This window comes from Erwinia sp. AnSW2-5, assembly GCF_045107195.1.
Taxonomy (GTDB): Bacteria; Pseudomonadota; Gammaproteobacteria; order Enterobacterales; family Enterobacteriaceae; genus Erwinia.
In genome coordinates this window covers 1-115,343 of record NZ_JBJGXA010000009.1, presented here as the reverse complement: position 1 = coordinate 115,343, position 115,343 = coordinate 1, and the positions used below count along the sequence as shown (strand labels likewise).

105 protein-coding genes and 2 pseudogenes (1 of these 107 running past the window's edge) are annotated in these 115,343 nt (G+C 54.3%); 42 read left to right on the top strand and 65 right to left on the bottom strand.

Annotated elements, in window-relative coordinates; all coding sequences use genetic code 11:
* Positions 1–521: the 5' portion of a flagellar brake protein gene (locus ACFL9S_RS07730; RefSeq protein ID WP_405261253.1), read on the bottom strand. 220 nt of this gene lie to the left of the window's left edge; the window shows 521 of its 741 coding nt (coding positions 1–521); its start codon is at positions 519–521; the stop codon falls past the left edge of the window.
* A 200-nt stretch (positions 522–721) separates the two neighbouring features.
* On the opposite strand from ACFL9S_RS07730, the gene ACFL9S_RS07725 reads away from it, so the two are divergent.
* Positions 722–970, top strand: coding sequence for a GlsB/YeaQ/YmgE family stress response membrane protein (locus ACFL9S_RS07725; protein WP_405261252.1), 249 nt, complete (start codon positions 722–724; stop codon positions 968–970).
* Between the two features lie 54 nt (positions 971–1,024).
* Here the strand turns inward: ACFL9S_RS07725 and ACFL9S_RS07720 are convergent, their stop codons facing one another.
* The 5 genes from ACFL9S_RS07720 to ACFL9S_RS07700 form a co-directional block, all read right to left on the bottom strand.
* Positions 1,025–3,154, bottom strand: coding sequence for a TonB-dependent siderophore receptor (locus ACFL9S_RS07720; protein ID WP_405261251.1), 2,130 nt, complete (start codon positions 3,152–3,154; stop codon positions 1,025–1,027).
* 255 nt (positions 3,155–3,409) lie between these two features.
* Entirely contained in the window at positions 3,410–5,092 is a 1,683-nt protein-coding gene (gene treA / locus ACFL9S_RS07715) for an alpha,alpha-trehalase TreA (protein ID WP_405261250.1), read from the bottom strand.
* Between the two features lie 209 nt (positions 5,093–5,301).
* Positions 5,302–6,231: an N-acetyl-gamma-glutamyl-phosphate reductase gene (gene argC / locus ACFL9S_RS07710; protein ID WP_405261249.1), complete on the bottom strand. Its 930-nt coding sequence runs from the start codon at positions 6,229–6,231 to the stop codon at positions 5,302–5,304.
* A gap of 892 nt (positions 6,232–7,123) precedes the next feature.
* The gene (locus ACFL9S_RS07705) at positions 7,124–7,843 is read right to left on the bottom strand and encodes a DUF3142 domain-containing protein (protein ID WP_405261247.1); all 720 of its coding nucleotides are present in this window, start codon (positions 7,841–7,843) and stop codon (positions 7,124–7,126) included.
* Positions 7,813–9,951, bottom strand: coding sequence for a hypothetical protein (locus ACFL9S_RS07700; RefSeq protein WP_405261246.1), 2,139 nt, complete (start codon positions 9,949–9,951; stop codon positions 7,813–7,815). The genes ACFL9S_RS07705 and ACFL9S_RS07700 overlap by 31 nt, the downstream gene beginning before the upstream one ends.
* Before the next feature lie 176 nt (positions 9,952–10,127).
* Between ACFL9S_RS07700 and ACFL9S_RS07695 the strand changes: the two genes are divergently transcribed.
* Entirely contained in the window at positions 10,128–10,592 is a 465-nt protein-coding gene (locus ACFL9S_RS07695) for a DUF805 domain-containing protein (protein WP_405261245.1), read from the top strand.
* Positions 10,593–10,647: 55 nt separating this feature from the next.
* On the opposite strand, the gene ACFL9S_RS07690 is transcribed toward ACFL9S_RS07695, so the two are convergent.
* The 3 genes from ACFL9S_RS07690 to ACFL9S_RS07680 all read right to left on the bottom strand — a co-directional run bounded on the left by ACFL9S_RS07690 (position 10,648) and on the right by ACFL9S_RS07680 (position 15,777).
* A complete protein-coding gene (locus ACFL9S_RS07690) occupies positions 10,648–12,225 on the bottom strand; it encodes a methyl-accepting chemotaxis protein (RefSeq protein WP_405261244.1) in 1,578 nt (525 codons plus the stop codon).
* Positions 12,226–12,438: 213 nt separating this feature from the next.
* Positions 12,439–14,085 (bottom strand): class I fumarate hydratase FumA, encoded by a 1,647-nt coding sequence (fumA, locus tag ACFL9S_RS07685; RefSeq protein WP_405261243.1) that lies wholly within the window; start codon positions 14,083–14,085, stop codon positions 12,439–12,441.
* A gap of 180 nt (positions 14,086–14,265) precedes the next feature.
* Entirely contained in the window at positions 14,266–15,777 is a 1,512-nt protein-coding gene (locus ACFL9S_RS07680) for a DASS family sodium-coupled anion symporter (RefSeq protein WP_405261242.1), read from the bottom strand.
* A 594-nt stretch (positions 15,778–16,371) separates the two neighbouring features.
* Here ACFL9S_RS07680 and ACFL9S_RS07675 point away from each other — a divergent pair.
* The gene (locus ACFL9S_RS07675; RefSeq protein ID WP_405261241.1) at positions 16,372–19,149 is read left to right on the top strand and encodes a flavocytochrome c; all 2,778 of its coding nucleotides are present in this window, start codon (positions 16,372–16,374) and stop codon (positions 19,147–19,149) included.
* Between the two features lie 155 nt (positions 19,150–19,304).
* Complete coding sequence (locus tag ACFL9S_RS07670; RefSeq protein WP_405261353.1) at positions 19,305–20,273, top strand: FAD:protein FMN transferase; 969 nt, start codon at positions 19,305–19,307, stop codon at positions 20,271–20,273.
* Here ACFL9S_RS07670 and dcuR read toward each other — a convergent pair.
* From dcuR to ACFL9S_RS07650, 4 genes are all read right to left on the bottom strand, one after another.
* The gene (gene dcuR, locus ACFL9S_RS07665) at positions 20,254–20,973 is read right to left on the bottom strand and encodes a two-component system response regulator DcuR (protein ID WP_405261240.1); all 720 of its coding nucleotides are present in this window, start codon (positions 20,971–20,973) and stop codon (positions 20,254–20,256) included. The two genes, ACFL9S_RS07670 and dcuR, sit on opposite strands and share 20 nt — an antisense overlap.
* Positions 20,970–22,610, bottom strand: a complete 1,641-nt coding sequence (locus ACFL9S_RS07660; protein ID WP_405261239.1) for a sensor histidine kinase — start codon at positions 22,608–22,610, stop codon at positions 20,970–20,972. Before ACFL9S_RS07660 ends, dcuR begins: the two co-directional genes overlap by 4 nt.
* A gap of 259 nt (positions 22,611–22,869) precedes the next feature.
* On the bottom strand, positions 22,870–23,100 hold the full coding sequence (locus ACFL9S_RS07655; protein WP_405261238.1) for a YgdI/YgdR family lipoprotein: 231 nt from the start codon (positions 23,098–23,100) through the stop codon (positions 22,870–22,872).
* A gap of 15 nt (positions 23,101–23,115) precedes the next feature.
* Positions 23,116–23,346, bottom strand: a complete 231-nt coding sequence (locus tag ACFL9S_RS07650; protein WP_405261237.1) for a YgdI/YgdR family lipoprotein — start codon at positions 23,344–23,346, stop codon at positions 23,116–23,118.
* A gap of 331 nt (positions 23,347–23,677) precedes the next feature.
* Between ACFL9S_RS07650 and ACFL9S_RS07645 the strand changes: the two genes are divergently transcribed.
* Positions 23,678–23,881 carry a hypothetical protein gene (locus ACFL9S_RS07645; protein ID WP_405261236.1) on the top strand — a complete coding sequence of 68 codons (204 nt, stop codon included), beginning with the start codon at positions 23,678–23,680 and terminating at the stop codon, positions 23,879–23,881.
* Positions 23,882–23,918: 37 nt separating this feature from the next.
* Here ACFL9S_RS07645 and ACFL9S_RS07640 read toward each other — a convergent pair whose 3' ends face one another.
* The 11 genes from ACFL9S_RS07640 to ACFL9S_RS07590 form a co-directional block, all read right to left on the bottom strand.
* Positions 23,919–24,167 carry a biofilm/acid-resistance regulator YmgB/AriR gene (locus ACFL9S_RS07640; protein WP_405261235.1) on the bottom strand — a complete coding sequence of 83 codons (249 nt, stop codon included), beginning with the start codon at positions 24,165–24,167 and terminating at the stop codon, positions 23,919–23,921.
* 46 nt (positions 24,168–24,213) lie between these two features.
* Positions 24,214–24,513 (bottom strand): hypothetical protein, encoded by a 300-nt coding sequence (locus ACFL9S_RS07635; RefSeq protein WP_405261234.1) that lies wholly within the window; start codon positions 24,511–24,513, stop codon positions 24,214–24,216.
* A gap of 174 nt (positions 24,514–24,687) precedes the next feature.
* Positions 24,688–24,933 carry a regulatory protein YcgZ gene (gene ycgZ / locus ACFL9S_RS07630; protein ID WP_405261233.1) on the bottom strand — a complete coding sequence of 82 codons (246 nt, stop codon included), beginning with the start codon at positions 24,931–24,933 and terminating at the stop codon, positions 24,688–24,690.
* 280 nt (positions 24,934–25,213) lie between these two features.
* The gene (locus ACFL9S_RS07625) at positions 25,214–25,894 is read right to left on the bottom strand and encodes a DUF1989 domain-containing protein (protein WP_405261232.1); all 681 of its coding nucleotides are present in this window, start codon (positions 25,892–25,894) and stop codon (positions 25,214–25,216) included.
* A 14-nt stretch (positions 25,895–25,908) separates the two neighbouring features.
* Positions 25,909–26,574, bottom strand: a complete 666-nt coding sequence (locus tag ACFL9S_RS07620; protein WP_405261230.1) for an amino acid ABC transporter permease — start codon at positions 26,572–26,574, stop codon at positions 25,909–25,911.
* The gene (locus tag ACFL9S_RS07615; RefSeq protein WP_405261229.1) at positions 26,574–27,227 is read right to left on the bottom strand and encodes an amino acid ABC transporter permease; all 654 of its coding nucleotides are present in this window, start codon (positions 27,225–27,227) and stop codon (positions 26,574–26,576) included. The genes ACFL9S_RS07620 and ACFL9S_RS07615 overlap by 1 nt, the downstream gene beginning before the upstream one ends.
* Positions 27,228–27,230: 3 nt before the next feature.
* Entirely contained in the window at positions 27,231–27,878 is a 648-nt protein-coding gene (locus ACFL9S_RS07610; protein ID WP_405261228.1) for an urea carboxylase-associated family protein, read from the bottom strand.
* Positions 27,862–28,491, bottom strand: coding sequence for a DUF1989 domain-containing protein (locus tag ACFL9S_RS07605; RefSeq protein ID WP_405261227.1), 630 nt, complete (start codon positions 28,489–28,491; stop codon positions 27,862–27,864). The genes ACFL9S_RS07610 and ACFL9S_RS07605 overlap by 17 nt, the downstream gene beginning before the upstream one ends.
* Before the next feature lie 3 nt (positions 28,492–28,494).
* Positions 28,495–29,331 (bottom strand): transporter substrate-binding domain-containing protein, encoded by an 837-nt coding sequence (locus tag ACFL9S_RS07600; protein WP_405261226.1) that lies wholly within the window; start codon positions 29,329–29,331, stop codon positions 28,495–28,497.
* Positions 29,332–29,582: 251 nt separating this feature from the next.
* Positions 29,583–30,434, bottom strand: a complete 852-nt coding sequence (locus ACFL9S_RS07595) for a MurR/RpiR family transcriptional regulator (protein ID WP_405261224.1) — start codon at positions 30,432–30,434, stop codon at positions 29,583–29,585.
* Positions 30,435–30,535: 101 nt separating this feature from the next.
* A complete protein-coding gene (locus tag ACFL9S_RS07590; RefSeq protein ID WP_405261223.1) occupies positions 30,536–31,237 on the bottom strand; it encodes a dTMP kinase in 702 nt (233 codons plus the stop codon).
* A 184-nt stretch (positions 31,238–31,421) separates the two neighbouring features.
* On the opposite strand from ACFL9S_RS07590, the gene ACFL9S_RS07585 reads away from it, so the two are divergent.
* The 7 genes from ACFL9S_RS07585 (at position 31,422) to lptG (ending at position 37,956) form a co-directional block, all read left to right on the top strand.
* Positions 31,422–32,159 carry a hypothetical protein gene (locus ACFL9S_RS07585; RefSeq protein ID WP_405261222.1) on the top strand — a complete coding sequence of 246 codons (738 nt, stop codon included), beginning with the start codon at positions 31,422–31,424 and terminating at the stop codon, positions 32,157–32,159.
* A gap of 11 nt (positions 32,160–32,170) precedes the next feature.
* Positions 32,171–32,929 (top strand): hypothetical protein, encoded by a 759-nt coding sequence (locus ACFL9S_RS07580; RefSeq protein ID WP_405261352.1) that lies wholly within the window; start codon positions 32,171–32,173, stop codon positions 32,927–32,929.
* Between the two features lie 48 nt (positions 32,930–32,977).
* Positions 32,978–34,315: a lipopolysaccharide biosynthesis protein gene (locus ACFL9S_RS07575; protein WP_405261221.1), complete on the top strand. Its 1,338-nt coding sequence runs from the start codon at positions 32,978–32,980 to the stop codon at positions 34,313–34,315.
* Positions 34,312–35,157: a hypothetical protein gene (locus ACFL9S_RS07570; protein WP_405261220.1), complete on the top strand. Its 846-nt coding sequence runs from the start codon at positions 34,312–34,314 to the stop codon at positions 35,155–35,157. Before ACFL9S_RS07575 ends, ACFL9S_RS07570 begins: the two co-directional genes overlap by 4 nt.
* Positions 35,157–35,741, top strand: coding sequence for a YtfJ family protein (locus ACFL9S_RS07565; protein ID WP_405261351.1), 585 nt, complete (start codon positions 35,157–35,159; stop codon positions 35,739–35,741). Before ACFL9S_RS07570 ends, ACFL9S_RS07565 begins: the two co-directional genes overlap by 1 nt.
* A gap of 68 nt (positions 35,742–35,809) precedes the next feature.
* Positions 35,810–36,880, top strand: coding sequence for an LPS export ABC transporter permease LptF (gene lptF, locus ACFL9S_RS07560; RefSeq protein WP_405261219.1), 1,071 nt, complete (start codon positions 35,810–35,812; stop codon positions 36,878–36,880).
* Positions 36,877–37,956 carry an LPS export ABC transporter permease LptG gene (gene lptG, locus ACFL9S_RS07555; RefSeq protein WP_405261217.1) on the top strand — a complete coding sequence of 360 codons (1,080 nt, stop codon included), beginning with the start codon at positions 36,877–36,879 and terminating at the stop codon, positions 37,954–37,956. The genes lptF and lptG overlap by 4 nt, the downstream gene beginning before the upstream one ends.
* 18 nt (positions 37,957–37,974) lie before the next feature.
* Here the strand turns inward: lptG and spt are convergent, their stop codons facing one another.
* Genes spt through ACFL9S_RS07535 form a run of 4 tightly spaced genes read right to left on the bottom strand, consistent with a single transcriptional unit; the run spans position 37,975 to position 42,092 of the window.
* Positions 37,975–39,147, bottom strand: coding sequence for a serine palmitoyltransferase (gene spt / locus ACFL9S_RS07550; protein ID WP_405261216.1), 1,173 nt, complete (start codon positions 39,145–39,147; stop codon positions 37,975–37,977).
* Complete coding sequence (locus tag ACFL9S_RS07545; protein WP_405261215.1) at positions 39,134–39,394, bottom strand: acyl carrier protein; 261 nt, start codon at positions 39,392–39,394, stop codon at positions 39,134–39,136. Before ACFL9S_RS07545 ends, spt begins: the two co-directional genes overlap by 14 nt.
* A 29-nt stretch (positions 39,395–39,423) precedes the next feature.
* Positions 39,424–40,338 carry an NAD-dependent epimerase/dehydratase family protein gene (locus ACFL9S_RS07540; RefSeq protein ID WP_405261214.1) on the bottom strand — a complete coding sequence of 305 codons (915 nt, stop codon included), beginning with the start codon at positions 40,336–40,338 and terminating at the stop codon, positions 39,424–39,426.
* Between the two features lie 5 nt (positions 40,339–40,343).
* Positions 40,344–42,092 (bottom strand): fatty acyl-AMP ligase, encoded by a 1,749-nt coding sequence (locus ACFL9S_RS07535; RefSeq protein WP_405261213.1) that lies wholly within the window; start codon positions 42,090–42,092, stop codon positions 40,344–40,346.
* A gap of 450 nt (positions 42,093–42,542) precedes the next feature.
* Between ACFL9S_RS07535 and ACFL9S_RS07530 the strand changes: the two genes are divergently transcribed.
* Positions 42,543–43,670 (top strand): N-acetyltransferase, encoded by a 1,128-nt coding sequence (locus ACFL9S_RS07530; RefSeq protein WP_405261212.1) that lies wholly within the window; start codon positions 42,543–42,545, stop codon positions 43,668–43,670.
* A gap of 247 nt (positions 43,671–43,917) precedes the next feature.
* Here the strand turns inward: ACFL9S_RS07530 and ACFL9S_RS07525 are convergent, their stop codons facing one another.
* The 4 genes from ACFL9S_RS07525 to ACFL9S_RS07510 all read right to left on the bottom strand — a co-directional run bounded on the left by ACFL9S_RS07525 (position 43,918) and on the right by ACFL9S_RS07510 (position 46,362).
* Positions 43,918–44,157, bottom strand: coding sequence for a hypothetical protein (locus ACFL9S_RS07525; protein ID WP_405261211.1), 240 nt, complete (start codon positions 44,155–44,157; stop codon positions 43,918–43,920).
* Between the two features lie 298 nt (positions 44,158–44,455).
* Positions 44,456–44,692 carry a hypothetical protein gene (locus ACFL9S_RS07520; protein ID WP_405261210.1) on the bottom strand — a complete coding sequence of 79 codons (237 nt, stop codon included), beginning with the start codon at positions 44,690–44,692 and terminating at the stop codon, positions 44,456–44,458.
* Positions 44,693–44,752: 60 nt separating this feature from the next.
* Positions 44,753–45,646 (bottom strand): dihydrodipicolinate synthase family protein, encoded by an 894-nt coding sequence (locus ACFL9S_RS07515; RefSeq protein WP_405261209.1) that lies wholly within the window; start codon positions 45,644–45,646, stop codon positions 44,753–44,755.
* Positions 45,647–45,666: 20 nt separating this feature from the next.
* Positions 45,667–46,362, bottom strand: a complete 696-nt coding sequence (locus ACFL9S_RS07510; RefSeq protein WP_405261350.1) for a B3/4 domain-containing protein — start codon at positions 46,360–46,362, stop codon at positions 45,667–45,669.
* A gap of 43 nt (positions 46,363–46,405) precedes the next feature.
* On the opposite strand from ACFL9S_RS07510, the gene ACFL9S_RS07505 reads away from it, so the two are divergent.
* Positions 46,406–47,008, top strand: coding sequence for a helix-turn-helix domain-containing protein (locus ACFL9S_RS07505; protein ID WP_405261208.1), 603 nt, complete (start codon positions 46,406–46,408; stop codon positions 47,006–47,008).
* A 271-nt stretch (positions 47,009–47,279) separates the two neighbouring features.
* Here the strand turns inward: ACFL9S_RS07505 and ychF are convergent, their stop codons facing one another.
* Positions 47,280–48,371 carry a redox-regulated ATPase YchF gene (gene ychF, locus ACFL9S_RS07500; RefSeq protein ID WP_405261207.1) on the bottom strand — a complete coding sequence of 364 codons (1,092 nt, stop codon included), beginning with the start codon at positions 48,369–48,371 and terminating at the stop codon, positions 47,280–47,282.
* A gap of 351 nt (positions 48,372–48,722) precedes the next feature.
* Here ychF and ACFL9S_RS07495 point away from each other — a divergent pair, with 351 nt between their 5' ends.
* Entirely contained in the window at positions 48,723–50,204 is a 1,482-nt protein-coding gene (locus ACFL9S_RS07495) for a SulP family inorganic anion transporter (protein ID WP_405261206.1), read from the top strand.
* 278 nt (positions 50,205–50,482) lie between these two features.
* The gene (locus ACFL9S_RS07490; protein ID WP_405261205.1) at positions 50,483–51,022 is read left to right on the top strand and encodes an EAL domain-containing protein; all 540 of its coding nucleotides are present in this window, start codon (positions 50,483–50,485) and stop codon (positions 51,020–51,022) included.
* A 48-nt stretch (positions 51,023–51,070) separates the two neighbouring features.
* On the opposite strand, the gene pth is transcribed toward ACFL9S_RS07490, so the two are convergent.
* A complete protein-coding gene (gene pth / locus ACFL9S_RS07485; protein ID WP_200642999.1) occupies positions 51,071–51,658 on the bottom strand; it encodes an aminoacyl-tRNA hydrolase in 588 nt (195 codons plus the stop codon).
* Between the two features lie 273 nt (positions 51,659–51,931).
* On the opposite strand from pth, the gene ychH reads away from it, so the two are divergent.
* Complete coding sequence (gene ychH / locus ACFL9S_RS07480) at positions 51,932–52,216, top strand: stress-induced protein YchH (RefSeq protein ID WP_405261204.1); 285 nt, start codon at positions 51,932–51,934, stop codon at positions 52,214–52,216.
* A 40-nt stretch (positions 52,217–52,256) separates the two neighbouring features.
* On the opposite strand, the gene ACFL9S_RS07475 is transcribed toward ychH, so the two are convergent.
* Together ACFL9S_RS07475 and ACFL9S_RS07470 are read right to left on the bottom strand one after the other, a co-directional pair.
* Positions 52,257–53,438 (bottom strand): diguanylate cyclase, encoded by a 1,182-nt coding sequence (locus ACFL9S_RS07475; RefSeq protein ID WP_405261203.1) that lies wholly within the window; start codon positions 53,436–53,438, stop codon positions 52,257–52,259.
* A gap of 100 nt (positions 53,439–53,538) precedes the next feature.
* The gene (locus tag ACFL9S_RS07470; RefSeq protein WP_405261202.1) at positions 53,539–54,996 is read right to left on the bottom strand and encodes an MFS transporter; all 1,458 of its coding nucleotides are present in this window, start codon (positions 54,994–54,996) and stop codon (positions 53,539–53,541) included.
* 110 nt (positions 54,997–55,106) lie between these two features.
* Between ACFL9S_RS07470 and ACFL9S_RS07465 the strand changes: the two genes are divergently transcribed.
* Complete coding sequence (locus ACFL9S_RS07465; RefSeq protein ID WP_405261348.1) at positions 55,107–55,997, top strand: LysR family transcriptional regulator; 891 nt, start codon at positions 55,107–55,109, stop codon at positions 55,995–55,997.
* A 75-nt stretch (positions 55,998–56,072) separates the two neighbouring features.
* Here the strand turns inward: ACFL9S_RS07465 and prs are convergent, their stop codons facing one another.
* From prs to lolB, 3 genes are all read right to left on the bottom strand, one after another.
* On the bottom strand, positions 56,073–57,020 hold the full coding sequence (prs, locus tag ACFL9S_RS07460; protein WP_085939527.1) for a ribose-phosphate diphosphokinase: 948 nt from the start codon (positions 57,018–57,020) through the stop codon (positions 56,073–56,075).
* 257 nt (positions 57,021–57,277) lie between these two features.
* Positions 57,278–58,141 (bottom strand): 4-(cytidine 5'-diphospho)-2-C-methyl-D-erythritol kinase, encoded by an 864-nt coding sequence (gene ispE, locus ACFL9S_RS07455; RefSeq protein WP_405261201.1) that lies wholly within the window; start codon positions 58,139–58,141, stop codon positions 57,278–57,280.
* The gene (lolB, locus tag ACFL9S_RS07450) at positions 58,138–58,764 is read right to left on the bottom strand and encodes a lipoprotein insertase outer membrane protein LolB (RefSeq protein WP_405261200.1); all 627 of its coding nucleotides are present in this window, start codon (positions 58,762–58,764) and stop codon (positions 58,138–58,140) included. The genes ispE and lolB overlap by 4 nt, the downstream gene beginning before the upstream one ends.
* A 212-nt stretch (positions 58,765–58,976) precedes the next feature.
* Between lolB and hemA the strand changes: the two genes are divergently transcribed.
* The 7 genes from hemA to ACFL9S_RS07415 all read left to right on the top strand — a co-directional run bounded on the left by hemA (position 58,977) and on the right by ACFL9S_RS07415 (position 64,817).
* Positions 58,977–60,233, top strand: coding sequence for a glutamyl-tRNA reductase (gene hemA / locus ACFL9S_RS07445; RefSeq protein ID WP_405261347.1), 1,257 nt, complete (start codon positions 58,977–58,979; stop codon positions 60,231–60,233).
* Positions 60,234–60,272: 39 nt separating this feature from the next.
* Entirely contained in the window at positions 60,273–61,355 is a 1,083-nt protein-coding gene (prfA, locus tag ACFL9S_RS07440) for a peptide chain release factor 1 (protein ID WP_405261199.1), read from the top strand.
* On the top strand, positions 61,355–62,188 hold the full coding sequence (gene prmC / locus ACFL9S_RS07435; RefSeq protein ID WP_405261198.1) for a peptide chain release factor N(5)-glutamine methyltransferase: 834 nt from the start codon (positions 61,355–61,357) through the stop codon (positions 62,186–62,188). Before prfA ends, prmC begins: the two co-directional genes overlap by 1 nt.
* A 12-nt stretch (positions 62,189–62,200) precedes the next feature.
* On the top strand, positions 62,201–62,599 hold the full coding sequence (locus ACFL9S_RS07430) for a SirB2 family protein (protein ID WP_405261197.1): 399 nt from the start codon (positions 62,201–62,203) through the stop codon (positions 62,597–62,599).
* Positions 62,596–63,405, top strand: a complete 810-nt coding sequence (gene sirB1, locus ACFL9S_RS07425; protein ID WP_405261196.1) for an invasion regulator SirB1 — start codon at positions 62,596–62,598, stop codon at positions 63,403–63,405. Before ACFL9S_RS07430 ends, sirB1 begins: the two co-directional genes overlap by 4 nt.
* 28 nt (positions 63,406–63,433) lie before the next feature.
* Positions 63,434–64,288: a 3-deoxy-8-phosphooctulonate synthase gene (kdsA, locus tag ACFL9S_RS07420; RefSeq protein WP_405261195.1), complete on the top strand. Its 855-nt coding sequence runs from the start codon at positions 63,434–63,436 to the stop codon at positions 64,286–64,288.
* A gap of 121 nt (positions 64,289–64,409) precedes the next feature.
* Entirely contained in the window at positions 64,410–64,817 is a 408-nt protein-coding gene (locus ACFL9S_RS07415) for an META domain-containing protein (protein ID WP_405261194.1), read from the top strand.
* A gap of 116 nt (positions 64,818–64,933) precedes the next feature.
* Here ACFL9S_RS07415 and ACFL9S_RS07410 read toward each other — a convergent pair.
* The 3 genes and pseudogenes from ACFL9S_RS07410 to ACFL9S_RS07400 all read right to left on the bottom strand — a co-directional run.
* Positions 64,934–65,008, bottom strand: a pseudogene (locus ACFL9S_RS07410) (hypothetical protein); the annotation flags it as partial.
* Between the two features lie 54 nt (positions 65,009–65,062).
* Positions 65,063–66,529 (bottom strand): ATP-binding protein, encoded by a 1,467-nt coding sequence (locus ACFL9S_RS07405; RefSeq protein WP_405261193.1) that lies wholly within the window; start codon positions 66,527–66,529, stop codon positions 65,063–65,065.
* On the bottom strand, positions 66,526–67,254 hold the full coding sequence (locus ACFL9S_RS07400) for a response regulator transcription factor (RefSeq protein ID WP_405261192.1): 729 nt from the start codon (positions 67,252–67,254) through the stop codon (positions 66,526–66,528). Before ACFL9S_RS07400 ends, ACFL9S_RS07405 begins: the two co-directional genes overlap by 4 nt.
* A gap of 150 nt (positions 67,255–67,404) precedes the next feature.
* Here ACFL9S_RS07400 and ACFL9S_RS07395 point away from each other — a divergent pair, with 150 nt between their 5' ends.
* The 3 genes from ACFL9S_RS07395 to ACFL9S_RS07385 all read left to right on the top strand — a co-directional run bounded on the left by ACFL9S_RS07395 (position 67,405) and on the right by ACFL9S_RS07385 (position 69,196).
* A complete protein-coding gene (locus tag ACFL9S_RS07395) occupies positions 67,405–68,022 on the top strand; it encodes a cytochrome b/b6 domain-containing protein (RefSeq protein WP_405261190.1) in 618 nt (205 codons plus the stop codon).
* A 9-nt stretch (positions 68,023–68,031) separates the two neighbouring features.
* Positions 68,032–68,823 (top strand): molybdopterin-dependent oxidoreductase, encoded by a 792-nt coding sequence (locus ACFL9S_RS07390; protein WP_405261189.1) that lies wholly within the window; start codon positions 68,032–68,034, stop codon positions 68,821–68,823.
* A 61-nt stretch (positions 68,824–68,884) separates the two neighbouring features.
* Positions 68,885–69,196 (top strand): pentapeptide MXKDX repeat protein, encoded by a 312-nt coding sequence (locus ACFL9S_RS07385; RefSeq protein WP_405261188.1) that lies wholly within the window; start codon positions 68,885–68,887, stop codon positions 69,194–69,196.
* A 475-nt stretch (positions 69,197–69,671) separates the two neighbouring features.
* On the opposite strand, the gene chaA is transcribed toward ACFL9S_RS07385, so the two are convergent.
* The 6 genes from chaA to ACFL9S_RS07355 all read right to left on the bottom strand — a co-directional run bounded on the left by chaA (position 69,672) and on the right by ACFL9S_RS07355 (position 77,644).
* Complete coding sequence (gene chaA, locus ACFL9S_RS07380) at positions 69,672–70,763, bottom strand: sodium-potassium/proton antiporter ChaA (RefSeq protein ID WP_405261187.1); 1,092 nt, start codon at positions 70,761–70,763, stop codon at positions 69,672–69,674.
* Positions 70,764–71,110: 347 nt separating this feature from the next.
* Positions 71,111–72,127 (bottom strand): substrate-binding domain-containing protein, encoded by a 1,017-nt coding sequence (locus ACFL9S_RS07375; RefSeq protein WP_405261186.1) that lies wholly within the window; start codon positions 72,125–72,127, stop codon positions 71,111–71,113.
* A 28-nt stretch (positions 72,128–72,155) separates the two neighbouring features.
* Positions 72,156–73,565 carry a sucrose-6-phosphate hydrolase gene (locus ACFL9S_RS07370; RefSeq protein ID WP_405261185.1) on the bottom strand — a complete coding sequence of 470 codons (1,410 nt, stop codon included), beginning with the start codon at positions 73,563–73,565 and terminating at the stop codon, positions 72,156–72,158.
* Complete coding sequence (locus ACFL9S_RS07365; protein ID WP_405261183.1) at positions 73,562–74,935, bottom strand: sucrose-specific PTS transporter subunit IIBC; 1,374 nt, start codon at positions 74,933–74,935, stop codon at positions 73,562–73,564. The genes ACFL9S_RS07370 and ACFL9S_RS07365 overlap by 4 nt, the downstream gene beginning before the upstream one ends.
* A gap of 32 nt (positions 74,936–74,967) precedes the next feature.
* Positions 74,968–76,506, bottom strand: coding sequence for a carbohydrate porin (locus tag ACFL9S_RS07360; protein ID WP_405261182.1), 1,539 nt, complete (start codon positions 76,504–76,506; stop codon positions 74,968–74,970).
* A 217-nt stretch (positions 76,507–76,723) separates the two neighbouring features.
* Positions 76,724–77,644 (bottom strand): aminoimidazole riboside kinase, encoded by a 921-nt coding sequence (locus tag ACFL9S_RS07355; protein WP_405261181.1) that lies wholly within the window; start codon positions 77,642–77,644, stop codon positions 76,724–76,726.
* A 291-nt stretch (positions 77,645–77,935) separates the two neighbouring features.
* Here ACFL9S_RS07355 and ACFL9S_RS07350 point away from each other — a divergent pair, with 291 nt between their 5' ends.
* On the top strand, positions 77,936–78,613 hold the full coding sequence (locus ACFL9S_RS07350) for a gamma-glutamylcyclotransferase (RefSeq protein WP_405261180.1): 678 nt from the start codon (positions 77,936–77,938) through the stop codon (positions 78,611–78,613).
* Positions 78,614–78,682: 69 nt separating this feature from the next.
* On the opposite strand, the gene ACFL9S_RS07345 is transcribed toward ACFL9S_RS07350, so the two are convergent.
* The 8 genes from ACFL9S_RS07345 to ACFL9S_RS07310 form a co-directional block, all read right to left on the bottom strand.
* Complete coding sequence (locus ACFL9S_RS07345) at positions 78,683–80,104, bottom strand: serine/threonine protein kinase (RefSeq protein WP_405261179.1); 1,422 nt, start codon at positions 80,102–80,104, stop codon at positions 78,683–78,685.
* Between the two features lie 34 nt (positions 80,105–80,138).
* Positions 80,139–81,089 (bottom strand): hypothetical protein, encoded by a 951-nt coding sequence (locus tag ACFL9S_RS07340; protein ID WP_405261178.1) that lies wholly within the window; start codon positions 81,087–81,089, stop codon positions 80,139–80,141.
* Between the two features lie 14 nt (positions 81,090–81,103).
* Complete coding sequence (locus ACFL9S_RS07335; RefSeq protein ID WP_405261176.1) at positions 81,104–81,880, bottom strand: PP2C family protein-serine/threonine phosphatase; 777 nt, start codon at positions 81,878–81,880, stop codon at positions 81,104–81,106.
* The gene (gene tagH, locus ACFL9S_RS07330) at positions 81,877–83,049 is read right to left on the bottom strand and encodes a type VI secretion system-associated FHA domain protein TagH (protein ID WP_405261174.1); all 1,173 of its coding nucleotides are present in this window, start codon (positions 83,047–83,049) and stop codon (positions 81,877–81,879) included. The genes ACFL9S_RS07335 and tagH overlap by 4 nt, the downstream gene beginning before the upstream one ends.
* A gap of 38 nt (positions 83,050–83,087) precedes the next feature.
* On the bottom strand, positions 83,088–83,786 hold the full coding sequence (tagF, locus tag ACFL9S_RS07325; protein ID WP_405261173.1) for a type VI secretion system-associated protein TagF: 699 nt from the start codon (positions 83,784–83,786) through the stop codon (positions 83,088–83,090).
* A gap of 13 nt (positions 83,787–83,799) precedes the next feature.
* Positions 83,800–85,827 (bottom strand): type VI secretion system membrane subunit TssM, encoded by a 2,028-nt coding sequence (tssM, locus tag ACFL9S_RS07320; RefSeq protein ID WP_405261346.1) that lies wholly within the window; start codon positions 85,825–85,827, stop codon positions 83,800–83,802.
* Positions 85,827–87,047 carry a type IVB secretion system protein IcmH/DotU gene (gene icmH, locus ACFL9S_RS07315; RefSeq protein ID WP_405261172.1) on the bottom strand — a complete coding sequence of 407 codons (1,221 nt, stop codon included), beginning with the start codon at positions 87,045–87,047 and terminating at the stop codon, positions 85,827–85,829. The genes tssM and icmH overlap by 1 nt, the downstream gene beginning before the upstream one ends.
* A 114-nt stretch (positions 87,048–87,161) precedes the next feature.
* Complete coding sequence (locus tag ACFL9S_RS07310; RefSeq protein WP_405261171.1) at positions 87,162–87,674, bottom strand: SH3 domain-containing protein; 513 nt, start codon at positions 87,672–87,674, stop codon at positions 87,162–87,164.
* 474 nt (positions 87,675–88,148) lie between these two features.
* Here ACFL9S_RS07310 and ACFL9S_RS07305 point away from each other — a divergent pair, with 474 nt between their 5' ends.
* From ACFL9S_RS07305 to ACFL9S_RS07280, 6 genes and pseudogenes are all read left to right on the top strand, one after another.
* Positions 88,149–89,435: a nitrate- and nitrite sensing domain-containing protein gene (locus ACFL9S_RS07305; protein ID WP_405261169.1), complete on the top strand. Its 1,287-nt coding sequence runs from the start codon at positions 88,149–88,151 to the stop codon at positions 89,433–89,435.
* A 355-nt stretch (positions 89,436–89,790) separates the two neighbouring features.
* A pseudogene (nirB, locus tag ACFL9S_RS07300) lies at positions 89,791–92,595 on the top strand (nitrite reductase large subunit NirB); the annotation flags it as partial.
* 8 nt (positions 92,596–92,603) lie between these two features.
* Positions 92,604–93,458 carry a uroporphyrinogen-III C-methyltransferase gene (gene cobA / locus ACFL9S_RS07295; RefSeq protein WP_405261168.1) on the top strand — a complete coding sequence of 285 codons (855 nt, stop codon included), beginning with the start codon at positions 92,604–92,606 and terminating at the stop codon, positions 93,456–93,458.
* Between the two features lie 198 nt (positions 93,459–93,656).
* On the top strand, positions 93,657–94,559 hold the full coding sequence (gene lpxO, locus ACFL9S_RS07290; RefSeq protein WP_405261167.1) for a lipid A hydroxylase LpxO: 903 nt from the start codon (positions 93,657–93,659) through the stop codon (positions 94,557–94,559).
* A gap of 129 nt (positions 94,560–94,688) precedes the next feature.
* Positions 94,689–96,131, top strand: a complete 1,443-nt coding sequence (locus tag ACFL9S_RS07285) for a YchO/YchP family invasin (RefSeq protein WP_405261166.1) — start codon at positions 94,689–94,691, stop codon at positions 96,129–96,131.
* A 146-nt stretch (positions 96,132–96,277) separates the two neighbouring features.
* Positions 96,278–97,183, top strand: a complete 906-nt coding sequence (locus tag ACFL9S_RS07280) for a bestrophin family protein (RefSeq protein WP_405261164.1) — start codon at positions 96,278–96,280, stop codon at positions 97,181–97,183.
* Positions 97,184–97,285: 102 nt separating this feature from the next.
* On the opposite strand, the gene ACFL9S_RS07275 is transcribed toward ACFL9S_RS07280, so the two are convergent.
* Positions 97,286–98,353 (bottom strand): porin, encoded by a 1,068-nt coding sequence (locus tag ACFL9S_RS07275; RefSeq protein ID WP_405261163.1) that lies wholly within the window; start codon positions 98,351–98,353, stop codon positions 97,286–97,288.
* Between the two features lie 867 nt (positions 98,354–99,220).
* On the opposite strand from ACFL9S_RS07275, the gene ACFL9S_RS07270 reads away from it, so the two are divergent.
* The 5 genes from ACFL9S_RS07270 to astE all read left to right on the top strand — a co-directional run bounded on the left by ACFL9S_RS07270 (position 99,221) and on the right by astE (position 105,337).
* The gene (locus ACFL9S_RS07270; RefSeq protein ID WP_405261162.1) at positions 99,221–100,441 is read left to right on the top strand and encodes a bifunctional succinylornithine transaminase/acetylornithine transaminase; all 1,221 of its coding nucleotides are present in this window, start codon (positions 99,221–99,223) and stop codon (positions 100,439–100,441) included.
* Complete coding sequence (astA, locus tag ACFL9S_RS07265; RefSeq protein WP_405261161.1) at positions 100,438–101,472, top strand: arginine N-succinyltransferase; 1,035 nt, start codon at positions 100,438–100,440, stop codon at positions 101,470–101,472. The genes ACFL9S_RS07270 and astA overlap by 4 nt, the downstream gene beginning before the upstream one ends.
* The gene (gene astD / locus ACFL9S_RS07260; protein WP_405261160.1) at positions 101,469–102,938 is read left to right on the top strand and encodes a succinylglutamate-semialdehyde dehydrogenase; all 1,470 of its coding nucleotides are present in this window, start codon (positions 101,469–101,471) and stop codon (positions 102,936–102,938) included. The genes astA and astD overlap by 4 nt, the downstream gene beginning before the upstream one ends.
* Positions 102,935–104,263: an N-succinylarginine dihydrolase gene (gene astB / locus ACFL9S_RS07255; RefSeq protein ID WP_405261159.1), complete on the top strand. Its 1,329-nt coding sequence runs from the start codon at positions 102,935–102,937 to the stop codon at positions 104,261–104,263. The genes astD and astB overlap by 4 nt, the downstream gene beginning before the upstream one ends.
* A gap of 72 nt (positions 104,264–104,335) precedes the next feature.
* Positions 104,336–105,337: a succinylglutamate desuccinylase gene (gene astE / locus ACFL9S_RS07250; protein WP_405261158.1), complete on the top strand. Its 1,002-nt coding sequence runs from the start codon at positions 104,336–104,338 to the stop codon at positions 105,335–105,337.
* 35 nt (positions 105,338–105,372) lie between these two features.
* On the opposite strand, the gene ACFL9S_RS07245 is transcribed toward astE, so the two are convergent.
* From ACFL9S_RS07245 to ACFL9S_RS07230, 4 genes are all read right to left on the bottom strand, one after another.
* Positions 105,373–107,499, bottom strand: a complete 2,127-nt coding sequence (locus ACFL9S_RS07245) for a peptidase domain-containing ABC transporter (protein ID WP_405261157.1) — start codon at positions 107,497–107,499, stop codon at positions 105,373–105,375.
* On the bottom strand, positions 107,492–108,640 hold the full coding sequence (locus tag ACFL9S_RS07240) for an HlyD family secretion protein (RefSeq protein WP_405261156.1): 1,149 nt from the start codon (positions 108,638–108,640) through the stop codon (positions 107,492–107,494). Before ACFL9S_RS07240 ends, ACFL9S_RS07245 begins: the two co-directional genes overlap by 8 nt.
* A gap of 230 nt (positions 108,641–108,870) precedes the next feature.
* Entirely contained in the window at positions 108,871–109,122 is a 252-nt protein-coding gene (locus ACFL9S_RS07235; RefSeq protein WP_405261155.1) for a hypothetical protein, read from the bottom strand.
* Positions 109,123–109,132: 10 nt separating this feature from the next.
* Positions 109,133–109,891 (bottom strand): hypothetical protein, encoded by a 759-nt coding sequence (locus ACFL9S_RS07230; RefSeq protein WP_405261154.1) that lies wholly within the window; start codon positions 109,889–109,891, stop codon positions 109,133–109,135.
* A 555-nt stretch (positions 109,892–110,446) separates the two neighbouring features.
* Between ACFL9S_RS07230 and spy the strand changes: the two genes are divergently transcribed.
* Positions 110,447–110,935 carry an ATP-independent periplasmic protein-refolding chaperone Spy gene (gene spy, locus ACFL9S_RS07225; RefSeq protein ID WP_405261153.1) on the top strand — a complete coding sequence of 163 codons (489 nt, stop codon included), beginning with the start codon at positions 110,447–110,449 and terminating at the stop codon, positions 110,933–110,935.
* Positions 110,936–111,015: 80 nt separating this feature from the next.
* On the opposite strand, the gene cho is transcribed toward spy, so the two are convergent.
* From cho to ACFL9S_RS07205, 4 genes are all read right to left on the bottom strand, one after another.
* Positions 111,016–111,891 (bottom strand): excinuclease Cho, encoded by an 876-nt coding sequence (gene cho, locus ACFL9S_RS07220; RefSeq protein WP_405261152.1) that lies wholly within the window; start codon positions 111,889–111,891, stop codon positions 111,016–111,018.
* Between the two features lie 92 nt (positions 111,892–111,983).
* Positions 111,984–112,811, bottom strand: a complete 828-nt coding sequence (gene nadE, locus ACFL9S_RS07215) for an ammonia-dependent NAD(+) synthetase (protein WP_405261151.1) — start codon at positions 112,809–112,811, stop codon at positions 111,984–111,986.
* Positions 112,812–112,926: 115 nt separating this feature from the next.
* Entirely contained in the window at positions 112,927–114,117 is a 1,191-nt protein-coding gene (locus ACFL9S_RS07210) for a multidrug effflux MFS transporter (RefSeq protein WP_405261150.1), read from the bottom strand.
* Positions 114,114–114,698 (bottom strand): TetR/AcrR family transcriptional regulator, encoded by a 585-nt coding sequence (locus tag ACFL9S_RS07205; RefSeq protein WP_405261149.1) that lies wholly within the window; start codon positions 114,696–114,698, stop codon positions 114,114–114,116. Before ACFL9S_RS07205 ends, ACFL9S_RS07210 begins: the two co-directional genes overlap by 4 nt.
* Positions 114,699–114,896: 198 nt before the next feature.
* On the opposite strand from ACFL9S_RS07205, the gene osmE reads away from it, so the two are divergent.
* Positions 114,897–115,232, top strand: a complete 336-nt coding sequence (gene osmE, locus ACFL9S_RS07200; protein ID WP_405261148.1) for an osmotically-inducible lipoprotein OsmE — start codon at positions 114,897–114,899, stop codon at positions 115,230–115,232.
* Positions 115,233–115,343: the final 111 nt, after the last annotated feature.

The following is a 115,343-nucleotide window of genomic DNA, read 5'->3' as shown; positions in this document are numbered from 1 at the left end:
AGCTTTTTAATGCTGTCGCCGCTTTTCAGCGTCTCTGGCAGTGCGTTATCAGACAGCACACCAATACCGCCTAGTGAGAGGTCCTGCAAACGCAGGCGACCTTCACCTGAGCCATCAGGCCAGGGAATATAGCAGTAAAATACCGGATTGAGCGGTGCCATTACGCGGAAAAATTCGCGGCGTTGGATCATCCAGAGCAGTTCAGGCAGCTCGGCAGAAAATGCAGGCAATCCTTCGTGCTCGATCTCGCTAATCGCCGCCAGGGCAAACTCGACTTTGGCACCGCGCGTTTCTGCGGTGATATGCAGATTCCGGGCCTCTTTCGCCAGCTGATTGTCGTAATGATTACTGCCGAAATCGAGCACTATGTTCTCTTTATCCGCGTACAACAGTCGTGTGATGAACTGACCGCGGGCGTGCGACACCATTACCGGTGTTTGACTTTCCAGCAGATCGCGCAGGACGGCCAGAACTGCCAGCGGCCCACGTTTCAGATATTGTTCTTTGTCGTCCTCTTTCACATTCGGCTCCAGTCGAATAGCAAATCATGCGCGTTAGCGACCCTGTAACGGTTATCGGCACCCCTCTCAGGGGCTTTACATTTATTTTACGCTATAGACGAAGAAAGTTTAGATTTAAATCACAGACTTAGAAACCTCGCCTATACTTAATGCGTTTTGCAAAACCTGATGTGAAGTCATGATAGATTAAGGAGCGAGATATGGGTGTTATTACGTGGATTATTTTTGGGCTGATCGCCGGTATTATCGCCAAGTGGATTATGCCGGGTAAAGATGGCGGTGGTTTCATTATGACCGTGATCCTCGGGATCATTGGTGCCGTTGTCGGTGGCTGGATCGGAACCCGCATCGGATTCGGTGATGTTAGTGGTTTCAACTTTAAAAGCTTTTTTGTGGCGATTGTTGGTGCCATTCTGGTGCTCTGGATTTACCGCAAAGTACGCAGTTAACACAACAATGTCGAAACAAGGGAGGCCGCGGCCTCCCTTTTTACTGTCTGGCGTTTAGAAATCGTAACCGACGGTGGCGAGTACGCTACGTTCAGCACCCACGTAACAGTTGGTGGTGCTGTAACAGGCGGCGATATAGTCACGACCGAGCAGGTTATTGGCATTCACCTGCACATACGCCCCTTTCATACTGCTGTTCCAGTCACCCAGATCGGCACGCACAGAGGCATCGACCAGCGTGACTGACGGGATGCGCGCGGTGTTTTCGTCATTTGCCCACTGTTTACCGATGTAACGCACCCCGGCCCTGGCGCTGATGCCGTAATCAAACTGATAGTGCGCCCAGGCGGAAGCCATCTGGTTTGGCGCCAGCAGTGGCGTGTGGCCGTCATTGCCATCCTGAGACGCTTTGTAACGCAGACGGTTCAGCGTATACCCGGCCACCGTGCTCAGGCGCGGGGTCAGCTGATTACGCGCTTCCAGCTCAATGCCTTGCGAATGCACTTTCCCGGCAGGAATGTACGTCGCGCTGGCGATATCGTTAGCGTCACGCGTGGCCACATCTTTCTGCGTCAGGTCATACAGCGCGGCGGTGTACATATTGCTGGTGCCCGGCGGCTGATATTTCACCCCGGCTTCATACTGTTCAGCCGTGGAAGGCTTCAGCAGATTGCCGTCTGCGCCCGGAAGGATAGAGGGGGTGACGGCCTGGCTGTAGCTGACATACGGCGACACACCGTTTTCAAAGGCGTACAGCAGCGATGCCCGCCCGCTGATATGATCGTCTTGCATCCGATTTTTAACGCCGATGGTATGATTATCCTGCTCCGATACCATGCGGTCATAACGGCCGGACAGTGTGGCATGCCAGCGGTTCCACTCCAGCTCATCCTGCAAATAAATGCCGGACTGGTAGTAGCGGCGGGTGGTGTTGTCCTGATAGGTCACATCGACGGCGTGAGACGCGGTCACACCAGTGAACGGATTGAGTGGGCTGGCACTGCCGTATCCGCTCCACACATCGTTTTTATACTGGTGGTACTCCGCACCGACCACCACTTTGTGCTTCACCTCGCCGGTGGCGAAATCCGCTTCCAGCTGGTTATCCGTCGACCAGGCATCCAGCGAACCGCGTGAGCCGCTGTAGCCGCGCGCTAACTGGTTGCTGTCACCGATCCAACCGTTCTGATACACCTGATCCAGGGCAACGCTGCTGTGCGTGTAGCTGGCGTCAGAGCGCACTGCCCAGGTCTCATTGAAACGGTGCGAGAAGGCGTAGCTGTACACCTGTTCACGCCGCTTGTACTGGTCAACGCTGCTTTCGCCTTCGTTAAAACCCTCCTTAATCCACTGTCCATTATGCTGCGTCAGATTCCCGGAAAGCGGCGTGGATCCGTGATAACCACCGGACGGATCTTTTTGCAGGTAGGCACGCAGCAACAGGGAGGTCTCTTCCGAAGGCTGCCACAGCAATGAAGGTGAGATAGCGTAACGTTCTTCACGCGTGTTGTCGTACTGCGTATCACTGGTGCGCGTCATGCCGATCAGGCGGAAGGCCCACTGGTCATTAATCGCATTGGTATAATCAAAGGCGGCCCCTTTGGTGTTCTGCGTGCCGCCGGTCAGACGAAAATGCCCTTCAGGCGCAAACTGTGGGCGTTTCGAGGTCATATTCACCAGCCCGCCGGGCACGGTCTGACCATACAACGCAGAGGAGGGACCTTTGATGATATCAAGGCGCTCAAGGAACCAGGGATCGACCTGCATAATATTATGGCTGCCGCCGTCGCTCATCAGGCGCATACCATCGAGGAACAGATTGTCGACATCGCCGCCGTGGAAGCCGCGCAGGGCTATCGTGTCAAAACGGGTGGCACCGCCGCTGAAGTTGGAAAACACCCCTGGTGTGTAATTCAGCGCCTGACCCACGGTATTGGCGGCCTGATCGTCAATCTGCTGGCGGGTGACCACAGACACCGACTGGCCGGTGGTGATCAAGGGTTGATCGGTTTTACTGGCCCCGGTAGAGGTGGTGGCGGTGTAGCCATTCGTCGGTGAATCGGCGGTCTCAGCAGGGGCCGCTGTCACGACCATCTGGCTGTCAGCAGCGAAGGTCATGCCGGGGGCGGTCATCGCAATGGTGCAGCACAGCACCGATCGCTTCAGGTTAAAAACCAGGGTCATCTTCTTTCCTTGTTGGGTTGAGGGGGGGCTGAGCACAAGGCAGAACCACCGGGAAATGGCATTTTTACATAAAAACAACAAAATGTGAGAATAATAATGAGAATTGTTAGCGTTATCGTTATTCATTAAAAAATAAAGTTTATTTCGGTATCGGGAGTGTCTGGAGGGCCGCAACGTCAGGGAAAGTGCGATGGTCCGTGCAGGCAGGGATAAAAAAAGGCGGCACAAGGGCCGCCCGGTAAGAGGAAACGCGGATTAAGGGGCCGGTTTGGCCGCGCTGATATCGCCCACGTTATTACAGGTCACGCCTTTCGGGCAGTAGAGATCCATTAATTTCAGCGTGACGCCGTTGGTCCAGCCAAAGCCGTCCTGCAACGGATATTCGCCGCCGCCGCCGCCGCCCAACCCTTTCCCTTCGACAACGTATTTCTCGACCAGCTTGTGCTCTTTGTCGTAGGTGGTCTGCACATTTTGCAGGAAGCGCATGCCAATCTCTTTCGCCAGCGCCTGCTTACCGTAGTGATTCAGCCCCTCAACGGCGGCCCACTGTAACGGTGCCCAGCCGTTAGGTGCATCCCACTGCTGGCCGTTATTGACGGTGGTAGTGACCAGGCCACCTTCTTTCAGCAACTGCGCTTTCACCGCGCTGGCCGTGCGGTTGGCGTGATCGTCCGTCGCGGCCTGCACATAGAGTGGGAACAGCGTGGCAGCGGTGAGCTGCGGCCGCACCTGCGCTTTCTGCCAGTCATAGTCGGCATACCAGCCCTGTTTTTCATCCCACAGATAGCGGTTGATCGCGTCACGACGCTGCGCGGCACGCTCGGTAAGACGTTTGCTGGCATCCTCATTTTTCGCCACCTGATAGGCGTGGGCGAGGGTATTCTCCAGATGGAACATCAGGGCATTCAGGTCCACCGGCACAATACGCGTGGTGTGAATGGTGGCAAGATCGCCGGGTTTATCGAACCAGCGCGAACTGAAGTCCCAGCCTGATGCCGCCCCGGCACGCAGGTCGCGATACAAATCGGCTTTATCGCGCGACGGCGCTTTCCCAGCGGTGGCGATATCGTCCATCCAGGATTCGGTACGCGGCACATCGCGGGCATCCCAGTAGCGGTTCAGCACGGTGCCGTCTTTAAGCTTCACCACCCGCTTGCTGGCTGATCCGGCGGCTAACGTGCTGCTGTCGGCATCGGCCATCCAGTAGCTGTACTCTTTCTCCAGCTGCGGCAGATATTTGCTGTAGACCGCTTCACCATCATGTTTAGCCAGCAGATCCACCATCATGCTGAAGAACGGCGGCTGCGAGCGGCTGAGATAGTAGCTACGGTTGCCGTTGGGGATATGGCCGTATTTATCCAACTCGGAGGCAAAGTTATCGACCATATCCTGAACCCGATCCCAGTGGCCGCTTTCCGCCAGTCCCAGCATAGTGAAGTAGCTGTCCCAGTAATAAACTTCGCGGAAGCGCCCACCCGGCACCACATAAGGCTTCGGCAGCGGCAGCAGCGAATCCCACTGATTCGCCTGGCTTGCAGAGCGCGTCAGCACGGGCCACAGACCATTGATATGTTCACGCAGGCTCTGACCGGCGGGCGGGACATATTTCTCACCCTCTGCGGGCAGGATAAAATTCGTGGTAACAAAGCGCTTCAGATCGAAATTGCGCTGCATTTTCTGCATTTGCCAGTCGGTAAGAATGGCGGTCGGGTCTTGTTTGGGCACGGCATCGGCAAAGGTTTTCTGGTCGGGGAAAATTTTTGCCGCCTGCACAGCGTGGAACAGCGGTCCCAGCCGGATGTCCGGTGGCTGCGGATTACTGCTCAGCATGCGCTGATTATCTTCTGCCTGAAGCGTGAAGCTGGCGGTCAGTGCGGCGGTGAGCAGCAGGGGGGTAAACAGGCGTGTATTCCATTGGCGTTGTTCGACTCTTCTCATTAGCCATTCTCCATGTCCAGACCATGCATGATCTGTAAGTAGTTGAGCAGATTAAAACTTTAGTCGATTTTAACGAAAGGGTGAGGCATCGAAGGGGGAAAGTGTGAGTCAGGTAGGGGTTTTAACAATGCGCGGAGCTGAATGTGTTCAAAAAATACAGGGGAAATGACAGAAAAACACGGGGACTGGGCGGTCCCCGTGAGGCAATATTACAGATTCACGCAGGTCTCTTCAGGCAGCCCGAGCATCAGATTCAGGTTCTGTACCGCTGCGCCCGAGGCACCCTTGCCGAGGTTATCCAGGCGTGCGACCAGAATGCTCTGGCGCTGCTGCGCATGGCTGAAGACAAACAGTTCCATATTATTGGTATTATTCAGCGCTTCCGGCAGCAGGTAAGGGGCGGTCTCGGCATCCAGGCTGTTCAGTGCGTGGACGTGGATAAACCGCTGGCCGTGATAGAAGTCAGCCAGTGCCTGCTGCAACGCGTCGCCATCCACATCATTCAGCGGAATAAACACCAGCATTCCCTGCGCATAGTCACCGACCGACGGCTGGAAGATTGGCTTATTGCTCAGCCCACTCCACGCCTGAATCTCTTTCAGATGTTTATGATCAAAACCCAGACCGTAGGCGGCAAATCCGGTGCCTGCCTGCTGGTATTTTTCGATCATCGCTTTGCCGCCGCCGCTGTAGCCGGAGACGGCGTTAATTGCCAGCGGTTGATCGGCTTTCAGCAGGCCGCTTTGGGTCAGCGGTGCCAGCAGCGCGATAGCGCCCGTGGCGTAACAGCCAGGATTGGACACATGGCTGGCAGCACGAATTTTCTCGCGCTGGTCGGCGGCCAGTTCTGGCAGGCCATACACCCAGCCCGCTTCAACGCGGTGCGCAGAGCTGGCATCCAGTACGCGTGCACCGACGGCATCGGCCAGCGCAACGGCTTCACGTGCGGCCGCATCGGGCAGGCAAAGGATGCTGACATCCGCCTGCTTCATCAGCGCCTGGCGGGCAGCGGCATCTTTACGCTGCGCTTCATCAATGCTGAGCATGTCAATCTGAGGATGACGGGCCAACCGCTGCTGGATCTGTAACCCGGTGGTGCCCGCCTGACCGTCGATAAACACGCGATATTTCTGACTCATGACCGTCTCTGCCCTGACTTTGTAAAAAAAAGAGTGGGTGAGAGTATGCGAGATTTAGGGCGAAGGGACAATGAAAAATGACTGAATATCTGTTTTATTTGCATAATAAGTCATTATTGTTCGAGTGGGCAGGGGGCTGGTCAAGTGTCAGGTCAACGCCCAGGCCAACACCCAGGTCAAGGGCGTTTCGCTTTCCCACGTTGTGGGCGAAGCGACCAAAGGGCGGCAGTCGCCCCGCCCTTTGGAATCCGCGCTTGCGGCAGGCACCTCGTCCACTGCGTGGATGCCCTCAGTCAATCAGCTTTCCGGCCGGACCGGTTGTGACGTGACATCCCTGTCCCGGCACACCCTCTCGCCAACGTCCTGTTGGCTCGTCCTGGAAATCCGCTCTCCTTCGGCGAGGCTTAATTGCCGCTCAAAGGTCAACACCAAAAGAAAAAGCAAAAGCAAAGGCAGACAAAAAAAACAAACCAGACACAAAAAGCTTTTTGGCCATTTTGGCCATTTTGGCTTTTGGTGTTTTTTTATTTCTTAGATTTTGAATTGGGTTTTGACGTTGAGGCGGCAATTAAGCCGCGCTGAGGAGGCGATGTGAACCAGGATTCACCGCCAGGACGGCGGGGAAAGGTCGTGCCGGGACAGGGACGTCCCGTCACGAGCGGTCCGTTGGTGAGCGGAGCTGACGAAGGTACCCGCAAAGCGGGCGCTGCGCCTGCCGCAAGCCCGGGGTCAAGGGGCGGCGGCGACTGGCCGCCCCTTGTCGCTCAGCCCGCGCAGCGGGAAAGCGAAATGCCCTTGACCTTAAGACCTTGACCTTAAGACCTTGACCTTAAGACCTTGACCTTAAGACCTTGACCTTAAGACATGGATACTGACCCGCTCCAGTAAGCAATTAGCGATTCAACATAAACACCACGCTGCCGCGATACCAGGGGGAAGCCAGCAGGCGCTGCTCATCCTGTTTATCCCAGCGGCCGTTCTGCACCAGCCCCAGCCGGAAGGGAATGCGCAGCCCCGCCAACGCCGGGAAGTAATCAGCGTAACGGTCCACCGTCTGGCGGCCCTGATAGCTCTGGATCACCAGCTCATCCACCGGCAGCGCATTCAGCGTCGCCACGTTGCCGGTTTTGGCCCAGTCCAGCAGCCCGGTAACACCCAGAGCATATTCCGCAGGCAGCACGGTTCTCACCCGTTGCAAAAAGGCGCTGTACTGATCCAGACGGTGGGTCGCCGCATCAAAATCAATTTGTAACCCGATCACCTGATTGCCCGCCTGTGACCAGCGCTGCGCCAGCCGTACCATCCGTGCCAGCATCTCATCCGGCACCGCCAGTGTTTCCATGCGCACGGTGATCCAGATGTGCGGAAAGGTTAAGCGGTTTACCGGCAGCCCCATGCGCACAAACACCGCCTGGCCCTGCTGCGTCACCACTTCACCCTGATGCAGATAAACGGTGCGGGCGGCTTTCAGCTCAGGGCCGGGGCGCACGCCTGACCACAACCAGAACGCCTGGTAATCGCGGGCATTAACCTGTTGTGCAGCACGCACCGGAAGGCCGCACAGTGCGGCCAGCAGGAGGCTTACCAGTAATACTTGAGCTTGTTTGCCCACGTGCTTCCCGGATACTGTTTTTTCAACTGCGTGAACCAACGTTGACGCTGCGTTTTATCCACCTCTTTGCCGCCGCAGTCGTTATAACCTGACGGTGCGTAACACATCACGGCGCGGTACAGCGCGTAGCTTTTATCTTCCGGCTCGGTTTTGCTGTTGCCGATCACCTGCTGATAGTAGTACTGGCGATTCGGTTGCCCCGTGCGTTTCTCCGTTGTGACAGCTGTATCCAGCGTGCCGTTGCCACCGCTGTCGGGCCAGGTCGTGACTGACGCGTTAGTGGTGCGGAAGAACTCGCTCAGGCAGTTCAGCGCATGGCTGTTGTCGGCCTGCTGGCTCAACTGAGTGACCACGGTTTCCAGCGTCGGGCAGGCGTAGCCTTTTTCAGTCTCCTCGCCCGTCCAGTCAAAGACACTGAGCTGAACATCGGCGAACGCGTCGGTCCCCACGGGCTGCGTAATATGCTGGCTCAGTTTGCGGTCCTGCAACCATTCGGCGTAGCGCGCTTCGGTTAAATCTCTGATCAGCAGCGTATGCAGAGCAATGGTGCGTTCTTCATCGTTTGGCCCCTTGCTGACCTGCTGACGTAACAGCTCTGGTGTAGCGCGGGTTTTCAGCACCAGCGAACGGTAACGCAGGCTCGTCACCCGGCTGTCTGCGGCAAAAATCTGTGCCACTTCATTGCCGGAAACCAGCGCCGCCGCCAGCCGGGCCTGAACAAATTGCTGCTGCTCCGGGTCCTTGCTCAGCGTTAACAGATGCGTCCAGTGGTCGCGGGCGGCAGGCCACTGCTGCTGTGCCATCAGCGCATCGCCATACAGCGCCTGCTCGCTGAACGCGACAATGTTGCGTGCGGGCAGTTCGGTGATGGGTTTGATATTCGCGATGACCGCAGGATAATCCCCGGTGCGGAATGACTGCATCAGTGTCAGATAGTGCCAAAGCGGCAGCTTGCGGGCCTGGTCAAATGACGGCATCAGCGCATCAAGATACGCCTGATCCACGCAGGGCAGGCGCGGATTACACTCCTTGCTGCGCATCAGACGCAAGGTCTGGGTAAAGGTCAGCAGCGGGGCGTTAGTGGCGCTGGTAAAGACCGCATCGCCGCTTTGATCTTTGCTTTGCAGTTTCAGGTCGTTTTCTGCAATCAGCGCAACAATCTCATCATTATCCGTGGCGGCGTCCAGCGCCTCTTCATAGTGATCGGCCAGAAGATCCCAGTTCTCAAGGTACCAGTCGATACGACGCAGCATCGCATAGGCAGACTTCGCATATTGCCCTTTCGGCCAGGCGGTCAGGTAGGCCAGTGCTGCCGTGCGTGCTTCAGCTGCCGCATTTTTGTCGATTTTTTTGACGTCGAAATCGCCGTACTCACCGTTGGCATTCTCGCTGCTCTGGTTGAGTGCGGTACGCATCAGCATATAGCTGGCGGTTTCTGCCACCCACGGCTGCTTTGCCGTTTGCAGTGCGGTGAAGGTCTGCGCGGCAGCCGGGTAGTCACCCTGATAAAAGTCGCTGGCGGCCAGCAGATAATCGCGGAATGCACGTGCAGGCGAACCATCAGGGAAACTCAGCGTGTCCGCCTGTTGCCGTTCAGGCAGTGACAGTCGTGCTATAGCCAGCGCCTGACGCTGTTCTGGGGTCAGCGAGGTATCGGCCAGCAGAGCGCTAAAGAAAAGGGAGACGGTTTCCAGCGTATTGGACACATGACGGTTTTCCTCGTCGCCCTGGGACAGTTTCGCTGTCTCCAGCACGTTGGCGGCCAGCCCGAGCGCGGCAATCTGGCTCTCCAGCGGTGAAGGTGAAGGGGGCACGCTGGCGGCCGGTGTTGGGGCCGGAGCTGCATCATCATGGTAGCCGAACCAGAACGATCGGCTGCGCGTTAAATCTTCCGGCACAGGCTGCGATGCCAGGGTGACGGGTTTGGTTTCACTGACGAGTCGCAGCAGGTTGTCACGGGTATCGTTGGTCACGTCCAGCACGGGTGGGCTGACGATAAAACAGTCTTTACTGCCCCAAATACAGCCCTGGATATCTGAAGAGGCCAACGTCTGAAAACTGGCGGTCAGTGACGCCAGCACGGTCAGAGCAATCCTTGATTTACGCATAATCCTTTCCGGCAGGTGATGAAACGTTGATAAGCCAGCGAATTCTAAGCTGAAAACGGGTTTTTCATCAATGGAATTGCGGTTACCTCACCCGATCGTGACTGAGCGGGATGACGCGATACGCGTTATCCCGCTATCATGGCAGGCCATACTATCGATTTATCAACGGAGTGGGCATGACGGTTTGGCAAAGTTATCTGCGCGGCTGGAAAGGATTTGTGGACTTTGACGGGCGGGCAAGCAGAAAGGAGTTTTGGGTCTTTACCGGGGCGAATATTCTGCTGTCAGTGTTGCTGGGTTTGCTGGTGATGTATCTGTTTCTGCTAGGGGGCAACACATCGGCGCTGTTCTACGGCTCGATAGTTCAGTCAATATTTTCGCTGCTGTTTTTGCTACCGTTTACCGCCGTGGGCATTCGTCGTATGCACGATATTAACCGTTCCGGCTGGTGGTTTGGTTCGGTGTTTATCTCCTCTATCATCTTCAAACTGCTGACGGCCATTTTGCAGGGGTTTGCTTCGCCGGAAACCTTTATCTACGGTCGGCTGGCACTCTCCATTCTGTTGGGCTGGGTACCGCTGATCGTGGTGATCATTTTTTGCTGTAAGAAAAGCGTTGTGCCACCTGCCGTGGCGGAATAAACCGATTTTCGGCCCGGCGTGCGGTCTTTGCACGCCGGGCCGCTCACTCTGTCTGTTACTCTTCCCGCAGTTTAAACACCCGCACCATCTCTAACAGCTGCTCAGCCTGTTGCTGCATCGCCTGCGCGGCGGCGGCTGACGCCTGAGACAGCGTGGCGTTCTGTTGGGTGGCAGCATCCATATGCACTACGGCGATATTCACCTGATCGATTCCGCTGCTCTGCTCGCCGCTGGCCATCGAAATGGTTTCCACCAGCTGGCTCACGCGCTGCACGCTGCTGACAATCTCCTCCATTGCGCTGCCCGCCACTTTCACCAGCGAGTTACCCTCATTGATGCGGGTAACGGAGCTGTCAATCAGCGTACCGATCTCCTTCGCCGCCGTAGCCGAACGTTGAGCCAGTGCGCGCACTTCGGCGGCAACCACGGCGAACCCCCGTCCTTCGCTGCCTGCACGCGCCGCTTCAACGGCGGCATTCAGTGCCAGGATATTGGTCTGGAAAGCGATGCCGTCAATCACGCTGATAATATTGCTGATCTGCGTGGAGAACTGGTGGATATCGCTCATGGTACGCACCACCTGTTCCACCACTTCACCGCCCTGGCTGGCGACGGCACAGGCTTCAATAGAGATATCGCTGGCGATACGCGAGTTCTCGGCATTGTTTTTCACCACCGACGTCAGCTCCTCCATCGAGGCCGCCGTCTGCACAATGGCGCTGGCCTGCGCTTCATTACGCGTGGACAGTTCGCGGCTGCCCACGGCAATTTCGCTGGAGGCCGAGGCGATGGTTTCGGTGCCGGAACGCACCCCGGATACGATACGCGTCAGATTGTCGTTCATCTCCTGAAGGGCATGCATCAGTTCGGCGGTTTCATCGCGGCCGCTGACGATAATCGGCGTCTGCAAATCACCGGATGCCACGGCACGCGCAATCGAGACGGCCTGTGCCAGCGGGCGGGTGATGCTGCGGATCAGCCACAAGGTGATCATAAAGCCCGCCAGCAGCGTCAGGCCCATTGCCAGCAGCAGCATCATGCGCGTCTGCTGATAAAGATGCTGATTACGTGCATTACTTTGCTCGCGGATCAGTACCGCCTGTTTCAGCGAGGCAGCGACCATGTCATCGATCATCCGCGTCGGTTCACGGTCAATCCCGGCGACCAGACCATCGACTTTGTGTGCGCTGTCGCTGTCCTGAATGCTGTACTGTTGCAGGGCTTTTAGATAGTGCTGCTCCAGCTCGGCGTGCAGCGTGCGGGTTTTCAGTACCTCGCTGTTGCTCATGCCAATTTCAGGCAGCAGTGTGCTCAGCTGGCCCAGCAGTGCCTGGGTTTTCTGGCTCTGTTTAACAAACGCATCGCGATACTGATTGAATTTTTCCTGCCCCTGCGTGCCGCGCAGCAGGGTGTTTTTCCACTCCTGCACCTGAATTTTGAACTGCACCTGCGCATTGCGTGCGGTATCAATGCTCTCGGCGATGGTCTGCTCCGTGGCCATAATATGCTGATTCTGCGTCAGCCCGTCGGCGTTCACGGTCAGACCGCGTATACCGATAAACAGGGTGGCCAGCAGCAAAATAGCCGCCAGCAGGCCGAGGCGCTGCCCGATGGAGAGATGATTAAGTTTCATAGCGTCAGGGTTTCCCGGTGAATAAAAAATGCAAAAAAGATCACAGTAACCCGTGATATCGACCTGGCGGGCAGCGACTTTAATCGGGAGGGAAGGGGATAACAGAGGAAATGAAGGCTAACTGACTCATCTGTAGAGAGAAGTCTGGTTTATGACGTTTTTGTGACAATTTCATTCCCCTCCGGCCACAGAGGGGAATGCCGTATCAGACGGTTACTTTACGCATTTATCGCACTGGTTCTGTTGGATCTGGGCGAAGAAGTCGTTGCCCTTATCATCAACCAGAATGAAGGCCGGGAAGTTTTCAACTTCGATTTTCCAGATGGCTTCCATACCCAGTTCAGGGTACTCAATGCACTCCAGACTTTTGATGCTCTGTTGCGCCAGTACCGCTGCCGGGCCACCGATGCTGCCGAGGTAGAAACCGCCGTGTTTATGGCAGGCATCCGTTACCTGTTTGCTGCGGTTGCCTTTCGCCAGCATGATCATACTGCCACCATTGGCCTGAAGCAGGTCAACGTAGGAGTCCATGCGGCCAGCGGTGGTCGGGCCAAGGGAACCGGAGGCATAACCTTCCGGGGTTTTCGCCGGGCCTGCGTAGTAGATCGGGTGATCCTTGATGTACTGTTGCAGGTCTTCGCCGTTATCAAGGCGCTCTTTCAGCTTGGCGTGGGCAATATCACGGCCAACGATAATGGTGCCGCTCAGAGAGAGGCGCGTGGAAACCGGGTACTCAGAAAGATGGGCCAGAATCTCTTTCATCGGACGGTTCAGGTCAACATGCACCACATCGCCTTCGCCCTGCTGGCGCAGTTCGGCAGGGATATACTGGCCTGGATTATCTTCCAGTTTTTCAATCCAGATACCTTCGCGGTTGATCTTCGCTTTGATATTGCGGTCAGCGGAGCAGGAAACCGCCATCGCCAGCGGGCAGGATGCACCGTGGCGCGGCAGACGGATCACGCGGATATCATGCGCGAAGTATTTACCGCCGAACTGTGCGCCCAGGCCCAGCTGCTGTGCGGCCAGCAGCAGTTCCTGCTCCAGCTGCACATCACGGAAAGCCTGACCGTGTTCGTTACCTTCGGTTGGCAGCTCGTCGTAGTAGTGCGTTGAGGCCAGTTTCACGGTTTTCAGCGTGCTGTCGGCAGAGGTGCCACCGACCACAAAGGCGATATGGTACGGCGGGCAGGCGGCCGTGCCGAGGCTGCGCATTTTCTCCGTCAGGTACTCTTTCAGTTTTCCTGGGGTGAGCAGCGCTTTGGTTTCCTGATACAGGTAAGTTTTGTTGGCGGAACCGCCGCCTTTCGCCATACACAGGAATTTATACTCTTCACCGTCAACGCTGTAGAGGTCGATCTGCGCAGGCAGGTTGGTGCCGGTGTTGACCTCTTTGTACATATCCAGCGCGGCATTCTGCGAGTAGCGCAGGTTGTCTTCGGTATAGGTGTTATACACGCCCTGCGCCAGCGCGGCTTCATCACCGCCGCCGGTCCAGACGCGCTGGCCTTTTTTACCCATGATGATCGCGGTGCCGGTGTCCTGACAGGTTGGCAGGATGCCTTTGGCGGCGATTTCGGAGTTTCTCAGGAACTGCAAGGCGACGTACTTATCGTTCTCACTGGCTTCCGGGTCGGCCAGGATGGCGGCCACCTGGCGCTGGTGGGCCGGGCGCAGCATAAACGAGGCATCGTGAAACGCCTGTTGCGCCAGTAACGTCAGAGCCTGAGGCTCTACTTTTAAGATTTCCTGCCCGTCGAATTCGGCCACGGAGACGTGATCGCGGGTTAACAGGTAGTATTCGGTATCCTCTTTTGCAAGAGGGAACGGGGTTTGATAATGGAAAGGTTTTTTCGACATTGTGCTCTCACTTAATGATGTGCTGCCATCCTTCTCGGAAGCGGAGGCTCGGCAACATTAACGGCGATATCTGTTTTATTGTTTTCCTGCCGCCCCAGAGACGGAGCGGCAGGTCAGGAATGGTATAACATTGTTGCAACAACTGCATGTCTGAGTGCGAGATTAACCGTTAAACGCGCATCAGAACATCATCACCATCCACGGGTAACCAATCAGCATCAGGGCGCAGAGGAAGATGGCGCCAAAGATGGTGCCCAGACGCCAGTAGTCTTTGGTTGGCAGGTAGCCGCTACCGTAGTAAATCGGGCTTGGGCCGGTGCCGTAAGGGGTGATGATGCCCATCAGACCCAGTGAAGTACACATCATCAGGCAGAACACGGGCATATTAATGCCTGGGATAGCAGAGGCAATGGTCAGCATGGCCGGCAACAGCGCGGTGGTGTGCGCCGTGGTGCTGGCGAACAGGTAGTGCAGCAGGAAGAAGGCAATCATCAGCACCACGGCGGAGACCTGCGGGTCGTAGCCTTGCAGCAGCATGCCACCTTCTTTACCCAACCAGGCGATAAAGCCAACGCGTGCCAGGCCGTCTGCCAGTGCCACCAGCGTGGCGAACCAGGCGAAGGTGTTCCAGGCCGGTTTGTTGCTGGTAATGTCATTCCAGTTCAGTACGCCAGTCCACAGCATCAGCACCACGACCAGCAGGGCAGCCATCGCCGGTTCAATCCAGGCGGTGGCGAAGATCCACATCAGCAGGGCAGAGACCACAAACACCAGCAGCAGGATTTCGTTACGGGTCAGTTTACCCAGTTTTTCCAGCTCACTGATTGCCCAGCGCGGCACTTCATCGTTGAATTTCACTTCCGGCGGATAGAGCCAGTAAGCCAGCAGCGGCATGGTCAGCAGCAGTAACAGACCTAATGGCAGGAAGGCGAGGAACCACATCCCCCAGGAGATATCAAAGCCCACCACACTTTTTACCAGCGCCAGGGCCAGCAGGTTAGGTGCCAGCGCCGACAGGAACATCGAACTGGTGATACAGGCTGCGGTAATCGCCACCCACATCAGATATGAACCAATTTTACGGGCACTTGGGTCGTTAGGTTTTGAACCATACAGCGGCGGCAGGTTGGCAATAATCGGATAGATTGTGCCCCCGCTACGTGCGGTATTAGAAGGAGTGAACGGTGCCAGCAGCAGGTCAGCGAAGGTAATGGCGTAACCGAGGGTCAGACTGCGACGACCCAGGTATTTCACCAGAATCAGCGCCAGGCGGCGGCCGAACTGTGTTTTGTCATAACCTGCGGCGAACATAAAGGCGCCGAAGATCAGCCACACGGTCGAGTTACCGAATCCGCTGACCGCCCATTTAAACGCCTGAGCGGCCGTTTTGAATTTCGGGTCGGCCAGTTCTGCCGGGCTGAACAGCACCCACTGACTGAATAGCGCGATGACCACCACGCCGGTAAGGCCGATGACCGCACCCGGCAGGGGTTCAAAAATCAACCCAACAATCACCCCAACAAAGATAGCGAAGAAGTACCATGCATGAGGTTCCAAGCCCTGAGGGACCGGCACCAGCAGCAGTAACACCGCAACCAGTACAGGCAGGAATAACATAAGCAGGCGTTTTTTTTGCCCCGCAGCGGCAGGAGGCGCCTTTGCGGTATCACTTACCATAGATGTCTGTTTCATAGTTTTTGTCTGCAAGTTAATAAGAATGCGTTAAGTGTCCCGGTAGGTTATAACTGATTTTTTTACTTTCTTTTCTATTTATTTAGTTTTCTTACCGTGGCATCTGTAATGATTTTCGTCTGTTCCCAATGAGAAATGTCTCTATTTATTGGGTTGATATAAATATAATGCGACATCCTTAAATATAGACTTTGATCTGGATCAAGAAAAATTGTAGCACCCTTTTATTTTTAACAAGTGACTATCAATTATTAAGTGTTAATTTCATTTAAGGGCTGAAATCGTCATCTTAGCGTGGGTTTTATTTCCAGTAAAACAGGATTAACTTATGCAACTATATGATAAATATGACTATAAATTTACTGTAAACGACTGGTTGATTTTTTGTTTCCGTTAGTTAACAATTAATAAAACTATTTGTATCATTTAGGGTTAATAAAAACTATTCTTTTATTTAAAAGTTAAATAATTAAAGTTATCGATTATATAGCTAAAGAAATTGCTATATTAGTATTATGACGACGGGCCATTAATATAATTAATAAAAAAGGTGCCCGCAAAGAATTCAAAAACTTTTAATTTGGAGTACACCTAATGAATACGCTAACACCCATTCTGAATCCGTTGACCTTGCCAAACGGGTCGGTCCTGAAGAACCGCCTGTTGATGGCGCCGATGACCACCTGTACCGGTTTCTACGACGGCACCGTGACCAGTGAACTGGTTGAGTATTACCGCGATCGTGCCGGCAGCATTGGGACCGTGGTGGTTGAGTGCTGCTTTATCGATCCAAAAGGCCCGGCCTTCCCGGGTGCCATTGCTATCGATAGCGACAACAAAATCCCAGGCCTGGCGAAAATCGCTCACGCGATTAAAACGGAAGGCTCTAAAGCCATTCTGCAAATCTATCACGGCGGCCGTATGGTGGAGCCGGAACTGATTGGCGGACGCACGCCAGTCGCGCCAAGCGCCATTGCCGCACCGCGTGAAGGGGCTACCACGCCGCAGGCGCTGACCGCCGAAGAAGTCGATGTGATGATCACCAAATTTGGTGATGCGGTTAACCGCGCCATTAAAGCCGGCTTTGACGGCGTGGAAATCCACGGTGCCAACACTTACCTGATCCAGCAGTTCTACTCACCGAACTCCAACCAGCGTGATGATAAATGGGGCGGCAGCCGCGACAATCGCGCGCGCTTCCCTCTGGAAGTGCTTGAAATTACCCATAAAATGGCAGAGCGTTTTGCCGACAAGTCTTTCATCATCGGCTACCGCTTCTCCCCGGAAGAAATTGAAGTCCCAGGCATCCGCTTCGATGACACGCTGTATCTGCTGGAAAAACTGGCGGCACGCGGCCTGGATTACGTGCACTTCTCCGTGGGCCAGCTGCTGCGCTCCTCGATTGTCGATCGCGAAGATCCAACCCCGCTGATCACCAAGTACCTGGCCGCACGCTCAGCCACGCTGGCAAAAGTGCCGGTGATTGGTGTGGGCGGCGTGGTTAACAAAGCCGATGCTGAACAGGCGCTGGAATACGGTTTTGATCTGGTTGCCGTGGGTAAAGCCTGTATTGCTTACCCGGACTGGGCTGACCGCATTATTAAAAACGACCACCTGGAGCTGTTTATCGACAGCACCCAGCGTGAGGCGCTGAACATTCCTGAACCGCTGTGGCGCTTCTCACTGGTTGACGCCATGATCCGCGATGTCAGCACCGGTGGCCGTAAATATAAAGCCGGGGTTTACCAGGAGAAGGTAGAAGCTGAAGCGCTGAAACTGAAAATCCAGGTGACTCTGGATACCGACCGTATTACCGATATCGCACTGGTGCCGGATGACACCCTCGACGTGGACTTCACCACCACCTTTGAGAGCCTGCGCACCCGCATGCTGGTGGCGAACAGCCCGCACGTGGATGCCGTGACAGGCGCCACCACGCAGAGTGAGGCGCTGAAAAAAGCCGTCTCCCGTGCCATGACCACCTCGAATAAAGAACATGTGATTGAAGAGGGCGGTAACCCGCAAGGACCACAAAGCTACGATGTTGTTGTGGTCGGCAGCGGCGGCGGTGGCCTGGCCGCGGCTATTCAGGCCAGCGATGCGGGTGCTCACGTGGTGATCATCGAGAAGATGCCAACCATCGGTGGTAACACCATTAAAGCCTCCGTCGGGATGAATGCAGCGGAAACCCGTTTCCAGAAGCTGAAAGGTATCGAAGACAACAAAGAACTGTTTTATGAAGAGACGCTGAAAGGCGGCAAGTTCAAAAACAACCCGGAACTGCTGCGCGAGTTTGTTAACCTGGCACCCGAAGCTATTGAGTGGCTGGCGGATAACGGCATTGAACTGAACGATATCACCATCACTGGCGGCATGAGCATTGACCGTACGCACCGTCCTGCTGACCGGTCTGCGGTCGGTGGCTTCCTGATTAGCGGCCTGGTGAAAAACATTAATCAGCGCAATATCGAAGTGCTGCTGGAAACGTCCGTCGCGGAAATCCTGCTGGAAAATGGCGCAGTCAGCGGCGTGAAAGTGGTCGATGAATATAACGATACCCGTATCCTGAATGCCAAAAGCGTGATTGTGGCAACCGGTGGATTCAGTGCCAACCGCGAGATGGTAGTGAAATACCGTCCTGAGCTGGATGGCTTTGTCACCACTAACCACAAAGGGGCCACCGGTAGCGGCATCGCCATGTTGAAAAACATTGGTGCAGATACCGTCGATATGGGCGAAATTCAGATTCACCCTACCGTGGAACAAACCACGTCTTACCTGATCTCGGAAGCGATTCGCGGCGGCGGTGCCATTCTGGTCAGCCAGGCCGGTCAGCGCTTCTACAACGAAATGGAAACCCGCGACAAAGTGTCCGCCGAGATTATTGCGCTGCCAGAGAAAAGTGCATGGATTATCTTCGACGACCAGGTACGCGCTAATAACAAAGCGGCCGATGAGTACATTGCCAAAGGCTTTGTGATCAGTGCACCAACGCCGCACGAGCTGGCCGTGAAACTCAATATGGACCAGGAGACGCTGCAAACCACGCTGGGCCGCTACAACCAGTTCGTTGAGCAGCAGAAGGATGAAGACTTCGGCCGAACCACCGCGCTGCGTCATCCGCTCCACCAGGGACCGTACTTCGCTATCCGCATCGCGCCGGGCGTACACCACACGATGGGTGGCGTGACCATTAATACCGATACTGCGGTGCTGGATGCGCAGAAACAGGTGATTAACGGTGCCTGGGCGGCGGGTGAAGTGGTCGGCGGTATTCACGGTGCCAACCGCATTGGCGGTAATGCCGTAGCCGATATCATCATTTTCGGTATTCTTGCCGGGCGCAACGCTGCGGCTTACGCGAAACGTTAAATTATAGCGTGGCCTGATGGACGGGACGACCGAAACAGATGGTCGTCCCCTACGGGCAATGTCCGTCGTAGGGGCTGACCTTCTTTTCTGGTTAGCCCGTTCCCCCAGTCAAACCGCTCCCCGGCTTTCCCGCCATGAGGAACCCCCAAATGGACCTGTCCTCAACACCTGGTGTGTATAACTACTCCGCTGTACTGATGGGGTCACCCATTCTGCTCAAACTGTTTGAACATGATGACGCTCTCGCGGGTCGGGTGTTTCGTCTGATCAAGCATCAGGAAAATCTGTTTACCGTTAACCGTGCGCAGTCTGAAGTCATGGCGATTAATCACGCGGCGGGCCTGCATCCGGTGGTGGTCAGTGCGCCGGTCTACCAACTGATTAAACGCGCCAGCGAGGTGAGCACGCGCGCAGGAAGCTGTTTCAACTTCGCCATTGGTCCGCTGGTTAAGCGTTGGAAAATTGGTTTTCACGGTAATACGGTGCCACCCGAGAGCGAGCTACAGGCGTTACTGGCGCTGACGGATCCCCATCAGGTGATCCTCGACGATGTGGCACAGTCCGTGTTCCTGCAACAGGTGGGGATGGAGATCGACCTCGGGGCGATAGCCAAAGGCTACATCGCTGATGTGGTGCGTGATTATCTGCATCAACAGCAGGTGACCGACGCGCTGATCAATCTGGGGGGGAATGTGCAGACGCTGGGGCATCCGGCGCAGCAGCCGTGGGGGATTGGCCTGAAAAAACCGTTCGCCGGGCCTGATGCGCTGATTGGCGTGATCCACGTCACCCACCAGTCCGTGGTCACTTCCGGGGTCTATGAACGCTATTTCGAGCTGGCAGGGCGCTGCTATCACCATATTCTGGACCCACGTACCGGCTATCCGTTGGATAACGAGTTGCTGAGTGTGACGATTATTTCTGATGATTCCATCGACGGGGATATCTGGACCACGCTGCTGTATGGACTCGGGGTAGAAAAAAGCCTCGCCTGCTTGCAAGAGATGCCGCAGGTCGAGGCTATTTTTGTCACCCGTGACGGTCAGGTGATCTGTTCTTCACAGCATAAGTACCGCTTCACGCTGCTGGACGACAGTTATCGGGTTACTGGCAATACTGTTTAAGCAGCGCGGTATGCTCCGGCTGGAGCCGATAGCGATACACCGGACGGCCAGTGGCCCCATAATGGATACTGGTAAACAGAATAGTGCTGTGCGCCAGCCAGATAAGGTATTTACGGCACGATACGCGCGAGATATTGACCGCAGCAGCGAGATCGTCCGTGGAAAATTCTTCATTCGGATGCGCATCAATCCACAGACACAGGGTTCGTAACGTCTGTGGCGTTAACCCCTTTGGCAGGCGTTTCGTATCCTCGACCGTCGGATGATTACCGTGAATCAACTGATCGACGTCAGCCTGTTCATAGAACTGATGGTTGTCCATCATGGCTTTTTTCTGTTTCCAGCCGGTCAGCGCTTCTTCAAAGCGTGAGAACTGGAAAGGTTTGATCAGATAATCGACCACGCCATAGTGCAGAGACTGTTTAATGGTGGCGGCATCGGCGGCGGAAGAGATCACAATCACATCCACCGGGCGCTTTGCTTCACGTAGCGCAGGCAGCAGATCCAGCCCGTTATCCTGCTGCATATAGACATCCAGCAGGATGAGATCGACCGCCAGTTCGCTGTGCAGCACCAGATCTTTCGCCTGCTGTAAGGTTGAGGCAACGGCGCAGCAGGCAAATCCTGGCAGTTGGGCGACATAGCAGCGGTTCAGTTCTGCGACCATCGCATCATCATCGACGACTAAAACATTGATCATGCGTTTTTACTCTCTTCATCCCAGGGCAGTTGTACAAAAAATTGCGTATAAACGCCAGGTTCGGACTCTACAATAATTTTTCCGCCAAGGCTTTCAGTTTGTTGTTTTACCAGAAACAGTCCGACGCCGCGCTCATCGCCTTTCGACGAAAAACCCTTCTCAAAAATCGCCTCTAACTCGCTGGCCACGATGCCGGGGCCATCATCACTGACCTCGCAGGCAAGGAAACCATTCTGGTAGTGCAGTAATACGCTCACTTCGCCTTCGGCGCTTGGGCCTAATGCATCGAGCGCATTATCAATCAGGTTACCCAGCACGGTGATCAGCGCAGCAACCTGCTGTTCGCTGCCATTGTCCGGCAACATGCAGTCATCGCTGATCAGCAGATGGTTGCCGGTGTCCGAGGCGCGATTCATTTTACTTAACAGGAACCCGGCAATTACCGGGGACTTAATTTTCCCCAGCAGAGAACCGATCTCTGTCTGATAATTATTAGCCGTTTTAAGAATATAATCCTCCACTTTGCCGTAACTTTTCATATGCAACAGGCCGAGGATCACATGCAGCTTGTTCATAAACTCATGGGAGCGTTCGCGAAGCGCATCCACATAGCTCACCATGCCGTCCAGCCGCTGCATCAGCTGGCTGATTTCCGTTTTATCCCTGAAGGTACAGATGGCACCGATGATGACGCCGTTGCTGCGAACGGGCATGGTATTACAGAGTAAGATCCGGCCTTTAAAATTGATCTCTTCGTCACGCCGTGGCATGCCGTTGTTCAGCACGTCGCGCAGGTTGGAGATCAGCGGGCCTGAAGCCGCCACCATCTCGCCGATTTCGGTGTTCACGGCATGCTGGTGGCCGGTTTCGCGCAGTAACTGCCGTGCAGCACGGTTAATCAGCGTCACCTGCGTGTGATCATCAACGGCGATCACCCCTTCTTTCATCGATTGCAGCATCGCCTGACGTTGTTCAAACAGCGTTGAAATTTCATAAGGCTCCAGCCCGAACAGGATGCGCTTGGCGGCACTCACCAGCAGGAACGTGCCAATGGTACCGACCAGCATCCCGCACAGCGCGGCCCAGATAATATTCCAGCGGCTCTGATTGATCTGTAAGGCCACTTCGCTTAGCGAAATACCAATCGCCACCACGCCAATCTGCTTATGCTGACGGTCGTAGACGGGCGTGAACAGCCGCAGCGCTTCCGCCAGCTTGCCGTGGTTGATCGCCATGTTTTCTCGCCCTTGCAGGGCAGGGATAATATCTTCGCCGATGAAATGCTGGTTAATCAGCTCGGCTTTCGGATGGGAATAACGAATGCCTTCCATATTCGTCACCACCACAAACAGCAGATCGTTACTCTCCTGCACGGCGCTGGCAATAGGTTGGATCACACCGCTGGAGGGGGGCAGCAGCAGGGCGCGCTGGATCTCAGGGGAGTCCGCCAGGGTGCGCGCGACCGCCAGCGCCTTATCTTTGACGCCCTCCTGGGTCACATGGCTTATCTGGAAAAAATAGAACAGATGCACAATCAACAGCACCGTCGCAATCACGGCGCTAACCATCAGACTAACGGACGTACTGAGTTTCATCGGACGCTTGCGCACAACAAGCGGCTGCAGCGGGTCGCTCATGGGGACTCCTGAAAGAAGGGAACCAGCATTATCTCCGGCTAATATAGCGCGGGAAGCGATCAAGCATGATGATTTTGCGTCAGAAAATCAGTATCGGAAGGGGGGTTAGAACATTCATGAAGGGGCAGACCCTTTTTCCCGGTCTGCCCGTGATGTTGATCCGTTGCCGGCCCGGCGCTACGGGGCGATCGGAAAAGATGATCGCCCCCTACACCAGATCGCAATGGCGTCGGGGGTTAAAACTCACAGCGAGCAACGATTATTTCGGCAATTCACTCAGCTCTTTCACGTCACTCTTATTAATCTGCTGTTCAGTGCCGTTGGCGTCGGTGTAAGCAATCAGACCCGTTTTGGCGTCTTCCTGCGGTTTGCCGTCACTGATAATCGTTCTGCCATCGTTAGTATGAATGGCATAACTGCTGCGGGTGCAGCCAGACAGCGCGGTCACACAAAACAAAGCGGCGAGAGAAAGTGCCATAATTTTTTTCATTTTAACTCCTGTTATTTAGTTATCGAGTTCACTCATGTTTTTAATCTGCTCACGATTGATCTGTTCAGTCTTACCCGTTTCGGCATTCTTATAAGAGACCAGCCCGGTTTCATCATCGACCTGTGGTTTACCATCCGTAACGATGGTTTTACCGTCGGTGGTTTGAATGGACTGATTGGCAGCACAGCCCGCAAGCATGAACAGAGACGCTGCGATAAAGGTCGCTTTAAACAGTGTGACTTTCATTAGGGATATCCTTATTAATGTAATGTCTTTCTCGTTTCTACTGTTTAATTATAGAAGGGTTTTGCGATTTTGCGATTTCACATTTCAAAATATGATAAGAAACGGAATAATCTGAAATTGAAGAAGATGACTTGTGTTTTTCGTTATTATTTTGTAATGAAGGGTTTGTGTGCTGATGAATTCACTATACATTGTTTTTAATAAAACATGATATATATCAGTGTATTGCATTTTAACGTGAAGGGAGGGGTTCCTGTTAGGGTGGGCGAAATGGCATTATTTAGGGTGAAATGATAATATGGTGTCACATACAGCCAGACAAGGGGTGCATGTGCACGGTAATAACAAAGAATACCCGAAAGAAATTTATGCAGTTATTGGCAGGGCAGTATCAGAACTTATTGCGGCCAACCAACCTCTGGATAAGAAGAGTGTATTAATTATGCTCCAGGCTCACAGCACCAGAGCAAAAGATGCCCATACTCTGGGCATCTATCAACAGGCATTTCGTTATCTGCTGGAAAGCTTCCATTGATAACCAGCATCAGTCACCACCATTAAAAACAACGCGATTACGCATCGTCAGGCGTCATACCCACCACAACTTCCAGCACCTGACGGTACACATCCAGCTGGATCACATCGGTGGTGGTCTCCAGCTTCTCAATCAGTTTCAGGATCATGGCTTTATTGCTAACGTGCCTGCCCTCAGCGGCCAGTTCCTTAATCACAGCACCCAGAACCTGCACTTCCTGTGAATACTTCTCACCGCCACCCTGAAAGTAAGACAGGATTTCGGTTTCTGGGGATATCTGCTGCATGTGCTCCATGCTGTTCGCCTTCTTAATCAAATTGAATGGGAAACACTCAGTGTTTTTTAGTGCCGTCAGCCGGGCCTTCACTGGTGAACAGGTGAGTGACATTGTCGCCATCGCGGATCTCTTGTGTATCGCTGTCACGAACCGGTGGCTGATGATCTCTGACCTCGGCAATCGCCTGCCTGCAGGCGCGTTGCCGCGATATCTCTTTCTCTGTGGCGGCCATCATTTGTAACTGGCGTATCAGGGCTGAACTGCTGATTGCCGCATCGGCTTTCAACAGAACCATCACCGCTTCACCCAAAATAATATCGGAGAGTAACTCTTCTTCGTCTTCGTTTCTGTACATACCAACTTCTCTGAATCAGTGATACGGGCACAGCGTACATACCCGCAGAAACCTGCATCCCGGTGATACCATAGCCGCTTAACGCAGGCGACCGGGACGGTCAGATGGTCGGACTGAGTTGTAACCTAACGCGTACGTCAATGTCGTTAATCCGCAAACATACTGCTTTGAAACTCAGTCCCCGCGGCCAAACAACAGGCCGATCAGTTCTTGATAGTGCCGTTCCTGCTCCGGTCCTGATGCCAGTTCAAGGCGCGTCAGCAACTTTGAACAAATAGCCTTCCGGTTAAGTTGACGACCTGAACGCAGGATCTCAACCACAATGTGCCCCAGTGTTTCCTGCTGTGAAGGCACACTGACTTCACTAAAATAACGGCTGATGTCATTTTCAATCTTTGGGTTGGAACCGTCCTGACGCATAACCATGTCCCTCAGTCGTAAAATTACTATAGTCAAATTTCCCGCACTAAAGTTATACACCTATGATTAATTTGTACAGAAATAGTGAATTTTCATTCGCTATTTGCTTGAGAAAAAAGTGCTAAGTGTTAATTATCATTGGGTTACAAATTAGCTTATGCACAAATGATACATTTCTAAATTGTACTGAAAAGCGGGAATAGTCTTAATTTCGGAGTAAGAAGCGAGGAAAGCCGTCATCCCTGACGGTGATTATCGGGTGTTGGCGACTCCGGCAGCGTTATTGAACTGCCGCAGGGACCCAGGGACCTTGCACGCTGATCTGTGGAAAACCGTCCGTCAGGATACGCAGTTCGGCATCGCGCGGGGTGTTATCCCCCTGGCCCTGAATGCTGACAATATCCTGCGGGCAGGCCGAAAATGCCACATAGCAGTCCATCTCCGCGCGCAGAATAATGTAGTCACCCGGCTGCGTGACCGTTGGCAGGGTTTTCAGCGTGCGGCCGTCTGGCTGAACCTGAATATTCATAAAGATATTAAACGAGGCCAGATTGCCGTGGGGCAGCGTGATGCCCAGTTCTGCCATACCTTCAAACAGATTGTCGTGGCAGTTGCGGTGCGGTTCAGTACAGCCCAGCAGTTCATAACGCCGCGCATCGCAGGCCGCCATAAAGGTGTCATGGACGCCCGGCGAGGTATCTGCGACCAGCGTCAGAATCGGATGACGCTGGCTGGTAATAAAACTGTCGCCCACCTGTGGATTCAGCCGCTGATTCCAAACCCGGGTGGCCTCCATACACATATATTCACTGACGTCGCTGGCGTTATAGGCCCAGCAGTCGACCACCTGGGAACCATGCAGATTGACGACCTGTACTGCTTCACCTTTGGCCAGATGCACCGCTTTACCGTGGCGCGCGGGGATGCGCTGAATATCGCGCTGCTGAAAGAGGTCGGACATCGTATTTCTCCTGATCAATGTGGCATGCTGCGCCGGTAGCGCGTCATGCGGAATTCAATATGGCGTGCCAGCCAGTCAATCAGACTGTTCAGCACCCAGTAACAGAGCGCCACCGTGAGATAGATTTCCAGCGGCGCGTAGGTGGCAGAAATGGCCTGCTTTGCGGCGTACATAAACTCCTGCACCGAAACAATCGACAGCAGCGCGGAGTCTTTAATCAGGCCAATCATCAATCCGACCAGCGGTGACAGCATCTGCGGCAGCGTTTGTGGCAGCACCACGTCCACCAGTTGTTCGCGGCGGCTCAGCCCCAGCACCCGACAGGCTTCCCATTGTCCACGCGGCAGCGTTTCAATGGCGGAACGGATCACCTGAGCGATGTAGGGGGCGTAGTAGAGCGTCAGCGCCAGTACGCCAACCTGCGGCGAACTGAAGGTAATGTCGTAGTCGGGCAGCACAAAGTAGAGCAGATAGATCACCACCAGCAGCGGCAGTGCCAGCGTCAGGCTGGTGTAGAGATGCAGCACGCGTTGCCAGAACGGCGGGGCGCGCATCAGCGTGACCGCCATCAGCGTGCCCAGCAGTAATGCGCAGAGTCCGGCAATGGCACAGAGCTGGAGGGTGGAAATCATGCCATCGCCCAGCGACGGTAACGCGTCGATAATTGCCTGCCAGTCCATTATGCCGTCCTCCGTTTTGCTTCCAGATGGCGTACCGCGCCGATCAGCGGCAGCGCAATCAGCAGATAACCGCCGGACACCAGCAGCAGCACCTGAGTGGCATCATAGGTGCGGGCGATGACGATCTGTCCGGCATAGGTCAGCTCGGTCAGCGCCACCACCGATGCCAGCGGCGTGGTTTTCAGCAGAATAGTGAATTCATTGACCAGCATCGGCAGGCTGGCGCGGATCACCTGCGGATTGATGATGTACCACCAGGTGAGCCAGCGGCTCAGCCCCAGCGTGCGTGCCGCTTCCCGCTGACCGCGCGTCACCAGGCTCTGATTAACCCGCAGGATTTCAGACACGTACGCGGCGCTGTTCATGCCGATGGCCAGCACGGCCGCCAGCATCGGCAGCCCGCCGAGGCCCAGGCGTGGCAGGGTAAAAAACACCACAAACAGCTGCACAATGGCGGGCGTGCCGCGCATCAGGCTGACATACAGCCGCCCGATAGCGCGCCACAGCCAGAAGCGGCGATGCTGGAGATAACAGATGAACTGACCCATCACCACGCTGAGCAGCGCCGCCAGTATGGTGAGGGTCAGGGTGATCAGCAGCCCGTGCCCTAATTCCGGCAGTGCCGCCACCACCTGTTCATCCAGCCATGCCATACGCTACTCCTCGCCGAAATCCGACAGATTTTCTGCCACTGACAGGCGCAGCGGTGCCGGTTTATCGTTGCCCTCAATGCCGGTACAGCAGGCGGAAACGATAAACAGGGTATCAGCCACTACCCGGCAGGTGATGCTGTCGCCAGGCTGCGTCTGATTCGGTTCGGCGATGATGGTGCCGTCGCGCGTCAGCTGCGTGTGCATAAACAGATTAATGGGGTCGGGCAGTTTGGGCACCGTCATCTGCAGGCGCGCCAGCTCAGCGCTGACCGCCTCCATGCAGCCTTCGCCTGCGTAACCGCGCTCTGCCAGCCAGGCACGGGTGGAGCCGGGCAGCAGCAGGTCGTGACGTTTTACGCTGTCTTTGCCCAGCACCATCACCGGACGGCGACGGTTGTTCACCAGCCGCATACCCGAGCCGAGCAGATAACTGTTGCTGAAGACGCGGGTGTGATGCACCGACAACCAGACGTCAGGTTCAGCCAGGCTGAAACCAAACAGCGAGGCCACGGCGCCTTCGCCCTGTGCGGTGATGCGCAGTAGCTGGCCCCGCAGGACACGGATTGAGGCGGCTTCGCCCGGCTGAACCGTCACCGCATCGGCGAGCTGACGTGTTTCGTTTTCACTCCAGGCTTCACGCATTAACAACATGTTGAACCTCCACATCCAGGTTATCGCTGATGCGTATATCGATCGGGGTGACCTGTAATCCATTGCCGGGAATGATGTCCTGCGGGCAGGACGACACGGCACAAATCAGATCGCACAGCGCTTCAAACACAATCTGATCCCCCGCCTGGCTGGTGGGGTCGGTCACTTCCATGCGGCCATCCGCCGTCACCGGGCCGTTCTGGAACAGGTTAAACGGCTCCGGCATGCTGAAATAGGTCACGCCGTGGGTTTTCATCCCTTCCAGTAAGTTGTCGACGCAGTTGCGGTGGCCCTCAACCCCAAAATCAATACTGAAGCGGGTGCGATCGCAGGCGGGAACATTGGCATCGTGAATGCCGATGCTGTCCGTGACGATGCGCAGCATCGGACGGTTTTCACTCGACCACAGTGCATCTCCCGGTTTAAAGAACAGTGAACGCAGATGCTGGCGGGTGTGCACCGGCGAAAGTTTTTCGTTGAGATCCGCTGCATTGACCGCGACAAAATCGGCGGCCTGCTGGCCCAGTGTGTCGATAACGGTAATAAACTGCCCTTTATGCACGGTAAAGGTTTTGCCGTGACCGGCAGGCACCGTCAGTGTTGACTGGCACATGGCTTACTCCTGAGGAATGAAATTGCTGGCGGGCACGGTAAACGTGGTGCCGAGATACTGCTGTTGCAGTGCGGTGAGTTCACCGTCTTTCTGCATCGCCAGAATGTGGTCGCTGATGGCTTTGTTCAGGCTGAGGTCATCTTTACGTGTGGCCCATGCCATCCACTGTGACGGACCGGCTTCACCGACCTGCGCCACTTTTTCCGGGTATTTTTTGACAACCGGTGCCAGCACGGAGATGTCATCAAAAACAAAGTCGGCGCGTTTGGTCATCAGCGTGCTGACGGTTTGGTCCAGCGTATCGACGCTGATAATGGCAATCGGTTTTTTTCCGGCTTTGGTCAGCGTCTCGTTAAAACCTTTCAGCAACTGCTCCGGTACGCTGGCGCTTTTCACTGCGCCGCGCAGGCCAGAGAGATCGTCCGGCGTCAGTGCCTTGCCGCTGAATTTTTTCGTATCAGAGGTACGCACCAGCACGCCGTTGACGGTCTTGCTGTACGGCGTGGTGAACAGCACTTTTTTCGCGCGTTCGGCGGTGACGTTCAGTGACGAGCCTTCCGCATTGAAGGCTCCCGAAATCAGGCCAGGGAGAATGCCGCTAAACGCCGTTTTCTGAAACTCCAGTTTCACACCGAGGTCTTTGGCGAAGGACTGCATGATGGCGACGCTGTAGCCGACGATTTCCCCTTTGTCGTTGGTGAACTCATAAGGCGGGAAGGTTGGGTCAATCCCGACGGTGATTTTCCCGCTGCTTTTAATGTCGGACAGCGTGTCAGCCTGAGCGGTAGTGGCAGCGCCAGTGGCGAGTAACGTGGCGATCAACAGTGCGATTTTTTTCATTATGGTGATTCCCTGGTGTTGGTGAAATGTCATCAGGAACAGAGCAGTTTCCGTGCCAGCTTGTGTGCGGCAGAAAGGGAAGAGGCGGGTAGAAACGCTTTTTTCTCAGGGAATCAATAAGAAACAACTGTTTCTTATTTTGATGTTTTAATTTCTTTGGTTTCACGGGTGGAGGTGAAGTTGCAGCGCCGGGAGAGAGGGCTGCACTTATTGAGGGAGGAAACGGTCATTTTCTGCACCAGGATGGCGCATTATTCCAGTTCGTCGAGGCTCTGGTGCAGGGTCTCGATGGTGGCTAGATGGTCATTGCTGATTTTCCCCATGCTGCGCGCCACCAGTGAACAGAGCAGGTTACACACCCCGGACAGCGCGACGGTGCTGTCAAAAATCAGGCTGCCGTCTGTATGGCAGCGCAGCACCCAGGTGGCATGTTTCGCGGGTTTACCGGCCAGCACGTCGGAGAGATAGAGCATCGGCACCTGCATATCCTGTAGTGCGCTCATGGCAGCTTCCAGCGCAGGCATCCGCCGCCGCAGACCCACGCAAATCACCATATCCTGCGGGCCAAGCGCCGCCAGATGCTCGGCCAAAGAGTCACCGGCACGCGGCAGCAGGCGCACGTCCGGGTGTACGTGGACCAGGTCGCGGTAGATCAGCATGGCAATGCTCTGGCTGTGGCGCCAGCCCATCACCACCACGCGGCGTGCCTGGGCAATGGCCTCTACGCAGGCGGCCAGCTGGTCACTCTCCAGCGAACGGAAGGTGTTGACCAGATTGGCGACTTCTTTCTCCAGGTGGCTCTGCATCAGCGTGTCGAGCGGGGATGAACTTGGCGCAGCTTGCAGATAGAGCGGCGAGCCGCTGTTTTGCATTTCACGCGCCTGGCGGCGGGCGGCATCGTAGCTTTCATAGCCGATATGACGAAAGAAACGCGTCGCGGTGGCTTTGGAAACCCCTGCGCTTTGCGCCAGTTCGGTGGCGGTATTCATCGCCAGCTGGCCAGGGGCCGCCAGCAGCACATCGGCTAAACGCTGTTCGTGCAGTGAGAGCTGATCCCAGTGCTGCCGGATACGGCCTTCTAATGACGCCGTTTTTGCGCTCATCAATGATCCCCGGAAAACAAAAGACTCATCCTGCACACAACGTGCCGGGTTGTCATGTGGAATCTGCGCAATGTTTTTCAGTCGTTAGAAAGGACGTGCGGTTATTCGCTCACATGATAGCCGTGTGCTTCCATTAAATCTGACACGGCTTTTTTTGCGATAATCAGGACCTCGTCCAGAGGTTGGTTGGCATCAATATCAACAATGTGGGCGCCTTCGAATGTCAGCAAGGGGGTCATGGCAATCTTTTGTGCCAGCGATATAGCAAGATGATCTGGCTTGCGGGCGCAGGCAACATCCAGATCAACATTCAGTTTTATCACTAAATCTGGCTTCTGTTTCGCCATCCAGTTAAACGCTTTACGTTCGAGGGCCGCCAGCCACGATACAACGCGACTACCGGGCACATTGACGGGAAATACCAGCCCATCATACGTTCCGGGAATTTGTACCTGGGGAAAGCGGTCGGTTAATACAATCAGTCCACGACGACGAAAAGCCAGCATATGTTGGAAACGCCACAGACGGCGTAACACGAAACTGGTAATGACGAGGGACGGTAACAGACCAGGAAGCGACGTGGGATTGATATGTGTATGGCGTTTAATTGACTTGCCCAGCGACCGCCCCAATAAAGGTAGCCGGGTGACGGCACGGCCTACGTTTCCCGCTTGTTTACCAAGGTGAATCCTTTTTGCTGGTCCATATTTTTTTACATGATGAATAAGATATTTACAGACTGTGGACTTTCCTGATCCATCACTGCCAATAACAGCAATAAGCGGGGGTGTTGTGGCTTTCATTCTGTGATTCTCCTCCTTTATCCTCTTAAGGGAAAATACACTCTTGTTTATAGGCTATCAAGTTATCATCATTTAAGAAAACACATGAGGTCACAAAAAATATTCGTTATGGCACGTAGAGAAAATATTTATGAGGATGAGGTGATTTATTATTAATACAATATCGTTAATATTTGAGCTTATTGTGCGAAAACAGACAAATAGTTTCACTCTTCATGCACCGTTGCGAGTCATAGCGATTACCGGATGCGATGGTTCAGGTAAATCAACGTTGGCCTCAAGTCTGGTCGCGCATCTCTCTTTACGACAACCGACAGAATTACTTTATCTTGGGCAGTCATCGGGACGTATTGGGGAATGGATAAGCGGCCTTCCTGTTATTGGCGCACCCATTGGTCGTTACTTACGTGCAAAGGCCCGCCAGGTGAACCAGCATTCTTCTGCTGCGCCAGGCGCCATCACTGCCCTGGTGATCTATCTGCTTTCCTGTTGGCGGGCTTATAAATTTAAGCGAATGCTGACCCGAAGTGAGCAGGGATATTTGTTGGTGACGGATCGCTATCCTCAGGCTGAGGTTGCTGGTTTTCGTTTTGATGGCCCTCAGTTGGCTACAACAGTCGGGGGAAGCGGGTGGGTATGCACACTCAGAAAACGTGAAAAAAGAATGTATCAATGGATGGCTTCTTATCCTCCGATGTTATTAATCAGGCTGGATATTGATGCAGATACGGCTCACTTACGTAAACCCGACCATCCGCTGTCAGCGCTGCGTGAGAAAATTGAGGTGATACCCCATCTTGATTTTAATGGTGCGAATATCTGTGATTTAAATGCCCGTCATCCGACTGATAAAGTGTTTACCGCATCGTTATGTGCAATTAATGCTTGTTTTTCACTCGCGCACAGTCAGCTCTGTGATTGAAATTATTCTTGATGTTAAGGAGGGAAGATAAATTGAGTGAAAATAAGGTTCCCCGTTCGCGTATTATTCCTGGTCTTATCGCGGTAGTGGGATGCGACGGAACGGGAAAGTCGACGTTGAGTGCGGATTTAGTCGAAATACTGAATCAATATCGGGTGACGGAACGCCGTTATTTAGGGCTGGTATCCGGAGAGGATGGCGAGAGGATTAAACGCCTGCCCTTTATTGGTGTATGGCTTGAGCGGTATCTGGCGGCTCGCTCCTCAAAGACGCAAAATATGCGTACCCGTTCTCCTGCCTGGTGGGTGGCATTCATTATGTATGGGTTCTCGCTGCGTCGCAGTGTTAAATTGCGTCGAGTGCGGCATCTGGCACAGCGGGGTGTCTTAGTGATTAGCGATCGTTATCCGCAGGCCGAAATTTCAGGCTTTCACTATGATGGGCCTGGCATAGGAGTGGAGCGCGTGCCCGATGGATTTCTGACACGTTTGGCAAAACGTGAAAATCGGTTGTATCAGCAAATGGCGTTATATCGTCCCGAGTTAGTGATCCGCCTTGGGGTTGATATCGATACCGCCTTCTCGCGCAAGCCCGACCATGATTACGATGAGCTGCGGGATAAGATCTCCGTCATGGAAAAGATTAATTACAATGACGCTAAAATCATTGAGCTGGATTCAAGAGCGCCCTATGGCGAAGTTCTGGATAAGGCACTGGATGCTGTATTTTCTGTTGCTGAGATCTATCCGTGTCGAAAAGGCATGCTTTGAATCTATTATTGACTCTGGTTTGAAATGGAATTCTTCAGGTATTAACCGATGAAGCATGGTTTCTCCGATGGTGTTTTTCGTACGATTATTCGTAACGCCGCATATTTAGGTTCCAGCAATGTCGTCAGCGCATTGCTGGGATTGCTGGCACTGTCGTTTGCAGGAAAAGGCCTTTCACCGGAGATGTTTGGCGTGCTTGTCGTGATTCAATCCTATGCAAAGGCGATAAGTGATTTTGTCAAATTCCAGACGTGGCAACTGGTGGTGCAATATGGAACACCCGCATTGGTCAGTAAGAACCTGGAAAAATTTCGCAATGTCATTTCCTTTTCCTTTGGATTAGATATCGCCAGTGGCGCTGTTGCCGTGATGGTGGGGATGTTACTGCTTCCGTTACTTTCACACTCCCTGGGGCTGGATGCTCATAGCTTCTGGCTTGCCATATTTTACTGCACGATTATTCCCTCCCTGGTGGCGGCGACCCCTACGGGGATTTTACGCGCCGTTGACCGTTTCGACCTGATCGCTATCCAACAAGCCACACGCCCTTTTCTTCGTGCGGTGGGGAGTGCGGTCTCTTACTTCGGTGACTTTGGTTTCGCGGGCTTTGTTATCAGCTGGTATGCCTCAAATTTGATCGGCGGCTCGTTATATTGGTGGTTTGCCTGGCGGGAGTTACGCCGCAGGGGCATTCTTCACGCTTTACGGCCACGCTTATTTGACGCCGCCCGGAGAATCGAAGGGGCGTGGAGTTTTGTATGGACAACCAACATTGCCCACTCTATTTGGGCGGCCCGTAATTCATGCAGTGCGGTTTTAGTGGGGATTGTTTTAGGTCCCTCTGCCGCCGGGTTATTCAAAATTGCGATGACGTTTTTTGATGCCGCAGGCACGCCGGCAAAATTGCTCGAAAAAAGCTTTTACCCTGAAATTATGCGACTGGACCCACGAACGAAAAGACCGTGGTTATTGGGGCTTAAGTCTGCTCTTTTAGCGGGTGGCGTTGGAATACTCGTTGCGCTGGCGGTAGTTGTTGTCGGTAAACCCTTAATTTCACTTGTTTTCGGCCATAGCTACCTGAGGGCATATGACTTAATTCAGGTGATGCTCTGCGCCATTATCGTGTCTATGATTGGGTTCCCCCAGGAGTCGTTATTATTTATGGCGGGGAAGCAACGTGCGTTCTTAGTGGCCCAAACCGCAGCCTCTACGTCATATCTCGTTCTTTTGATCTTATTTTCTCATTATTTTGGTGTAACAGGTGCCGCTTTTGCCTATCTGAGCGGGCAATGTTTAGACGTCATATTGTCATTTATCCCTGTTTTATATACCTGGCGGCACCGTCATTTATTAATTTTCAGGGACCACAAGGAGAGTAGCCCGTGACGAATGGAAGAAAATGGGAGACGTTTTCACCTGAAACAGTACAAAGACTATTTTCTGCAATCGATGAAGATGACCTTGTTGATGAAAATGTCAGCCTTCCTGGATGGATAGATGTACGGTGCGCGCAGGAGAGTCTTCAGCAGAATTATGCTCTGTGTATGCAGTATTGGCAGGAAGGGGTTCATCGCAAAGAGTTGCTGAGTTTAGTTCTTCAGTTACTGACTGACGCGGAGTTGTCTGAGCATGGGGCGATGCGCTTTAAAACCATTCGATCGCGCTATAAACATTTACGCTTTGCTCAGCGGCTCTACAGTAAAACCCATATATCCAGACTCTGGTTCAGTAAAACAACCGTCTTGCTCGGGAAGCTTCAGGATGCATTCCGTAACAAGAACAAACGATTAGTGAAAATTTACGCCAGGATACTGTGTTTTTATCTGAGTAAACCCATCTGGAGCTGGGTTATTTTTTCTCTGCGTCATATGCCATTAGATTCGGTGAGCCACTTTATTGCCTACCGACAACGGCAGATGCGAAAGCTACAGGTTTTAATCGCCAAACCTGAGCTGACAGGGCAAGAGTTTCACACTGTGCGTAAAATTGTCAGCCAGCAGGTATCTTATTACGACACGCTGAGGGCAATCGAACCGGGTAATCAGGACTTCCATCAGATTTCACGATTTTTAGCGGCCATTAATGGGGTGATGGGCGATCGGCACGATGAAATGATCGCCGATAATCTGTCAGGGAGAAAATCCTATGATGAACGCTGTCCATTGGATATTACTCTTCGCCAGCGTCTGGAACTGCTGATTGAGCGTTATCCGCTCAAGGAAGAATGATGACATTATGCCGACTGGTATCCATTTCACTGCTGTTATGGCCTTTAGCCGGATCGGCCCATAACTTCATTATCGGTGAGCGGGTTAAGCCAATAATGATTACGGATCGGGGAGCGCTGTTACTGAATGACGGTCGCTTACATTATCAACGCTGGCGGAGTTCAGAACTGGCAGGGAAAGTGCGAGTTGTGCAGTATATTGCCGGGCGTACCTCGGCGAAGAAGAAGAATGCGTTGCTGATTAGTGCGATTAAAGATGCGAAATTTCCTGCCGATCGGTTTCAGCCAACAACCATCGTGAATACTGACGACGAGATCGTCGGAACCGGATTTTTCGTGCAGAAAAAAATTGAGAAAAACAAAAAACGCTATCCCTGGGCTCAATTTATTATCGACAGTCATGGCCTTGGCCAAAAAACCTGGCAACTTGAGGAGGAGAATTCAACCATTTTGTTGCTGGATAACGAGGGGCATATTCAGTGGGTAAAAGAGGGGGCGTTAACACCGAAAGAAGTCCGTGAGGTCATCAATAACGTGCTGAGTCTGCTGAATGAGCAGCCTCATAACGCTGACTCACCGAAATAAATTGCCTGTTTTCGCTAACAATGCGCGTCAGGCTATCTGAGCCAGTCAATGTGGGATTGTCATCATCTATGGACTTGATTGAGCGTTATATCGTGACTCAGACCCAACGGTTAGTGTTGACCATTATTGGTTTTTTGATATTTATCTTTGCCAGTTATTCTGCCCAACGTTATCTGACTGAAGCCGCTAATGGCTTATTAACGTTGGGGATCGTACTCGATATTATCTTTTATAAAGTGCTTATTGCCTTGGAGATGCTGCTGCCGGTGGGTCTTTATGTTGCCGTCGGTGTTGCGCTTGGTCAGCTTTATAATGATTCCGAAATGACGGCGATTTTTGCCTCGGGTGCCAGTCCGTTGCGGATTTATAAAGCTGTGCTGTGGCTTGCCATTCCTTTAGGGCTGTTGATTTCGCTGCTCTCCCTGTATGCCAGACCCTGGGCTTACGGAAAAATTTACCAGTTAGAACAGCAGTCGCAGTCCGAACTGAACGTCAGTCATCTGATAGCCAATAAATTTAATGTCAATAATGATGGCCGAATGGTGCTGGCCGCAAAAATTGATTCTGTTGCCAATGTGCTAACCGATGCGCTGATTTATACCTCATCTGACAACAAGAGCCATGTCTATCGAGCCAGGAAGGTCAGGGTGCTGGATACGGTGTCTGCATCGCCTTCTGTCCTTTTGCAGGGGGGAACGTCTTACGTGCTGGAGCATCAGGGGAGTAAGGACCAGAAAATGATTTATCAGGATCAGCATCTGCAACTTAAAGCGATCCAGCAAGCGACGTATATGAAACGTAAGTCGGCATCCACCACCACGTTATCACGTTCGACCGATCCTGCTGATATCGCGGAGTGGCAATGGCGAGAAAGCCGTGGAGTTAATGCGATTTTAATGGCGTTGCTCGCTATTTCACTCAGCCGTATTAAACCGCGACAGGGACGTTTCACAACCTTACTTCCTTTAACTATGGTCTTTACCCTTATTTTTTATGGTGGCAATCTGTGCCGCACACTGGTTGCCAATGGGACTTTTCCCGTTATTCCGGGAGTGTGGCTTCTGTCCTTAATCATGCTTGTTGGGGTCATGATTCTTATCGTCCGTGACTTTTCGTTAGGGCGGAGAATTTCACGATGACACTCTTCAGCCGTTATTTAATGCGTCATGTTTTTAGCGGATTTGCAGCAGCAGCGGGGATGCTCATTCCTCTTTTTACCACGTTTAACCTGATTAATGAGCTGGATGATGTCAGCTCAGGGGGATATCGCTGGACTCAGGCTGTTCTGGTCGTATTAATGACCCTGCCCAGAGTTCTCGTTGATATGGGGCCATTTATTGCACTGCTCGGCGGGATACTGGGGTTGGGGCTGCTATCGAAAAATCTGGAGTTAACGGCTATTCGAACGGCGGGTTATTCCATTTTCCATATTGCTATGGCTATTTTGTGTGCCGGATTGATATTAACCCTGGCGCTCAGTGCGCTTGATGAATGGGGAGCTTCGCCCTTACAGCAGCGCGCAATCCAACTCAAGAACGCCGCGCTTTCCCAGGAGGTGAATAACGAGAGTGCCCAGAACAGGCTGTGGGCAAGGCGTGATGATGAATTTGCTACGGTAAAAAAACTGGATAAACATCATCAGCCGTCAGGCATTGAGATTTTTTATTATCGGAAAGATCTCTCTCTGGCATCCTACATTTATGCCGAAAATGCCACCATTATGGATAATGGATTATGGATCCTTCACCATGTGTATCTAAAAAATTGGCATTCCGAAAAAGAAGAGGTCAGCAGGCAGGATACCTTGCCCTGGCCCTCTATTTTTACTCATCTCAGTCTTGCTGAGCTGACCCTGCCAGGAAACAGTTTTTCTGTCAGGCAGCTCTGTCTTTATATTCGCTACCTGCACGATACGCATCAACCCAGCCAGGAATTTACTCTTGCGCTGTGGCAGAAGCTGGGCCGGCCTGTTTTAACACTGGCCATGATATTACTGGCGATCCCCTTTACGTTTAGCCTCCCTCGCTCACCAGGCTTGGGAAGTCGTTTAGCCAGCGGTGTCATTGTCGGGTTGCTGACTTACATCAGTTATCAAATCATCGTCAACTTAGGATTGTTACTCTCGCTGAATGCGCAGCTAACGACAGTTGCACCGCCGGTATTACTGCTGATCATTGCCCTGTTGCTGGTATATCGCTTTGATAAACGGCACTAGCCGCAGGGCAAGGAAGGATTAACGCTTTAACTCGGCAAATGCCTGAATGATTGCATCGATTTGAGCTTTGCTGTGTGCCGCGCTGACACTGCAACGGAGTAGCGTTTTACCCGCCGGTGTCGCGGGCGGTAACACCAGGTTGACATAGACATGCTTCGCGATCAGATTGCGCCAGAAACGCAGACCGTCTTCTTTCGACGCCATCACTACCGGGATCACCGGGCTGATGTTGGGGCCCAGCGTGTAACCCAGTTTTTCCAACCCCTGATAAAGCTGATGCGCATTTTTCCAGAGTGTATCGCGCAGCTCCGGATGTTGTGAAAGGGTGCTTAACGAGGAGCGTACAGACGCGATCGTCGAGGGCGATGGGGAGGCGGTAAAGATGTAAGCGCGGCTGCTGTAGCGCAGTGCATCCATTGCCAGCGAGCCGACGGCAAAGCCGCCGATAGACGCCAGGCTTTTGCTAAATGTGCCGGTGATGATATCCACATCATGCTCAACCCCGAGCGCTTCAGCAAGGCCACGACCCGTGCGGCCCATCACGCCAAAGGAGTGTGCCTCATCGACCACCAGATATCCCCCAAGACGTCGTTTAACACGGGCAATGTCAACCAGCGGAGCCACATCACCCAACATGCTGTAAATGCCTTCAACAATAATGATGGCATCGCGCGCGCGTGCTCCCAGACGCAACATGCGGCGTTCAAGATCCTGGGCATCATTGTGGCGGAACCGAATGATGGTGGCTCCTCCAAGGGCGCACGCATCATAGATGCTGGCGTGGCAGTCGGCATCGAGCAACACGACCGCATCGTGGTCGGCAAGGGTGCTGATAACTCCCAAATTAGCGGTATAGCCAGTAGAGAAGACGATGGCCGTCGGCCGGTTAAAAAAAGTGGCCAAATCGTGTTCTAACGCCAGGTGCGCACCATAACTCCCGTTAGCCATACGTGACCCGGTGGTTCCTGTCCCCTGAGAGGCTAATGCAGCCTGACCGCTGGCGATTGCCTCGGGATTAAATGTCAGGCCCAGATAGTTATTGGTGCCCGCCAGAATAATCTTTTGATGGCCAATGCGTCCTTCAGTTGCTGAGTAAATCTCATCAATACAGGTGCCAAATGGGCTAAGCCCGGAGGTCTGCAGCTGTTCCTGATAGCTGATATAGGGGGAGAATTTGTCATAGAGGCCCATAAGTCTTCTCCAGATAAGGGAGTAATGCATCCCGTAGCTGTTCGGGCGTTCTGACATCCAGCAAAATATTTATCGGAATGGGAATATCAAAGCGGTCTTCTAACATCATTAACAGATCCATCACTTTGATAGACTCCAGGCCCAGTTCATCAATGAGATTGCTGTCGGGATGTATCGCCACGTCGCTGGCGACCATCTCCTGCAAACATTGGATAATGTAATTCATTACAGCATCACGATTTATCATAGAAATGAAAATTCCCTCTTATCAGATAACTAAAATAGTCCTTCACGCAGTGCATGAATCAAACTTATTACAGGACGCCAGTGAATATCCCGGGACAAACAGAGATGGCTGGCAGACCAATCCGGGTGGGTTAATTCCTGAATTTTACTGCGCGTCAGCATCGGTTCTTTTCCAGTTAGTCGGCTCGACAGCAGGCTGATATCGGCCAAAAGCTTGAGAACAGGTAAAGGAACAGGGATTAACCGCACCGTTCCGTTACGAACCTCCTCACCCATTTGTTGTAATCGCTGCCAGCTATATCCACGGGTAACACCATCACAGAGTTCATAGGGAAAGGTCGGCTGCGGTTCGGCGATTAACCATTGCCCAACGGCCTGCGCTAAATCGCTGACGTGAATGAACGACAGCCGGGCAGTCGGTGCGCCCATCTGGGGGAGTACGCCACGCAGGAGCCAGGTGAACAGCGGTTTGAGTTCTTTGTCTCCGGGTCCGTATACCGCCGTTGGGCGAAATATTCCGAGCGAAATACCGGCCGCGTGGGCAGCTAACTGCTGTTCTGCAACATATTTGGAATGGGCATACCAGGACAAATCAGGATGGCGGGCAGCCAGAGAGGACATAAATAAGAAACGCTTAATATGACCACTTTTTTTAGCCGCTTGCAGCAGTTGCAGACTGCCGGTGACATTGCAGTGAGTGAAAATCGCTGCGCTGCGCCCACGAACCTGGCCTGCACAATGAACAACACTCTCTGCGCCATAAACTAATTCAGAGAGCGACTCGGGCTGATCCAGATCGCCGGGTATCCACGTCAGATTCTTCACGGATGTTTTAGGTTCGCTACGAGTCAGGGCGCGTACAGAAAAACCCCGTGCCAGCAAATTATCGGCAATATGTCTGCCGATAAAACCTGTCATGCCGGTGAGGGCGACCGTGGTTGCCATCACGACTAACCCGCCAGCTTAGCGTGCGTCTTGATGGCTTCGTTAAGCGCATGAAGATAACGTTTCTTCGCCTCCGCACGGGCCGGTTTACCTGAAGAGGTGCGTGGGAGGCTGTGCGGTGGCAGCAGTTCAATCTCAACAGTCACGCCAAATTCGCTATGAATATGGGATGTTAACGTGTGGATGATTTGTGCCCGACGCTCTTCGGCACTGACCCTGCACTGGATCTGCAAAATAATCCGCGCACTCTGATCGTGAGCGGTGACGAAGGCTATCGCATCACCGGAATGAATCTCCGGCTCCAGTTCGGCAATATATTCAATATCCTGAGGCCATATATTACGGCCACGAATAATTATCAAATCTTTCCTTCGACCGGTGATAAACAGGCAGCCATTGAGCAGATAACCTAAGTCACCCGTATCCATCCATCCGGTAGACTTGATTTCCTGCTGTGAGGTTGCATCCTGAAAGTAGCCGCTCATTAAACTGGGGCCTGAGATAAAAATATTACCAACTTCCCGCTCAGATAAAGGAATGCCCATTTCGCTACGAATGTCGATGCGATGATGCGGCAGCGCTTTGCCACAATTAACAAAGGCAGAGGTCGATCGGGTGTGTGGGCCAGGAGCCACTGCTTTACTCTGATATTCAAGAATGCCACGGTCGACTTCATCGATCAGCAGGCCTGAATCCTCCTCTACAAAGCAGACGGCCAGGGTATTTTCCGCCAATCCATAACAGGGCATAAAAGCCTTGCCATCAAAGTTAACTTGACTGAAGTGTTGAGCAAACAGATTCAGTTGTTCAGCGGAAATAAGCTCAGCGCCGACCCCGGCAATACGCCAGCTTGAGAGATCAATCTCGGCTAATTCTTTAGCGTTACTTCGGCGTAAGCACAGCTCGTAGCCAAAGGGGGGCGCGACTGAAATACTGCAACGGTTTTTAGTGATTAATTTTAGCCACTGCATCGGGCGCATGGCAAAGTCCTGAGTGCGTAAGTAATCGACGGATAACTGGGTTGCCACTGGCGTCAACAGGAAGCCAACCAATCCCATGTCGTGATAAAAGGGTAGCCAGGAAATACAACGATCCCCTGCGCGCGCCTTGATACCGTTGCGACTAATCACCTGCAGGTTAGACATTACCGCCCGGTGGGTAATGATAACGCCACGTGGAAAGCGCGTACTGCCTGAGGTGTACTGGAGATAGGCAATATCATTGGGCGCTGGCAGGGGGAGTTCGACATCTTTCTCCGGTAAGGCGTGAAAGTCAGTATTGCTGATGATATGCAGTGGCATGGCATCAGTGCTGGCCGAGCTAATCAGGGGCAACCACTCTTCATTACTGATAACAGCAACGGGTTGACAGTTGATTAATAACTCGCGGAGTTTCGCAATGTAAGTATGACGCTGGCCCATTCCCATCGGGATAGCCAGCGGTACTGCAACCAGCCCCGCATACTGGCAGGCAAAGAAAGCCTCTACAAAACCGATCTCCGTTTCAGCAATCAGCGCAACGCGGTCGCCCCGATTAATATTCAGTGATAACAGGCGCCGCGCTCCTGCAATAGCACGCTGTTTTAGTGAGCGGTATTCCAGCACGGATAAGAGCTGATTTCGCCGGTCGTAAAAATTCATTCCGGTGTTCCCCTGCGCTGCGTAATTCAATGCTTCCACCAGACTGGGGAAATCAGCATGGCGCAGGGGAAGAGAGTGGGTTGAACTTGTTTCAGATAGATGTAATGAAGCCATAGGTTAGTAATTACCATAAATAATAATAGCCGCGAAAAGGTATTGTTTTATGTAAGAATCAATGCGTCTATTTCATGTGTTAGTGAGTTTTAATTAAAAATTGTATTGAGTTGTAATTTTAGTGTCTGCTGGCATGAGATTTTTTCTTTGTATCGAAATATCGTTTGTCGTTATGTGTTTAGGGATTGAGTTTTTAGGGTTATCCTTGCATAGGGTGATGTTCTCATATCAACTGGCAACGATTATTATGACTGCAAGTTTTGAGAAAGTGTATGGTTTGTTTAATTTTGAAGGTCGAAAACGCATTAACAGGTAAAAATAGCAGTATTCATTCAGGTGGTAAATATGTAATGCCTTGAATTATTTGAAGGGGGAGTAAATAGCAGTGAAACGCAAACTTAATGCGCTCTGTAAGGTTAATATTGCTTTTTATTAATTTTTAAGGGTTTTATGATCCGTGTTGAAAAAGTCAATAATAAGCATGAGCTGAAAGCGTTCATCCATTTTCCCTCGCTACTCTATCGCGATGACCCTCACTGGATAGCGCCTTTATATATTGAACGCGCAGAGCATCTTTCTAAGAAAAACCCAGGTGCAGAGCATATTGAATGGCAGGCGTGGGTTGCTAAAAAAGAGGGAAGAGTGGTGGGCCGGATCACCGCGCAGATCGATACTTTACATCGCGCGCGTTACGGAGCAGACACCGGACATTTTGGCATGATAGATGCCATTAACGATCCCGGGGTATTCAGCGCTCTCTTTAGCGCGGCTGAAACCTGGCTGACGTCGAAAGGTGCATGGAAAATTACCGGGCCGTTTGGACTGAATATCAATCAGGAAAGTGGTTTGCTCATTGAGGGGTTTGATACGCCACCCTCGACAATGATGGCGTACGGTAAACCTTATTATGCGCAGGCGCTGGAGCAGCAGGGTTATGCCAAAGGCATAGACTTAACGGCCTGGTGGATGCGTCGTACCGATCTGCACTTTCCCCCGTCATTAACCCGCCTGATGGATAAGGTGCGCAAAAAGGTCAAGATCCGCCGACTCAACCGAAAACAGTTTGGCGAAGAGATGCAGATTATGCGGCAGATTTTTAACTCCGGCTGGCAAAATAATTGGGGATTTGTTCCTTTTACGGAACATGAGTTTGCCGTCATGGGCGACCAGCTTAAATTTTTGGTTCCCGATGATATGATCTACATTGCTGAAATCGATGCCAGACCCTGCGCCTTTATTGTCGGCATGCCCAATATTAATGAGGCCATCGCGGATTTAAACGGCAGTTTATTGCCCTTTGGTTGGGCGAAGTTGTTATGGCGCCTGAAAGTGAGCGGCGTTCGCACGGCGCGCGTGCCATTGATGGGGGTGCGTCAGGAGTACCAGTTTAGCCGCACAGGACCCGTTATTGCCCTGCTATTGATTGAGGCGTTACGTGGTCCTTTTGCAAGGCGAAAAATCGAGGCGTTAGAAATGTCCTGGATATTAGAAACAAATAGTGGCATGCGTTCAATGCTGGAGCGGGTTGGTGCGGTTCCGTATAAGTGTTATCGGTTGTATGAGAAACAGCTTTATTGAAGAGATAGAGTTGATACAAAAATTCAGGAAGAGTGATTTGGCACGGTTTTGCAGGATGGTGTAGCCAGTATTAGCCTATACTAAATTGAGCATCCTGACTTTAAGGTGAGATTTAAGCATTAAAACGGGTAATGCTTAATATTTCTCTACACCTGGCGTCAAGTAAAGGCCTGTTAAAAAGCCTTTACTTGATCTAATGACTATTATTAGCTCAGAGTTAATATATCAAGGTAATTCTGAATTGCTCTTACCAAAACAGAAATTTTATAGCTTTTTTTCCGAAGGCAGCCAGTGCTTCAGCGGATTTTTCAGCAATCACACCTAAACCGTTTCCTATGTTAGCCCCTGCTGATGTGACTTCATCGTTATTATTTCCAATCACAAGACCTAGGAGCATGCCGATGCCGGCACCAATATATTCACTGGCATTAGTAATAATGCCGCATCCACTAACGGCTTCAACTTCAAAAATACTTAACTCTCTCATTGGTATTGCATCCATGTGATATACAGCAGAAGTACTGTGTGCATTTTATAACATTCGTTTATAATGTTTTATATAGACTTTACGCCATTTTGGCTTTGTTGATTACAACGTTTATAAATGCACATCTCGATTTCTTGTGAAAAGTTATCAGTTTAGCCGAGCTATTAAAGTACAGTAGGGTTGACCGGCCCCCTGTTGATTAGTACACCCCGATATACCGTCAGGAATATGGGTACATGACCGAAGGTCACTGTCAGAAATCCGGTGAGTCCTGCATAAGTCAGACAGGCAGCAACAATCACCTTACGTCCATCTCTGGCCGTGTCGATACTGCGGGCAATAAATGGGCCAGCATATGTGGCAGGGTGATACAGGCTGCCATCCATCCTGTTACTGCAGAATACTGTTCAGACGACTGACACAGTAAAATCACTGCCAGCACACCGCCACCATCTGCAATTCGTGCCAGCATTGCGGCAAAGGCACGGACAAGCAAGGTGCTTCTATCAGGATGAAGATATCGAAGGGTCGTCATGAATATGCCTGCCTGGCCGGATTTAAGCAGGATCGGCAGACTGCCGATCCCGTGGGTGAGTTATTTCAGATCCAGCATTGTTATCACCTGGGCAATATCCGCGATATCACCTGCTGACAACGGAAGAAGAGGGCGGGGTAAACAATCCGTATTGGTAAGTCCCAGTACTCCTGCGGCTGCGGCGATAACCCGAATGCTACCGCCGTGTTTACGGAAAAGCGCCCACAAAGGCTCCAGGCGAGTTGTCAGAGCCGTAACGCGGGCATGATCGTTTGCTACCGCGGCCTCCGTTATCTGTTTGGCTGTTTCAGGGAACAAACCGCCACACACGGAGTACCAGACTTCACAACCGGCGTTTAATCCCAACCCGGAAAAAGCATCACCACTGACCCCGATTGTTACGCCCGGACGAAGGTGTTTGCGTAATGCATCCACCCGTTCGCGGGCAGCCGCCGGGCTATCAGGGACGCCCGGAATTTTTACCGAATGCACACCTTCCAGGGATGACAGAAGACCGTGCAACTCATCAGTAAAAGTAAAATGCGTGGTGCCAGGATTGTCATAGACACAAACTGGTACCGACACCTGCCGGGTCACCGTCTCAAAAAGGTTAAAAACCTCTTCGTTCCGGAGTGACTGATAGCTGACCGCTGGCAGCAACAGGGCGTCCGCACCTGCCAACTGTGCATCCTCAGCCAGACGCAGGATGGCATCGGTGCTGACCGCTCCTACACACACCATCACCGGGATGTCTCCGGCATGCTGTTTCGCCAGAGTGGCGATGCGCTTGCGCTGTTCCCGGGTCAGATATGCATAACTGCCGGTGGAACCCAGAATACCCATGGAATCAACGCGAGCCGCCGTAAGGCGAGCCAGAATCTTACTGAACCCCTGTTCATCCACACCGCTGGTGGTGACGGGGGTTAACGGGAAAGCAGACAAGCCGGTGAACATAAACTTTCTCCTGAATGATATTACGTGCGTTGCGCTTCGATGAGCACAACGTCAAACTGCAGACCCGGCATCATTTTTTCAAGGCCGTCGGTCAACATTTTCCCGGCTTCATGAAGCTTCTCCAGTGGCATTTGCGGCAGGCTTTCCAGAATAAACCACATCTGCCGGGCTTCAACGCCCAGGCGGGTTCTTATCCCCTGCCGCCAGTTCCAGCGGCGACAAGTTATTCCCGCATCATCACACCAGATAACTTCACCTTGTGGCGGATATTCAACTGCGGGTTGGCCGTCTTTTACAGTATCAAAAGGTTCTGTCCCTTTTGCCACAATCAGACGCGGTGAACCCTGATAGGCGGCGATGTTTTCGCCACCAACAGGAACGGCATACCGCAGACTAACGGCATTATAGAGATCCACGATCGGATCGAGAGCCGGCATGTCGCCGTCGCGAAGCACGCGTTTACGCAGAGCGTCAGCCGAGCAGGGCGTGCGTTTGGGTTTGGCGCCAAATGCCTGGAAAGCCTCAGCCCATGCGGCAAGTTGAGATTCTGCCCATTCTGGAGCGCCCGCCAGAACAGCTTTACAAGCATCTTTCAATGCCAGTTCACCAACCTGAGGGTTCAGTACGGGGGCTGCCTGCACAGAGATACTGAGCGCTCGAAAACCAGGTGCGACAGCATATACCTCAGGGGCGATTGACGGAGAGACAATGAACACGTGATAATCCTGTAATGACCAATTTATCTCATGATACCGACCAATGACCAAAAAAGTCAATTTAGTGACCGATGCCGGTGCTGATGTTAGTACAGTGAACGAAGCTGTCTCACTTCGAATAAAGCAGTACCGCAAGCAAAAAAAATTATCGCTCGACGAGCTATCCAGACGAGCAAATGTCAGTAAAGGTATGCTGGTTGAAATTGAAGGATGTAAGGCCAACCCCAGTATTGCGCTGTTGTGCCGTCTTGCTGCTGCAATGGGCGTCTCTGTTGCAGACTTTGTCGATGTCAGCGTCAAGCCTGATGTTCACATTATTGCGGATGCCGAGATCCCTGAACTCTGGAACGGAGAAAAGGGGGGGCGTGCCAGGCTGCTTGCCGGGTCAGGGGGACCTGACATGACGGAACTCTGGATGTGGGAAATGCAGCCTGGGGAAAAATTTTCTTCGCCAGGACACCCTGCGGGAACGTTGGAGTTGCTCTATGTTCAGTCCGGAACGCTCACGCTGGGTGTGAAGGAGAGCTATTACCAGTTGATGACCGGTTGCTCTGCGACGGCGAGAACGGATGCTCCCCACTTCTATGAAAACCAGGGCGAAAGTATTCTGAAATTTATCATGACGGTTAACGAAAAAGCATCCTGAGAAGGTTGCTACAGGATATGAACCGTCCTTATACAAGGAGAATATTATCGTGCGTAAGCCATCCTGCCTTCATCCTGGGATCGCGATTAAGAAACAGTTTTCCTGTCAATAGGAAACGGATTGTGCTCATGCCTGTACTCATTTTTAGCTGCGCTGTAGCGAGATTACATGAGACGTCATGAAAAGAAAAATCCACGCAACTGCGTGGATTTTAAAGGGTTTGTCAGCCTTCATGGGAAGTATTGAGATCCCATGAGGCAACAGAAGCCAATTACACGTTAAACAGGAAGTTCATCACATCGCCATCTTTCACGATGTAGTCTTTCCCTTCTGAACGCATTTTACCGGCTTCTTTCGCACCTTGCTCACCCTTGTAGGTGATGAAATCATCAAAGGCGATGGTCTGAGCACGGATAAAGCCTTTCTCGAAGTCGGTGTGTATCTTACCGGCAGCCTGTGGAGCCGTTGCGCCAACCGGGATAGTCCAGGCACGCACTTCTTTCACGCCAGCGGTGAAGTAAGTTTGCAGGTTTAGCAGGGCATAGCCAGCGCGGATCACGCGGTTCAGGCCCGGCTCTTCAATACCCAGCTCGGCCATAAACTCTTCGCGGTCGCCATCTTCCAGCTCAGCAATGTCGGACTCTACGGCAGCACACACCGGCACGACGACAGACCCTTCTTTCTCTGCAATCGCACGCACGATATCGAGGTACGGGTTATTTTCAAAACCGTCTTCGTTGACGTTAGCAATGTACATGGTTGGCTTCAGGGTCAGGAAGCTCAGGTAGCGAATAGCGGCTTTATCATCTTCGTTCAGATCCAGCGCACGCAGCATTCCGGCTTTTTCAAGATGCGGCAGGCACTTCTCCAGCGCAACCTGTTCCGCTTTCGCGTCTTTATCGCCACCTTTGGCTTTTTTCTGCACGCGATGCAACGCACGCTCACAGGTGTCCAGATCGGACAGCGCCAGCTCGGTATTAATGGTGTCGATGTCGTCAGCCGGATCCACTTTATTATTCACGTGGATAATATTGTCGTTCTCGAAGCAGCGCACCACGTGGCCGATTGCTTCGGTTTCACGGATGTTGGTCAGGAACTGGTTACCCAGGCCTTCACCTTTGGACGCGCCTTTTACCAGACCGGCGATATCAACGAATTCCATCGTGGTTGGCAGGATGCGCTGCGGCTTGACGATCTCAGCCAGCTGGTCCAGACGTGAATCAGGCATCGGCACGACGCCGGTATTTGGCTCAATGGTACAGAACGGGAAGTTAGCAGCTTCGATGCCCGCTTTGGTTAACGCATTGAACAGCGTGGATTTCCCGACGTTAGGCAGGCCCACAATACCGCATTTGAATCCCATGTTGAATCACCTTAATAGCTTGATAATCAACGCACTTTTACGTGCCCTGATAGTGTCACAGACGGTTGTCTTAAAAGTTTCCGCGCATTATACACGTAATTCCCACCTGGCGGCGGTTGATTTCTGGAACGTAGTCGAAGTTATCCCTTGAGATCAGGCTCACATTTTCCCATACTGACGCGTCTTTACAGAAAGCGGAGAACGTTATAAATGCATCGCATGCAGCTTACACCCCCCTTAGCGATCTCCCTTCAGTGCAGCGCCTGTTGCCGCCAATCGTCACTCTGATCATCCCGCTGTGCCTTAACCCTGCGGCACCGAACAACGATAATATGAATAATTGGAAATACGATGTTTAACCTGAGCAATTTCAGGGCGAGTGACGTCAAAAATGACGTACTTGCTGGTGCCGTGGTGTCTGTTGCGTTGATCCCGGAGGCCACGGCGTTTTCTCTGCTGGCCGGGTTGTCTCCGACCATTGGATTGCATACCGCTTTTATCCTCGGATTGGTGACGGCGTTCTTTGGCGGTAAACCCGGCATGATCTCCGGTGCGGCCGGATCGATTATTGTGGTGCTGATCAGCCTGATTACGCAGCACGGTTATGAATATGTTCTGCTGGCGACCATTCTCGCCGGGCTGATTCAGCTGTCGATTGGCGTTTTGCGGTTGGGCAAGTTTATCCGTCTGGTGCCACAACCGGCGATCTACGGCTTTGTGAACGGTCTGGCAATTGTCATCATGCTGGCCCAGTTCCCGATGATCAAAGGGCAGGGACCGGTGATGTATGCGCTGGTCGCGCTGGCGATGCTGATTGTCTGGTGGTTCCCAAAACTGACCAAAGCCATCCCCGGTTCGCTGGCCGCGCTGATTGCCATCAGTGCCTTGGCCATTGGCCTGGGTCTGGACACCAAACGCGTGGGCGACCTGGCGGATATCTCCGGCGCACTGCCATCCTTTCATCTGCCCACCGCGCCTCTGAGCTGGGAAACCCTGAAAATCGTCCTGCCTTATGCCGTAGTCATTGCGCTGGTCGGGCTGATTGAGTCGCTGTTAACACTGGCCGTGCTGGATGAAATGGGCAGTAAGAAAGGCGCGGGGAATCAGGAGTGCGTGGCGCAGGGCATTGGTAACACGATCTGCGGCTTCTTTGGCAGTTTTGCCGGTTGCGCGATGATCGGTCAGTCGATTATCAACTTTACCTCGGGCGGCCGCGGGCGCATTTCCAATCTGGTCGGGGCGGTGCTGCTGATTCTGTTTGTCGTCAGCCTGTCACAATATATTGCCTTACTGCCGGTCGCGGCACTGGCTGGGATCATGTTTGTCGTCTGTATCAACACCTTTGAGTGGAGTTCACTGCGTCGTCTGAAGCGTATGCCAAAAGCTGATGCGGTGATCATGGTGGCGGTGACGCTGGTGACCATTTTTACCGATCTGGCGATGGCGGTGATCTGCGGGGTGATTATCTCGGCACTGGTCTTCGCCTGGCAGCACGCGCGCATCAGTATTCTTGCGCAATCTGAGAAAGAAGGGCAGAAAACCTACCAACTTGAAGGGCCGCTGTTCTTTGGCTCGACGGCCAGTTTCCAGGAGCTTTTCCACCCGGAGCAGGACCCGGATAACGTGGTGATAGATTTTGCGCGCACCCGAGTGATGGACTCCAGCGGCGTTGAGGCAATTGACAAATTAACGGCACGCTATCTGGAAGCGGGAAAAAGTTTGCGTCTGCGTCATCTTAGTGAGGATTGCATCAGTCTGCTGCAACAGGCTGGGCCATTTTGCAGCCATGAACTTGATGATCCTGATTATAAAGTTGCTAGCAACGACGTCTGAACCATAAAGCTAACGCTGGTCCTGCCGATAATCTAAAAATCGTCATTCGACGACGGCGAATACAGAATTTACTTCTATAGTTTATCTGTACTGCTTTTTTTTTCACTGGCAGGATGCCCGTTAACTGGCCCGACGGCATGAAAAACGATTTTTTTTGTACTCCTGTTCATACGCTTACCGGTGAGTTGATCGCTATTGATCTCAGTTACCGGCCTCAGCCTTTGGCTGTCACTGGACCACCAGGCGCTGTACTTCCGCCTCTGTTGCCACAGGATCGGTTGTTAAATCAGTTACTGATCATTGAAGAATATGCGGACTACTTTCGTCAGCATGGCCTGCTGTGCAGTGTCGCCATTGATTTTCAACTGGCGCGTGCCGTCACAGAATCATCGTTTATTCAGCAGATCCTCAGCCAGCTGCCTTTTGTGCGGCTCAAACTGTCGGAAGATTTTCCCAATCTGCATGACGGCATGAACAACCCGTTATTGCGCACGTTGATTGAGCAGCTGAATATTATCTGGCTGGATGACCTGGGCGCGGGTGATGCCAATCTCAACGCATTACAGTCGAATATGTTCGAAGCGGTGAAACTCGATCGGCAGTTTTATCTCGAAAACGTCGATAAACCATTTTTTACCGTACTGATTAATCATATTCGCCAGTACACCAACCGGGTGATTGTTGAAGGCGTAGCCGGAGACGGGCAGCTTGATACATTACGTCACAGCAAAATCTGGGGTGTGCAGGGCTATTTCAGCCCGGAGTTGACGCTGGAAAATCTGGAATACAATGACGGCCAGCGTTGTGAAAATCAGTAGCTTCGCTGTGGCAGACACCCCAGCGATAGCTCAATAACGGGCAAAACGTCAGACGGCTTTGTAGCTGTGCAGGCGGTTCATGGCCTTCAGTTTGTCTTCCTTTAACCATACTTCGGTACAACGCGCTGCTTCATCGATAGCGTTATCAATCAGAGCCTGTTCCGCAGCCTGAGGTTTACCCAATACAAACCCCACCACTTTGTTACGGTCACCCGGATGACCAATGCCAATGCGCAGACGATGGAAGTCCAGGTTGTTACCCAGCTTGCTGATGATATCTTTCAGCCCATTGTGCCCTCCGTGACCGCCACCCTGTTTAAACTTTGCCACGCCAGGAAGCAGGTCTAGCTCATCATGCGCCACCAGTATTTCTTCAGGCGCGATGCGATAAAACGTGGCCATCGCCGCTACGGCTTTGCCACTGAGGTTCATAAAGGTGGTGGGGACCAACAGGCGCACGTCTTCGCCGCCAATATTGAGACGCGCGGTATAACCGTAAAATTTGCTCTCTTCTTTTAACGACTGATTATGGCGTTCAGCCAGCAAGTCAACATACCAGGCACCGGCATTGTGGCGCGTGGCGGCGTATTCAGCGCCGGGGTTGGCAAGGCCAACAATCAGTTTGATGCTGCTCACAAGTAGATTTTCCTGAAACGTGCGGGATGAAAACGGCTAGTTTACTGAAGCGGTTGCGATAACTCAAAGATCTGCACGCATTGTGATGAAAATCACAATGATTGACCAGGGTGATAATACGTTTTCTATATAAAAACAGTCTGTTAGTCGTAAAGTTTTGTCAGAATATAAGCTATAAATGTGATCGCAGACTCATCAGCGCAGTTAAAGATTGCCTAGACTGATCGCATCTGGCAATGGAGTTTGCCTTTTTACACTGACTGGAGGTGCGCAATGAAACGTAAACATTCACATTTACTGGGTAACGCTCTGATGATACTGGGCCTGGTGGTGATGATTGGCGGGGTAGGTTACTCAGTGGTGAATCAAATCCCGCAGTTCAGCTTGCCGCAGTTTATGGTGCATGGTGCACTGGCCAGTATCTTTATCGGTGCGCTGCTCTGGCTGGTTGGCGCGAGGATCAGCGGGCGCGAAAAAATTGCCGATCGCTACTACTGGGTGCGTCACTGCGGCGATAAACGCTGCCGTCACGGTGCCAGTCAGCAACACAATCGATAACGCTAAATCGGCTACACACCCGGCCTGGCCGGGTGTGTAGCTAAGCCATTTTACTGGCAAACAGAGTCCTCACATCCTCATTATTGGTCGCACCATAGGTTTTAACCTGATTCCTCCCTGCGGCCTTCGCCTGATATAACGCATCATCTGCCGCTGCCATTAAACTGTCGATAGCATCGCGATCGGGCTGGCAGCTTGCCACGCCAATGCTCACGCTATAACTCACGTTCTCGGGGCAGGATCGCTCCACCACGTTGCGGATCCGTTCGGCAACCTGGATGCATTCCCCTTCTGCGCACATCAAAACAGCAGCGAACTCCTCACCGCCCACACGTGCAAAATAGCCGTCAGCCGGTAACTCGCGCGTGACCTGATGGCAGAAGTCGATCAGCACGCGATCACCTTGCGAATGACCATAGCGATCGTTAATCGATTTAAAGTGGTCGAGGTCAAACAGCATCACTGACAAGGGTTGCTTGCTGCAACTCCAGCTGGCGGTCAGTTGAGTGGTTTTCTCAAACAGTGCACGGCGATTCCAAACCCCGGTTAACGGATCAAGCAGCGACGCCTGACGGTAAATAATCTGCGTACGTTCATTCACCATCGCCATCATCGTAAAGCTCAGGCCAATCACCACCAGGATCGACTCCAGAATGACATACACCGAGAAACTTGAACCGCCGATGGCGCCATGTACCGGGTTAGGGATCCCGCCGTCCAGTAATGCCCGCAGAATACTAAAGCCAAGGTGGATGCCCAGCAGTAACTGGGCGGGCCACCAGGTCACCGGAAGCAGGGGGCGCGAACGGTGCAGTTCATACAGCATGGCTGAGGTATAGATAATGCACAGCAGGCTGCTGACCAGAATCCGCATGGGCAGCGAGGTATAGAAAGAGGGGAACAGACAGAGTACAGCCCATACCCCCATCCCCGGCAGCCACAACCAGCGGCCCCGCGCTCCGCGCAGCGCACGGAATGCATTCAGTTGCAGACCGTACGCGCACAACACCAGCAGGTTACCCACCACAATCGGCAGAAACATAAAGCCTGAGCTACGCAGGCTGCTGAGTCCGACGGCTATAATGCTGAGCAACAACGAGAGACAGTTAAACCCCAGTACTCTGCTGTACTGCGCTCCGCGCCACGCGAACACCATGATTATGCTGAGAAAAGCCAGCACATAGAGTTCGCAGACAAACAGCGTATATACATCGAGTACCATTTTGGGATAATTCCTGGATAAGCTATCAGAGCAAAATATCACTAATGAATACTTACCAACAGGGGGGCCGAACCGTGACAGTAAAAAAATTAATGTAAATTCAGGATAGTACACGGCGCGCAGGCACCAGACAGCGCCAGATAGCCACGGCACAGAGCAATGTCACCACCATCAGGACCAGCAGTAGCTGGTGAAAAGCGGTCTCTGCCAGCGGCAGAAGATCCGGGCGGCTGACATGATAGCTGGCCAGCTGACGTGCTTCTTCGATCGATTTACCCTGCTGTGACAGTTGGTTAACCAGCAACTGGCTGAACAGCGTACTGACGCTCGCCAGCGCCACGCCTTCACCAGCCACGCGGACGGTACTAAAGATACCGGTTGCCATCCCGGCGCGCTGAGGTGGCACCACGCTCACCGATAAATTATCCATCAGTCCCCAGGGCAGACCGCTGCCGCTGCCGATCATCACCATCGCCAGCAGCGTCAGCGCCAGTGAGCTGTGCGGTGTTATCAGACTGAGCAGACCAATACCGGCGGCTGCAAGCAGTAAGCCTGCACAGCTGACGCTGCCAGGATGAAAGCGGCGCGTCAGCGTGACGGCGAGGGAAGGCACTACCAGCATGGGCAGCGAGATCGCCAGCATCAGCAGGCCGGTGGTCAGTGCGTCATAACCGTAGAAGCCCATAAAGCGCAGTGGCAGCAGCACCAGCAGCACCACAAAGCAGTAGCAGGTAGCGACCGGCAGCAGCTGTACACCGACAAAGCGGCCATAGCGGAACAGGCTGAGGTCAAGCATCGGGTGCGCGCTACGGCGCTCAATCCAGACAAACAGCAGCGCCATGACCAGAGAGGCCAGCAGTAATCCGGTTGCCAGCGTACCCGCGCCGCTGTCAGCCACCTGTAGCATTCCCCAGGTGAACAGGGTGAGTGTGGCGCTGAAGCTGATGATGCCCGGCCAGTCCAGCGCGTGGGCATCAGGGTTGCGTGATTCCGGCAGGGTACGCATGCCGATCACCAGCGCCAGCACGCCGAACAGCGCACAGCAAAGAAAGACGCTGTGCCAGCCTGCGACAGCCATCAACATACCGGCAATCACCGGGCCTGCCGCCAGGCCAACGCCAAAGCTGGTTCCCAGCAGACTGAATGCCCGCGCGCGTTCCGCACCGTCAAAGGCATTCGCCAGTGCCGCACCGCCACCTGCCAGCGCTGCCGCTGCCGCCGCGCCCTGTAACGCTCGCACCACATCCAGCCATACGACGGAGGGCACCCAGCCGGTCAACAGCGACAGCACGGTAAATGCGCCGACGCCGCTGATAAACAGACGCTTACGGCCGTAGCGATCGGCCAGTGCGCCTGCCGCCATTAACAGACTGCCAAAAGTGAGCAGGAATGCGTTGGTGATCCAACTGAGTGCCAGCGCCGATCCTCCCGCATGCAGTGCAATAGCTGGGGTGGCGATCACCCCGGCCGAAAAACTCAGGGGCAACATCAGTGCTGCGCTACACACCGCCAGGATGCTCCAGCGGCTGCTTTGTGCCGTCAGTGTCAGGGAACTCATGGGTAACTCTCCGCTTTCTTCCAGTAAAGAAGCAGGATAAATTGGCTTCTCTGGGTGGTAAACAGGTCGAATGGCCGCAGATAAAGGACATAAAGTCGCGAATGAGCAGCGTGGAAAGTTTGAGTGGACTCAATGCATTTGTGAAAGCGGCCCAGCTTGGCAGTTTTGTTGCTGCCGCAGAAAGGCTGGGTGTTTCGGCATCAGCCATCGGGAAAAGCGTAGCGCGACTGGAGGGCAGCCTTGGGGTCAGTTTATTCAACCGCAGTACGCGCAGCCTGAGCCTGACTGAGGAAGGTCTGCTGTTTTTTGAACGCAGCCAGCGCATTGTGATGGAGCTGGAAGAGGCGGAACAAGAGCTTTCAAGGCTGATGGCAGCGCCGCGCGGGCGGCTGCGGTTGAGTTTTCCGGCTATTGGTTACCGTTTGCTCCTGCCGCTGTTGCCCGGTTTCACCGCCCGCTATCCTGAAATTGAGCTGGATCTCGACTTTAACGATCGGCTGGTGGATATCATTGGGGAAGGGTATGACGCGGTGCTACGCAGTGGCGAATTTGCCGATTCGCGGCTGAAGGCGCGGCGGCTGGGTGGTTTTCGCTTTCGTCTGGTGGGCGCAACGGACTATTTCGCACGACACGGCGTGCCGCAGGTGCCGGAAGACCTGGCGCAGCATGCCTGCCTGCTGTATCGCTTTTCCGGCAATGGTCAGCTTCAGCCCTGGCAGTTCGACGGCGCAGACGATCGCACACTCTCCCTCGCCGGGCCGCTGGTGTTCAATAATCTTGAAGCGCAGATCTCCGCCGCCCGCCGTGGGCTGGGACTGATTTACGTGCCGGATTTTGCGGTAACGGAATATCTGGAAAGGGGTGAACTGCAAAGCGTGCTGGATGAACAGATCAGTGCCGGAGGGCAGTTTTCACTGCTCTGGCCAGGGAACCGTCATCTGCTGCCTAAATTGCGGGTGCTGATTGACTATCTGGCAGAGCATATTGCGTTGAGCAAATAAAAAAGGACAGGTGTTAACCTGTCCTTTTTTAGCGGGTTGCCCAAAAAGGGTCAACCTCAGCGGGTCGCGCCGGAATTAATGCTCAAACATCGCAGAGATAGACTCTTCGTTGCTGATGCGACGAATCGCTTCAGCCAGCATGCCTGACAGTGTCAGGGTACGCACGTTTGGCAGGGCTTTGATCTCTTCTGGCAGCGGAATGGTATCGCACACCACGACTTCATCAATCACCGAGTTACGCAAGTTTTCGACCGCGTTACCGGAGAAGATAGGGTGAGTCGCATAAGCAAATACGCGTTTAGCGCCACGTTCCTTCAGCGCTTCAGCGGCTTTACACAGCGTGCCACCGGTATCGATCATATCGTCAACCAGCACGCAGTCACGGCCAGCAACATCACCGATGATATGCATCACCTGAGAGACGTTGGCACGTGGACGACGTTTGTCGATGATAGCCATATCGGTATCGTTCAGCAGTTTAGCAATAGCACGCGCACGAACCACACCACCGATGTCCGGGGAAACCACAATCGGGTTCACCAGGCCAATCTGCAGCATATCTTCGAGCAGGATCGGGCTACCAAATACGTTATCAACCGGGACGTCAAAGAAGCCCTGAATCTGTTCAGCATGCAGATCCACAGTCAGAACGCGGTCAACACCAACGCTGGAGAGGAAGTCGGCAACGACTTTGGCCGTAATAGGCACACGGGCGGAACGCACACGGCGGTCCTGACGTGCATAACCAAAGTAAGGGATAACCGCAGTAATACGACCAGCGGAAGCACGACGCAGGGCATCTACCATCACAACCAGTTCCATCAGGTTGTCATTGGTGGGGGCACAGGTGGACTGGATGATGAAAATATCACCACCGCGTACATTTTCGTTAATTTGTACGCTGACTTCACCATCACTGAAACGACCGACGGCGGCGTCGCCCAGGCTGGTGTAAAGGCGGTTGGCAATACGTTGTGCTAGTTCCGGGGTGGCGTTACCAGCAAAAAGCTTCATATCAGGCACGAGAAGAACCTCAGGCTTTGCGTCCAGAGAATGAAATACCATAAATCGCACTGGGCGGTATACGACTTATGCTTTCATACGGGTGTCTTAACCCTGCGTTCTTGACGCCGTAGCGGCGTTGGCTGCATGTATTCACCCCGGTCACTTACTCAAGTAAGCTCCCGGGGACTCATCCATTTGCCGCCTTGCCACAGCGCCAATAGCTTGGGTTATATCAGAGCAGTCGTGCAGCGTCTGGAACAGGTGACACTGTCACATCAACTCAATTGCTCTGAAAGGGTGCGGTGCAGTGGAGAAACGTTAACGCCTCGCGCAACAAACCCCTGCAACCCTTTCGGAGCCAGCTCAAGCACCTGTTTTGCGGCGTACTCGGTGTCAAATTCAGCAAACACACAAGCACCCGTTCCAGTCAGGCGCGACGGCGCGTATTCTAGCAGCCAGGAAACAAGCTGTTCAACCTCGCGAAAACGATTTCTTACTGCTGCCTCACAATCATTGCGGAATTCGGCTGCTAATAAGGCGCTGATTTCCCTTTTTGGCGTGTTTCTGGTCAATTCGGGATCGTTAAAGACCACCGGTGTCGCGACGCTGACGCCGGGATGCATCACCAGATACCATTTTTCTTTCGGCGAAACCGGCGTCAGTTGCTCACCTACCCCTTCGGCGAAGGCAGAAAAACCGCGCACAAAGACAGGCACATCGGCACCCAGTTGCAGGCCAAGCTCGGCCAGTTGCTCAAAACTGAAGCCGGTTTGCCATAAATGATTGAGCGCCACCAGCACAGTGGCGGCGTTAGAAGAGCCTCCGCCCAGTCCGCCGCCCATTGGTAATCGTTTCTCAACCGCCAGGGTGGCACCGGCATGGGCGGGCAGTACGCCATGAGCCAGAGCCTGTTCGCGCAGCAGCTGTGCCGCACGCACGATCAGGTTCTGTTCATCAGGCACGCCATCGACGGGCGTTAGCAAACACAGCTCACCCAGGCGGTTGGCTTCAATCTTTAGCGTGTCACCATAATCGAGAAACTGAAACAGCGTCTGGAGGTCGTGGTAGCCGTCAGCACGGCGGCCGGTAATGTAGAGAAACAGATTCAGTTTTGCCGGGGCAGGCCATGTTGTGATCATTTTACGGTCCAGCTATCCATCTTCAGCTTAATACGCTGCTCGCCTTCACGCAGTTCGAGGTTCGATGGCAGCGGCGGGTTCTGTTTATCGTCGTAGCCCAGATAGGTCACTTTCCACTGTTTACCGTCCTGGCTGTAGTTCACTTCATGCAAACGATACTGGTCATCCAGGGTGAAATCAGTGGCATCGCCCGGCAGGCCGAGGATCCACTGGCGCAGGTTATCCAGCGGAATGCTCATGCCCGTGAGCTGGGAAATCATTTTAGCGGCGTCGTTGCTGACATAGCGCTTGCCTTTATTATCAACAATTTGTGCGACCTGTCCCTGCTGGTCGAGCTGCAGCTCAGTGCTGCCCAGCGGATTGGTCAGCAACAGGCGATAGCGATCTGCGGCGGTCTGTTGCCAGTTATAGCGGGCATACACTTTTTGCCGATCGGAAAGATAGGCAAACGCGCCACGCGTCTGGTACTGAGTGATTTTTTCCACCGCCTGCTGGTGGTCACGCCATTGTGGGGAATTCGGGCTTTGGCCCGGAGTTTGCGCTGGTTCGTTAAGAACACACCCGGTTAGCAGCAGGGCGGCAAGGGGAAGAAGCCGCAGCAGGCGGCGATTCGACGATAACATGTTCAGGTCAGCTCCTAAGACTCAGTTCGCAATCAACCGCCCACGCTAACCAGCTAAAACGGTGGCGTCAATGCTCAAATTGTCTCATTTGACCCGCAAGAGGTATATCTTGTTACAGGGATAGGCGAAGCATGGCTTTTATTGATCTCGCTCATCTTGTAGAATGCGCCACACAAAACCCTGACAACTGTGGGATTAACCCAACCTGCACCATGACGTTACTGGCTCTCGGCATCAATCACAAAACGGCACCTGTGTCTTTGCGCGAACGCGTGACGTTCTCGCCGGATGAGCTGGAACAGGCGCTCAATAGCCTGCTGGCGCAGCCGCTGGTACAGGGCGGCGTTGTGCTGTCTACCTGTAACCGTACCGAGTTGTACCTGAGCGTCGAACAGCAGGAAAACCTGCAGGAACAGCTGGTCACCTGGCTCTGTGATTACCACAAGCTTAGCGTCGATGAAGTGCGTAAAAGCCTCTACTGGCATCATGATAACGATGCCGTCAGCCACCTGATGCGTGTTGCCAGCGGGCTGGACTCTCTGGTGCTGGGTGAACCCCAAATTCTTGGCCAGGTCAAAAAAGCCTTTGCAGATTCCCAGCGCGGCCACTCGCTTTCCAGCGAGCTGGAGCGCATGTTCCAGAAATCGTTCTCCGTGGCTAAACGCGTGCGTACCGAAACTGAAATCGGTGCCAGCGCGGTATCCGTGGCGTTTGCAGCCTGTACGCTGGCTCGCCAGATATTCGAATCCCTCTCCACGGTAAACGTGCTGCTGGTGGGGGCGGGTGAAACCATTGAACTGGCTGCCCGTCATCTGCACCAGCACAAGGTGAAAAAGTTGATGATCGCCAACCGTACCCGCGAACGTGCTCAAGCGCTGGCGGATGAGGTCGGGGCCGAAGTCATTAGCTTGTCGGAAATTGATTCCCGTCTGGCGGAAGCCGATATTATCATCAGTTCTACAGCCAGCCCGCTGCCGATTATCGGCAAGGGGATGGTGGAGCGTGCGCTGAAACAGCGCCGCAACCAGCCGATGTTGCTGGTAGATATTGCCGTACCGCGTGATGTGGAGCCGGAAGTGGGCAAGTTGCCCAACGCCTATCTCTACAGCGTTGATGACTTACAGGCGATTATTGAAAGCAATATGGCCCAGCGCCAGGCGGCGGCCGTGCAGGCTGAAACCATCGTGGTGCAGGAAAGCAGCGAATTTATGTCCTGGCTGCGTGCGCAGAGTGCCGTTGAGACTATCCGCGATTACCGCTCACAGGCGGAGCAGGTGCGTGCCGAGCTGGAAACGCGTGCGATAGCAGCCCTGCAACAGGGAGGCAATGCCGAAGAGGTGTTGCGTGACCTGGCCCATAAGCTGACCAACCGTTTGATCCACGCTCCTACCAAATCTCTTCAGCAGGCCGCACGCGACGGCGATGGCGAACGCCTGCAAATTTTACGCGACAGCCTCGGGCTGGATTAGCGTTTCAAGCCTCTTTTCTTACAAGGTAAAAGACTACGAATGAAGCCTTCTATTGTTGCCAAACTGGAAGCCTTGCAGGAGCGCCACGAAGAAGTGGAGGCGATGCTGGGTGATGCCGGAGTGATTGCCGATCAGGACCGTTTTCGTGCACTCTCTCGCGAATATGCCCAGCTTACCGACGTCAGCCAGTGTTTCCGTCAGTGGCAGCAAACCCAGGAAGATATCGAAACCGCTGAAATGATGCTCAGTGACCTGGAAATGCGTGAAATGGCTCAGGAAGAGCTGAAAGAAGCCCGTGCAGCCAGTGAAGCGCTGGAGCAACAGCTACAGGTGCTGCTGTTGCCGAAAGATCCTGACGATGAACGCAACTGCTATCTGGAAGTGCGCGCCGGAACCGGTGGCGACGAAGCCGCGATTTTCGCGGGCGATCTGTTCCGTATGTACAGCCGTTATGCCGAGTCAAAACGCTGGAAAGTGGAAGTGATGAGCGCCAACGAAGGCGAGCATGGCGGTTATAAAGAGATTATCGCTAAGGTGATCGGCGATGGCGTGTATGGCCGCCTCAAGTTCGAGTCTGGCGGCCACCGCGTGCAGCGCGTACCGGAAACTGAATCGCAGGGGCGCATCCACACCTCAGCCTGTACGGTGGCGGTGATGCCGGAACTGCCGGAAGCCGAACTGCCGGATATCAATCCGTCTGATTTGAAAATCGATACGTTCCGCTCCTCCGGGGCCGGTGGTCAGCACGTTAACACCACCGATTCCGCTATCCGTATTACCCACTTGCCCACCGGCATTGTGGTTGAGTGTCAGGACGAACGTTCACAGCATAAAAACAAAGCGAAAGCGCTGGGCGTGCTCGGTTCACGTATCCGTGCCGCCGAAATGGCACGTCGTCATCAGGAAGAGTCATCCACGCGCCGTAACTTGCTTGGCACCGGTGACCGCTCTGACCGTAACCGTACCTATAACTTCCCGCAGGGCCGCATCACTGACCACCGTATCAACCTGACCATTTACCGTCTGGATGATGCGATGGAAGGGAAGCTGGATGCGCTGATTGAACCTGTGGTTCAGGAGCACCAGGCGGATCAGCTGGCCGCACTCGCCGGGCAGGATTAATGCAGATCCGTAGCTGGCTGCGTAACGCGGTCGCTCAGTTACCCGACAGTGACAGCCCGAAGCGCGATGCTGAGATCCTGCTGGGGAAGGTGACCGGTAAATCCCGCGCCTGGCTGATCGCTTTTGACGATGCCATGCTGGATGCGTCGCAGCTTGCGCAGCTGGATGCGCTGCTGGCACGCCGCGTCGCCGGGGAACCGGTGGCGTACCTGACGGGGGAACGTGAGTTCTGGTCACTGTCGCTGACGGTATCTCCCGACACGTTGATACCCCGCCCGGATAGTGAAGTGCTGGTGGAGCAGGCGCTGGCGCGTCTGCCCGCCTTGCCTTGCAAGGTACTGGATCTTGGCACCGGCACCGGGGCGATTGCCCTGGCGCTGGCCAGCGAACGTCCTGACTGCCAGGTCACTGGCGTGGACCGAATTCCTGCCGCGGTGGCCCTGGCGCAGCACAATGCCAGCAAGCTGGCGCTGGCGAATACTGCGTTTCTGCACAGCGACTGGTTCTCCGCCCTCGAAGGACAGCAGTTTGCACTGATTGTCAGTAATCCCCCCTATATTGATGCCGACGACCACCATCTGTCGCAGGGCGACGTGCGCTTTGAACCCGCCAGTGCGCTGGTGGCAGGCGATCACGGCCTGGCCGATATCAGAGTAATTGCCGCAGAAGCAGGGCATTATTTACAGGATAACGGCTGGCTATTGCTGGAGCACGGCTGGCAGCAGGGCGAGCAAGTCAGGCAAATTTTGCGCGAAAACAGCTTCCATGCCGTGGAAACCTGTCAGGATTATGGCGGTAATGACCGCGTAACCGTCGGGCAAATAAAAGAATAATAAGGAATTGATATGGCTGCCTGGTACCTCCCGCTAAAACATTTTCATCTGTTAACCGTGACGATCACCGCACTGATGTTCGTGCTGCGCTTCTACTGGTTCCAGACCCATTCTTCGATGCTGCAACGCCGCTGGGTGCGCATTGTGCCCCATCTGAATGACACGCTTTTGTTACTGTCGGGCGCGTTACTGGTTGCAATAACGCACTTTTATCCGTTCAGCCCACAAGGCTCCTGGCTGACTGAGAAGCTGTTTGGCGTTATTATCTATATCGCGCTGGGGTTTATTGCCCTCGGACGCCGTCCGCGCGCACAAAAAATACGCTGGATAGCGTTTATTGTGGCGTTAATCGCCCTTGTGGTCATCGTGAAGCTCGCCACAACTAAAATGCCACTGCTGGGGTTTGTATGACGTCTATCGCTGAATTTGATTTTACCGCCGCGCCACTCAGTGAAGCGGTGATTATTGCCTCGCTGGCCGTCCGCAGCGATTTTCCGGCTGAAGATGTCAGAGCGCGCTTAGCGGCGCTGGTTGCCGAAGCCCGTGCTGAAATTCCGTCTGAACTTGCCGCTGATTTACAGGTTGAGCAATTGATCGCCCTGTTTTGGGGCCGCTGGGGTTTTGGCGGTGCGAGCGGTGTTTATCGCTTGTCTGATACGCTGTGGCTGGACAATGTATTGCATACCCGTCAGGGCACTGCGGTGTCGCTGGGGGTGATTTTCCTGCACATTGCCGGGCAGCTCGACCTGCCGATGTATCCTGTGATCTTCCCGACACAGCTGATTCTGCGGGCAGACTGGATCGATGAAGATATGTGGCTCATCAATCCTTTCGATGGTGAGACTCTGGATGAACACCAGTTAGAGGTGTGGCTTCAGGGCAATATCGGGCCAGGGACCGAGCTGTATGATGACGATTTGCTGGAAGCCGAGCCGCTGATGGTGTTGCGCAAGATGCTCGACACCCTGAAATCTGCGCTGATGGATGAGAAACAGATGGAAATGGCGCTGCACGTCAGCCAGGTGCTGGTGCAGATGGACCCGGAAGATCCGTATGAAATCCGCGATCGCGGTCTGATTTTTGCCCAGTTAGAGTGCGAACATGTGGCTCTCAATGATTTGACCTATTTTGTTGAGCAGTGCCCGGAAGACCCGATCAGCGAGATAATTAAAGTCCAGATCCACTCAATTGAACAGAAACAGATTACCCTTCACTAACTGAAGTGAACTCTATAAAGGCGAAGACATGAAACAAAAAGTGGTTAACATCGGTGATATCAAGGTCGCTAACGATCTGCCGTTCGTCCTGTTTGGTGGTATGAACGTGCTGGAATCGCGTGATTTGGCGATGCGCATTTGTGAGCACTACGTCACGGTGACCCAGAAACTGGGGATTCCTTATGTGTTCAAAGCCTCATTTGATAAAGCTAACCGCTCTTCCATTCATTCCTATCGTGGCCCAGGCCTGGAAGAAGGCATGAAAATCTTCCAGGAAATTAAGCAGGCCTTCGGCGTGAAAATCATCACCGACGTCCACGAAGCCAGCCAGGCGCAGGCAGTGTCCGAGGTGGTGGACGTGATTCAGTTACCGGCCTTCCTCGCACGTCAGACTGACCTGGTTGAAGCGATGGCGAAAACGGGTGCGGTGATCAACGTGAAGAAACCTCAGTTCGTCAGTCCAGGCCAGATGGGCAACATCGTTGATAAATTCGCCGAAGGCGGCAACGACAAAGTGATCCTGTGCGATCGCGGTGCTAACTTCGGTTATGACAACCTGGTGGTCGACATGCTGGGCTTCAATGTAATGAAGCAGGTCTCTAACGGTAGCCCGGTGATCTTCGACGTTACCCACGCCTTGCAGTGCCGTGACCCGATGGGCAGCGCATCAAGTGGCCGTCGCGCGCAGGTGTCTGAGCTGGCACGTGCGGGTATGGCAGTCGGCATTGCGGGGCTGTTTATTGAAGCCCACCCGGACCCTGCCAACGCCAAGTGCGACGGTCCGTCAGCACTGCCGCTGGATAAGCTGGAGCCATTCCTGGTTCAGATGAAAGCGATTGATGATTTGGTGAAAAGTTTCCCTGAACTCGATACCAGCAACTAAGCCGGTGTCATCCTCAAAACGAGCCAGAAAACTGGCTCGTTTTCTCTGCGCAGTATTCTCCAACCCGCCTGAATCTACTGTGTTTTTGACCTACGATGGAAAGTATATAAAAGGAGTTCCTATGAAAAAAACCATGTTATTGCTGCTGGGCGCTGTTGCGCTTAATGGTTGCAGCCAGACCTCACATTCTGATGCCGGGCAGTTAGCCAACCGTCTGTTTGCACTGAGTGCTGTTGATGGTCAGGCCGTAAAATCTCGTGAAGGGATGAAGCCGGGGATCGGCTTTAATGAAAGCCTCAGCGTCAGTGGCGTGATGTGTAATCGTTTCTTCGGGCAGGGACAGCTGGAGCAAGGGCGACTGATTGTTCCGATGTTGGCCTCTACGCGAATGCAGTGTAACGATCCGTTGCTGAATAAGTGGGAACAGACGTTATCGGTGGTGCTGAAGGAAGGCGCTGAGGTGAAATTGACTGAGCACACACTGACGCTGACGGGAAGTGGGCATACGCTGGAATATACCGCGCAGTAACATCAGGCGTTGGAAACTGTAGCTACCGTTTTGGACGTTAAGGGGCCACCGGCCCCTTTTCTATTTTCCTGCCTGACCAACTCCGGCTTTTTACTCCTTAGCGTCAGCTCATTTTATAACAGGTGCGCTTTCATCTCCCTGAAGCCGTGTTCTATTTCCCAGCGATGAACATAAAGATCGACGATGTCAGCTTTAGATCAGACGCTGACCTTATTTTTCGGTCAGCCCGTCATGGCTAAAGTCTCTCAAACCGGCACTGAAAACTGGAAACAGGCACCGCGCTGCTGGCGCTCAACCAGTTTGATGTCGCTGTCGTGCAGTTGCAGGATACGTCGCACAATCATCAATCCCAGGCCTCCAGCCCGATGCTTGCGTGCATTAAGCAGAGAAGGGCGCACAAACAGATTTTCACGCAGTTCGGCGGCAATCCCCGGCCCGCTGTCGTTGACCTGAACCTGCACTTTGCCCGCCAGCGGCGTCATCTCTATCTCTATCATCCCGTGTTCTGGCGTATGACGTAACGCGTTGTCCAGCAGGTTGGTTAGCACCCGTTCAATCATGCCGAGGTCGGCCGTCACCAGTGGGATGCCCGGTGCGGTATTCACCCGGACCTGCTGGTGGCGGGATTCGGCCATCAGCTCAAATTTCTGCATCACGTCCTGCACCAGTTCGCTCAGGCAGAACGTCTCTTTTTGCGGTTTCACCACGCCATACTCCAGCCGTGCCAGTTCGAACAGCTCCTGCGCGAGCCGGCCCACTTTCTTGCTCTGCGCCAGCGCGATGCCGAGATAGCGCTGGCGATCTTCCACGCTCAGCGTATCGGCTTTCACCGACAGGGTTTCCAGATAGCCGTGTAGTGAGGTCAGCGGGGTACGCAGATCGTGGGAAATATTGGCGACAAACTCACGGCGCAGCTGATCCTGCTGCGCCAGGCTCTGCCACTGGCTGTCAATGCGCTGCGCCAGCTGCACAAATGCCTGCTGGAGCTGTGCGACCTCATCCTGTGGTTTGCTCTGCTGCAGTGGGGTTTGTGCCAGCGCGCGGATCGCATCGATACCGTTATCATCCAGTCCGGCAACCTTCGCTGTCAGCTTGCGTACTGGCCGCGTGACCCAGCGAAAAGCAAAGAAACCGGCAATGGCACCCAGCATCAGCACCAGCCCCATCGAGCGCAATGCCATCAGGATTGCCGAATGGCGCTGAGCTTCTGCCTCCAGCAGCGAATACTCTTCGCCCTGCAGTACGATATAAACATAGCCCTGCACACTGTCGCCCATTTTAAGCGGTGCTACGCTGAACACCTGCGGCTGATCGGGGGCGCGTGGATTATCGCCGTAGATCGGCATCGCTGTACCGGATTGCAGTTCGCGTAGCGGGGCGAGATCCACCTGCTGACGCAGCAGCTTGCCCGGTGGCGCGGCGCTAGCAACAATTTTGCCGCTGCTGTCCAGCAGGTAAACTTCCACGCTTGGATTCACCGCCATCAGCTGGTCGAAAAGCTTGTGTACCCCGTCATGATCCAGCCCCTGCGCGCTGAGCAGCGGGTTATTGCTAACGATCTGGCTGGCGAGATTTACCGACAGCCGCTGCGTCACGGCCTGGCTGTACTGGCTGGCGGAGCGCACCTGTAACCAGCCGGAGATGGCGCAGCAGGCGATAAGCAGCACGATAAACACCAGCATCAGGCGCTGCGATAGGGTGAGTGGTTTCATATGTTTTCCCGGGCGTCATGCGCCTCAGCGATAAATTTATAGCCTTTGCCCCAGACGGTAAGAATGCGCTGCGGTTCGGCGGGGTTAGCTTCGATTTTGATGCGCAGGCGATTAATGTGCGTGTTAACCGTATGTTCATAGCCCTCATGCTCGTAGCCCCAGACCTGGTTCAGCAAATTGAGGCGCGAGAACACTTTGCCGGGGCTTTTGGCAAAGAAATAGAGCAGATCGAACTCGCGTGGCGTCAGCTCCACCGGATGTTGATTAAGCATGACTTCATGCGAAATCGGGTCGATCACAAGCCCGGAAAAACTCAGGGTACCTGCATCCATCTTCAGATTGCGGCTCATCGCCTCCTGGCGGCGAAACAGCGCCTTAACGCGTGCCACCAGTTCCAGCATTGAAAACGGTTTGGCGAGATAATCATCCGCGCCCAGCTCCAGGCCCAGTACGCGGTGCACTTCGCTGGAGCGGGCGCTGATAATGATGATCGGCGTGTAGCGCGCCATATTGCGCGCGCGGCGGCAGATCTCCAGCCCGTCGACACCGGGCAGCATCAGGTCGAGGATCAGCGCGTCCCAGCTGCCTTTTTCCAGCAATGCCGCTCCCTGGTCGCCGTCGCTGGCGTGCGTTATCGCATAGCCCTCATCGCGCAGATGAAGCGCCAGTAGATCGGCGATATCTCCGTCATCTTCCACAATTAAAATTCGTTTGCCATTTTCCATTCTGCCCGCCGTTGTCAGCTTTTATATTGCTCAGTCTACACATCCACCCGCTGTGGAGTTATCACATTTTGTTTAACTCTGCGTGAGGTCTTTGGGAACTTATCCGGGCAATACTTCCTCATCGCAACGCAGTCTCAGAGGGTAAACATCATGAACGTGTCAACCGGGGAAATGGGCAACCGACCTGAGATTATCCATCCATTATGGCTACGGCTGACGCACTGGATCAACCTGCTGGCGGTGCTGATGCTGGTTGCTAGCGGTTGGCGTATCTATAACGCCTCACCGCTGTTTGATTTCAGTTTTCCTGCGGAGATAACCCTCGGCGGCTGGCTGGGCGGCGCGTTGCAATGGCATTTTGCTGCCATGTGGCTGTTCGGTTTTAACGGTCTGTTGTACCTGGCGATAAACCTGCTCAGCGGGCGAATGAAACGCAAATTCTGGCCACTTAATCTGCGAGGGCTGCTGGCCGATATTCGCGCCGCGCTGCGCGGCAAATTGCAGCATAGCGATCCGTACCACTACAATATGGTGCAGCGCCTGGCCTATCTGTTTGTGATGTTTGATGGCGTGGTACTGGTGATTTCCGGTCTGGTGCTGTGGAAAATGGTGCAGTTTCCGCTGCTGCGTGAGCTGCTGGGGGGGTATGAGACGGCGCGCTATGTACACTTTCTGGCGATGGCTTCTCTCATGGGATTTGTGGTGCTGCACATGGTGATGGTGGCCGTGGTACCCAAGACGCTGTTGGCGATGCTGCGTGGACGTTAAGGAAAAACGATGAAAAAGGTGATCCGCTCGATATTCAGCGCCTCAGAGACGCAAGACATAGTAAACGAAGCGCAGCGCCTGATTGCCCATCAGCTTGACTCCTCCTCGCGGCGCCGTTTTCTGCGCCAGGGATTAACGCTCGGCGGCATGGTGATGCTGACCGGTTGTGATATCAGCGACAACGCTGGAGTGGAGAAAGCACTGAATTCGGTCTCCGGTTTCAATGACCGCGTGCAGCACTGGCTGTTTGGCAGCGACCGGCTGGCGCCGGTGTATGCGGAGTCCGCGATAACGCGACCGTTTCCGTTCAACGCCTTTTATGGCGAAGAGGATATCCCACAGATCAACGGCGATGATTACCGCCTGACTATTGCCGGAAAAGTGCTGGATAAGCGCAGCTGGTCGCTGCCCGAGCTGTACAACATGGCGCAGGTCAGCCAGGTGACGCGCCACATTTGCGTTGAAGGCTGGAGCGCGATAGGTAAATGGGGCGGGGTGCCATTCGCTGATTTTCTGCGGCTGATCGGCGCTGATCTCAGCGCACAGTACATCAGCTTCAAATGTGCCGACGACTACTACACTAGTATTGATATGAAAACGGCGCTGCACCCGCAAACGCTGCTGGCGCTGACTTACGATGGGCAGATCCTGCCACCGAAGTACGGCTATCCGATGAAATTACGGATGCCAACCAAGCTGGGATACAAAAATCCCAAACATATTCAGTTGATTGAAGTCACTAATACCTTCCCCGGCGGTTACTGGGAAGATCAGGGCTACAACTGGTTTGGCGGCAGCTGATGCTGCTGATAACAACTCTGTATCTGCACATTGTGTGCACTCTTACTGTTAAGGAAATACCATGAAAAATATGATCAAAGCAGTTGTGATGTCGGGCGTGATGATGATGGGTCTTACCGGAGTGGTTCATGCGGCGGATAGCATGAAAAAAGACAGCATGAGCCATATGTCGCACGACTGCATGAGCAAAGACTCAATGGATAAAGATGCGATGGGCAAAGACAAAATGGGCAAAGACAAAATGGTCAAAGACTGCATGAAAAAAGACGGCATGTCGAAAGATTCCATGTCAAAAGATGCAATGGGAAAAGGCAGTATGGGCAAAGATTCAATGAGCAAAGACGACATGAAAAAAGATGCCATGAGCCACTAATCGGTTGCTGAACGGGCGGTGGAAATAACACCGCCCGTTCAGCAAGATTCAGGGCTTCGTTGCGGAATTCAGGCGTATGTTGTTTGCGGAGCTATTTTGGGGTTAATGCTGGTTTGTCATGAGTCACCTCTGATTGAGAGTTTACTCACTGAGTCGTGTGTCCACTATTCACAGGTAGGATCCAGCACGGGTTGACCAGAAAAGGGGCAACCCCTAAGGTATCCCCATAAAAGAAGGTCGGCATTACCCGTGGTTGATCTTCTGTTCCGGTCGCCCAGTGATGCTGGCCTGCACGATGGCCCAGGTCAACGTCAAGGGCGTTTCGCTTTCCCGCTGCGCGTGTCGAGGCCCGCATGGATGCGGCAGTTGCCGATCCGGCGTGCTCAAACTGGCCTCAGACCTGAAGCCGAACGATCAGCTATTAATTTTTGTGGGGATCCCTCAGGGGTCAACCCCTTTGTAATTTATGCGATATTTACAGCATGATCGTCATCAGATAGGCAATAAACAACGCCAGATGGGCGGCGCCATTCAACACATTTGTGCGTCCGGTCGAAAACGAAATCTGGCACAGCAACAGCGCGGAAATCATCACCACCATCTGCGGCGGTTCAAGGCCGAAGATCAACTGCTGACCTGTCAGCGTGGCGATCAGCGTCACCGCAGGCACCGTCAGCGAGATTGTCGCCAGCACGGAACCGAAGAACAGGTTCATTGCACGCTGCACCTGGTTTGCCAGTACCGCTTTGATTGCGCCCAGTCCTTCGGGTGACAGGATCAGTAACGCCACCAGGAAGCCAGTAAACTGCTCCGGTGCTTTCAACTCAGTCAGCAATGACCCCAGCGTATTGGCATTCATCTTGGTGACGGCAATCACTGCGACCAGATGCACCAGCAACCAGATGGTGTGCCGGGTGCTGGAATGCGCCGAGGGTTTGCCATGATGCGGGTCATCGCCCTCATCTTCATGCTCATAAACAAACAGACTCTGATGTGTTTTGGTCTGAATCAGCAGGAAAACCCAGTACATCGCGGCTGAAATCCCGGAAACCAGCAGCGCCTGTGCAATGGAAAAGTTACCGCCGGGCAGGGCATTCGGAAATACCAGTACAATAATGCCCAGCGGAAAAATCGCGATAAGATACTGTTTGACCCCGGCCAGATTCACATACTGCGTGGCGAATTTACGCCCACCCAGCAACAGAGCAAAGCCCACCAGGCCACAGGTGACAATCATAATGATGGAATAAAGCGTGTCACGCATCAGCGCGGGCGCGGCATCGCCGGTGGCCATCAGTGCGGATATCAGACTCACTTCAAGAATAACAACGGAAAGACTCAGGATCAGCGAGCCGTAAGGTTCACCCAGACGATGTGCCAGCACATCCGCATGACGAACCACACTAAAAGCGCTGCTAAGAATAGCCACCAGGGCTATCAGGTTGATGCCGATGACCAGTGGCAGGGAGTCGGTGTTGCCCCAGAACCACAAAATGATCAGAGCGATGACAGGGAAAGTAAGGGAATACTCGGTGTGACGGGTTTTACTGCTCTCGTGCGCACTCATAGGCTAACGCTCCTTATCTGTTTCCTGTTGGCCTGGAATTGGCAAAAAATGCCGCAGACCTATTAAACATAGTCTGACAATATGAAAGACAAGTGGCGAAAGTGTAACCTTTTTATCAGTTAATTCTTAGTAAATTTACGACGCTTTACGGTTAGGAGTGAATAATTTTCTATAAGGCCTGTTTTATGATGTCTTAACGCTATCTTGATGAATCTTAATGGGGTTTATTTCAATAATAAAAATATCAGGAGGGATAATGTGGCAATTACACTGTGTTGATTTGGTAAAATGGTGCCTTTAATCAAAAAAAAGCCTGAGGCGATGATTTTCACTATCGCCTCAGGGGGTTATGCTGCTTTAACTCGTCGCCACTTCAGACGTGCGGGCAGCCAGCGCTGAGTGACTTCCGGCGTCTTGTCATCGATCAGCTGGGTCACCATTTCAAAGCAGTTCCACGCGAGCAGTCGCTCATCCTGAGCCACGGTATCAATGCGCACCGACAGCGCATCATACAGATAGTGATCATCAAAGCTGCTCAGGTGCATCGGGGTATCCAGCAGGTCATGCTGACTCAGATAACGCAGTACCCCTTCCTGAAGCCCGCAGGCGGCGCAGAATAGCGCCTGCGGCACGCGGCCCAGGCGGGCATAGAGTTCAGCAAACATCTCATAGCCTGAGCTGGCGTGGTAGTGGCCGTGCATAATCCATTCCGGCTTGACCTCCATGCCAGCGCGCTCCAGCCCGAGACGGAAACCCGCCAGGCGGTCGCGGGTGGGCGAAATGCGCGGCTGGCCGCCAAAGAAGTAAATCTCGTCATAACCTTCACGCGCCACGGCTTCCATCAGCGTGGCGGTGGGTCCGGTAGCATCGGTGATCACCAGCGGCAACGTAGACTCGCCCAGATGACGGTCGAACAGCACCACGGGCAGCTGCTGGTTGATTTTCTGGTACTCGGTATCGTTCAGCTGACTTGAGGCAACGATCAGCCCGTCGACCTGGCGCTGGATCAGATTGTTGACCGCCAGGGTTTCCTGGCTGGCATTTTCTGCCGTGCAGGCGATCAACAGCTGTAAGCCTGCATCACGGCACAGCATCTCAAGTTCGTGAGAGAAACGGGCAAACCCCTGGTTGGTCATTTCCGGCACCACCAGCCCAAGCGTGTGGCTGCGTGCGGAATTGAGGGCGCGGGCATGAATACTGGGTTGATAGTGCTGCTGACGGGCGATCTCCAGCACACGGTGACGGGTTGCTTCGGCGACGCGAAGCTCTTTTCCCCGGCCATTGAGGACCAGGCTGGCGGTAGATTTAGAGATGCCCGCCAGCCGGGCAATATCGTTAATCGTGATACGTTTGTTTTTAGTCACAGTGGCTTAGGTGTGATGGATCATGGGCTTATTCTACCACGCATTGTCGCAAGCTCCAGTGACGCAGCCCAATCTGCCCCGTACCATGAAAATGACATTGAGGTGCCGGTGCCGGGAAATAGCGTGATGACATCACCGCTTCCCCGTCATTAATAAAAACCTCAATACTGGAACGATCGCACAGGACACGCAGCGTGCGTGCCTCGCCCCGCCAGTCACGCGTTTCCGGCTCTCCGGTGCGCAGGTTGTTGCGCCGCAGCGTGACGCCCTGAGAATGGACTGCCAGCTGTAATTCTTCTGCGAAATCAAGCTCACAGGCACCGCTCACGGTCAGCTCCAGCTCGGCGCTGTCAACGGCCAGGGCAGGCAGCGTCTGCGCACTTCCCGCAAACTGGCTCAGCTGCCCGCGCAGCTGTTGCAACTCACGCGCCGGATGCTGGAATATCCGATTACCGCACAGCGTCAGTTCACGCGGGCAGGTCAGGGTATGCATCCAGCCATTTGCCTGCGTGGGCTGGAAGAACTCATCCCCGTCAGGGATCCCCATCCAGCCGATCAGCAGACGACGACCATCGGCACTGAGGCAGGTTTGCGGTGCGTAAAATTCAAACCCCAGGTCAAGCTCGTGGAATTCATCATGACGGAACTGGTGGCTGTGATAGTCGAAGGACCCGCAGAAGTAGCCGCTCTGGAAGGTATTGCGCCAGCGCCACTCTTCAGCCGCCAGCCCCTGCGGGCAGACCACCAGCACGCTGCTGCCGTCAAGTTCAAACAGATCAGGGCACTCCCACATATAGCCGAACTCGCCCAGCCCGTTCAGGTGACTTCCGGCAATTTCGCCCAGCGATGTCCACTGATGCAGGTCAGGGGAGCGGAACAGCAGCACCTTGCCCTGCAACGCCTGATCCTGCGCTCCCAGCACCATGTACCACAGGCCGTCATGCTGCCAGACTTTCGGGTCACGCACGTGACCGGTATAACCTTCCGGTAAGGCCAGCACCGGGCCATGCTTGTGGAACTCACCCTGTTCGTCACGCGTGGCCAGGCATTGCCAGGCGGTGCGGCTGCCATCATCAAACTTGACGTTTCCGGTATAGAGCAGCGTCATCACCCCCTGGTTATCGACCGCGCTGCCGGAGTAACAGCCGTGGCTTTCATAGGGTTCGGACGGCGCCAGCGCCAGCGGCTCATGCCGCCAGTTGACCAAATCCTCCGAACTCCACTGGCCCCAGAACTTGGCACCGTGGGCGCAGGCCAGCGGGTTCCACTGATAGCACAGCACGTAGCGGTGATTGAAGTGGATAAACCCGTTCGGATCGTTCATCAACCCGACGGGCGGGGCAAGATGCCACGCCGGACGATGGTGGTCGGCTGCCGCACGCTGCTGGCCGGAGAGAACCGCCCGCAGCGCCTGTTTAAGCAGGTGGGCTTCACTCATGCTTTCGCCTCAAATTTGATTTTCAACAATAGTGACAGCACAAACGCCGTACCGAAGGCGATGACCATGCCGATCAGATAATTGAGCATCGAACTGGCCTGCACAATCGCCATGCCAGGCAGGGCAGTCAGACCGACAGCGGTCATATTCACGTGCATCGTCACCACCCAGGCACCGCCCAGCGCACCGCCCAACAGTCCGGCGATAAACGGCTTAATATAGCGAAGGTTCACCCCGAAAATGGCGGCTTCGGTAATGCCCAGCATCGCCGAAAAGGCGGAGGGCAGCACGATACTGCGCACTTTGATATCACGGGTTTTAAACCATACCGCCAGGCAGGCCCCTCCCTGCGCCACATTCGCCATCGACCAGATCGGTAACAGGAAATTGACGCCAATCGACGGATTACCCAGTAATCCTGCCTCAATGGCGTGGAAACTGTGGTGGATGCCGGTGATGACAATCACGGAATAAAGGCCACCAAACAGTAATCCGGCCAGCCATCCCGCATGGGCGATCAGCGTGCTGAGGACCAGTGAAATACCATCCCCCAGCATACGTCCCGCCGGGCCAATGATCAGCAGGGCGATAAAGCCGGAGATAATCACGGTCAGGAACGGCGTCAGGATAATATCCAGCGCATCCGGGATCACCCGGCGCAGACGTTTCTCGCAGTGGCTCATAAACCAGACGGCCAGCAGCACCGGGAACACCGTTCCCTGATAGCCGATCATCGCAATCTCCAGCCCAAAGAAATTCATGGTATGGAAACCGCTGGCGACGCCCCAGGCATTGGTCAGCGCCGGGTGCGTCAGGATGCCGCCGAGCGTGGCCCCCAGATAGGGATTGCCGCCAAACTCACGGGCGGCGGTGAAGCCGATCAGGATCGGCAGAATGATAAAGGCAGCCGAGCTGCACATATCCAGCATAATAAACAGTGCGCTTCCGGCATCCACCCAGCCGTAAGTTTTCACCATCCCCAGCAGGCCCATCAGCAGGCCGGAAGCGACAATCGCCGGAATAATCGGCACAAAAATATTCGATAAAACCCTGGCCATCCGCTGGAACGGATTCAGCTTCTGCGCCGCGATATCAGCCGCTTCGCTTTTGCTCGATTCATTAATCCCGGCGGCTTTAACAAAGGCGGCGTGGACTTTATTGACGATACCGCTACCGAAAATAATCTGCATCTGTCCGGCGTTGCGGAAGCAGCCCTTAACGCCCTCCAGCGCTTCAATGGCGTCCTTTTGTACCAACTCATCATCAACCATCACCAGACGCAGACGCGTGGCGCAGTGCGCGGCGCTGGCAATATTGTCCCGTCCACCGAGTAACGGCAGCAGTGCCTGGGCTGTTTTATCAAAATCCATCGTGTCACCTTTCATTTATTGTTATGAGTTCATCAGAACCAGGTTTCCATCTGCACACCGAAGTTCCATTCGCCACCTGCGCTGAAGCCGCTGCTGCCGAATGAGTCGTCGCTGGCATAGCGATCAAGTGAGCTGTCCCAGTCCATCCAGCTGGCGAAGAGGCGGATTTCCGGGCGGGTAAAGAAGTCGCCGATATCGGCCACTTTAAAGGTTGGGGCAACGGTCAGCTTCCAGAAACTGCCGGATACGGCCTGGCGATCTTTATAGCCCTGCGGATCGAGGTCCATATACTGGTAGCTGCCTTCATAAGCGAGAGCAAAGTTCTGGTTGATCTCCTGGATCAGGCGCGCGTTGACCGTTGCCCAGCGATAGTGGTCCCCGGCGGCATAACGATCGCTGCTGGTTTGCGCCAGCACGGCCGGGGCAAAACTCCAGGTTTTATTCAGCGGCGTTACGCCGTAGCTGGCGAGACGCCAGGTTTCTGCCTGCTGGGTCAGGTTGCCGTCAGAGCCAATCCCTTTCACCTCAGCACCCAGTCCACGACCATAGAGCAGGGCGGTTTTCGCCGTCCCATCGCGCAGGCCCCAGAAACTGTCGTTGTGCAGCGCCAGCATGGCGTGAACACCGCTGTCACCGGCATTGTCATTCTCACGGCTCGGATTCAGGCGTTCATCGTTATCTTTTGCCCGCAGCCCGCTGACCATCAGCTGGAAGGGTCCGGCAAAGTTATTACTGGTGACAATGTAGTTCTGAATGGTGTTATCAATCGCTTCAATATTGCCGAAGTTACGTCCGTACAGCGAGAAGTTACTCTTCAGGCCATCCGCCCACTGGACGTCGTAGATCCCGCCACCGGTTCCGGCGAGGAACACCACATCCGAGTCGAGCCAGTGAATATCGAAGTTATCGCGGTCGAAGCGTTTACCCGCCCACAGTGTGCTCTGGTCAAAGGCCCCGCTGAACTCCGGCAGATTGCCCAGTTCAACAAATGCCTGGCGGATGTTCAGCTCGCTGGTGCTGCCTGTCCAGTCATTATAGTCCCGCTGACCGTCGGCCAGCATCGCTTTGAAGCGCGTGGTGGCGCCGTTGGCGAGCTGCTGTTTGTGTTCAAAGTTCAGCTCAACGTAGGTGTTGTTTTCGTTACCCAGTCGTCCAACGGCACCGCCGGTGTCACCGGCTGGCGTCAGGTAAGGGCCGCTTTGTGTGCCTGCGGCAGAGTCATTCATGATCAGGCCGGAACGCGCATAGCCGTGGAACTCGAAGCCGTCAGCGAAATTGCTGGTGGTCGCGGCAGCGGTGGCCGGGGCTGCGGCAGCCGGAGCCGGTGCGCTGGCCGCCACAGGCAGTGCCGCCGGTGGTTTCTGTTGCTGAGTTTCCAGACGAACGATTTTTTTCTCCGCCGTCTCGGCACGGTTTTCCGCGACCGTGGCACGATCTTCGGCTTTTTGCAGACGCTGCTCCATGGCCATCAGTCGCTCTTCCAGGCTGGTTAGCGTAGGGGCAGCGAAGCTGAACGTTGGTACGGCTAAAGCGAGGCCAATGGCGGTCGCTAAAATACGAGGTTTGATCATTTGCACGGTTCCCAGAGTGATTGTTTTGTTGTTTTTGCTAAACCGGTTCGATGCAGAGAGTAAGCGAACCGAATCAGGTATTACAATCACATTGGCTAACCCGGTTTAGGAAGTGTGATCGGGTTGGCAATTTAGCAGCACGATGTCCTGTAGGGGTTGACCCTTTTTTCCGGTCAACCCGTGTTGATGGTTTGCACCGCGCGGGAAAACGAACGCGTTAAAAACGCGTTAGATCCGCAGCATAAGGCAGGGCGGTCATCGCCCCTTTGGCGGTCGTCGCCGCTGCACCACTGCGCTGTGCCTGCTGGATAGCATCATAAAGTCGCTCAGGCAGCAGCGGCTGCGCTTCGGTCGCCAGCGCCGCCAGCAGCCCCGCCACAAACGCATCGCCCGCGCCTGTGGTATCCACCACCTCAACGCGCGGGGCGGAAAAGTGCTCAACAGAGCCAGCCTGCCAGAGATAGACACCCTGGCTGCCGCAGGTCACCAGCAGCAGCGACGGCTGATACTGTGCGCTGAAACGTTCGATGCCCGCCGTCAGTTCGCGACACCCGGTCAGAGAGCACAGCTCATCTTCTGACAGCTTGATAATGTCGGCCAGCGCGAAGACATCGGCCAGTACCGCAGCCATTTCCGCAGGATCTGACCATAAATCATCCCGTAAATTCGGGTCGAAACTGACCCAGCCTCCGGCGGCTTTTATCGCGCGCATTGCCTGCATCGCCGCGCTGCGTGAGGGTTCTGCACTCAGGGCGATGGAGCATAAATGCAGGCCTTCACCGGCATGGAAAGGGGGCAAGCGGTCGGTGCTGAGAGACAGGTCAGCCGCAGGACGCACCATAAACGTAAACTGGCGTTCTCCCTCCGCATCCAGGCTCACCAGCACCGTCGAGGTGCGCTGGCCCGGGGCGCGGTACATCCAGTCGATGTTGACCTTTTCATGGTGCAGGGTGTGTTGCAGGAACTCACCAAAAGGGTCGTCACCGACGCAGCCGATAAAGGCGCTGTTGCCGCCAAGGCGCGCAATACCCACAGCGACATTGGCCGGAGCGCCGCCCGGGCACTTCAGCAAATGTGTTTCCCCTTCGGGCAGGAGGTCCACGACCGCATCGCCAAGTACCCAGATTTTTTTGCTCATCGTCATTATCCTTAAGTGATTATCTGACGGAAAGCTAAACTGGTTTAGCAAAAAAATCAAAATTCTTTTACCACAGTGGCTGAGGTTTGACGGGAGAAGAGGTAAAGATTTTCCGCTGGCTGCCGATCATCTTAAGTGAAACTTTTTTTCTTTTGTGATCGCCTTCAAACTTGATTGCGTACGCGGAAATGCATAAGGTCGTTAATAGCATTCAGAAATTGCTAAAAACGAGACAATTCACGGAGAGCAGTCAGGACAGCGTGGACGTCAAGCTGGGGTGTTGGAGGTGCAATGTTAACAAGAGATTTCCTGTTACAGGCCGATTGTAAAACGGCTTTTGGTGATATCGAAGAGTCATTGTTGTGGACCTGTGAACAACGGGCCGCTTCGCTGGCGGCGGCGCTTGCCTGTCGTCCCGATCACAGCCCGGTATGGATTTTTGGTTACGGCTCCCTGATGTGGAACCCGGTATTTGAGGCCGATGAAGTCGCTGCCGGTACGTTGAACGGCTGGCACCGGGCATTCTGTCTGCGTCTGACCGCCGGGCGCGGTACGGCCAGCCAACCCGGACGCATGCTGGCGCTGAAAGAGGGCGGGCAAACCACCGGGCTGGCTTTCTCTCTGCCAGAGGAGAAGCTGCACGAAGAGCTGGAGTTGCTGTGGAAGCGTGAGATGATCACCGGCTGTTATCTGCCGACCTGGTGTGATATGGCGCTGGATGACGGGCGCACGGTCACCGCACTGGTGTTTGTGATGGACCCGCGCCACGCACTCTATGAACCGGACTCCTGCCCGAAAACCATCGCGCCGCTGATAGCACAAGCCAAAGGGCCGCTGGGCACCAACGCGCAGTATCTTTTTTCGCTGGAAACAGAACTGAAGCAGCGGGGGATGCATGACGATTGTCTGACAGACCTGGTGCAGCGCGTGCGCGAATTACAGCAGTGCCACAACGGACTGGCGGGATAAACAGCATCGCGATGGCCCGCAGGGGAACAGGTTAAGTCCGTATCCCCTGCGGGCAGCAATCGCGCAGACCTAGCGCCCTGGGTTAATCAACCAGGTGCCTGCACGATCGATCTTCAACTGCTGGCTATGCACGCCGGTGGATGTGCGCACTTCCAGATGATAATCCCCCGCCGCCAGATTCAACGAAGCATAACCACTGTTGTTCGGTTTGACCTCCATCACGCTGCCGTTCAGCAGCAGAGATTCGTTGCTGCCCAGTTTCAGGTAGACCGTTGCCATCGCCGGGGCGCTGGCGGCAGGCGTCTGCACGGCGGCGGTTGCACTGTCGCGGGTCTTGCTGGCGGCGGCAGAATGCTCGGGTGCTGCGCTATCGCCACGGTTCAGTCCCCACATCAGGGCAACGACCGCGATGACCGCCAGGCCACTGAGTAACATCAGTGGTCGCGACAGACGCTTTGCCACGCGCGGAGCCATAACCGGCTCCGTGGTCCCCGCCGCCGGATTGACCGCCAGCGCAACGGGTTCGGGATCGGGTAACTGTGGCGGCTCTTCCTGCGGCACCACGACGTTGCTCACCAGTTCCTCCATCTCACTCACCGGTGAATCGAGCAGGGCGGCCAGATCATCAATAGACTGCGGGCGCTGTTGCGGCGCCATCTGCAATGCCTGATCAACAGCATTCAGCAATGACAGGGAGTAGCCTTGCGGGCGTAATGTGCTGAGCGGCTGATAGTGATCTTCGATGCAGCGCACTACGCTGACCGGTGGCGGATTACCCGTAATCAGAGTATGCAGTACCGCACCCAGTGCATAGATATCGGTCCAGGGGCCCTGATCGCTGTCGCCTTCTTCGCTGTATTGTTCAATCGGTGCGTAACCCGGTTTCAGCATGATCTCCGTTTCATCGGAGAGGTTGCCAATCTCTTTACGTGCAGAACCAAAGTCGAGCAGCACCGGCAGCTGATTTTCCTGAATCTGAATATTATCCAGCGAGATATCACGGTGCAGATACCCGGCGCGGTGGATGGTATTGATGGCACCGAACAGCGGTGGTAGCAGCTGGCGTATCCACGCCTCGTCAATACTCTCCGGGCTGCCTTGCTGCCACTCTTTCAGCGTCATTCCGCTGTAAAACAGCGTGCCCATATACGCGGTGCCGTTCTCTTCCCAGAAACGCAGGACGTGCAGCAGTCCCGGGTGATTAAACCGGGCCAGCAGACGGGCTTCCTGGATAAAACTGTTCAGTCCGGCGTTAAATAAGCGCTGGTAGCGTTCGCCGCGCAGCTGGATAGCAAGATCCTCGTTGCGGGTGGCCAGTGACACCGGCAGATACTCTTTTATCGCAATCGTGCGTTCCAGCAGGTGATCCCAGGCGCGGTACACGATGCCGAAACCGCCGCCGCCAATCACTTCCTTGATTTCAAACTCATTGAAACGGTAGCCCGCCGGGAGGGCGTTCGGGACACTTTTTTGTTGTTCGTTTGCCGACATAGTGAAACGCTCCTGGCGTCCTGATAAACGGGGGTTAGTTAACGGTACGCCAGGCGCCAATCGCCGGGTCGGCCAGGTCGGCGTGCAGGTCATCCACCAACAGCACGTTCACTTTTACACCTGCGTTGATGATGCCTGACCAGGTTTTGCGGACGGCATCTACCGTCGCTTTCAACGCGGCGCCATCGCTGGCATGCGCTTTGTCCATTTTCACCAGCAGCGCACCATCAAAAGACCACACGTGCAGGTTGTTATTAAAGGGCAGCACCAGCCAGCTGTTGGGGGCATCACTGCGCGCCAGCACCAGGCGTTGGTTATTCACCGCCACAACATCAAGGGATCCCGGTGCCGGATGCAGATGCATCAGCGGGTAGCCCTGATAGAAACTGACGGCCAGCGGTTCGCGCGCGGTGCCCTGTGCCAGCGTCAGCTGGCTTACGCCTTCCAGCCAGCCTTCGGTGGAGCAGCTCATCGTTTTATCGTCAGGGATAAACAGCGACTGGCCGTTGTCATCCCACCAGGTGCGGAAATGACAGCCGTCAGGCAGATCGAAATGCTGTAATGGCTCAGCGTTAGCCGGTTGTGACAGGTCAAGTGGCGAGGCATTGCTCGCCGTTGCCGTTGCGGTGGCATCCGCGGTGACAATCGGCCGCCAGCTCTGCTCTTTAGCCGCTGTGCCGGTGGCCAGCACGGTGCCTTTACCATTGGTCATTTGCCACGGAAGCTCCAGCAATTTGCCGCACTGGTTTTGCAGTAAATTCCCCACGCGCGGTAAGAAACTGGTCAGCACGCCTGATTCGGTACTTTTACCGGAAACAATGCGCAGGTTCAGCGTCTCACTGCACCATGCTGCAGGTGTGTTGCTGGTGACATTATCGATAAACACTTCCAGCTCAAGGCTGGGGGAATAGACCACACGATAGTCTGCCGCCTGAGCCGTGGTGGCGAACAACAGAGTCAACGTAGCTGGCAACCAAAATTTCATAGCATTCCTTGGTGTTAATCGCGTGGCGGGAGAAAACGGGCAGAATCCGCCATGGAAAAAAGTAATGTGGTCTCTTGAGGTGAACCCACCCATACCGCCACGGCGCTCAGATTATCTGTTTTTGCGCTACGGTCGATGGCTTTTTGCATCAGTGCCAGCCACTCGGCAGGAGAATTGACCATGCGCAGCGCCTGTTCCATCTCGGCGGGCGTCAGGTTGCACCAGAAACCATCCGTGCAAATTAAAAATGCGTCACCATCTTCAAGCGCCATGACGTCGCTGTAACCGTGTGGGTGGGCGACATCTGCGCCCAAGGCGTTATACAGTAAGTTGCTGTTAATACCTGTATTTTCGTAACCGGCATCCTGCAACTGCTGCACCAGACTGTGGTCGCTAGTGACGCTGTGTACTACCCCACGACGGAAGAGGTAAACCCGGCTGTCTCCGGCATGTACCCACCAGGCGTGCAGGGTATCGCGGTCAATAAACAGCGCGGCCAGCGTGGTGCTCATCTGGTGAAAATTCGGATTAATCCTTTGTGCATGACGGAGCGCCTGCTCGGTATTCTCTATCAGCGCTGCCGTCTGCTCAGGATGCAGCGGCGTTTCGCCGTCAAGTTGACCGAGCAGGGTATCCCGGGCAATCTGCGCGGCCAGTTCGCCGCCCGCGTTGCCTGCCACGCCATCGCAGACCATAAAGCAGGCGCTGCGTTGTCCCAGCAGTGTACCCGTGGTGTCCTGATTACTCTCACGTTGGCCGATCTGGCTGGTAGCAAAATAAGTGATATTCATGCGTCTTCCGGGCGAGTTTGTGAATCTTTATATTGGTTAACTTCCATGTCGTAAGCGTGCAGGAACGCTTCACCAAACAGGGTGTGGAAGTCATCCTCGATTTCACCCGCCGTGTGCTGATAGTGGCGCACAAAGTGGTCCCATAACGCCGCTTTCCTGGTGCTGTTCAGCGCCAGACGGGGCACCACGCCATCGCGACGGGCCAGGTCTTCCAGCCGTTGCGGGTTAAAGGATTGCAGCATGGCAGCAATAATGGCGCGGATACCGGCGATCATTCCCAGCTGGTGGGCCTGTAAATCGACCAGCGCATCACGCACTGCCTGTTCCGGCGGCATAAAGCCCGGCATCTGGCTCTGATAAATCTGCATTAATACGGTTTTACCGGAAGGGAGGATCTTGAACGGGTTGTTTGCCTCGTTAAGTATCATCGTCATCTCTGCCTTGACCCCGCGTTTGAGGATCGATCGTGACGACAGCAACGCCACCGTTCCCTGCGAGAACAGGCTCAGCATACGTCCGGTAGTGCGCATCTGCTCTTCGGTCAGCGGGGTTTTATCCAGCGTGGTATCCAGCCCCATACCTTCCAGCAGGGCGGCCAGCAGGCGCTGTTCGCGCGTGCCCTCAGCACTGTTGTCATGGGAGCCAGCGAGCGCATCGTGGCTGATCGGATCGATGCCCAGGCGGGCCACCGTCTGGCGTGCGGATCGTCGTTCCTGCTCTTCAGCACACAGGGTGTCCGGCTGCGGGACAATAACGTCGTCAGCGCTCTGCTGCATGCCTAACGGGTCGTCATTGCTGCCCTCATCCTCAGCAAACAACGAGAGCGGATCGATCGGTTGCTCTGCGGCGGCCGAAATGCGCTGCGGGTCACTGACATCAATCTGATAAGGGCCAATGGCTAAGGTATCGCCGTGATCGAGGGTCACCTGACTGCCGCGCACCAGTTCGTTGCCGTTGTGGATCACCGCGATAACGCTGCCCTGATTCGTCAGACGGCAGTCACCGTTTGCCGCCACATGCACCAGCGCCTGCAAACGGGAAATGGCCCGGTCAGGGTCGGGCAGCACCAGATCGTTATCAACGCTGCGGCCAATCGTGCCGCCCGGTGGCATAAAATCACAGGCGGTTACCGGAACATCGGCCTGATTCTGCAAAATGGTCAATCGCATGCGTTTTTCCTGCAATAAGGCACCAGGGCCTGATCACTCTATTCAAACATCGGCGGATAGAGTCCGTGACGGCCCGACAGCGATCCGGCTGACGGATGAAATAACTGTGAAAATAGCTGAGCGGTCAAATTACCGCTGTGCTTATGGCTGGCGAGCGGATATCCGTCACTCTGATTAGTCCACCAGTAGCTGGTGTACTGCAACGGGTCAAAGCGCGTGGCAACTTCCCGCCAGGCCAGCGTACAAGGCAGATCCTGATAACCAATCACATCCATAATATCGGAACGCCCGGTGTCCGGTAGCGACAGCGGTGAGATACCTCGCAGCGCCTGTTCCAGCCAGTCGACGGAGTGCATCTGTTGCACCGCCTGATTCAGCGTCTCACCCAGCTCCTGAAACCAGTCCCCGGAGATGGCTAATTGCGCCGGGTGCCAGGCTTTCACCGGCACGCTCTGCATGGCCAGTAATGGCCAGGCGCGCCCGACGCGGTCACGCGACGGCATCAGGCAGCCGATCTGCACACGCTGCACGCCTAAGGTGGCGGGCAGTGCAAAGTTCCATATCGGCGCACGGCTGAACGGATCGGTGGCTCCATCGTGATGGTGATGCCAGTGAACCAGCCCGAGCTGAAACCAGTTCGACCAGCTGTCAATCAATGGCTGCGACATCCGGCGCAGCAAAAAGTCGCCGGCCGTTGGAAGCTTGCCATACCATCCCAGCTCGTTTTTTGCTGCCATGATGATGACCTTCTCAGTGAGCTGCGGTGAGTTCTCTGACCATCAGCGTGTTATCACGCATATAAGGTGAACTCAGTATCTGACGATCCAGTAGCTGGCTTAAATGCCAGTCCAGTTGCTGGATTTGCTGTGTCGTGACGCTGGACGGCAGGCTGCGTTGCAGGTTTTGCATCACCCAGCCGCGCAGGAACTCGCCGTCATAGCTGCGTGGCTGGTACAGCATCTGGTAAGCGCGCAGGGCATTACGGCTGAACTCCGCGTCTTTTCCGTCATCACTGCGCAGGGTTTGTGAAATGGTCTGCGCCACACGCGGCAGCAACAATGCTTTCAGGGCGCCCTGATACAGGCCCCAGGTGGCGTCACTGATCTGATCCCCCCGGTACAGCCCGCCACGCAGGCTGAGCGGTGGAGCCTCCAGGGAAAACTGGCTGCTCTCGGGTAATGCCACCAGACGGTTTAAGAAGGGTAGCAGATCCAGGATGTTGCCGTGATTATTGCGGGTCAGCTGCACGGCTTCCTGGGTCACGGCGGGTAACCGGGCGGAGACCTGTGCCAGATAGTGCTGATTCTTATAATAGCTGGTGATCCACAGGGCCGAAGCCGACACTAACGCCACGCCGAGTACCCCATAGCCTGCCCAGTGCAGCAGGCGGTTGCGCTGCTCCCAGGAGCGATCGCTGCCCGCCAGGTGGCGCTCTTTAAACACCACATCGCGCAGCAGGCCGTGAATAAAGTAACTCTGTCCATTATTCGCCGGGATCGGGGCGCTACGGTTCACACTGTCCCAGCTGGCAATCGACTGCCCCTGAGGTTGCGGCAGCTGTAACTTGCGTGACAGTTCACCCATCACCCGGTCAAAGGGTAAACCTTCCTGTGTTCCGCTGGTAAAGAACAGGCCGCGTGCCACCCAGGGGGTTTCGCTGTTTTCCGGCGAGAAAACAATATCAAGGTATTCGGCCAGCAGGGGACGTAGCGCACTGAACTCCTGGGGAAACTGGAAACATTCAGCGCGCTGAGTCAGGTCGCCTTCTTGCGCCATTTTGTCACTAAGATCCGCCATCAGCCGCGATGAGAGGCGCTGGAACTGTTGCTCAAACTGGGCGTGGAGCCGGCGATCGTTCTGACGGTCTGGCTCCCAGGAGAAGGTAAACCCCCAAATCTCCTCGCGCTGCTGCTTATCCAGCCGGGCGAAGTAACGCAGAAAACCTTTCAGCAGGTCGGTTTTCGTCACCATGATATACACGGGGAAGGGGATGCCGGTTTGCTGGTGTAACTCTGCCATACGCTGGCGCAGTGCCGTAGCCTGTGCATGGCGTGCTTCTGCTGAATCGCTCAACAGCTCCGCCACGCTAAGGGTCATGATCACGCCATTGATCGGCTGGCGCGGACGAAAGCGCTTTAACAGGGTAATAAAGGTCTGCCATTCGCTGGCATCGCGTGTGCGCTGGCTCTCTTGCAGGGTATAACGCCCGGCCGTATCCAGCAGCACGGCCTCGCCGGTGAACCACCAGTCGCAATGGCGGGTGCCGCCGATGCCGCGCAGTGCGCTTTTGCCCATCGCATCGCTGAGCGGGAAGTCGAGGCCGGAGTTAATCAACGCCGTGGTTTTACCGGCGCCGGGGGCACCGACGATCAGATACCAGGGAAGCTGATAGAGATACTGGGCACTGAACCGCTGTAACCAGCCACTGCGTTTGCCGAACTGAATTTTCTTTAACAGCGTTGCCGCTTCACTGAAGCGGTTATTGAGCATTTCGCCCGTTGCCTGTAATTCCGCGTGGTCACTGCTGCTGAGCTGCAGGCGGGTCAGCAGTTTGCTGTTGAACCAGGCACGATAGAGCTGAGGGATAAGCTGCAAGAGAACCCACAAAAAGTAACTGAGTCCGATCAACAACTGGCGGTTCAACGGGCTGTCCAGCGCCTGGAAACGGGTAAAAGGCAGCAGCGGTCCCACCATCCAGATCAGGGCAGACAGGGCGGTCACACCAATCAGCCCCCATAACAGGCGGCTGGAGAGCAGTGAAAAGAACGTCTTCAGCATCATTTTTTCCCCGTAATGTGGCTGTCGTCTGGCTCAGGGGCAGCGAACAGGATGATTTCAACGCGGCGGTTCTGCGCGCGATTTTCAATACTGTCATTCGGTAACAGTGCACCACTGTCCCCCCGGCCCTGCGCGCGCACGCGGATGCCGGGTTGGGCGATCAACTGCGCCATCATGCTGCTGATGGCGCGCGCCTGGGTGGCAGAGTATTCATAGTTTGACGGGAAACGGCTGGACAGCACCCGCTCGTCATCCGTATAGACGCTAACGAGAATAGTCCCTTTAGCGGACTCCATCGCCGTGGCGACGCGGGCAATCAGCGCGCGCCCTTCAGGGGAGAGTAGCGTCGTGGACGGCGCGAATAAACGATCGGCAGGCAGGATGACTTTACTGCCGCTGGCACTGTCGGCGACATCGAGCTTACGTTCGGCAATCAGATCGCTCAGACGCAGGCGTAAATCGAGCAGGGCCTGCGGCGCAGCACCGCGCTGTCCTGCCACCACTTTTGGCAGTGGCGTTTGCCAGATCTGCCGCAGCAGCGGTTCGGCGGCATTGCCCAGCCGCCAGTTCAGGCCGGAAAAAATCAGGCATCCAACAAAGGTGGCAAGGGTGATGCAGACCCAAAGCGGGACGGGTGGACGCCACAGCGTATTTTGCCCGGCGGCCACAACGGTTTGCGGTAGCGGCGGTTCCTGCTGTCCACGCATATCCTGGATAAGCTGTGCCAGCCGGGTTCGTACTGCATCCCGTTGCAGGCGGCCGTTATCCATGCTGCGATAGCGACCTTCATACCCCAGCAGTAAACAGAAGTGGATGACCTCCAGCAGCCAGAGATGCTGGGCGGGGTTTTGGGAAATGCGTGCCAGCAGCTGAAAAACTTTTTCGCCGCCCCAGCTTTCATTATGAAAGGTGACCAGCAACCCATTGCCGGACCAGACGCCACGGCTGCCCCAGGGCGTTTGTGCCGCGGCTTCGTCCAGCACTGCGCAGAGTGTGTAGCGGGCACCGATAATCATTTCAAAAGGCATGCCCATCTGTTTACAGCGGGTTTCGAACTGCCGTATTTCATCGATCAGCTGGTGGCGTAACCCCGCCGGATCGTCATGGGTGGCTGCCAGGCGGATTTGTACAATGGCATTGAGCAGCGGAGAGGCGGCTGCAACCAGGGGATTGTCTGGGCTGACCGGTGTGGCTGGGTCAACGGGAAATTCCGACGTCATCAGGATGTGTTAATCTCGGCTGTGTGCCAGCAGGCAAATAGGGTCAACTTCACCGCAGGGTCAATAAACGCTTTTGCTGCCATCCGTGGCAACGTGGAGCCTTATCAGGCGCGCTTACTCCAGAATCCAGGTCGCCGTATTATTGTTGCGGCAGGCTTTACTCTTACCGCCAACATCGACGCACACTTTCTTGCTGTTTTTGCGCGGGCGCGGACGGTCGCTGCGCAGCGTGGCGTCGTACAGTTCGCTCTTCACACCGGCTTTCAGCGGCACGTAGCCAATCAGCTGTTGTTCATCAACATCAGCGATGGCGAACCAGCGGTTTTCAACTTCACCCAGCACCAGGAACGGCTTACCGTTTTCCAGATAGCGCACCACTTTGCCGCTAAAGTCGGGGCTGGTCATAACAGACGCATTATACAGCGCGCGATAGTTCTCATTCACTGGGGTGAAGGATGCGGGGGCTTTCACCGCATAGCGATGCGTTAACGTCACGCCATCAACAACGCTGCTGACGACGGTGTCATCAGTGACGGGCGGTGGAGGTGCCTTGCATCCCGCTAAAGTGAGCACGGCCAGCAGGGTAAACGCGAAGCTAATTTTCACATTGGTCCTCGTGAATATCATCAATAAATCGGGTTCTTTTCAGACGCGGCATGGCGCATCGAGCGACGCCGGGAACGCGTGATCAAACGCAAACTGTCCTGTACGTTCCGGGAGGAAAATCTTACAGGTTTACATCAAGATAATTCTTACGTCAGTTTACCTGACGCTTTTGGGAATGGAAACCATTGCAGGCGTCTGTTGAACATGTTACTGCAGGTTGCAAGTGTGACAGAGTTTGCCTGAAAGGTGACAAAACGGCAATTTGATTAACGTCAATAATCAGTATTGTTCTCTGAGTTATGGTGAATGCTTATAAACCCGCCGACACGCGGATTTGTGATGGGCTAAATGGGTGAAATTAGTTAATTGATTCCAAAAAACTCCAGTTATTTTCGGAGTGTTATTTTCAGTTAAATGCCAGAACAGAGCCGTGTGTGATGTCGGAACGGCTTTTGCTTTGCTGGAACCATCGCGATAAAAGAGAGAGAAAAGCCGATGACTGTTGACTATCCTTCCGCGCTGGCATTTCTGCGTGCATCAAGGCAGCAGGAGGTCGTCAGTCTGCGGCATCTGCTGAAAAGCGGAAGGTTGACAACCGAAGTCAGCCAGCTGATCCACGAGCTTCAGCGTGAACGCGGGGCCAGCAATATCTGGCTGTGCTCGGCGGGCCAGCTGTTCAGTGACGAGCGATTGCAGTGCGCGCGCCAGGTGATCCGCAGCCAGCAGAGTGTGATGGCGTTGCTACCGTCGCTACCGGAGGCAGGCTGCGACTGGCCGGCATCCAGCCGACTGTTCAGTGCGATTGCCATTGCGCTGCAGGCGCTGAATGAACATGCGGTGTTGCGTCAGCAGATCGGTGAGTTGCAGCTGACCCATACGCAGGCCATGACCGGGTTTAATCATATTATCCGGCAGTTGCTTAATCTGGTGTTTGAAATGGTCGACGCCGCCAGCGATCCGGGCGTATCCCGCGCCCTGATTGCCATGTTCAGCTTTATGCAGGGCAAAGAGCTGGCCGGGCAGGAGCGCGCTCTGGGGGCGGCCGGGTTTGCCGCCGGGCACTTCCCGCAGGCGTTACGTGAGCAGATGCTGGCGCTGATCGATGCCCAGGAGGGGTGTTTCAGTCACTTTATGCAGTTTGCCGATACCGACACGCTGAAACAGTGGCAGTCAGTCGCGCAAAGCGAGAGCGACGTGGAGCGGTTAAGGCGGATTGCCTGCACGGTAACCCGGCCTGATGAACAGGATGCGGCAATGACGCTGCGCTGGCATCACTCTCTGACGCGGCGCATTGACGGATTGAAAACCGTCGAAGACAAGCTGGCAGCGGCGCTGATGCGACGCTGCCGCCAGAGTATTACGGAAGCGGAGGCCCTCGGGAATATTGGTCCTGATGATGTGCAGTTGCAGATGAAACTGCGGGCCACGGAACCCGCCTGGAGCGTCTTTTTTACCCGCGACAGCCCGCAGGAACCTGAGGTTGTATCGCAACAGGTGGACGGTCTGGCACCCCAACTCGGGCGATCGTTACTGGCTCTGGTGCAGCAGCAGTCGAAGCGGTTACAGGATCAGGATGATGAACTGGCAGCGATGCGCGCCAGCATTGAGGATCGTAAACAGATAGAGCGCGCCAAGGTATTGCTGATGCGTCATCATCGTTACAGTGAAGACCAGGCATGGCAAACCTTGCGCAAGATGGCGATGGACCAGAATAAACGAATGGTCGATATCGCCAGTGCATTACTGGCGGTGGCCTCTGCGTTTGCCACCCCGACGACATAAACCTGCACAAAGAGTGTGCAGTGCTTGCCTCACCACAGCGCACAACGGCGTGCCTGACCGGGGGCAGCGACAGCAGTAAAATGAGTAGAGTATCGGTAAGGTGTTGAATAAACCGCAGTGTGGTGTGGGTTTCCCCGCACACCGTGTTGGCACAGCACTTGCAGTGATTTAAAGACAACTTAACGCATTTGTTCCGCCAACGGTGGGGGATCGAGTGCTTTGGATAAAGGCGTCCAACCGCATGCATAGCGCATGTCGGTGGACGCCTTTTTTTATGGTTTTTTTTCAGGAAGTGAGCGTGATGAACAATGTTTACAACAGTGAATCGGTCGTAAACGACGGACCACAAAGGGGGAGTAAACCCACTCTGGTCGTCGTCGGACACGGCATGGTGGGGCAGCACCTTCTGGAGCAACTGGTCAGCAGGCAGCTTCATCAAAAGTTCCATATTGTGGTGTATGGCGACGAGCGCTATGTGGCCTATGACCGCGTACATCTGTCGGAGTATTTCGCCGGTAAGGGGCATGCCGAGCTGTCGCTGGTGGCGGAAGGGTTTACAGAACAAAACGGTATCGAGCTGCGCACCGGGCGCCAGGTGGTGGCGATTGACCGCCAGCGGCGCCAGGTTCAGGAAGGGGATGGACGGGTACAGACGTATGACCGGCTGGTACTGGCCTGCGGATCCAGTCCGTTTGTTCCGCCGATCCCCGGTAGCGAACATGCGTCCTGCTTTGTCTATCGCACCCTTGACGATCTCGATGCGCTGGCGGCCAGGGCAGAGGGTGCCACACGCGGCGTGGTCATCGGTGGCGGGTTGCTGGGATTGGAAGCGGCTAATGCGCTGACCAGACTCGGTCTGGAAACCGCGGTGGTTGAGCTTTCTCCGCGACTGATGGCAGTGCAGCTGGATGACGGGGGCGCATTGATGCTGCGGCGCAAGATCGAGGCGCTGGGCGTCAGCGTGCTTACCGGTAAGGCGAGCCAGCGTATTGAGCCTCAGCCAGACGGTAGTCTGCAGCTGCACTTTGCCGACGGTAGCCGTCTGGACACCGATCTGGTGCTGTTCTCGGCCGGTATTCGTCCGCGCGATCACCTTGCTTCTGCTGCGGGGCTGGTGCTGGGGGCGCGGGGAGGTATTGCTATCGACGACCGCTGCCAGACGTCCGACCCGTTCATCTGGGCGATTGGCGAATGCGCCTCCTGGTGCGGAAATCTTTATGGCCTTGTGGCGCCGGGATATCAGATGGCGCGCGTGCTGGCAGACACTCTGGCGGGCGAAGAGGCTGCCTTCAGCGGCGCAGATATGAGCACCAAACTGAAATTGCTGGGAGTGGAAGTGGCCTCAATGGGCGATGCACATGGACATATGCCCGGCAGTCAGAGCTACTACTGGACCAATGAACCGCAGGAGATCTACAAGAAAATCGTGGTATCTGCTGATGGTAAAACCTTACTGGGTGCCGTGCTGGTGGGGGACAGCGCTGAATACAGCCTGCTGTTGCAGATGATGCTGAATGGCATGGCGCTGCCGGAATCACCAGAAACGCTGATCCTGCCGCAAAGTGCCGGGCAACCAGCGAAAGCACTTGGCGTGGCGGCGCTGCCCGACACGGCACAAATCTGCTCCTGTTACAACGTCACTAAAGGGGCGATCTGTTCAGCGGTGAAAGCCGGTTGCTCTGATATGGCATCGGTCAAGGCCGCGACGAAAGCCGCTACGGGCTGCGGCGGCTGTGCAACGCTGGTGAAACAGGTGATGGAATATCAGCTGGCGGAACTGGGCGTTGAAGTGAAGAAAGACATCTGTGAACACTTCGCGTGGTCGCGTCAGGAACTCTATTCACTGATCCGCGTCGGCAGTATCAAAAGCTTTGAGCAACTGCTGGCGAAGCATGGTCAGGGGCGCGGCTGTGAGATCTGTAAGCCGCTGGTGGGGTCAATGCTCGCCTCCTGCTGGAACGAGTATCTGCTGACGCCGTCACTGCTGCCGTTGCAGGATACCAATGACCGCTATTTTGCCAATATCCAGAAGGATGGCAGCTACTCGGTGGTGCCGCGTATGCCGGCAGGCGAAGTCAGTGCCGAGGGGCTGATTGCCATCGGTGAGATTGCCAAAAAATACCAGCTCTACTGCAAAGTGACCGGCGGGCAGCGTATCGACCTGTTTGGTGCTCAGCTTGAGCAGTTACCTGTTATCTGGCAGGCGCTGGCAGAGGCGGGTTTCGAAACGGGCCATGCCTATGGCAAATCACTGCGTACGGTAAAATCCTGCGTCGGCTCCACCTGGTGTCGTTACGGCGTACAGGATTCAACCGGGTTCGCCGCTCGCCTTGAGCATCGCTACAAAGGGCTGCGCACGCCGCACAAATTTAAAATGGCGGTCTCAGGCTGCACCCGGGAGTGTGCAGAAGCACAGAGTAAAGATATTGGCGTTATTGCGACAGACAAAGGCTGGAACCTCTATGTCTGCGGTAACGGGGGAATGAAACCGCGCCACGCCGATCTGTTTGCCAGCGATCTGGATGATGCGCAGCTGGTGCGTTACGTCGACCGCCTGCTGATGTTCTATATCCGCACGGCTGACCGGCTGCAACGTACCAGCGTTTGGATGGATAACCTGGAGGGCGGGGTGGCGTATCTGCGTCAGGTGGTGATTGACGATGTGCTCGGCGTTGCCAGCGAACTGGAGGAAGAGATGCAGCGGGTCGTCGACAGCTACCAGTGTGAGTGGCAAACCACGCTGGCCAACCCGGATCGCCTGGCGCTGTTCCGCCGCTCAGTCAACGATGTGCAGCCGTTGACAGCGTGGAACGCCATCTGTCAGCTGGACGAGATCCCGCCGCAGGCCGGTATTGGTGCCCGCCTGGGCACGCAGCCTATCGCTCTGTTCCGCCTGGACGACCGCGTATTTGCGCTGGACGACCATGAACCGGGAACGGATGCCAGCGTTCTGTCACGCGGTTTGCTGGGCGACAGCGACGGTGAAGCGCTGGTGATCTCGCCGCTGTATAAACAGCGTTTCCAGTTAAGTAACGGTCAGAGCCTGGATAATCCGGCATTGTTCCAGCGCTGCTGGCCGGTGAAAGTCGAGCAGGGACAGGTATGGGTGGCCGCAAACCCGATGATGCAGACCGCAACTGACCAGACAACGACAGCCTGAGGTGAACAATGACCGCAAAAATACCTTCTCTTGATAAACTTCTGCTCCGGGGGAAACCTTCCGGGCAGCAGGGATCGGTCTGGCTGGTGGGGGCCGGACCGGGAGCGGTCGACCTGCTCACCGTTCGCGCCCTGCGCCTGATCGAACAGGCCGACGTTGTGGTGTATGACCGGCTGGTCAGCCCTGAGATTCTGGCGCTGATCCCGGCGATGGCACTCAGCGTGGATGTGGGTAAAACGCCGGGTTTCCACGGCATGAAACAGTGCCAGATCAACCAGCTGCTGGCCGATCTGGCACTGGCCGGACGTCAGGTGATCAGGCTGAAGGGCGGCGATCCCTTTATCTTTGGTCGTGGGGGCGAAGAGATGGTGTGGCTGCAACAGGCGGGCGTGACCTGTCATATTGTTCCTGGGATTACCGCCGCCACCGGCTGTGCGGCGGCCAGCGGCATCCCGTTGACCCACCGTGGTCTGGCGCAGTCGGTGCGCTTTATTACCGGGCACGGGCGTGATGGTAAACCAGAGCTGGACTGGCAAAGCCTGCGTGATGCACACCAGACGCTGGTCTTCTATATGGGCCTGACGTGGTGTGCCGCACTGAGTGATCGTCTGATTGAGCATGGCCGCGATCCGCAAACCCCGGTGGCGATTGTCGAGCGGGGAACCCGTGACGATCAGCGCACTCTGATCACCCGCCTTGATCAGCTGGCGATAACCGTGGCTGAACAACAGCCGCAGTCACCGAGCCTGCTGATTATTGGTGAGGTGGTGAGCTTATACCGGCAGGACGCGGAACGCATCAGCGATGGCTTCAGCGCGTCATTACTGACTGCCGTTCAGCCAGCCTGGACTGCACCATGCTGAACTGGGCGCCATTTCTGATACGCTTCGGTGGCCTGTTTTGTTCCATTTGTGCCACCGTTATTCTGCCCGGCTAAAAAGTCTTTATACTCTCACCGGTCATGCACTACCCGGCGAAAAGTCGTCTTCGTCTGCCTGACACATGTTGACATTTATCCACGGGATCACAGGATGATCCCGGTCACCTGACGAGCAGAGCAAATGAAATACTTCGTTTTATTGATATGGATTATTACCGTGCTGTACGTGCACTGGAGAGGGAAGGTTCGTTACGGTTTCTGGCGTCAGCTGGCTGACCATTCTACCTTCGTCGCGCCTCTGAACTGTTTTATGTATCTGTTTTCCCGCATTCCCACCACGCCTTTTCTTTCCACCCACCGCTTTCCAGAGCTTGCTGAGTTACGTGACCACTGGCAGTCCATTCGTGACGAAGGCGAAGCGCTGCTGGCGCTCCAGCAGATTAAAGCGTCGGACAGGTATAACGATGCCGGGTTTAACTCGTTTTTTAAAACCGGCTGGAAACGTTTTTATCTGAAATGGTATGACGAGGCGCATCCCTCTGCGATGTCTCTCTGCCCGCACACCACGGCGCTGTTGCGCACTATTCCATCGATTAAAGCCGCCATGTTTGCCTCACTGCCCGACGGCAGTCGCCTGCCGCGCCACCGCGATCCTTATGCCGGATCGCTGCGCTACCACCTTGGCCTGATCACCCCGAAAGATGATCGCTGCTTTATTGAGGTGGATGGGGAGCGTTACAGCTGGCGTGACGGCGAGGGCGTGGTGTTTGATGAAACCTATATTCACTATGCCGAGAACCGCAGCGGCCAGCCGCGGCTGATCCTGTTTTGCGATATTGAACGGCCGATGATCTGGCGCTGGACGCAGGCGGTGAACCATTGGTTTGGCCGCTATCTGGTCGGTGCAGCAGCGGCACCTAACAGCAAAAATGACCGCACCGGAGGCATTAACCGGGTATTCAAATATATCTATGCGGTACGCAAAGTTGGCAAGCGCCTGAAGGCGTGGAATAAGCGGGTATATTATGTGATCAAGTGGCTGCTGTTTGGCGGGATCACTGTACTGATCTGGCGCGCACTGTAGGTTTTGTCGGCGGTCCCTAGAGGTGGCCGCCCGTTTTTCGCGTCGGGGCGGGATTCTGTGCTAAGGTGATAAGTATGATTTTGTGAACAAGCTCACACTGGCTCAGATAAAAAATATTGCTTTAATCTTATGATTCGATTTTATCGTTATTTCTCCCCCATTTCCTGCCTGATGTTTTCCCTTGCCGTCAGCGGCTTGCCGCTCAGTGCCGCACGCGCTGTCGATGAATCCACGCGCGTACCTGATGCTCCCTTTGATGATCCCGGCCGTTTCCGCCAGATGCAGCAACAGCTGCCCGGCATGGGGATCACCGATCAGGATAACGGGCTGGCACAAAAAATCGCTCAGGCGGCAAAAAGCATCGGTGAAGCCAGCATGAACAGCGACAGTGATAAATCCCTGCGTGAGGAAGCCGGGCAGTGGGCGTTTAATCAGTTTCGTACTGCCGCCAGCGAGCGCGCCGCCAGTGAAGGGGAGCAACTGTTGTCACCGTATGGCCGGGCCAGCATATCGCTGGCGATGGATGATGCCGGGCGCTTTAATGGCACTTCCGCTCAGTTGATGACCCCCTGGCAGGACAATTATCAGTATCTGACCTTTAGCCAGTTAGGGGTGGAGCAGACGGAATATGGCACCGTGGGCAATGCCGGGTTGGGCCAGCGCTGGATCGCCGGGAACTGGCGCGTGGGATATAACGCGTTTGTTGACGATGTGCTGACCGCCCACCAGCAGCGCGGTTCCCTGGGGGCAGAAGCCTGGGGAGAGTATCTGCGTTTTTCCGCCAATTATTACCATCCGCTGTCGGGCTGGCGTAACCGGACCAGCACCACGCAGATGCGCATGGCGCGCGGCTATGACATCACGACTCAGGGCTATCTGCCCTTTTACCGCCAGCTCGGGGTAAGCCTGAGCTATGAGCAGTACCTTGGCAATCATATCGATCTGTTTAACAGCGGCAAGGCAACGGCAAACCCAACGGCGGTATCGCTGGGGGTGAATTACACGCCTGTGCCGCTGTTTACCCTCTCAGCCAGCCATAAAGAGGGGGATGGTGGCGAGTCGCAGGATCAGTTTGCGCTGAAGATGAATTACCGCATTGGCGTGGCGCTGAGTCAGCAGCTTTCGGCCAGCAATGTCGCGGCGGCGAAGTCGTTGACCGGGAGCCGTTACGGTCAGGTTAACCGCAATAATTCTCCGGTGATGGCGTTCCATCAGCGCAAAACGTTGTCGGTGTTCCTCGCCACGCCACCGTGGCAGGTGCAGCCGGGGGAAACGCTGGCGCTGAAATTACAGGTCCGTCATAGCAATGCGATTAAAGCGGTGAGCTGGCAGGGGGATACGCAGGCATTGAGCCTGACGCCTCCGGCAGATAATGCCAGCCTGAACGGCTGGAGTATTATCGCTCCGGCATGGGACAGCAGTGAAGGGGCCAGCAATGAGTATCATCTGTCGGTGACGCTGGAAGACAGTAAGCAGCAGCGGGTGACCTCTAACTGGATCACGCTGAAGCTGGCGCAGCCTGTCACGTTACAGGCCGCAGATGCCGGGAGTTTCAACCTGATGTCCCCCTGAATACAGGGGATTCTGCTAACCGCTGAAAACTTGATTTTTGTCAATATACTGCCTTGAAATATATGTGACCAAAGTCACAAAAAACCACTTCTCAGGCGAAGGGATTTTCTGCACAATCTGCGAAAAATCACACTCGCCTGCATATCATGATCATCCGTCCTAATAGTCACTGGTTTATCCGTCTGTTCGCCTGGCACGGTTCGGTATTACCCGGAATCTGGTTCCGCTTAACGCTGAATCTGTTGATGTCCCTGATCGCTATTTTTTGTCTCGACTGGTATGAAACGCTTGGAATCAAGCTGACGCTGGCACCGTTCAGCCTGCTTGGGGTGTCCATTGCGGTGTTTTTGGGTTTCCGTAACAGTGTCTGCTTTGGTCGCTTTATTGAAGCCCGTATGTTCTGGGGCAACCTGCTGATTGCCTGCCGTACGTTGCAGCGCCTGGCTCTGGCGATTTCGCCTGCGGATGCGCAGCGAGTGACGTCGTTGCTGCTGGCGTTCTCTTACAGCCTGAAGCATCAGTTGCGCCACAGTGATGCCCATGAAGATCTGCGTCGTTATCTGGGGGATGAAGCCGATGAAGTGCTAAAACGTCGTTCGCCGACAAACTTCATTGAGCTGCAATTATCGCAGTGGCTGGCCGATCAGCGCCGGCGCGGTAACCTTTCCGACATTCTCTATATGCACATGGACAGCAATATTAATCAGCTGTCGCAGGTGCTGGGCGGGTGTGAGCGTCTGGCGAGTATGCCGGTGCCGTTTGCCTATGGCTTGCTGTTGCACCGAACGGTGTACCTGTTCTGCACGCTGTTGCCTTTTGCCCTGGTGCCGGATTTACACTATATGACGCCGCTGGTGTCGGTGTTTATCGCCTATACCTTCCTGTCGCTGGATACGCTGGCGGAGGAGCTGGAGATGCCGTTTGGTTTTGCCAACAACCATCTGCCGCTGGATGCGATGTGTACCAATATTGAAATTAATCTGCGGGAAATGAATCTGGAAGAGGGTCTGCCCGATACGCCAAGGCCGGATTGTCGTTATCGGTTGACGTGAGAGAGCCTTAACCCCGGTGTACGCAGCACGGGTTGACCGGAAAAATGATCAACCCCTACCGCATGTCATGCCCGCATCCGTCATGCGGGCAAGACCTGTTGATCAGAACTGATAGTTCAGACCCACACCCGTCACATCATCATCCGCCAGTGCTAATGGATTGTTATCCTTCAGCAGATTGAATTTGTACTCGGCATACACCAGGACGTTTTTGTTGAAGTAGTAGTTCGCACCCACAGAGGCATATTTGATGATATCGGCTTCACCCACGTTCTCAATGTCTTTACCGCGCGAGCTGACATAGGCCAGAGAAGGGCGGAAGCCATTCAGGAACTGATACTGTGCGATAGCTTCAAAATTCACCGCTTTGTTGGCAAAGCCGCCAGCGATTGGCGTGGCGTTGTGCGTGTTACCGTACATCGCGGCCAGGTAGATCTGGTTGGCGTCATATTTAACGGCTGTTGCCCAGTGCTCAGCGCGATCGCCTTTCCCGAAGGTGGCATTGTTTTGTGTCCCGGTACGGCCCAGGTTGGCATAGCTGCCGACGACGCCAAAGCCAGAGTCGGCCGTCCAGCTGACCGAGGTGGCATAACCATCACCATTGGAACGGCGCACGGCGTTGCCATCGGTACGTTCATTTTTACCCTGGTACTGCACGGCCACATTCAGACCGTCAACCAGTCCGAAGAAATTGGTGTTACGCCAGGTGGCGACACCGGTGGCGCGGGTTGAGAGAAACACATCGGCATAACCGGAGTCACCGCCGAATTTAGGCAGCATATCGGTCCAGGCCAGTGCATCGTACACCAGGCCGTAGTTACGACCGTAGTCGAATGAACCCCACTTACCGTACTTCAGACCGGCAAAACCAAGGCGGGTTTTATCACCGCTTAAGGCATCCGACCCTTCAGATTTGTTCAGCTGGAAGTTGTACTGCCATTGCCCATAGCCGGTTAACTCATCGCTAATCTTCGTTTCACCTTTGAAACCGAAGCGCGCATAAGACACATCACCGTCGTTATTGATGTCATCAGAGAACAGGTGCCCGACGTTGATCTTGCCGTTCAGGTCCAGTTTATTGCCATCTTTATTGTAGATTTCGGCAGCCTGAGCCGCAGTGGAAGCCAGTAATGCAGATACCGTTAAAGCCAGAAACGAATGCTTCATCATTAAATAATCCCTGTTCTTAAATTTATAATGTTTTGACAAATCGTGCGGTATGGAAAATGACACAGATAAGTGTGTCATAAAAACAAAACACTTGTAACAAATTATTTCATAGGGGTTTTTGTCAGGGTAATGAAAAACAGCGCAAGGCATTTTTATTTTCCTTATTGCCTGTGTTTTATACAGTCAGCATCTGTGAATGTGTGGTTTACTTGTTTTATTTGCAATAAAATCAGTTATTTGACTTATTGTTAACTATAGGGTTTCTTTATGCCGGGATAGTTTTATCTTATATTAAAAATGGCATTGGTTTGTTTTTTGAACGTTTATTTTTCATATTTAACGCATAGTTTAATTACAGGAATTCATTTTCATTAACATCAAATGTCCATATGTAAATAAAGACTATTTTCGCGCTTAAAATAACTTTTAACCATAATAATAAAGAAAGGGATTATCAGCAGGAGAATGAAATCCCTGGCAGGTGGATGTTGGCGGTTACGCACCATTTCTGTGCGCCCCTCTGGTGCAACTGACGCTTTTTGGGGCGTTAACTGACTCTTTTTAAAACCAAATCCCGGCGTTGATCACACATTCGATATTTTATTTTACCACTGCATAATTCTGCTTTTTATTGTGCTGTAAAGGCATGTGGTTCAGATTGTTATTCACTTTTTATGCATTAATGGTGAATATGATTAGCTTGTAACTCATTGATATTTAGTGGTTGCGAACGGTTTATGCATTTTTTTCTCTGGATGGCACGCGGCGTGCAATCTACAGTAGAGCGGCAATGAATCATTTCATTAACATTTTTTAAACTTTTACTTCACCCTGCCTGAGGCGGGGAATGTGCAAAACGAGGCCGATATGCAACCGTCAGTGACCCGTGAAAACTTTGATCAATGGATTGTTCCCACCTATGCCCCGGCCAGCTTTGTTCCGGTACGAGCGGAAGGTTCAACGCTGTGGGATCAGGCAGGGAAGTCATATATCGACTTTGCCGGTGGCATTGCGGTCAATGCCCTCGGCCATGCGCACCCCGATCTGCAACTCGCCTTACAGCAGCAGGCGGCATTGTTGTGGCACACCGGGAACGGCTACACCAATGAACCGATCCTGAGGCTGGCTAAACAGCTTATTGATGCCACGTTTGCCGACCGGGCATTCTTTTGTAACTCCGGTGCGGAGGCAAACGAAGCGGCACTGAAACTGGCGCGTAAGGTGGCGATGGATAACGGTCACCCGCAGAAAAATGGCATTGTGGCGTTTAACAATGCGTTTCATGGCCGCACGCTGTTTACGGTTTCTACGGGGGGACAACCCGCTTACTCGAAAGATTTTGCACCGCTGCCGCAGGGCATTCAGCACGCGGTTTACAACGATCTGGCATCGGCTGCTGCGTTGATTAACGACCAGACCTGCGCGGTGATTGTTGAGCCGATTCAGGGCGAGGGCGGTGTGGTGCCTGCCGAACCGGCTTTCCTGCGTGGCCTGCGTGAATTGTGTGATCAACACGGCGCGCTGCTGATTTTCGATGAAGTGCAGACCGGGGTGGGCCGCACTGGCTCCCTGTATGCTTATATGCATTACGGCGTAACGCCGGATGTGCTGAGCACCGCGAAAGCGTTGGGCGGCGGCTTCCCGATTGGCGCGATGCTGACCACGGAGACGCTGGCGGCGCATCTGAATGTTGGCAGCCACGGCACCACCTACGGCGGTAACCCGCTGGCAGGGGCCGTGGGTGGCAAGGTGATGGAACTGATCAACCGCCCGGAAGTGCTGGCGGGCGTGGCAGAACGTCATCAGTGGTTTGTTGACGGGCTGAATGCCATCAACCAGCGGTTGCAGCTGTTCAGTGAAATCCGTGGGCTGGGGCTGCTGATTGGTTGTGTGCTGAATCAGGACTACAGCGGCAAGGCGAAGCTGATCAATCAGATCGCCGCACGTGAAGGGCTGATGGTATTAATCGCCGGGGCCAGCGTGGTGCGTTTTGCGCCGTCGCTGATCATCACCCGGCAGGAAGTTGAGGAGGGGCTGGCGCGCTTTGAACGTGCCTGCCTCGCCGTCACTGAAGGAGCTGGCGCATGATGTATATTCGTCCCGTTGAACGAGACGATCTGGCGCAGTTAATGCACCTCGCCGGGAAAACCGGCGGGGGGCTGACCTCGCTGCCTGCTGACAGTGACACGCTGTCAGCGCGTATCGATCGTTCACTTTTGACCTGGCAGGGAAAACTGCCGCGTGCAGAACAGGGATACGTATTTGTACTGGCAGACAGTGAGAGCAAAAAGGCCGTGGGCATTTGTGCCATTGAAGTGGCGGTCGGCCTGCAGGACCCGTGGTACAACTTTCGCGTCGGCACTCAGGTGCACGCATCGAAGGAGTTAAACGTTTACAACATGTTGCCCACGCTGTCGTTAAGTAACGACCACACGGGCAGCAGCGAACTCTGCACGCTGTTTCTTGACCCGGATTATCGAAACGGGAAAAACGGCTACCTGTTATCAAAATCACGCTTTCTGTTTATGGCCGGATTCCGCCAGCACTTTATGCAGAAAGTGGTGGCCGAAATGCGCGGTGTCATCGATGAGCAGGGGCAATCGCCCTTCTGGGACAGCGTGGGCAGCCGCTTCTTCTCGATGTCATTTTCCGATGCTGACTACCTGTGCGGCACCGGGCAAAAAGCCTTTATTGCAGAACTGATGCCGAAGCATCCGCTGTATATCGATTATCTCTCGGACGAGGCAAAGTCCGTGATTGGTCAGGTCCATCCGCATACAGCGCCTGCGCGCGCCGTGCTGGAAGCCGAAGGGTTTCACTTCCAGAATTACGTCGATATTTTCGACGGTGGCCCGACGCTGGAGTGTGATATTGACCGGGTGCGGGCGATCCGTAAAAGCCGTCTGATGATGGCCTCGATCAGTGAGGATGTGGATAACGCGCTGCCGCTGTGTCTGGTGGCCAACGAGAACTACCAGCATTTTCGTGTGATGTTGCTGCCTGCCGATCCGCAGAGCGACACCGTCCGTATCACGGCCGCTCAGGCCGACATTTTAGGCTGCCAGCCGGGTGATAACCTGCGGGTGGTCACCCTTAGTCGTGAGGAGAAAAAAGCATGACGCACTGTATTAATGGTCAGTGGCTGACCGGTGGTGGCGATCACTTCAGTAAAACCGATCCGGTGAGCGGCGAACTGTTATGGCAGGGTAAAGCCGCGACGGCCGGGCAGGTGACATCCGCCTGTGAAGCGGCGCGTGCGGCTTTCCCGGCCTGGGCACGCCGCCCGTTCTCTGAGCGCCAGGCCATCGCGGAGAAATTTGCCGTGTTGCTGGAAAAAAATAAAGTTGAGCTGAGTGAGACCATCTCACGTGAAACCGGCAAACCGCGCTGGGAAACACAGACAGAAGTGCAGGCGATGATTAATAAAGTGGCGATTTCGCTGCGCGCCTGGCATGCCCGTACCGGTGAGCAGGCGGACGGCGAAAGTTCGTTACGCCACCGTCCACATGGGGTGATGGCGGTATTTGGCCCGTATAACTTCCCTGGACATTTGCCCAATGGGCATATCGTTCCTGCCCTGCTGGCAGGCAACTGCGTGGTGTTCAAACCCAGCGAGCTGACGCCGATGACGGCAGAGCTGACCGGAAAGTTATGGCTGAATGCCGGGCTGCCGGGCGGCGTGTTTAACCTGGTACAGGGCGGTCGTGAGACCGGGCAGGCGCTGGCGCAGGAGCCGCAGGTGGATGGTGTCCTGTTTACCGGCAGCGCAGCAACCGGTTATCAGCTGCACCGTCAGCTGGCCGGACAGCCGGAAAAAATGCTGGCGCTGGAGATGGGCGGTAATAACCCGCTGATCGTCGAAGATCCTGATGATATTGACGCCGCTGTGCATATTGCCATTCAGTCGGCCTTTATCAGTGCCGGACAGCGCTGTACCTGCGCACGTCGCCTGCTGGTGAAGCGTGGTGCAGCCGGGGATGCCTTCCTCGACCGTCTGGTGGCGGTGGCGGCAAAAATTCGGAGTGGCCGCTGGAACGACGAGCCTCAGCCTTTTATGGGCAGTGTGATCTCCCTCCAGGCGGCTGAGACGATCTTCAGCGAGTGGCAGGCGCGTATTGATGCGGGTGGCAAGGTGCTGTTGCCGATGCAGTGGCCGGATCGCAGCAGTGCCATTCTGACGCCGGGCATTATTGATGTGACCGGGCTGCAAAATCTGCCGGATGAAGAGGTGTTTGGTCCGCTGCTGGTGGTGATCCGCTATGACGATTTTGACCGTGCAATCCGCATCGCCAATAACACCCGCTACGGGCTGGCATGTGGGCTGATTTCGCCGCAGCGTGAAAAATTTGAGCGCCTGCTGATCGAAGCGCGCGCAGGGATTGTGAACTGGAATAAACCGCTCACCGGGGCGGCCAGTACCGCGCCGTTTGGCGGGGTGGGTGCTTCGGGCAACCACCGTGCCAGCGCCTGGTACGCGGCAGATTACTGTGCGTGGCCGATGGCATCGCTGGAGTCACCTGACTTAACACTGCCCGCCAACCTGTCACCGGGGCTGGATTTTAGCGCACAGGGAGAGACGCCATGAGCGCCCGTGAAGTGAATTTCGATGGCTTACCGGGTCTGACGCATCATTACGCCGGACTGTCGTTTGGTAATGAGGCCTCAACGCGTTACCAGCACCAGGTATCCAATCCGAAGCTGGCGGCGTTGCAGGGCTTGATGAAGATGAAAGCGCTGGCCGATATGGGTTTTGCCCAGGGCGTCATCCCGCCACATGAGCGCCCGAATATTGCGACGTTGCGTCAGATTGGCTTCAGCGGCAGCGATGAACAGGTGCTGGCGCAGGCAGCGAAACAGAATCCGGCGCTGCTTTCTGCCGCCAGCTCGGCCTCGGCCATGTGGGTTGCCAATGCCGCTACGGTTTCACCGTCGGCTGACAGTGCCGATGGCCGCGTCCATCTCACCGTGGCGAACCTGAATAATAAATTTCATCGGGCGATGGAAGCGCCGACCACGGGCGCACTGCTGCGCGCTATCTTCCGCGATCCTGAGCATTTCAGCGTGCACGATGCCTTGCCGCAGGTGGCGATGTTCGGCGATGAAGGGGCGGCAAATCATAACCGCTTTAGCCAGGGCTATGGTGAAGCCGGTGTGCAGATGTTTGTCTATGGCCGTGCCGAGCTGAACGGCGGCGTGGCGCCGACACGCTACCCGGCGCGTCAGACGCGTGAAGCCAGTGAAGCCGTGAGCCGCCTGCATCAGCTTGATGCGGCGCGTACCGTCTTTGCTCAGCAGAATCCGGCGGTGATCGACCAGGGCGTGTTTCATAATGATGTGATTGCCGTCAGCAACCAGCAGGCGCTGTTTTGCCATCAGCAGGCGTTCTTACATCAGCCGCAGTTGCTGGCTGAGCTGGCAGAGAAAGTGCCCGGCTTTATCGCCATTGAAGTGCCTGAGGATCGCGTCAGCGTGGCGGATGCGGTGGCAACCTACCTGTTTAACAGCCAGCTGTTGAGCAAGGACGATGGCAAGATGTTGCTGGTGCTGCCTGATGAAGCGCGGCGTCATGCGGGGGTCTGGTCTTATCTTACGGAGCTGGCGGCCAGCGGCGGCGCAATTGATGAACTCAAGGTGTTCGATCTGCGCGAAAGTATGTGCAACGGCGGTGGTCCGGCCTGTCTGCGTCTGCGTGTGGTGCTGAATGCGCAGCAGCAGCAGGCGGTCAATCCGGCGGTCATGATGAACGATCGGTTATTCACCATTCTCAATGCCTGGGTGGAGCGCCACTACCGCGATCGGCTGTCGCAGGCTGACCTTGCCGACCCTCATTTGCTGCGTGAAGGACGTGAAGCACTCGAAGAGCTGACGAAGCTGCTAAACTTAGGCAATGTTTACCGTTTTCAGCAGTAAAGCGACGATCGCAGGGCCGGGGATCTTCTCCGGCCTGTCAGGGCTGAACGGCGATTATTCTAAGGAGTATCGATGCAGGACTTCCTCACATTAACCCTCAACGGGCACAGCCCTGCGCATTCGGAAGGGCAGAATGCGCATCTGAGCTGGCGCTGGATTGACGTGGGTATTCTTGAACTGACGCCGCATGAGACGGTGTCGATGGCGCTGGTGGTTTCTGCGGGCATTCATGGTAATGAAACGGCCCCCGTCGAGATCCTCGAACAGCTGATTGACCCGCTGTTACGCGGTGAGCAGCCGCTGTTAACCCGCTTGCTGGTGATCTACGGCAATCCGGCTGCGCTGCGCCAGAATAAACGTTATCTGCACGGCGATATGAACCGCATGTTTGGCGGCCGCTGGCAGCAGTATGAAGATTGTCCCGAAGCGCGCCGTGCCTGGCGGCTGGAGCAGGCCATGGAAAACTTCTGGCAGGCGGGGGAGTATGAAGAGGTGCGCTGGCATATTGATATGCACACCGCCATCCGTGGTTCGTATCACACCCGCTTTGGTGTGATGCCGCTGCGTGAGACGCCGTGGCCTGAAACCTTTATGGACTGGCTGGCCGCTGCCGGGCTGGAAGCGTTGGTGTTCCACCGGGCGCCGGGCGGGACGTTTACGCACTACAGCAATCAGCATTTCCAGGCCGCCAGCTGTACGCTGGAACTGGGTAAAGCGCTGCCTTTTGGTGAGAACGATCTGAGTCAGTTTGCGGCTTCAGCACAGGCGCTGAAGGCATTGATCAGCGGTGCAGCATTACCTGAGGTGGCCGAGCCACCACGGCGTTACCGTGTGTCACAGCAAATTACCCGGCTTTCCGAAAAGTTTGAGCTGCACATGAGCCCTGAGACGCTGAACTTCACCGCGTTCCCGCAGGGGGCGCTGTTGGCGGAAGATGGCGATAAGCGTTATTACGTGCAACAGGCTCAGGAGTTTGTTCTGTTCCCGAATCCTGCCGTCGCCACCGGCTTACGTGCCGGACTGATGCTGGTGGAAGACAGTGCCCATAACGAGGCACTTGGCTCAACGCTGTAGGGCCGGACTGCCAGCAACGATCGGCTGGCCGTGTTTTACTGTGCCCGGCCAGGTGACGAAACCTTGTTTAATGCAATCACTCTCTGAGCCGATGCAATCGTTGACGGTCGGTGAGCGATGATGACGCGAGTGATGGAGAGCGCTGCGATGGCATTGTTAATCGCGGCCTCGTTCTCTTCATCTAAGTGGCTGGTCGCTTCATCCATAAACAAGATCCCCGGACGGCGATACAACGCTCTGGCGATAAAAATACGCTGACGTTGGCCACCGGATAATCCTTCCCCCAACTCCCCGGTTAGCGTTTCATATCCCATCGGTAACGCCATAATATCCTCATGTATCTGGCTGACTCTGGCGCAGTTATGCATCCATTCTTCCTCTTTGTCGGCGCTGAAACCAGTAATGTTATCGCGTAATGAACCGGCGAACAGGCGATCTTCCTGCAAAATACAGGCGATCGATTGCCGATAGTTATTCAGCCCGATGGCGCTGATATCGTACTGATTAACGGTGACGCGGCCTTGTGAAGGGAGTGTCAATCCACACATGATTTTCATCAGGGTGCTTTTCCCGCACCCTGATGGCCCGGTAATCGCCACACTTTCGCCCGCACGGACCTCTAAATCCAGTGCCGAGAGCACCGTGGGGGAGTGAGGATCGTAGCGAAACGTCAGATCACTCACCTGTAATGACAGCGGCTCTCCGGCAGTGAAATAGCGTTGCTCTTTCATACAGACTTCTGGCTCTGACAGCGCGATATCCGAGATACGATCATTGTGTAATGAGAGCATACGCAGTCTTAACAGCATATCGGTAATACTGAGAATGCGGCTGGTAAACAGTTCGCGGAAGGTAGTAAAGGCGACAAAGGCACCGATAGTCAGCGTGTTACCCATTATTGCGTGGATCCCCAGCCATAAGATCATCACGTTGTCGGCGGCGCTGGTAAAGGTACTGATTGTGGTGAAAATAATATCGAATCGTCGCTGGCTGATCCCGGCATTCGCAGCATGAACGCGCAGCGTCAGCCAGTTGTTGCTACGGTTAGTCACCAGCCCCTGTGCGCGCAGTGTCGCGATGCCGTAGAGTGTTTCGGTAAAATGGGAGTCGGCCACGGCATTGTGGATGATCTGCTCCTCATTGAGCTGACGATAGCGGGCAAAGGTCGCCAGCCGCAGCGCCACATAGATCGCCGTGAAGCCGATGACGATTGTCGTCAGATAACCCCCATAAGCGATGAGCAATATCAGGGCGCCGACGACCATGATGCTATCAATGATGCTGCCTGTAATATCGTGGATAAAGCTACTGCGCAGAACATCCAGTGAGTCAAAACGCGACTGGATATCACCTATTCTGCGTTTTTCAAACCAGTCCAGCGGCAGACGTAGCATGTGTCTGATTAACCCATCCTTCCACTGAATGTCCGTTAGCGTATCAACCACCATCAGTGACCAGGCGCGCATCATACTCAACATGGCCTGTAAAAAGACCAGGCTAAACAGTGCCAGACAAATCAGCGTCAGCAAGCTGTCGTCTGATGCCGGAATGACGTGATCCATCACGACCTGAGTGCCAACCGGAAGCAGCAGACTGATAAATTCAATCATCAGGGAGATCAGGGTGATCTTGCACAGGGCTTTACCAAACCCCTGGATATGACTGACGAGTTGATAAAATTTGAGTCTGCTTGTGACGTTCCCCGCTGAAAAACCGTTGCCAGGCCACATTTCCAGAGCCACGCCCGTGAACGAATCGGAGAATGTTTTACGGCTGAGGGTGCGTTTGCCCATTGAAGGATCATGGATAATGACGTTATTGCGCGTGACGTTGACCAGTACGACAAAGTGGCTGAAGTTCCAGTGGACGATGCAGGGCAGGCGTAATTCATTGATTTCATCCATCTCCAGAGACAATGCCCGGCAGGACAGCCCGATTTCGCTGGCGGCTGCATGCAGCGTGCTCAGCGTGGCACCGCGCGATGACATACCAAACTGCCCACGTAATGACAGAATGTCGGTGTGAAGGCCGTGCCAGCCTGCGATCATGGCGAGGCAGGCTAATCCGCACTCTGTTGCTTCCGTTTGCAGGATAAGCGGCACGCGTCGGCGCCCGGAGAAATTAAGGCGGTCCCGCAGAACATTCATCGTCTCATTATCCATTGATCTGGCCTGTTGCGCTGTCACTGAGCGTGTAAAGCGGTGACAGCAGCCACTGATAGAGTTTGCGCTCTTCGAGGAATAATGTGCAGCTGGCTTTCATACCGTTCCCGGTTGACAGCGTGTGTCCTTGCCACTGGATATCTGGCGTATCCGGACGGACCAGCACCTTGTACCAGGCGTGTGGGTTGGCAGGATCGGGGTGCGGTGCCCCCGAATAACTGGCTATTTCCTGAGCGGAGGCCGGTGTCATGGAAATCCCACTAATACGGCCGGGAAACTGACCAAATTTTTCTGACGGGAATGCGTCATACCGGATATTGACTCTCTTTCCCTTACGCAGCCAGGGGAGAGCGCTGTCCGGTACCCATAGCACCAGTTCATAGGCAGAGACGTTGCCAGGAATGATTTGTAACAGGCTGTCCCCGGCAGCGATCATTTGGCCGTCAGTGACGCTGACGGAATCGACACGCCCGGAGACCGGGGAGGCGACCACCAGGATATCCCCAGCGTCAATGTCCGTTAGCTGGCGTTGCAGATTGTTTTTTTGCAAATTCAGCTTGAGTATTTCATTATCAAAATCAGTGGATTGAGTGCGCAAGCTGCTTTCCAGCATCATGATCTGCAACGTGTTTTGTTCATTTTGAGCACTGAGCGCCATCAGGTCATTTTGTTGTTGGTAATAAACAGTGCTTTGACTGGAAAGCTGGTCGTTATTGATCAATCCTTTCTTTCGATACTGCTGATAATTCTCCATCGTGGTTTTCATCGCACTCAATCCTTTTTGTGCCTCTTTAATCACCTGGTTAGCATGGTCTAATGCTTGCTGATAATGAAGCTTTTGACGTGCGAGTGTTTCCAGCGTTACGCGTTTATTTTCTTTGGTTCTGGCAATAATTTCATCGGTTGTTGTGATCTGACTTTCAATATCCTGATGCTGTTTTTTCCCGACGACACCCGACGTAGACGTTCGGCTGACATTGATGGCATAGAGAGGTTGCCCTGCAATAACATGATCCCCGGCAGATACATTACGCTGAAGAATAAAGCCCTGTTGAGGTGATGAGATGGTTATGCTGTGTGGAATAGAGACCAGCTCACCACTGACATTAATTCTTCGGCTATAAGTGCCCAATATCATCATAGTGATAAAACTGATGAAAAATATCAGCGTAAGGGTACTGATCAACCAAAGAGGTAAGGCGGAAGTTAACAGGGCTTTACCCGACCATGCATTATCGCGGTGGTGTAGTGCTTCCTTTCTGTAAAGAGACATGATGATCTGCCTGACGAGAATGCAACAGGATGACGTGACAGAGGTCAGCGAATGTCATCATTAAGGCCTCCTTGCGGAGGCCTGTTAAACGCGCAATATCAGCGGTTTTTTCCACCGCCACGCTGCGAGCTGGATGATTTACCGTTGTTGCTTTTCCCTGAGCTGTTTTTCCCGCCTTGAGATGTTGCTGAATCCGGTGCGTTGACACCACAGGTTGCATGGACACTGAACGAGGTTGAGCTGCCCCCTTTGCCATTCTCTGAATGGCTATAGCCGCCGCCAATAGAACAGCTGCCAATTGAAAAGCCACCTGCAACAACATTCATTTCTTTTGTGGAGAGTTCGCGCATATTATCATTCCTATCTACAATGGTTAGCGAAAATAACACCGTTTTTTTTCATTAGCTGAAGCCATTTAGTTGGGCCTTCAGAATAAAAAATATTTTTTACACCAAATGCTTGCAGGTCTTTCTCAGCATATGAGAACCATTTCTCTGGAAAGCGTTGGTGGTAATCTGTCAAACGTTGCGGACAAAAACCGATTTTATACTGCACTCCAATGGCGCGGTAAAAATCACGTTCCATTTTTTTTATTTCGATAAATTCTGGCGCTGAAAAAAATTGTTTCCTGGTGATTTTTTCCTGGCCGTAGTTAAGCGCGAATTCAGACTTCGGGCTGTGAGCGCTACCGTGCCATAAGAGATAAGAGTCAGGGGCGAGTTTTTTATTTTTTCCCGCAGGAAATATATAGTTGGCGCAGGCTGACGCGCAAACGCTGCGTACCTCAATATCTATTTTTTTCTGAAAAATAAACAGGCCAATATGCATTGCCGGAACGATGGAACCACCAATGCTGTTGATAGATAATGTCCGGATGTTGTTTTTCTTGATGAGTGAAATAACAACAGTATCGGTATCTTCATCAATCTTTCCATCAAAGTAGAGCGTGTTCCCTTTCGCGTAAATATGCGGTGGATCAAGAAGTACCCGTTCATCCTGAATATCAATAGGGTGCCATGCTGCCTGGGCTAGAGTGATGCCAGTAAAAAAAAAGATGAGTGGGATAAGTCTTATTGCCTTACGTGAAAATGCCACATCAACCCTGATGTTATTCATCATTGAATTAGTATCCATTGCTGTCGTGATAATAAATTATGGCTGGCGCGTTTTTAAACTGAGGCGTTGAGCGGATTTAATCTAAAGGTAAATTTATGTCATTGCAAAGTAAGCTTATGAAACAAAATGTTTCATTATTAAAATAAGTTCAATGTTATCAATGCGTTGTTTATTTCGTTAGAATGGTTAAATCTAAAGGGGATGCTAAGTTATAACGCTTTTTTTGTGGTTCATGTAATCAAAATGACTGTTACCTGCAACATATTGGCTCAATTTCTATCACCTTTAAGCAAAGCGTAAATCCACTCACTTTTTCCTTCCGCAATTCTGTTGTGCGTATTACACTTCTCCATAATTTCTGCATAAACCTCCGCGTGTTTATATTTGTTTGCAATTCCTCACCGAATCCTTCGCATTGTCTCCATGATTGGCGGTAAATTGTCTTTTATGCTTTCACGGCTTTACTCTGCCTCTGAGTACTTGACGTTCAGCGTCGTAAACTTGCTTTCGACATCACGACAACTGAATTGCCACAGACTGAAATATAAGGACAATATTATGCGTAAATTATCTTCTCTTGTTGTTGCCGCTACACTGGCCCTTGGCGCTGCTGGTATCGTTCATGCCGCAGCAGATACCTTAACGCCACCGCCAGCGGGCGCTGACAAACCAATGATGCATAAGCCACCACGTCATGGCGGTATGCATGAAATGTTTAAAGGGCTGAATCTGACCGATGCGCAGAAACAGCAGATGCGTACCATCATGAAAGAGTCGCACAAAGACATGAAACGTCCTTCTCTGGAAGAGCGTCGTGCGATGCACAGTATTATCGCGGCGGACAGTTTCGACCGGACTAAAGCGGAAGCTCAGGCAACGGAAATGTCGGCGAACGGCAAGGCGCGCGCGCTGTCGATGCTGGAAACGCAGAACAAGCTGTATAACGTGCTGACACCTGAGCAGAAGAAACAGTTTAATCAGAATTTTGAGAAGCGTCTGACAGAAAAACCTGCCCATGAAGGTAAAATGCCTGCAGCAGACGAGTAAACCTCGTTGATATAGATAGGAGACCGCCGACGTTGCCCACCTTGCCTGAATGGCGGTGGTCAGCGTCGGCGGTTTTGTTTTTATTGCTTTGTCGCGGGCAGAGGGATCACGGGCAGCTTGCCTGAGAGCAGCGGTTTGCAAAGGATTTTGTAGCCATCGCTGTCAAACCCCGGCGGCGTTTTGCACAGTGCGGCGGCATCTTCCAGGTCGCTGACCGATCCCAGATACAGCCAGTTATTAATCACATGGATCTGCTTCTGCACCTTTCCCTCTTCAATCACCGCCACGGCGCCAGGCCACGGCCAGCATTGAAGCCGCACGGCTTCCAGCGCGGCCAGTAAACGCTGTTGATGCTCCTCTACGGGTTCTTTACCGCAGCACGCACCTGCGCAGCGCTTCAGGGCAAAACGAAAGCAGGCTCGCCCTTTGCTCAATGGCTCCAGACCCAGCAGGCCGTAACAGAGCTGTTGTTCATCGGCGATTTTCTGCAACGTTGCCAGCGCCGCGCGGCGATGCGCATACAGACCAAAGAGATTGGGCGTATGGGAAAAATCCACTTCTTTGGCGTAGACCACTTCGGGCCGTCCCTCACGGATTTGCAGTGCGCAGAGCTGGCGATTTTTGCGCAGGCGCTTATTAAACAGTGGTTGCTGTAGCTTGATCATCTGCGCTTCCAGCAGCAGGGCGCCCATTTCTCCGGCGGTCGGAATAAAACTGATGCGCCGGGCCTGATAGAGCATTCTCGCCTCAGCGGGTGTACGCAGATGCGACAGCACGCGGCTGCGGATATTGACACTTTTGCCAATATAAAGCGGCAGGGTTTCACTTTCGCCGTGGAAGGTATACACGCCGGGCAGGGTGGGCAGACTCGCAAGCCACGGACGTAATTGCTCGGGATATTCGTAGAGGGATTCTGCTTCGAACACAGGGCGATAACTGGATGTTTTTTTGTTCACTCACAACTCCGTATACTGTTCACCTGTACAGTATAGCAGTGAATCTGCGGGTGAAAACGCAGCGGGGTGACAGGGTGCCACCCCGCAGAGGGTTATTTTTTCCAGAAATCGTCGAAGACGGTGATTGGTGGTCGGCGTTTATGCTCGGTTTTCAGATACCAGTTTTCAATGGTTTTTGCGGCGGTGGCATCGATCGTTTCACCTTGCAGGTAACGATCGATCATCTCATAGGTTACACCCAGCGCCACTTCATCCTGCAAACCCGGGCGGTCATCTTCCAGATCAGCGGTAGGTTGTTTCAGATAGAGATGCTCCGGGCAACCCAGTGCTTTCAACAGCTGTTTCCCCTGGCCCTTGTTGAGGCGAAAAATCGGATTAATGTCCGTACCGCCATCGCCATACTTGGTGAAAAATCCGGTGACTGCTTCGGCGGCATGATCGGTACCGACCACCACGCCTGATGTCATGCCCGCAATGCTGTACTGGGCTTTCATGCGTTCACGGGCTTTCTCATTGCCACGAATAAAATCAGACAGAGTGATGCCTGCTTCACGCAGTGCCTGTTCACTGGCCAGCACCGCTGCCTTGATGTTGACCGTCAGCACGCGGTCTGGCTGGATAAACGTAATAGCATCCTGGCAATCCTGTTCATCAGCCTGAACACCATGCGGCAAACGCACGGCAATAAACTGGTAACCCGTATCGCCGGTTTCGTCGCGCAGTTCGCTGATGGCGGTCTGGCACAGTTTTCCCGTCAGCGTAGAGTCCTGACCACCGCTGATCCCCAGTACGAGGGATTTCAGGAACGGATAGGTTTTCAGATACGATTTGAGAAACTCGACGCTGGTGCGAACTTCTTCACGGGCATCAATAGTGGGTTTCACACCCAGTGCCTTGATAATGTCCTGTTGCAAAGCCATTGATCTCTCCTCAGATTCAGCGCCGACAGACGGCGGCCAGATGCGTTTTTGTCTGTTAAAGCTAACCTGCATGGCGCGAAACAACAAACACTTATTCGCGCCACGCGCTGATATATCAGGCGTTTTTCGGTTTCACTGCCAGCACGGTAAACATCAGTATCGCCAGCATATAGCAACCAAAAATGGTGGCGGTCATCGTCAGTACCGATGTACCGCCAATGCCTGTCACCGGCACGCTGATACCGCCCAGGGTAAACATGGTGACGCCAATCACTGCGGAAGCGCTGCCCGCCCGGTGCCCCTGGCTTTGCATCGCCAGTGATGACGCGGTAACGGAAATCACGCCATTACTGGCGACGCTAAAGAACAGCGCGACCAGCACCAGCGGCAAAGCTGCGCCACTTAAGCCTGCCAGCAGCAGGCTGCTTGATGAAATAAAGGCCAGTGTCAGACCGCCTTTCAGCACCCGGTATTCCCCCCACAGCGGGCAGAGACGGGCACTGACTTGTGATGCAATAATCAGGCCGACCCCGTTGGCAGCGAAGCATAAACTGAAGGCCTGTGGTGACAATTGATAGACTTGTTGCAACACGAAAGGAGAGGCGCCGATGTAGGCAAACATGCCGGACATCATAAAGCCCTGCGTCAGGCAGAACCCCATAAACGGTCGGTGAGTAACCACCTGGCCTAACGCCGCCCACGCTGAGAAAATACTGCCCTGGCTGCGTCGTTCCGGGGGCAGGGTTTCGTGCAGCTTGATACGTGCCAGTATAAACAGCAGCAGGGCGATAAGCGCAATGACCATAAACAGGCCGCGCCAGTCGAGGAAGGCCATTAGTGCCCCGCCCATCACCGGGGCGGCAATGGGCGCCAGACCGTTCACCAGCATCAGCAGGGCGAAGAAACGGGTTAACTCGTGCCCGCTATACATATCGCGGGCGATAGCACGCGACAGAACCGCGCCCCCGGCACCGGACAATCCTTCAAACAGGCGCGCCAGCAGAAGCTGGTGGATATCCTGCGCCAGCGCACAGCCGATAGAGGCCACCAGCAGCAACACCAGTGACAGCAGCAAAGGACGAATACGGCCATATTTATCGCTCAGGGGGCCAAAAAAAAGCTGCCCAAGACCGAGGCCGAGCAGCCCGGCGGTCAGACTGAGCTGGGCGGTGGCGGTCGGAGTGTTCAGGTCCGTAGCCAGTTCTGGCAGGGCGGGCAGATACAGGTCGATGCAAAGCGGGCCCAGGGCCGCCAGCAGTCCGAGCGTGATGGCATAGCCAAGACGTTTGGGATGTACAGGTGTCATGATTCCTCTGATTTAAAAAGAAAGTCGTTAATGTGTTGATATAAGCTGTAAAGACGTTCGGGTGACGCTTTCAGCGGCGTCAGCCGACGATAAGAGGTGCCTTCGACCATCACGGCGAGGATCTCAACACTGGCCCGGATCCGTTCTTCACTGAATTCAGGATGGAGACGGGAAACTTTTTGGCACGCATTGCTGAACATACGCTCATCGGCCTCGGTCATCATTTGCGCCACGCGCGGATTGCGGGTGGCTTCGGCGGCCACTTCCATCATCAGCGCTTCATCATCTTCATCTTGTACCTCGCGCCATGCCAGTATCTCAGCCAGATGTATGTTGTTACTGGTAGTGAGCATCTCTTGCACGCGAGAGTCGATAATCCGTTTAACGATTTCCTGGATAATCGCATCTTTATTGGTGAAATAGCGATATATCTGCCCGACGCTCAGCTGCGCTTCGGTGGCCAGTTGCGCCATGCTGGCGGCGTGAAAACCGTGCTGACGGAAACAACGACGGGCGGCGATAATGATTTCATCCTGGCGCAGTCGATGGCGGGCCTCACGGGCTTCTGTCTGTAGGCTCACTGGCGCTCCATTATGGGGTAAAAATGGGTGTTAACGCGCAACACGCAGTTCAGCGCGATGAGTGCGAATGTTCATTCTCAGACGGGAGATTATAAGCACCGGACGGTAAAACTGATAATAATTTGATGCCAAAAAGTTGAAAAATCTGCATTTCTATTCCAGGCTAACGTTACACGGATAAGACACGAGGAAGAACAAATGCGTAAAATGACGGGACTAATAGGTGCTGCAGTAGCACTGGCTGTGTTATCTGGCTGTACAGCTTACGACCGCGCTGAAAGCTATGCGACGAAACCCGTCGTACAGGATGTGAAAAAGGGCATGACGCGTCAGCAGGTTCGTGACATTGCCGGGCCACCATCAACCGAAATTACGATGGTACATGCGCGCGGTACGTGTCAGACCTATGTGCTGGGTGAACGCGACGGCAAGCAGCAAACCTACTTCGTCAGCTATGCTGACACAGGCCGCGTAATGAACTACGGCTTCCAGAGTTGCAAAGAGTACGATACCGATCCACAGGCTGCTCAGTAATCTATTCTTGTTTGAGAACACAGGGTCACCGATTGAACTGCACCCAAAAAGTTGGACACCCAACTGAGTAAGGTGCAGTACATGAAATACACCCTTGAATTCAAACTTGCT

Bases quoted from the DNA above. Each gene is read 5' to 3' on its own strand.
- ACFL9S_RS07725 (WP_405261252.1), top strand. From the start codon at position 722: ATGGGTGTTATTACGTGGATTATTTTTGGGCTGATCGCCGGTATTATC.
- ACFL9S_RS07720 (WP_405261251.1), bottom strand. From the start codon at position 3,154: ATGACCCTGGTTTTTAACCTGAAGCGATCGGTGCTGTGCTGCACCATT.
- treA (WP_405261250.1), bottom strand. From the start codon at position 5,092: ATGAGAAGAGTCGAACAACGCCAATGGAATACACGCCTGTTTACCCCC.
- argC (WP_405261249.1), bottom strand. From the start codon at position 6,231: ATGAGTCAGAAATATCGCGTGTTTATCGACGGTCAGGCGGGCACCACC.
- ACFL9S_RS07700 (WP_405261246.1), bottom strand. From the start codon at position 9,951: ATGCGTAAATCAAGGATTGCTCTGACCGTGCTGGCGTCACTGACCGCC.
- ACFL9S_RS07695 (WP_405261245.1), top strand. From the start codon at position 10,128: ATGACGGTTTGGCAAAGTTATCTGCGCGGCTGGAAAGGATTTGTGGAC.
- ACFL9S_RS07690 (WP_405261244.1), bottom strand. From the start codon at position 12,225: ATGAAACTTAATCATCTCTCCATCGGGCAGCGCCTCGGCCTGCTGGCG.
- fumA (WP_405261243.1), bottom strand. From the start codon at position 14,085: ATGTCGAAAAAACCTTTCCATTATCAAACCCCGTTCCCTCTTGCAAAA.
- ACFL9S_RS07680 (WP_405261242.1), bottom strand. From the start codon at position 15,777: ATGAAACAGACATCTATGGTAAGTGATACCGCAAAGGCGCCTCCTGCC.
- ACFL9S_RS07675 (WP_405261241.1), top strand. From the start codon at position 16,372: ATGAATACGCTAACACCCATTCTGAATCCGTTGACCTTGCCAAACGGG.
- dcuR (WP_405261240.1), bottom strand. From the start codon at position 20,973: ATGATCAATGTTTTAGTCGTCGATGATGATGCGATGGTCGCAGAACTG.
- ACFL9S_RS07660 (WP_405261239.1), bottom strand. From the start codon at position 22,610: ATGAGCGACCCGCTGCAGCCGCTTGTTGTGCGCAAGCGTCCGATGAAA.
- ACFL9S_RS07655 (WP_405261238.1), bottom strand. From the start codon at position 23,100: ATGAAAAAAATTATGGCACTTTCTCTCGCCGCTTTGTTTTGTGTGACC.
- ACFL9S_RS07650 (WP_405261237.1), bottom strand. From the start codon at position 23,346: ATGAAAGTCACACTGTTTAAAGCGACCTTTATCGCAGCGTCTCTGTTC.
- ACFL9S_RS07640 (WP_405261235.1), bottom strand. From the start codon at position 24,167: ATGCAGCAGATATCCCCAGAAACCGAAATCCTGTCTTACTTTCAGGGT.
- ACFL9S_RS07635 (WP_405261234.1), bottom strand. From the start codon at position 24,513: ATGTACAGAAACGAAGACGAAGAAGAGTTACTCTCCGATATTATTTTG.
- ycgZ (WP_405261233.1), bottom strand. From the start codon at position 24,933: ATGCGTCAGGACGGTTCCAACCCAAAGATTGAAAATGACATCAGCCGT.
- ACFL9S_RS07625 (WP_405261232.1), bottom strand. From the start codon at position 25,894: ATGTCCGACCTCTTTCAGCAGCGCGATATTCAGCGCATCCCCGCGCGC.
- ACFL9S_RS07620 (WP_405261230.1), bottom strand. From the start codon at position 26,574: ATGGACTGGCAGGCAATTATCGACGCGTTACCGTCGCTGGGCGATGGC.
- ACFL9S_RS07615 (WP_405261229.1), bottom strand. From the start codon at position 27,227: ATGGCATGGCTGGATGAACAGGTGGTGGCGGCACTGCCGGAATTAGGG.
- ACFL9S_RS07610 (WP_405261228.1), bottom strand. From the start codon at position 27,878: ATGTTGTTAATGCGTGAAGCCTGGAGTGAAAACGAAACACGTCAGCTC.
- ACFL9S_RS07605 (WP_405261227.1), bottom strand. From the start codon at position 28,491: ATGTGCCAGTCAACACTGACGGTGCCTGCCGGTCACGGCAAAACCTTT.
- ACFL9S_RS07600 (WP_405261226.1), bottom strand. From the start codon at position 29,331: ATGAAAAAAATCGCACTGTTGATCGCCACGTTACTCGCCACTGGCGCT.
- ACFL9S_RS07595 (WP_405261224.1), bottom strand. From the start codon at position 30,434: ATGAGCGCAAAAACGGCGTCATTAGAAGGCCGTATCCGGCAGCACTGG.
- ACFL9S_RS07590 (WP_405261223.1), bottom strand. From the start codon at position 31,237: ATGAAAGCCACAACACCCCCGCTTATTGCTGTTATTGGCAGTGATGGA.
- ACFL9S_RS07580 (WP_405261352.1), top strand. From the start codon at position 32,171: ATGTTAAGGAGGGAAGATAAATTGAGTGAAAATAAGGTTCCCCGTTCG.
- ACFL9S_RS07575 (WP_405261221.1), top strand. From the start codon at position 32,978: ATGAAGCATGGTTTCTCCGATGGTGTTTTTCGTACGATTATTCGTAAC.
- ACFL9S_RS07565 (WP_405261351.1), top strand. From the start codon at position 35,157: ATGACATTATGCCGACTGGTATCCATTTCACTGCTGTTATGGCCTTTA.
- lptF (WP_405261219.1), top strand. From the start codon at position 35,810: ATGGACTTGATTGAGCGTTATATCGTGACTCAGACCCAACGGTTAGTG.
- lptG (WP_405261217.1), top strand. From the start codon at position 36,877: ATGACACTCTTCAGCCGTTATTTAATGCGTCATGTTTTTAGCGGATTT.
- spt (WP_405261216.1), bottom strand. From the start codon at position 39,147: ATGGGCCTCTATGACAAATTCTCCCCCTATATCAGCTATCAGGAACAG.
- ACFL9S_RS07545 (WP_405261215.1), bottom strand. From the start codon at position 39,394: ATGATAAATCGTGATGCTGTAATGAATTACATTATCCAATGTTTGCAG.
- ACFL9S_RS07540 (WP_405261214.1), bottom strand. From the start codon at position 40,338: ATGGCAACCACGGTCGCCCTCACCGGCATGACAGGTTTTATCGGCAGA.
- ACFL9S_RS07535 (WP_405261213.1), bottom strand. From the start codon at position 42,092: ATGGCTTCATTACATCTATCTGAAACAAGTTCAACCCACTCTCTTCCC.
- ACFL9S_RS07530 (WP_405261212.1), top strand. From the start codon at position 42,543: ATGATCCGTGTTGAAAAAGTCAATAATAAGCATGAGCTGAAAGCGTTC.
- ACFL9S_RS07525 (WP_405261211.1), bottom strand. From the start codon at position 44,157: ATGAGAGAGTTAAGTATTTTTGAAGTTGAAGCCGTTAGTGGATGCGGC.
- ACFL9S_RS07520 (WP_405261210.1), bottom strand. From the start codon at position 44,692: ATGACGACCCTTCGATATCTTCATCCTGATAGAAGCACCTTGCTTGTC.
- ACFL9S_RS07515 (WP_405261209.1), bottom strand. From the start codon at position 45,646: ATGTTCACCGGCTTGTCTGCTTTCCCGTTAACCCCCGTCACCACCAGC.
- ACFL9S_RS07505 (WP_405261208.1), top strand. From the start codon at position 46,406: ATGACCAAAAAAGTCAATTTAGTGACCGATGCCGGTGCTGATGTTAGT.
- ychF (WP_405261207.1), bottom strand. From the start codon at position 48,371: ATGGGATTCAAATGCGGTATTGTGGGCCTGCCTAACGTCGGGAAATCC.
- ACFL9S_RS07495 (WP_405261206.1), top strand. From the start codon at position 48,723: ATGTTTAACCTGAGCAATTTCAGGGCGAGTGACGTCAAAAATGACGTA.
- ychH (WP_405261204.1), top strand. From the start codon at position 51,932: ATGAAACGTAAACATTCACATTTACTGGGTAACGCTCTGATGATACTG.
- ACFL9S_RS07475 (WP_405261203.1), bottom strand. From the start codon at position 53,438: ATGGTACTCGATGTATATACGCTGTTTGTCTGCGAACTCTATGTGCTG.
- ACFL9S_RS07470 (WP_405261202.1), bottom strand. From the start codon at position 54,996: ATGAGTTCCCTGACACTGACGGCACAAAGCAGCCGCTGGAGCATCCTG.
- ispE (WP_405261201.1), bottom strand. From the start codon at position 58,141: ATGATCACAACATGGCCTGCCCCGGCAAAACTGAATCTGTTTCTCTAC.
- lolB (WP_405261200.1), bottom strand. From the start codon at position 58,764: ATGTTATCGTCGAATCGCCGCCTGCTGCGGCTTCTTCCCCTTGCCGCC.
- hemA (WP_405261347.1), top strand. From the start codon at position 58,977: ATGACGTTACTGGCTCTCGGCATCAATCACAAAACGGCACCTGTGTCT.
- prfA (WP_405261199.1), top strand. From the start codon at position 60,273: ATGAAGCCTTCTATTGTTGCCAAACTGGAAGCCTTGCAGGAGCGCCAC.
- prmC (WP_405261198.1), top strand. From the start codon at position 61,355: ATGCAGATCCGTAGCTGGCTGCGTAACGCGGTCGCTCAGTTACCCGAC.
- ACFL9S_RS07430 (WP_405261197.1), top strand. From the start codon at position 62,201: ATGGCTGCCTGGTACCTCCCGCTAAAACATTTTCATCTGTTAACCGTG.
- sirB1 (WP_405261196.1), top strand. From the start codon at position 62,596: ATGACGTCTATCGCTGAATTTGATTTTACCGCCGCGCCACTCAGTGAA.
- kdsA (WP_405261195.1), top strand. From the start codon at position 63,434: ATGAAACAAAAAGTGGTTAACATCGGTGATATCAAGGTCGCTAACGAT.
- ACFL9S_RS07415 (WP_405261194.1), top strand. From the start codon at position 64,410: ATGAAAAAAACCATGTTATTGCTGCTGGGCGCTGTTGCGCTTAATGGT.
- ACFL9S_RS07405 (WP_405261193.1), bottom strand. From the start codon at position 66,529: ATGAAACCACTCACCCTATCGCAGCGCCTGATGCTGGTGTTTATCGTG.
- ACFL9S_RS07400 (WP_405261192.1), bottom strand. From the start codon at position 67,254: ATGGAAAATGGCAAACGAATTTTAATTGTGGAAGATGACGGAGATATC.
- ACFL9S_RS07395 (WP_405261190.1), top strand. From the start codon at position 67,405: ATGAACGTGTCAACCGGGGAAATGGGCAACCGACCTGAGATTATCCAT.
- ACFL9S_RS07390 (WP_405261189.1), top strand. From the start codon at position 68,032: ATGAAAAAGGTGATCCGCTCGATATTCAGCGCCTCAGAGACGCAAGAC.
- ACFL9S_RS07385 (WP_405261188.1), top strand. From the start codon at position 68,885: ATGAAAAATATGATCAAAGCAGTTGTGATGTCGGGCGTGATGATGATG.
- chaA (WP_405261187.1), bottom strand. From the start codon at position 70,763: ATGAGTGCGCACGAGAGCAGTAAAACCCGTCACACCGAGTATTCCCTT.
- ACFL9S_RS07370 (WP_405261185.1), bottom strand. From the start codon at position 73,565: ATGAGTGAAGCCCACCTGCTTAAACAGGCGCTGCGGGCGGTTCTCTCC.
- ACFL9S_RS07365 (WP_405261183.1), bottom strand. From the start codon at position 74,935: ATGGATTTTGATAAAACAGCCCAGGCACTGCTGCCGTTACTCGGTGGA.
- ACFL9S_RS07360 (WP_405261182.1), bottom strand. From the start codon at position 76,506: ATGATCAAACCTCGTATTTTAGCGACCGCCATTGGCCTCGCTTTAGCC.
- ACFL9S_RS07355 (WP_405261181.1), bottom strand. From the start codon at position 77,644: ATGAGCAAAAAAATCTGGGTACTTGGCGATGCGGTCGTGGACCTCCTG.
- ACFL9S_RS07350 (WP_405261180.1), top strand. From the start codon at position 77,936: ATGTTAACAAGAGATTTCCTGTTACAGGCCGATTGTAAAACGGCTTTT.
- ACFL9S_RS07345 (WP_405261179.1), bottom strand. From the start codon at position 80,104: ATGTCGGCAAACGAACAACAAAAAAGTGTCCCGAACGCCCTCCCGGCG.
- ACFL9S_RS07340 (WP_405261178.1), bottom strand. From the start codon at position 81,089: ATGAAATTTTGGTTGCCAGCTACGTTGACTCTGTTGTTCGCCACCACG.
- ACFL9S_RS07335 (WP_405261176.1), bottom strand. From the start codon at position 81,880: ATGAATATCACTTATTTTGCTACCAGCCAGATCGGCCAACGTGAGAGT.
- tagH (WP_405261174.1), bottom strand. From the start codon at position 83,049: ATGCGATTGACCATTTTGCAGAATCAGGCCGATGTTCCGGTAACCGCC.
- tagF (WP_405261173.1), bottom strand. From the start codon at position 83,786: ATGGCAGCAAAAAACGAGCTGGGATGGTATGGCAAGCTTCCAACGGCC.
- tssM (WP_405261346.1), bottom strand. From the start codon at position 85,827: ATGCTGAAGACGTTCTTTTCACTGCTCTCCAGCCGCCTGTTATGGGGG.
- icmH (WP_405261172.1), bottom strand. From the start codon at position 87,047: ATGACGTCGGAATTTCCCGTTGACCCAGCCACACCGGTCAGCCCAGAC.
- ACFL9S_RS07310 (WP_405261171.1), bottom strand. From the start codon at position 87,674: ATGATATTCACGAGGACCAATGTGAAAATTAGCTTCGCGTTTACCCTG.
- ACFL9S_RS07305 (WP_405261169.1), top strand. From the start codon at position 88,149: ATGACTGTTGACTATCCTTCCGCGCTGGCATTTCTGCGTGCATCAAGG.
- cobA (WP_405261168.1), top strand. From the start codon at position 92,604: ATGACCGCAAAAATACCTTCTCTTGATAAACTTCTGCTCCGGGGGAAA.
- lpxO (WP_405261167.1), top strand. From the start codon at position 93,657: ATGAAATACTTCGTTTTATTGATATGGATTATTACCGTGCTGTACGTG.
- ACFL9S_RS07285 (WP_405261166.1), top strand. From the start codon at position 94,689: ATGATTCGATTTTATCGTTATTTCTCCCCCATTTCCTGCCTGATGTTT.
- ACFL9S_RS07280 (WP_405261164.1), top strand. From the start codon at position 96,278: ATGATCATCCGTCCTAATAGTCACTGGTTTATCCGTCTGTTCGCCTGG.
- ACFL9S_RS07275 (WP_405261163.1), bottom strand. From the start codon at position 98,353: ATGATGAAGCATTCGTTTCTGGCTTTAACGGTATCTGCATTACTGGCT.
- ACFL9S_RS07270 (WP_405261162.1), top strand. From the start codon at position 99,221: ATGCAACCGTCAGTGACCCGTGAAAACTTTGATCAATGGATTGTTCCC.
- astA (WP_405261161.1), top strand. From the start codon at position 100,438: ATGATGTATATTCGTCCCGTTGAACGAGACGATCTGGCGCAGTTAATG.
- astD (WP_405261160.1), top strand. From the start codon at position 101,469: ATGACGCACTGTATTAATGGTCAGTGGCTGACCGGTGGTGGCGATCAC.
- astB (WP_405261159.1), top strand. From the start codon at position 102,935: ATGAGCGCCCGTGAAGTGAATTTCGATGGCTTACCGGGTCTGACGCAT.
- astE (WP_405261158.1), top strand. From the start codon at position 104,336: ATGCAGGACTTCCTCACATTAACCCTCAACGGGCACAGCCCTGCGCAT.
- ACFL9S_RS07245 (WP_405261157.1), bottom strand. From the start codon at position 107,499: ATGGATAATGAGACGATGAATGTTCTGCGGGACCGCCTTAATTTCTCC.
- ACFL9S_RS07240 (WP_405261156.1), bottom strand. From the start codon at position 108,640: ATGATGATATTGGGCACTTATAGCCGAAGAATTAATGTCAGTGGTGAG.
- ACFL9S_RS07235 (WP_405261155.1), bottom strand. From the start codon at position 109,122: ATGCGCGAACTCTCCACAAAAGAAATGAATGTTGTTGCAGGTGGCTTT.
- ACFL9S_RS07230 (WP_405261154.1), bottom strand. From the start codon at position 109,891: ATGATGAATAACATCAGGGTTGATGTGGCATTTTCACGTAAGGCAATA.
- spy (WP_405261153.1), top strand. From the start codon at position 110,447: ATGCGTAAATTATCTTCTCTTGTTGTTGCCGCTACACTGGCCCTTGGC.
- nadE (WP_405261151.1), bottom strand. From the start codon at position 112,811: ATGGCTTTGCAACAGGACATTATCAAGGCACTGGGTGTGAAACCCACT.
- ACFL9S_RS07210 (WP_405261150.1), bottom strand. From the start codon at position 114,117: ATGACACCTGTACATCCCAAACGTCTTGGCTATGCCATCACGCTCGGA.
- osmE (WP_405261148.1), top strand. From the start codon at position 114,897: ATGCGTAAAATGACGGGACTAATAGGTGCTGCAGTAGCACTGGCTGTG.